The 113959-nt window shown below is 71.2% G+C and carries 109 protein-coding genes and 2 riboswitches (1 of these 111 cut by a window edge); of the genes, 55 read left to right on the top strand and 54 right to left on the bottom strand.

Translation table 11 applies throughout. From position 1 onward, the window contains the following. Positions 1-103, bottom strand: partial view of a 16S rRNA (cytosine(1402)-N(4))-methyltransferase RsmH gene (gene rsmH / locus IE107_RS03235; RefSeq protein WP_189540817.1) — the start only. 863 nt of this gene lie to the left of the window's left edge; 103 of the gene's 966 nt are visible here — the first part of the coding sequence; its start codon is at positions 101-103; its stop codon lies beyond the left edge, outside the window. Between the two features lie 381 nt (positions 104-484). On the opposite strand from rsmH, the gene IE107_RS03230 reads away from it, so the two are divergent. The 4 genes from IE107_RS03230 (at position 485) to IE107_RS03215 (ending at position 6218) form a co-directional block, all read left to right on the top strand. After that, positions 485-1048 (top strand): beta-class carbonic anhydrase, encoded by a 564-nt coding sequence (locus IE107_RS03230; protein ID WP_189540815.1) that lies wholly within the window; start codon positions 485-487, stop codon positions 1046-1048. Between the two features lie 243 nt (positions 1049-1291). Further along, complete coding sequence (locus tag IE107_RS03225) at positions 1292-2335, top strand: AAA family ATPase (protein WP_189540813.1); 1044 nt, start codon at positions 1292-1294, stop codon at positions 2333-2335. Then, on the top strand, positions 2335-3726 hold the full coding sequence (locus IE107_RS03220) for a DUF58 domain-containing protein (protein ID WP_189540811.1): 1392 nt from the start codon (positions 2335-2337) through the stop codon (positions 3724-3726). Before IE107_RS03225 ends, IE107_RS03220 begins: the two co-directional genes overlap by 1 nt. After that, entirely contained in the window at positions 3723-6218 is a 2496-nt protein-coding gene (locus IE107_RS03215) for a transglutaminase TgpA family protein (protein WP_189540809.1), read from the top strand. Before IE107_RS03220 ends, IE107_RS03215 begins: the two co-directional genes overlap by 4 nt. Positions 6219-6377: 159 nt before the next feature. Here IE107_RS03215 and IE107_RS03210 read toward each other — a convergent pair whose 3' ends face one another. The 3 genes from IE107_RS03210 to IE107_RS03200 form a co-directional block, all read right to left on the bottom strand. After that, on the bottom strand, positions 6378-6770 hold the full coding sequence (locus tag IE107_RS03210) for an SCO2097 family morphological protein (protein WP_072483226.1): 393 nt from the start codon (positions 6768-6770) through the stop codon (positions 6378-6380). Positions 6771-7064: 294 nt separating this feature from the next. Then, positions 7065-7823, bottom strand: a complete 759-nt coding sequence (locus IE107_RS03205; RefSeq protein WP_189540807.1) for a class I SAM-dependent methyltransferase — start codon at positions 7821-7823, stop codon at positions 7065-7067. A 102-nt stretch (positions 7824-7925) separates the two neighbouring features. Beyond that, positions 7926-8453, bottom strand: coding sequence for an SAV_6107 family HEPN domain-containing protein (locus IE107_RS03200; RefSeq protein WP_189540805.1), 528 nt, complete (start codon positions 8451-8453; stop codon positions 7926-7928). A gap of 168 nt (positions 8454-8621) precedes the next feature. Here IE107_RS03200 and IE107_RS03195 point away from each other — a divergent pair, with 168 nt between their 5' ends. The 5 genes from IE107_RS03195 to IE107_RS03175 all read left to right on the top strand — a co-directional run bounded on the left by IE107_RS03195 (position 8622) and on the right by IE107_RS03175 (position 14640). Further along, positions 8622-9413: an ATP-binding cassette domain-containing protein gene (locus IE107_RS03195; protein ID WP_189540803.1), complete on the top strand. Its 792-nt coding sequence runs from the start codon at positions 8622-8624 to the stop codon at positions 9411-9413. Then, a complete protein-coding gene (locus IE107_RS03190; protein WP_189540796.1) occupies positions 9385-11472 on the top strand; it encodes a YhgE/Pip family protein in 2088 nt (695 codons plus the stop codon). The genes IE107_RS03195 and IE107_RS03190 overlap by 29 nt, the downstream gene beginning before the upstream one ends. Positions 11473-11501: 29 nt before the next feature. Further along, a complete protein-coding gene (locus IE107_RS03185; protein WP_189540794.1) occupies positions 11502-12113 on the top strand; it encodes a TetR/AcrR family transcriptional regulator in 612 nt (203 codons plus the stop codon). A gap of 361 nt (positions 12114-12474) precedes the next feature. Next, the gene (locus IE107_RS03180) at positions 12475-13092 is read left to right on the top strand and encodes a DUF4126 domain-containing protein (RefSeq protein ID WP_189540792.1); all 618 of its coding nucleotides are present in this window, start codon (positions 12475-12477) and stop codon (positions 13090-13092) included. A gap of 30 nt (positions 13093-13122) precedes the next feature. Next, positions 13123-14640: a phytoene desaturase family protein gene (locus IE107_RS03175; protein ID WP_189540790.1), complete on the top strand. Its 1518-nt coding sequence runs from the start codon at positions 13123-13125 to the stop codon at positions 14638-14640. A 40-nt stretch (positions 14641-14680) separates the two neighbouring features. Here the strand turns inward: IE107_RS03175 and IE107_RS03170 are convergent, their stop codons facing one another. The 6 genes from IE107_RS03170 to IE107_RS03145 form a co-directional block, all read right to left on the bottom strand. Further along, complete coding sequence (locus tag IE107_RS03170) at positions 14681-15598, bottom strand: hypothetical protein (RefSeq protein ID WP_189540788.1); 918 nt, start codon at positions 15596-15598, stop codon at positions 14681-14683. 50 nt (positions 15599-15648) lie between these two features. Continuing rightward, the gene (metF, locus tag IE107_RS03165; RefSeq protein ID WP_189540786.1) at positions 15649-16566 is read right to left on the bottom strand and encodes a methylenetetrahydrofolate reductase [NAD(P)H]; all 918 of its coding nucleotides are present in this window, start codon (positions 16564-16566) and stop codon (positions 15649-15651) included. Positions 16567-16665: 99 nt separating this feature from the next. Then, the gene (thiE, locus tag IE107_RS03160) at positions 16666-17319 is read right to left on the bottom strand and encodes a thiamine phosphate synthase (RefSeq protein ID WP_189540784.1); all 654 of its coding nucleotides are present in this window, start codon (positions 17317-17319) and stop codon (positions 16666-16668) included. A gap of 108 nt (positions 17320-17427) precedes the next feature. Then, positions 17428-17793 carry an Rv2175c family DNA-binding protein gene (locus IE107_RS03155; protein WP_189540783.1) on the bottom strand — a complete coding sequence of 122 codons (366 nt, stop codon included), beginning with the start codon at positions 17791-17793 and terminating at the stop codon, positions 17428-17430. Positions 17794-17924: 131 nt separating this feature from the next. Beyond that, the gene (locus IE107_RS03150; protein ID WP_189540781.1) at positions 17925-19181 is read right to left on the bottom strand and encodes an NAD(P)/FAD-dependent oxidoreductase; all 1257 of its coding nucleotides are present in this window, start codon (positions 19179-19181) and stop codon (positions 17925-17927) included. 28 nt (positions 19182-19209) lie between these two features. After that, on the bottom strand, positions 19210-19554 hold the full coding sequence (locus IE107_RS03145; protein WP_189540779.1) for an avidin-fold protein: 345 nt from the start codon (positions 19552-19554) through the stop codon (positions 19210-19212). 51 nt (positions 19555-19605) lie between these two features. Then, positions 19606-19718: riboswitch (TPP riboswitch) on the top strand. On the opposite strand from IE107_RS03145, the gene thiO reads away from it, so the two are divergent. The 7 genes from thiO (at position 19716) to IE107_RS03110 (ending at position 25544) form a co-directional block, all read left to right on the top strand. Beyond that, positions 19716-20900, top strand: a complete 1185-nt coding sequence (thiO, locus tag IE107_RS03140; RefSeq protein WP_189540778.1) for a glycine oxidase ThiO — start codon at positions 19716-19718, stop codon at positions 20898-20900. It overlaps the preceding riboswitch by 3 nt. Next, entirely contained in the window at positions 20897-21139 is a 243-nt protein-coding gene (thiS, locus tag IE107_RS03135) for a sulfur carrier protein ThiS (protein ID WP_189540776.1), read from the top strand. The genes thiO and thiS overlap by 4 nt, the downstream gene beginning before the upstream one ends. Positions 21140-21142: 3 nt before the next feature. Continuing rightward, positions 21143-21937 carry a thiazole synthase gene (locus IE107_RS03130; protein WP_189540774.1) on the top strand — a complete coding sequence of 265 codons (795 nt, stop codon included), beginning with the start codon at positions 21143-21145 and terminating at the stop codon, positions 21935-21937. 111 nt (positions 21938-22048) lie between these two features. Continuing rightward, on the top strand, positions 22049-23965 hold the full coding sequence (gene pknB, locus IE107_RS03125; protein ID WP_189540772.1) for a Stk1 family PASTA domain-containing Ser/Thr kinase: 1917 nt from the start codon (positions 22049-22051) through the stop codon (positions 23963-23965). A 6-nt stretch (positions 23966-23971) separates the two neighbouring features. Then, positions 23972-24826 (top strand): deoxyribonuclease IV, encoded by an 855-nt coding sequence (locus tag IE107_RS03120; RefSeq protein WP_189540770.1) that lies wholly within the window; start codon positions 23972-23974, stop codon positions 24824-24826. 79 nt (positions 24827-24905) lie between these two features. Further along, complete coding sequence (locus IE107_RS03115; RefSeq protein WP_189540768.1) at positions 24906-25118, top strand: hypothetical protein; 213 nt, start codon at positions 24906-24908, stop codon at positions 25116-25118. A 3-nt stretch (positions 25119-25121) separates the two neighbouring features. Continuing rightward, positions 25122-25544 carry a DUF4396 domain-containing protein gene (locus IE107_RS03110; RefSeq protein ID WP_189540765.1) on the top strand — a complete coding sequence of 141 codons (423 nt, stop codon included), beginning with the start codon at positions 25122-25124 and terminating at the stop codon, positions 25542-25544. Positions 25545-25577: 33 nt separating this feature from the next. Here IE107_RS03110 and IE107_RS03105 read toward each other — a convergent pair whose 3' ends face one another. Further along, entirely contained in the window at positions 25578-26210 is a 633-nt protein-coding gene (locus IE107_RS03105) for a sulfite oxidase-like oxidoreductase (protein WP_189540764.1), read from the bottom strand. Positions 26211-26364: 154 nt separating this feature from the next. Here IE107_RS03105 and bfr point away from each other — a divergent pair, with 154 nt between their 5' ends. Continuing rightward, positions 26365-26844 (top strand): bacterioferritin, encoded by a 480-nt coding sequence (gene bfr, locus IE107_RS03100; protein WP_189540762.1) that lies wholly within the window; start codon positions 26365-26367, stop codon positions 26842-26844. A 21-nt stretch (positions 26845-26865) separates the two neighbouring features. Here bfr and IE107_RS03095 read toward each other — a convergent pair whose 3' ends face one another. Then, positions 26866-27177 (bottom strand): (2Fe-2S)-binding protein, encoded by a 312-nt coding sequence (locus IE107_RS03095; protein ID WP_189540759.1) that lies wholly within the window; start codon positions 27175-27177, stop codon positions 26866-26868. Positions 27178-27346: 169 nt separating this feature from the next. Beyond that, positions 27347-28693, bottom strand: coding sequence for a class II 3-deoxy-7-phosphoheptulonate synthase (locus IE107_RS03090; RefSeq protein WP_189540757.1), 1347 nt, complete (start codon positions 28691-28693; stop codon positions 27347-27349). A 103-nt stretch (positions 28694-28796) separates the two neighbouring features. Between IE107_RS03090 and IE107_RS36045 the strand changes: the two genes are divergently transcribed. Then, on the top strand, positions 28797-28853 hold the full coding sequence (locus IE107_RS36045; protein ID WP_107408160.1) for a trp operon leader peptide: 57 nt from the start codon (positions 28797-28799) through the stop codon (positions 28851-28853). A gap of 93 nt (positions 28854-28946) precedes the next feature. Further along, the gene (locus IE107_RS03080) at positions 28947-30833 is read left to right on the top strand and encodes an anthranilate synthase family protein (protein WP_189540752.1); all 1887 of its coding nucleotides are present in this window, start codon (positions 28947-28949) and stop codon (positions 30831-30833) included. 34 nt (positions 30834-30867) lie between these two features. On the opposite strand, the gene IE107_RS03075 is transcribed toward IE107_RS03080, so the two are convergent. The 4 genes from IE107_RS03075 to IE107_RS03060 form a co-directional block, all read right to left on the bottom strand. Beyond that, positions 30868-31872, bottom strand: coding sequence for a 2-hydroxyacid dehydrogenase (locus IE107_RS03075; protein ID WP_189540750.1), 1005 nt, complete (start codon positions 31870-31872; stop codon positions 30868-30870). A gap of 180 nt (positions 31873-32052) precedes the next feature. Continuing rightward, positions 32053-32745, bottom strand: a complete 693-nt coding sequence (locus IE107_RS03070; RefSeq protein WP_189540748.1) for a response regulator — start codon at positions 32743-32745, stop codon at positions 32053-32055. Continuing rightward, entirely contained in the window at positions 32742-33965 is a 1224-nt protein-coding gene (gene macS, locus IE107_RS03065; RefSeq protein WP_189540746.1) for a MacS family sensor histidine kinase, read from the bottom strand. The genes IE107_RS03070 and macS overlap by 4 nt, the downstream gene beginning before the upstream one ends. Positions 33966-34017: 52 nt before the next feature. After that, a complete protein-coding gene (locus IE107_RS03060) occupies positions 34018-34761 on the bottom strand; it encodes a lysophospholipid acyltransferase family protein (RefSeq protein WP_189540744.1) in 744 nt (247 codons plus the stop codon). A gap of 193 nt (positions 34762-34954) precedes the next feature. Here IE107_RS03060 and IE107_RS03055 point away from each other — a divergent pair, with 193 nt between their 5' ends. Then, a complete protein-coding gene (locus IE107_RS03055; RefSeq protein WP_189540742.1) occupies positions 34955-35734 on the top strand; it encodes an alpha/beta hydrolase in 780 nt (259 codons plus the stop codon). Then, a complete protein-coding gene (locus IE107_RS03050) occupies positions 35727-36410 on the top strand; it encodes a hypothetical protein (protein ID WP_189540740.1) in 684 nt (227 codons plus the stop codon). The genes IE107_RS03055 and IE107_RS03050 overlap by 8 nt, the downstream gene beginning before the upstream one ends. 34 nt (positions 36411-36444) lie before the next feature. Here IE107_RS03050 and IE107_RS03045 read toward each other — a convergent pair whose 3' ends face one another. The 6 genes from IE107_RS03045 to IE107_RS03020 form a co-directional block, all read right to left on the bottom strand. Next, on the bottom strand, positions 36445-37203 hold the full coding sequence (locus tag IE107_RS03045) for an endonuclease/exonuclease/phosphatase family protein (protein WP_189540738.1): 759 nt from the start codon (positions 37201-37203) through the stop codon (positions 36445-36447). Positions 37204-37281: 78 nt separating this feature from the next. Beyond that, positions 37282-38223 (bottom strand): ROK family glucokinase, encoded by a 942-nt coding sequence (locus tag IE107_RS03040; RefSeq protein WP_189540736.1) that lies wholly within the window; start codon positions 38221-38223, stop codon positions 37282-37284. Between the two features lie 74 nt (positions 38224-38297). Next, positions 38298-38756, bottom strand: a complete 459-nt coding sequence (locus IE107_RS03035) for a DUF5304 domain-containing protein (protein ID WP_189540734.1) — start codon at positions 38754-38756, stop codon at positions 38298-38300. Between the two features lie 82 nt (positions 38757-38838). Further along, a complete protein-coding gene (locus IE107_RS03030) occupies positions 38839-40155 on the bottom strand; it encodes an ArsA family ATPase (RefSeq protein ID WP_189540732.1) in 1317 nt (438 codons plus the stop codon). Between the two features lie 4 nt (positions 40156-40159). Beyond that, positions 40160-40609 carry an SRPBCC family protein gene (locus tag IE107_RS03025; RefSeq protein ID WP_189540730.1) on the bottom strand — a complete coding sequence of 150 codons (450 nt, stop codon included), beginning with the start codon at positions 40607-40609 and terminating at the stop codon, positions 40160-40162. A 109-nt stretch (positions 40610-40718) separates the two neighbouring features. After that, entirely contained in the window at positions 40719-41510 is a 792-nt protein-coding gene (locus IE107_RS03020; protein WP_189540728.1) for a metallophosphoesterase family protein, read from the bottom strand. Between the two features lie 280 nt (positions 41511-41790). Here IE107_RS03020 and IE107_RS03015 point away from each other — a divergent pair, with 280 nt between their 5' ends. After that, a complete protein-coding gene (locus IE107_RS03015) occupies positions 41791-43587 on the top strand; it encodes an AMP-dependent synthetase/ligase (protein ID WP_189540725.1) in 1797 nt (598 codons plus the stop codon). A 59-nt stretch (positions 43588-43646) separates the two neighbouring features. Here IE107_RS03015 and IE107_RS03010 read toward each other — a convergent pair whose 3' ends face one another. Beyond that, the gene (locus IE107_RS03010) at positions 43647-44789 is read right to left on the bottom strand and encodes a glycosyltransferase family 4 protein (protein WP_189540724.1); all 1143 of its coding nucleotides are present in this window, start codon (positions 44787-44789) and stop codon (positions 43647-43649) included. Positions 44790-44902: 113 nt separating this feature from the next. Here IE107_RS03010 and IE107_RS03005 point away from each other — a divergent pair, with 113 nt between their 5' ends. Continuing rightward, a complete protein-coding gene (locus IE107_RS03005; protein WP_189540723.1) occupies positions 44903-46150 on the top strand; it encodes a glycosyltransferase 87 family protein in 1248 nt (415 codons plus the stop codon). A 14-nt stretch (positions 46151-46164) separates the two neighbouring features. On the opposite strand, the gene IE107_RS03000 is transcribed toward IE107_RS03005, so the two are convergent. The 5 genes from IE107_RS03000 to IE107_RS02980 form a co-directional block, all read right to left on the bottom strand. Further along, complete coding sequence (locus IE107_RS03000; RefSeq protein ID WP_189540721.1) at positions 46165-47403, bottom strand: gluzincin family metallopeptidase; 1239 nt, start codon at positions 47401-47403, stop codon at positions 46165-46167. Between the two features lie 16 nt (positions 47404-47419). Further along, on the bottom strand, positions 47420-48451 hold the full coding sequence (locus tag IE107_RS02995; RefSeq protein ID WP_189540719.1) for a C40 family peptidase: 1032 nt from the start codon (positions 48449-48451) through the stop codon (positions 47420-47422). Positions 48452-48687: 236 nt separating this feature from the next. After that, positions 48688-49716, bottom strand: coding sequence for a C40 family peptidase (locus tag IE107_RS02990; protein WP_189540716.1), 1029 nt, complete (start codon positions 49714-49716; stop codon positions 48688-48690). 285 nt (positions 49717-50001) lie between these two features. Next, positions 50002-51366 carry an NYN domain-containing protein gene (locus IE107_RS02985; protein ID WP_189540715.1) on the bottom strand — a complete coding sequence of 455 codons (1365 nt, stop codon included), beginning with the start codon at positions 51364-51366 and terminating at the stop codon, positions 50002-50004. A 35-nt stretch (positions 51367-51401) separates the two neighbouring features. After that, entirely contained in the window at positions 51402-51644 is a 243-nt protein-coding gene (locus tag IE107_RS02980; RefSeq protein ID WP_189540713.1) for a hypothetical protein, read from the bottom strand. Between the two features lie 164 nt (positions 51645-51808). Between IE107_RS02980 and IE107_RS02975 the strand changes: the two genes are divergently transcribed. Both IE107_RS02975 and IE107_RS02970 read left to right on the top strand, forming a co-directional pair. Then, positions 51809-52561 (top strand): rhomboid family intramembrane serine protease, encoded by a 753-nt coding sequence (locus IE107_RS02975; protein WP_189540711.1) that lies wholly within the window; start codon positions 51809-51811, stop codon positions 52559-52561. Then, positions 52558-52839 (top strand): Lrp/AsnC family transcriptional regulator, encoded by a 282-nt coding sequence (locus tag IE107_RS02970; RefSeq protein WP_093543818.1) that lies wholly within the window; start codon positions 52558-52560, stop codon positions 52837-52839. Before IE107_RS02975 ends, IE107_RS02970 begins: the two co-directional genes overlap by 4 nt. Positions 52840-52914: 75 nt before the next feature. On the opposite strand, the gene IE107_RS02965 is transcribed toward IE107_RS02970, so the two are convergent. The 6 genes from IE107_RS02965 to ctaE all read right to left on the bottom strand — a co-directional run bounded on the left by IE107_RS02965 (position 52915) and on the right by ctaE (position 60021). Further along, positions 52915-54291, bottom strand: a complete 1377-nt coding sequence (locus IE107_RS02965; RefSeq protein WP_189540708.1) for an aminotransferase class V-fold PLP-dependent enzyme — start codon at positions 54289-54291, stop codon at positions 52915-52917. A gap of 174 nt (positions 54292-54465) precedes the next feature. Further along, a riboswitch (SAM riboswitch) is annotated at positions 54466-54583 on the bottom strand. A gap of 86 nt (positions 54584-54669) precedes the next feature. Next, the gene (gene trpD / locus IE107_RS02960) at positions 54670-55734 is read right to left on the bottom strand and encodes an anthranilate phosphoribosyltransferase (protein ID WP_189540707.1); all 1065 of its coding nucleotides are present in this window, start codon (positions 55732-55734) and stop codon (positions 54670-54672) included. A 123-nt stretch (positions 55735-55857) separates the two neighbouring features. Continuing rightward, positions 55858-57483, bottom strand: coding sequence for a cytochrome bc1 complex cytochrome b subunit (gene qcrB, locus IE107_RS02955; RefSeq protein ID WP_189540705.1), 1626 nt, complete (start codon positions 57481-57483; stop codon positions 55858-55860). Then, complete coding sequence (gene qcrA / locus IE107_RS02950; protein WP_189540702.1) at positions 57480-58532, bottom strand: cytochrome bc1 complex Rieske iron-sulfur subunit; 1053 nt, start codon at positions 58530-58532, stop codon at positions 57480-57482. The genes qcrB and qcrA overlap by 4 nt, the downstream gene beginning before the upstream one ends. After that, a complete protein-coding gene (qcrC, locus tag IE107_RS02945) occupies positions 58529-59338 on the bottom strand; it encodes a cytochrome bc1 complex diheme cytochrome c subunit (protein WP_189540700.1) in 810 nt (269 codons plus the stop codon). Before qcrC ends, qcrA begins: the two co-directional genes overlap by 4 nt. Before the next feature lie 62 nt (positions 59339-59400). Continuing rightward, a complete protein-coding gene (ctaE, locus tag IE107_RS02940) occupies positions 59401-60021 on the bottom strand; it encodes an aa3-type cytochrome oxidase subunit III (RefSeq protein ID WP_189540698.1) in 621 nt (206 codons plus the stop codon). A gap of 187 nt (positions 60022-60208) precedes the next feature. Here ctaE and IE107_RS02935 point away from each other — a divergent pair, with 187 nt between their 5' ends. Continuing rightward, positions 60209-60610: a response regulator transcription factor gene (locus IE107_RS02935; protein ID WP_189540696.1), complete on the top strand. Its 402-nt coding sequence runs from the start codon at positions 60209-60211 to the stop codon at positions 60608-60610. A 75-nt stretch (positions 60611-60685) separates the two neighbouring features. Here IE107_RS02935 and IE107_RS02930 read toward each other — a convergent pair whose 3' ends face one another. From IE107_RS02930 to ctaC, 4 genes are all read right to left on the bottom strand, one after another. Further along, a complete protein-coding gene (locus tag IE107_RS02930; protein ID WP_189540694.1) occupies positions 60686-61942 on the bottom strand; it encodes a L,D-transpeptidase in 1257 nt (418 codons plus the stop codon). 118 nt (positions 61943-62060) lie between these two features. Continuing rightward, complete coding sequence (locus IE107_RS02925; RefSeq protein ID WP_189540692.1) at positions 62061-62459, bottom strand: cytochrome c oxidase subunit 4; 399 nt, start codon at positions 62457-62459, stop codon at positions 62061-62063. Continuing rightward, positions 62456-64192, bottom strand: a complete 1737-nt coding sequence (gene ctaD, locus IE107_RS02920) for an aa3-type cytochrome oxidase subunit I (protein WP_189540690.1) — start codon at positions 64190-64192, stop codon at positions 62456-62458. Before ctaD ends, IE107_RS02925 begins: the two co-directional genes overlap by 4 nt. Beyond that, positions 64189-65151, bottom strand: a complete 963-nt coding sequence (ctaC, locus tag IE107_RS02915) for an aa3-type cytochrome oxidase subunit II (RefSeq protein ID WP_189540688.1) — start codon at positions 65149-65151, stop codon at positions 64189-64191. Before ctaC ends, ctaD begins: the two co-directional genes overlap by 4 nt. Before the next feature lie 270 nt (positions 65152-65421). On the opposite strand from ctaC, the gene IE107_RS02910 reads away from it, so the two are divergent. Then, complete coding sequence (locus IE107_RS02910) at positions 65422-66804, top strand: cysteine desulfurase/sulfurtransferase TusA family protein (RefSeq protein ID WP_189540687.1); 1383 nt, start codon at positions 65422-65424, stop codon at positions 66802-66804. A gap of 14 nt (positions 66805-66818) precedes the next feature. Here IE107_RS02910 and IE107_RS02905 read toward each other — a convergent pair whose 3' ends face one another. Further along, positions 66819-67793: a carbohydrate kinase family protein gene (locus IE107_RS02905; protein ID WP_189540684.1), complete on the bottom strand. Its 975-nt coding sequence runs from the start codon at positions 67791-67793 to the stop codon at positions 66819-66821. Positions 67794-67951: 158 nt separating this feature from the next. Between IE107_RS02905 and IE107_RS02900 the strand changes: the two genes are divergently transcribed. Together IE107_RS02900 and IE107_RS02895 are read left to right on the top strand one after the other, a co-directional pair. Next, on the top strand, positions 67952-68149 hold the full coding sequence (locus IE107_RS02900; protein WP_189540682.1) for a hypothetical protein: 198 nt from the start codon (positions 67952-67954) through the stop codon (positions 68147-68149). Between the two features lie 175 nt (positions 68150-68324). Then, a complete protein-coding gene (locus tag IE107_RS02895; RefSeq protein ID WP_189540680.1) occupies positions 68325-69809 on the top strand; it encodes a hypothetical protein in 1485 nt (494 codons plus the stop codon). A 102-nt stretch (positions 69810-69911) separates the two neighbouring features. Here the strand turns inward: IE107_RS02895 and erpA are convergent, their stop codons facing one another. Continuing rightward, positions 69912-70268 (bottom strand): iron-sulfur cluster insertion protein ErpA, encoded by a 357-nt coding sequence (gene erpA / locus IE107_RS02890; protein WP_189540679.1) that lies wholly within the window; start codon positions 70266-70268, stop codon positions 69912-69914. A gap of 234 nt (positions 70269-70502) precedes the next feature. Between erpA and nadA the strand changes: the two genes are divergently transcribed. Next, a complete protein-coding gene (gene nadA, locus IE107_RS02885; protein WP_189540677.1) occupies positions 70503-71699 on the top strand; it encodes a quinolinate synthase NadA in 1197 nt (398 codons plus the stop codon). An 87-nt stretch (positions 71700-71786) separates the two neighbouring features. On the opposite strand, the gene IE107_RS02880 is transcribed toward nadA, so the two are convergent. From IE107_RS02880 to IE107_RS02860, 5 genes are all read right to left on the bottom strand, one after another. Continuing rightward, entirely contained in the window at positions 71787-74945 is a 3159-nt protein-coding gene (locus tag IE107_RS02880; protein ID WP_189540675.1) for an efflux RND transporter permease subunit, read from the bottom strand. A gap of 164 nt (positions 74946-75109) precedes the next feature. Then, complete coding sequence (locus tag IE107_RS02875) at positions 75110-75805, bottom strand: response regulator (protein ID WP_189540673.1); 696 nt, start codon at positions 75803-75805, stop codon at positions 75110-75112. Further along, the gene (locus IE107_RS02870; RefSeq protein WP_189540671.1) at positions 75802-77064 is read right to left on the bottom strand and encodes a sensor histidine kinase; all 1263 of its coding nucleotides are present in this window, start codon (positions 77062-77064) and stop codon (positions 75802-75804) included. The genes IE107_RS02875 and IE107_RS02870 overlap by 4 nt, the downstream gene beginning before the upstream one ends. Before the next feature lie 139 nt (positions 77065-77203). Then, positions 77204-77482, bottom strand: coding sequence for a PspA-associated protein PspAA (gene pspAA / locus IE107_RS02865; protein WP_189540670.1), 279 nt, complete (start codon positions 77480-77482; stop codon positions 77204-77206). A 9-nt stretch (positions 77483-77491) separates the two neighbouring features. Continuing rightward, positions 77492-78274 carry a PspA/IM30 family protein gene (locus IE107_RS02860; RefSeq protein ID WP_189540668.1) on the bottom strand — a complete coding sequence of 261 codons (783 nt, stop codon included), beginning with the start codon at positions 78272-78274 and terminating at the stop codon, positions 77492-77494. A 297-nt stretch (positions 78275-78571) separates the two neighbouring features. Between IE107_RS02860 and IE107_RS02855 the strand changes: the two genes are divergently transcribed. The 3 genes from IE107_RS02855 (at position 78572) to IE107_RS02845 (ending at position 81193) form a co-directional block, all read left to right on the top strand. Then, entirely contained in the window at positions 78572-79171 is a 600-nt protein-coding gene (locus IE107_RS02855) for a DUF3043 domain-containing protein (protein WP_189540666.1), read from the top strand. Positions 79172-79284: 113 nt separating this feature from the next. Next, complete coding sequence (locus IE107_RS02850) at positions 79285-80019, top strand: class I SAM-dependent methyltransferase (protein ID WP_229866690.1); 735 nt, start codon at positions 79285-79287, stop codon at positions 80017-80019. 97 nt (positions 80020-80116) lie between these two features. Continuing rightward, positions 80117-81193: a S1C family serine protease gene (locus IE107_RS02845; RefSeq protein WP_189540664.1), complete on the top strand. Its 1077-nt coding sequence runs from the start codon at positions 80117-80119 to the stop codon at positions 81191-81193. A 71-nt stretch (positions 81194-81264) separates the two neighbouring features. On the opposite strand, the gene IE107_RS02840 is transcribed toward IE107_RS02845, so the two are convergent. Then, positions 81265-81474, bottom strand: a complete 210-nt coding sequence (locus IE107_RS02840) for a hypothetical protein (RefSeq protein WP_072483289.1) — start codon at positions 81472-81474, stop codon at positions 81265-81267. A 117-nt stretch (positions 81475-81591) separates the two neighbouring features. Between IE107_RS02840 and IE107_RS02835 the strand changes: the two genes are divergently transcribed. The 5 genes from IE107_RS02835 to IE107_RS02815 all read left to right on the top strand — a co-directional run bounded on the left by IE107_RS02835 (position 81592) and on the right by IE107_RS02815 (position 87512). Continuing rightward, positions 81592-82794: a bifunctional adenosylcobinamide kinase/adenosylcobinamide-phosphate guanylyltransferase gene (locus IE107_RS02835; protein ID WP_189540662.1), complete on the top strand. Its 1203-nt coding sequence runs from the start codon at positions 81592-81594 to the stop codon at positions 82792-82794. A 30-nt stretch (positions 82795-82824) separates the two neighbouring features. Beyond that, entirely contained in the window at positions 82825-83664 is an 840-nt protein-coding gene (locus IE107_RS02830) for a class I SAM-dependent methyltransferase (RefSeq protein ID WP_189540660.1), read from the top strand. Between the two features lie 95 nt (positions 83665-83759). After that, a complete protein-coding gene (gene cobT, locus IE107_RS02825; RefSeq protein ID WP_189540658.1) occupies positions 83760-84866 on the top strand; it encodes a nicotinate-nucleotide--dimethylbenzimidazole phosphoribosyltransferase in 1107 nt (368 codons plus the stop codon). 88 nt (positions 84867-84954) lie between these two features. After that, the gene (locus tag IE107_RS02820; protein ID WP_189540656.1) at positions 84955-86760 is read left to right on the top strand and encodes a phosphatidylglycerol lysyltransferase domain-containing protein; all 1806 of its coding nucleotides are present in this window, start codon (positions 84955-84957) and stop codon (positions 86758-86760) included. Beyond that, a complete protein-coding gene (locus IE107_RS02815) occupies positions 86757-87512 on the top strand; it encodes a hypothetical protein (protein WP_189540654.1) in 756 nt (251 codons plus the stop codon). Before IE107_RS02820 ends, IE107_RS02815 begins: the two co-directional genes overlap by 4 nt. Here the strand turns inward: IE107_RS02815 and IE107_RS02810 are convergent. Beyond that, positions 87419-88180, bottom strand: a complete 762-nt coding sequence (locus tag IE107_RS02810; RefSeq protein WP_189540653.1) for a hypothetical protein — start codon at positions 88178-88180, stop codon at positions 87419-87421. The genes IE107_RS02815 and IE107_RS02810 overlap by 94 nt on opposite strands. A gap of 88 nt (positions 88181-88268) precedes the next feature. On the opposite strand from IE107_RS02810, the gene IE107_RS02805 reads away from it, so the two are divergent. Beyond that, positions 88269-89048: an adenosylcobinamide-GDP ribazoletransferase gene (locus IE107_RS02805; RefSeq protein ID WP_189540651.1), complete on the top strand. Its 780-nt coding sequence runs from the start codon at positions 88269-88271 to the stop codon at positions 89046-89048. 108 nt (positions 89049-89156) lie between these two features. On the opposite strand, the gene IE107_RS02800 is transcribed toward IE107_RS02805, so the two are convergent. Continuing rightward, positions 89157-89987 carry an endo alpha-1,4 polygalactosaminidase gene (locus IE107_RS02800; protein ID WP_189540649.1) on the bottom strand — a complete coding sequence of 277 codons (831 nt, stop codon included), beginning with the start codon at positions 89985-89987 and terminating at the stop codon, positions 89157-89159. 259 nt (positions 89988-90246) lie between these two features. On the opposite strand from IE107_RS02800, the gene IE107_RS02795 reads away from it, so the two are divergent. The 7 genes from IE107_RS02795 (at position 90247) to IE107_RS02765 (ending at position 100686) form a co-directional block, all read left to right on the top strand. Next, on the top strand, positions 90247-91791 hold the full coding sequence (locus tag IE107_RS02795) for a leucyl aminopeptidase (RefSeq protein ID WP_189540647.1): 1545 nt from the start codon (positions 90247-90249) through the stop codon (positions 91789-91791). A gap of 327 nt (positions 91792-92118) precedes the next feature. Continuing rightward, complete coding sequence (lpdA, locus tag IE107_RS02790) at positions 92119-93507, top strand: dihydrolipoyl dehydrogenase (protein ID WP_189540645.1); 1389 nt, start codon at positions 92119-92121, stop codon at positions 93505-93507. A 61-nt stretch (positions 93508-93568) separates the two neighbouring features. Continuing rightward, on the top strand, positions 93569-95374 hold the full coding sequence (sucB, locus tag IE107_RS02785; protein WP_189540643.1) for a 2-oxoglutarate dehydrogenase, E2 component, dihydrolipoamide succinyltransferase: 1806 nt from the start codon (positions 93569-93571) through the stop codon (positions 95372-95374). Positions 95375-95521: 147 nt separating this feature from the next. Beyond that, positions 95522-96145: a GntR family transcriptional regulator gene (locus tag IE107_RS02780; RefSeq protein ID WP_189540641.1), complete on the top strand. Its 624-nt coding sequence runs from the start codon at positions 95522-95524 to the stop codon at positions 96143-96145. Positions 96146-96401: 256 nt separating this feature from the next. After that, a complete protein-coding gene (gene aceE / locus IE107_RS02775; protein ID WP_189540639.1) occupies positions 96402-99071 on the top strand; it encodes a pyruvate dehydrogenase (acetyl-transferring), homodimeric type in 2670 nt (889 codons plus the stop codon). A 60-nt stretch (positions 99072-99131) separates the two neighbouring features. Continuing rightward, entirely contained in the window at positions 99132-100103 is a 972-nt protein-coding gene (locus IE107_RS02770; RefSeq protein ID WP_189540637.1) for a helix-turn-helix transcriptional regulator, read from the top strand. Between the two features lie 61 nt (positions 100104-100164). Continuing rightward, entirely contained in the window at positions 100165-100686 is a 522-nt protein-coding gene (locus IE107_RS02765; RefSeq protein ID WP_189541363.1) for a DUF4240 domain-containing protein, read from the top strand. Positions 100687-100720: 34 nt separating this feature from the next. Here the strand turns inward: IE107_RS02765 and IE107_RS02760 are convergent, their stop codons facing one another. Continuing rightward, positions 100721-101491: an SDR family NAD(P)-dependent oxidoreductase gene (locus IE107_RS02760; protein WP_189540635.1), complete on the bottom strand. Its 771-nt coding sequence runs from the start codon at positions 101489-101491 to the stop codon at positions 100721-100723. Positions 101492-101657: 166 nt separating this feature from the next. Here IE107_RS02760 and IE107_RS02755 point away from each other — a divergent pair, with 166 nt between their 5' ends. After that, positions 101658-102293, top strand: coding sequence for a TetR family transcriptional regulator (locus IE107_RS02755; protein WP_189540633.1), 636 nt, complete (start codon positions 101658-101660; stop codon positions 102291-102293). Between the two features lie 9 nt (positions 102294-102302). Here IE107_RS02755 and IE107_RS02750 read toward each other — a convergent pair whose 3' ends face one another. Beyond that, a complete protein-coding gene (locus IE107_RS02750; RefSeq protein WP_189540631.1) occupies positions 102303-102830 on the bottom strand; it encodes a GNAT family N-acetyltransferase in 528 nt (175 codons plus the stop codon). Between the two features lie 129 nt (positions 102831-102959). Here IE107_RS02750 and IE107_RS02745 point away from each other — a divergent pair, with 129 nt between their 5' ends. Together IE107_RS02745 and IE107_RS02740 are read left to right on the top strand one after the other, a co-directional pair. Further along, a complete protein-coding gene (locus tag IE107_RS02745) occupies positions 102960-103859 on the top strand; it encodes a TIGR01777 family oxidoreductase (protein WP_189540629.1) in 900 nt (299 codons plus the stop codon). Between the two features lie 205 nt (positions 103860-104064). Then, entirely contained in the window at positions 104065-105366 is a 1302-nt protein-coding gene (locus IE107_RS02740; RefSeq protein ID WP_189540627.1) for an NAD(P)/FAD-dependent oxidoreductase, read from the top strand. A 66-nt stretch (positions 105367-105432) separates the two neighbouring features. Here the strand turns inward: IE107_RS02740 and IE107_RS02735 are convergent, their stop codons facing one another. Then, positions 105433-107166, bottom strand: a complete 1734-nt coding sequence (locus tag IE107_RS02735) for an NsdA family TPR-like regulatory protein (RefSeq protein ID WP_189540624.1) — start codon at positions 107164-107166, stop codon at positions 105433-105435. A gap of 264 nt (positions 107167-107430) precedes the next feature. Here IE107_RS02735 and lipB point away from each other — a divergent pair, with 264 nt between their 5' ends. The 4 genes from lipB to IE107_RS02715 all read left to right on the top strand — a co-directional run bounded on the left by lipB (position 107431) and on the right by IE107_RS02715 (position 110604). Next, positions 107431-108243: a lipoyl(octanoyl) transferase LipB gene (gene lipB / locus IE107_RS02730; protein ID WP_189540622.1), complete on the top strand. Its 813-nt coding sequence runs from the start codon at positions 107431-107433 to the stop codon at positions 108241-108243. A 132-nt stretch (positions 108244-108375) separates the two neighbouring features. After that, positions 108376-109335, top strand: coding sequence for a lipoyl synthase (gene lipA / locus IE107_RS02725; RefSeq protein WP_189540620.1), 960 nt, complete (start codon positions 108376-108378; stop codon positions 109333-109335). A gap of 341 nt (positions 109336-109676) precedes the next feature. Continuing rightward, positions 109677-109877, top strand: a complete 201-nt coding sequence (locus IE107_RS02720; RefSeq protein WP_189540618.1) for an SCO2195 family GlnR-regulated protein — start codon at positions 109677-109679, stop codon at positions 109875-109877. Between the two features lie 19 nt (positions 109878-109896). Then, a complete protein-coding gene (locus IE107_RS02715; RefSeq protein WP_189540616.1) occupies positions 109897-110604 on the top strand; it encodes a DUF4191 domain-containing protein in 708 nt (235 codons plus the stop codon). A 120-nt stretch (positions 110605-110724) separates the two neighbouring features. Here IE107_RS02715 and IE107_RS02710 read toward each other — a convergent pair whose 3' ends face one another. Then, positions 110725-111192: an RDD family protein gene (locus IE107_RS02710; RefSeq protein WP_189540614.1), complete on the bottom strand. Its 468-nt coding sequence runs from the start codon at positions 111190-111192 to the stop codon at positions 110725-110727. A gap of 253 nt (positions 111193-111445) precedes the next feature. On the opposite strand from IE107_RS02710, the gene glnA reads away from it, so the two are divergent. Then, complete coding sequence (glnA, locus tag IE107_RS02705) at positions 111446-112855, top strand: type I glutamate--ammonia ligase (RefSeq protein WP_189540611.1); 1410 nt, start codon at positions 111446-111448, stop codon at positions 112853-112855. 175 nt (positions 112856-113030) lie between these two features. Here glnA and IE107_RS02700 read toward each other — a convergent pair whose 3' ends face one another. Beyond that, positions 113031-113540: a transposase gene (locus IE107_RS02700; protein WP_189540609.1), complete on the bottom strand. Its 510-nt coding sequence runs from the start codon at positions 113538-113540 to the stop codon at positions 113031-113033. Between the two features lie 177 nt (positions 113541-113717). Here IE107_RS02700 and IE107_RS02695 point away from each other — a divergent pair. Then, positions 113718-113959, top strand: a 242-nt coding sequence (locus tag IE107_RS02695; RefSeq protein ID WP_189540607.1) for a hypothetical protein, incomplete at its 3' end; no start/stop codon positions are given.

Raw genomic sequence — 113959 nt, 5'->3', positions numbered from 1 at the left:
AGTCGACGACCACGGGCGCCTGCGGGCCCGGCGCTTCCAGAGCCGGGGCCAACAGGTCCAGGCACCGCTGGAGCATCACCGGGACGTGTCGGGTCTGGCTCATGCGCCCTCTCAGGCTCAGGTCCCGGGTGGCCGCACGTACGGCCTGGTCCCCGCCCGCTCAGAAGGGGAGGTCGTCAGGCGCCGGGGAAGGGGCGCCGGCCGACCGGCGAGCGGGAGAGGGCCGGGCCCGTACGTACGCCGCACACACAGGGGAATTCTACGGAATGTGCAGGGTGTCGGTAACTTCCCGTTACTTTAGTCCACCCTGCCATTCGATCGATTCCCGATCAATCAGCCCGGCTGCGCGTCGCCCCGCCCTCCGTTCACCCGCCCGGACGCGCGACTGCGAGGCTTGTGGGTTACCTCACAACAAGTCTCGTTGACGTTCTTTGTCCCTTCTCACAGCACGACGGACGCGGGTGCGGGGGATAACGTCATAGCCATGTCGACTTCCGCGCAATCCCCCGCCGGTCCATCCGCCCCGGCCGCCGACCGGGCCCGCACCGGGGACACGGTCACCGATCGCCTCGTCGAGGCGAACGTCCGGTACGCCGCCGATTTCGAAGACCCGGGCATGGACGCCAAGCCGGTGCTGCGCGTCGCCGTGGTCGCCTGCATGGACGCCCGGCTCGACCTGCACGACGCGCTCGGCCTGGCGCTCGGTGACTGCCACACCATCCGCAACGCGGGCGGCGTGGTCACCGACGACGTGATCCGTTCGCTGACCATCAGCCAGCGGGCCCTCGGCACGCGCAGCGTCATACTCATTCACCACACCAATTGCGGCCTGGAGTCGATCACCGAGGAATTCCGCCAGGAGCTGGAGGCCGAGGTCGGCCAGCGTCCGGTCTGGGCGGTCGAGGCGTACAAGGACGCCGACCAGGACGTACGCCAGTCGATGCAGCGCGTGCGCACCTCGCCGTTCCTGCTGCACACGGACGACGTCCGCGGCTTCGTCTTCGATGTGACCACCGGCCTGCTGCGGGAGATCCTCCCTGCCTCCTGACCGGCCGGATGCCGCCCACCCGGAACCGAAAACCCTCCCGAAACCGGCATATCGCCCCTACTTGTCCACAGGCGAGTGACACGAAGCGGTAACGGCAACAAGAATGCCCGTGTGACATCCCGCGGACATGTCCAGGAGGGGTGTCCGTGTTTCGGGGTGGGCCGGACCGCTGTGTGCGCGTCGGCCCGTGAATGGGGTATCCCCTGCTCCTGGTGAGCGTGGGGCAGGGCCGAGGAGGGCCGGGTGACCACCTATGACGATCGAGCGAGCCTCACAGATCTGACCACGACTGCGGAGCGGGTGCGCAGGTCGGTGGAGAGCGTGATCGAGGGCAAGCCCGAGGTCGTACGGCTTTCGCTGACCGTACTGCTGGCGGAGGGACATCTCCTCATCGAGGACGTCCCCGGAGTCGGCAAGACGATGCTGGCCAAGGCGCTGGCACGGTCCATCGACTGCTCGGTGCGGCGCATTCAGTTCACGCCGGACCTGCTGCCCTCGGACATCACCGGTGTGTCCATCTTCGACCAGCAGCGGCGCGACTTCGAATTCAAGCCGGGCGCGATCTTCGCCCAGATCGTGATCGGCGACGAGATCAACCGCGCCTCGCCGAAGACCCAGTCGGCGCTGCTGGAGTCCATGGAGGAGCGCCAGGTCACCATCGACGGGCACAGCTACGAGCTGCCCGACCCGTTCATGGTGGTGGCCACCCAGAACCCGGTGGAGATGGAGGGCACCTATCCGCTGCCCGAGGCCCAGCGCGACCGGTTCATGGCGCGGGTGTCGATCGGCTATCCGACCGCGGAGGCCGAGCTGCAGATGCTCGATGTGCACGGCGGTCTCCCGCCGCTCGACGACCTCCAGCCGGTGGCGCACGCGCACGAGATCGTGAAGCTGATCGACGCGGTGCGGACGGTCCATGTGGCCGACGCCGTCCGGCGGTACGCGGTGGAGCTCGTCGGGGCCACCCGCAGCCACCCCGATCTCCGGCTCGGCGCCTCGCCCCGGGCCACCCTGCATCTGCTGCGCGCGGCGAAGGCCTCCGCGGCGCTGAGCGGCCGGGACTACTGCCTGCCGGACGATGTGCAGGCGCTGGCGGTCGCGGTGCTCGCGCACCGGCTGCTGCCGACGGCCCAGGCCCAGCTGAACCGTCGCACCGCCGAGCAGGTCGTGCTGGAGATCCTCCGGCAGACGCCGGTCCCGACCGCGAACGGTGGCGTCACCCAGGTTCAGCACCAGCCGGGCCGTCCGGCGTACGGCCAGCAGCAGCCCGGCACACGGCGGGTGTGATGACCGCCGGGGGTCCGGCCGCGATGGACGACGGCGACGAGAAGGGCGGTCTGCGGGCCGCCCTGGGCGGGCTGACCACCCGTGGGCGGTCCTTTCTGGCGGCCGGGATCGCCGCGGCGATCTGCGCCTATGTGCTCGGCCAGGCGGATCTGCTGCGGGTCGGGCTGCTGCTCACCGCACTGCCGCTGGTCTGCGTGGCGGTGCTCGTCCGCACCCGCTACCGGGTCGCGGGCACCCGGCGGCTCACGCCGTCCCGGGTCCCGGCGGGCACCGAGGCGCGGGTTCATCTGCGGATGGAGAACGTGTCACGGATGCCCACCGGGCTGCTGATGCTCCAGGACCGGGTGCCCTATGTGCTCGGGCCGCGGCCCCGGTTCGTGCTGGACCGGGTGGAGACGGGCGGCCGTCGTGAGGTGTCCTACCGGGTGCGGTCGGATCTGCGCGGGCGCTATCCGCTCGGACCGTTGCAGCTGCGGCTGAGCGATCCGTTCGGGATGTGCGAGCTGACCCGTTCGTTCAGCGCGTACGACACCCTCGTCGTCATTCCGCGGACCGAGCCGTTGCCGCCGGTGCGGCTGGCCGGCGAGGCCCCGGGGTACGGCGAGGGACGGCAGCGTTCCCTGGCGCTGGCCGGGGACGACGACGTGATCCCCCGCGGCTACCGGCACGGCGACGATCTGCGCCGGGTCCACTGGCGCTCGACGGCGCGCTACGGCGAGCTGATGGTGCGCCGCGAGGAGCAGCCGCAGCGGGCCAGGTGCACGGTGCTGCTGGACACCCGGCGGATCGCCTACCAGGGGGCGGGGCCCGACTCCGCCTTCGAATGGGCGGTGTCCGGGGCCGCTTCCGCGCTGACGCACATGCTGGAGCGGGGCTTCGCCGTCCGGCTGCTGACCGACGACGGGAACGCGGTTCCCGGCGAGGGCGAGGGCGGCTTCGCCGGATCGACACACGAGTCCGCCGACTCCGCGGGGCTGATGCTGGACACCCTGGCGGTGGTCGACCATTCCGACGGCGGTGGTCTGTCGCGCGCGTACGACGTGCTGCGCGGCGGCAACGAAGGGCTGCTGGTCGCCTTCTTCGGTGATCTGGACGAGGAGCAGGCGGCGGTGGCGGCGCGGATGCGGCAGCGCAGCGGCGGCGCAGTCGCCTTCGTACTGGACAGCGCGGACTGGGTGCAGGGCGATGTCCCGCGCGCAGCGGCGCGCGAGGCGTCCGAGCGGCGGCTGCGGCTGCTGCGGGAATCGGGCTGGACGGCCGTGGCGGTGGCACCCGGGACCGGTCTCGCCCGCTACTGGCAGCAGGCGGGGCACCAGGACGTGGCGGCGCAGTCCGCCGACATCGGCGGCGCCGCGGACGGCACGACAGGTTTCTCCGGGGGTTGGTCATGAGCAGTCGTGGTCGGCTGGCGCTGTGCGCCTTTGCGGCGACAGTGATGGCGGCGGCCTCGATGCTGCCGCTGGTCGAACCGGCCGGGTGGATCCTGCAGGCCGCATTCCTGCTGGCGGTCCAGAGCGGTGCGGGGGCGCTCGTTCGCCGGGCGCCCGTGCCCCGTGCCCTGGTCGTCGCGGCGCAGGTGCTGGTCACGCTGGTCGTGCTGACAGTGGTCTTCGCCCGGCAGCAGGCGGTGGCCGGTCTGCTGCCCGGCCCGGAGGCCGTCCAGCGGCTCGCGCATCTGCTGACGTCGGGCGCCGAGGACGTCGGTAGGTATGCCGCTCCGGCCCCTGTGACGGACGGCATCCGGCTGATGCTGATCGGTGGTGTGCTGCTGGTCGGACTGGCGGTGGACGCCCTCGCGGTGACGTTCCGCAGCGCGGCCCCGGCGGGTCTGCCGCTCCTCGCCCTCTACTCGGTGGCCGCGGGGCTGTCCGAGGGCGGGGCGGACTGGCTCTGGTTCCTGCTGGCGGCCGGTGGCTATCTGCTGCTTCTGCTGGCCGAGGGCCGGGACCGGCTCTCCCAGTGGGGGCGGGTCTTCAGCGGCGCGGCCGCCAGATCCCCAGGGGGTCCGGCGGTCGGTGCGGCGATGTCGAGCACCCGGCCGACGGCCCCGGTCCGCACCGGGCGCCGGATCGGCGCGCTGGCGCTGGGCGTCGCGCTGGTCGTCCCGGCGGCGCTTCCGGCGCTCGGCGGCGGGCTGCTGGCCGGGACGGGCGGCGGCGGGAACGGCAAGGGCGGCGGCGGCACCATCTCCGCGGTGAACCCGCTGGTCTCGCTGCAGGACAATCTGAACCAGCCGGAGAACCGGCAGGTGATGTCCTACCGCACCAATTCCGGTGCCCCGCAGGACTTCTATCTGCGGATTCTGGCCCTGGACCAGTTCAACGGGAGCGAGTGGCGGCCCTCCACGCGCCGTCTGAAGGACGTGCCGAAGCGGCTCCCCGATCCGGCGGGTCTCGGCCCGGACGTGGCGGTCACGGAGATCAGGACGAACATCTCCGCCTCCCGTTCCTACCAGCAGACCTATCTGCCGCTCCCCTATCCGGCGACCGAGGTCAAGGTCGACGGACGCTGGCGGTACGAACCGGAGGGACGCACGCTCGTCGGTGACCGCGGGGAGACCACCCGCGGCGCCCAGTACCAGGTCTCCAGCCTGGTGGTCGAGCCGACCGCCGAGCAGCTCGCCACGGCGGGCCCCGCACCGGCCGCTCTGCGGCGCGAGTACACCCGCGTTCCCGCCTCCCTGCCGAAGGTGGTCGAGGAGACTGCGGACAGGGTGACCAAGGGCGCCGCCAACGATTACGAGCGGGCGGTGAAGCTGCAGGACTACTTCGCCTCGGGCGGCGGCTTCACCTATGACACCTCGGTGAACTCGGGCACCGGGAGCGCGGCGATCAGCCGGTTCCTCAAGGACAAGCAGGGGTTCTGCGTCCACTTCTCCTTCGCGATGGCCGCGATGGCACGGACGCTGGGCATTCCGGCCCGGGTCGCGGTGGGCTTCACCCCCGGCACCGGCCAGTCGGACGGTTCGGTCTCGGTGGGCCTGCGCGACGCCCATGCCTGGCCCGAGCTCTACTTCGAGGGCGCCGGGTGGACCCGTTTCGAGCCGACTCCGACGCGGGGCAGCACACCCTCGTACACCCAGGAAGCCGCCCCCACGGGCGACACGAACGTCCCGGCCCTGCCGGAGAAGGGCTCCTCCGCGGCTCCCTCGGCCGCACCGTCCGTCCCGGACAGCTGCCCGGCGCAGATGCGCAAGCAGGGCGAGTGCGGCAGCACGGCGGCTCCCGGGGTGGCGGCTCCGACGGATTCCGGGACACCGACGGGCACCGTCGTCGGTCTGGTCCTGCTCGCCGTGGTGGTCCTCGCACTGCCGCTGCTGCCGCTGCTCTGGCGGCTCCGGGCCCGCAGGCGCAGGCTGGGCCTCTCCGCCCGGCGTACGCCGCCCACGGAGCAGGGTGTCACCGGCGCCGGCACCGGTTCGGACCGCAGCGCCGAACCGGGCCGCGCGCCGGTGCACGCGGTGTCCGGCACGCTCGCGGCCTGGCAGGAGATCACCGACACGGCCTGGGACCACGGCATCGAGCCGGACGACTCCCGGACCCCGCGCAAGGCGGCGGCCCGGGTGGTGCGGCTCGGGCAGCTGGGACCCGATGCGGCGGCCGCGGTGCACCGGGTCGCCGGGGCGGTGGAGCAGGTCCTCTACGCACCCGAGCCCCGGCCGAGCACCGGGCTGGCCGAGGACGTGGAAACGGCACGAGCCGGTCTGCGGGCCTCTGCCGACCGGATCACCCGGATCCGGGCCGTGGTGGCACCGCGCTCGGCCGTTCGGGTGATCTGGGCGGCCTCGGACCGCTGGGCGGCGGTCACCGGCAGGTGGACGGCGCTGTGGCGCCGGGACCGGTGGGCGGGACGGCTCCGGCGGCCGTCGCGCCAGCAGGGGTGACCGGGGCCGTGGCCCTCGCGAAGGCCCGTAGGGACGCCTCTCGCGAGGGCCCGGCCGCAAGGAAGCCGGGCCGACGGCCACCCGCCGCGGCCTGTGCCGGGCACGCATGAGGGGCGGCCGCGAAGTCGCGGCCGCCCCTCACCAAGTATGTCCGAGGGCCTACTGGCCCTGCTCGTCGCGGCGGCGCTGCCACCGCTGCTCGATGCGGTTCATCACGGTCCGGCGCTGCCTGGGCCGACCGCGCTCACCGGCGCCTCCTGCTGCCGGATGCTCGCCCGGTTTGGGTGCCTTGCGCCACCCGGTGACCGCAAGGACCGCGCAGCCCAGCATGACGAGAAATCCCACCACACTGATCCAGATGAGCTGGGCGACCATTCCGGCCATGAGGAGCGCGATACCCACCAGGAAGCCTGCGACCGCCTGGTAGACCCGTCGCCGGGTGTACGTACGCAGCCCGCTTCCCTCGAGCGCTGTCGCGAACTTGGGATCTTCGGCGTACAGCGCTCGCTCCATTTGCTCGAGCATTCGCTGCTCGTGCTCCGAGAGCGGCACGGAGTCCTCCTCGTCGTCGGCCGCGGGGGGCGGCCGGTATGCGGCCCTTCCAGGATAGGCAGGGAATCGCCCCCGTGAAACCCGCCTTCTTGCCCATCAGCCAGTCCGGGCCGCCACAACGGCTCAGCTGCTGAGGCGTTGATTCCCCAACCTCCGATCCGTCATGCCGGATGGTGTCCCCCGATCATACGGGGCGAAGCACCCGATCGGGGGTCCAGGTGCGTACTCCGTCTGCCGCTGCACCGCTGATCAGCCGTGCTGCGTCCGGAGCCGCCGGACCGGACCGGCTGGCGCTCAGGCGCGCTTCGTGCCCAGGACGTGCAACTGCGTCGCGACCGAGTGGAAGGCGGGCAGTTCGGCCGCGGCGGACTCCAGCTTGAGCAGGGCCTCCACGGCGCCGGGCTCCGTGTCCACCAGGACGCCGGGCACCAGGTCGGCGAAGACCCGTACGCCGTGGACCGCGCCGACCTCGGCGTCGGCCCCGGAGACCAGCTCGGTGAGCTGCTCCGCGGTGTAGCGCCGGGGCATCGGATCGCCCTCGCCCCAGCGGCCCGCCGGGTCGCTGAGCGCCTGCCGGGCCTCGGTGAAGTGACCGGCGAGCGCCCGCGCCAGGACGGCACCGCCGAGCCCGGCGGCGAGCAGGCTGAGCGCACCGGACGGCCGGAGCGCCGCCACCGCGTTGCGTACGCCCTCGGCGGGGTCGTCCACGTACTCCAGGACGCCGTGGCACAGCACCGCGTCGTACCCACCGCGTTCGACGACCTCGAACAGGCCGTGGATGTCTCCCTGGACGCCGCGGACCCGCTCGGCCACCCCGGCCTCGGACGCACGGCGCTCCAGCGCGAAGAGCGCGTTGGGGCTGGGGTCGACGACGGTGACACGGTGGCCGAGCCGGGCGACCGGCACCGCGAAGATGCCGGTGCCGCCGCCGGTGTCCAGGACGTCCAGGGCGTCCCTGCCGGTCGCCTTCACCCGGCGGTCGAGGGCGTCCTTGAGGACCTCCCAGACCACGGCGGTACGGAGGGAGGCGCGGGGGCGCAGCTGGTCCGACACGGCAGATGACTCCTCGGCACGGTGCCGCCTGTGACGGCGGAGCGTGAACAGTGCAGGTGGTACGAGCGCTTCCCACCCTATTGCCTCACGCCGCCGCGCCCGTCATCCCGCGTCGGACCGCTCCCTCCTGGCCTGCGGGAGCACCGGCTGGAGCACCAGCAGCCGCTCGACCAGACGCAGGAACATCGCCGCGTCGCGCAGCAGGTCGTCGGCGTCCCGCCGGCTGGCCGCACCGGGTATCCCGGCTTCGGCACGGGCCCTGCGGCGGGCACCGGCAGCAAACAGCGCGCTCCATTCGGTCAGCTCGGGAGCTATTTCGGGCAGGACCTCCCAGGCGCTGCGGATGCGCTCCCGGCGCCGCCTGGACGTCTCCGGGCGGCCCCGCGCGGCGAGCACCGCGGCCGCGGTGCGCAGCGCTGCGAGATGGGCGGTGGCATACCGTTCGTTCGGCACATCGAGAACGGCGGCCTCGTCGAGGCCGGTGCGGGCCTTCGCGAGCAGATCGAGGGCGGCGGGCGGCGCCGTGGTGCGGCGCAGAACGGGGTGGACATCGCTTGCCGGGCCGGTCAGTGAGGGGGCAGGGCCGTCTGCGCGGCGCCGGGGTGCGGCTGCTGCGGACGAGTGGGCCATGACGAAACCTCCTGTCTCGTGTAACGACTCCGTGGCCGTCTGTGTCCATCGTGAGGGGCACCACTGACAATCGACCCGAATCCCCTCCGACCTGCCGTTTTGCTTCGTCCGCCAGTTCGGGCTACCTTTTTGCACTGACCAGTCAGTTCAAAACATGGGAGAGGGTCTGTGGACAGCCCGCACGGGGCATCCGTCACCGCCGAGAATTTCGGCCTCAAGGGGCCGCGCGGCTGGGCCTTCCGGGGCCTGGGCATCGATGCCGGACCCGGCTCACTGGTGGCGGTCGAGGGCCCGTCCGGCTCGGGCCGTACCTGCCTGCTGCTCGCTCTCACCGGCCGGATGCGCCCCACCGAGGGCCAGGCGAAGGTCGGCGGGCTGCGTCTGCCGCGCAAGATGGCCGCCGTACGCCGCATCGCCGCGCTCGGCCCGGTCCCCGGCGTCAGCGAGCTCGACGCGGCCTTCACCGTCGACGAGCACCTGCGCGAGCGGGCCCTGCTGCAGCGCCGCTTCGACGGTTCGCTGCGCGCCCTGCTGCGCCCGCGTGCCGAACGGGCCGCCACCGCCCGGGCACGGATCGACACGGCGCTGGACGCCGCCGGACTCGACCCGGCCACCCTGCCCAAGGCCGGGCGGACCTCCGTACGGGATCTGGAGCGGCTGGAGGCGCTGCGGCTCTCCGTCGCCCTCGCACTGATCGGCACCCCCCGGCTGCTCGCGGTGGACGACACCGACCTCAAGCTCTCCGACGCCGAACGGACCGAGGCCTGGGACCTGCTGCGGTCCGTCGCGGACAACGGCACGACCGTGCTCGCCGTATGCAGCCAGGCGCCCGAGGACGCGATCACCCTGCGCACGGAGAGCACCGACGACGCAGCCGGCACGGCCGCGAGGAGCGCGACCGGGGAAACCACGACCGAGGAAGGAACGGCCGATGCGTTCGCCGAGACTGGCCGCGCTTGAGCTCAGGCGTTTCGGCAGGGGAAAGCTCCCGCGCGCCGCGCTGGTCGCGCTGCTGCTCCTGCCCCTGCTGTACGGCGCCCTGTACCTGTGGTCCTTCTGGGACCCGTACGGCCGCCTCGACAAGATTCCCGTCGCACTGGTCAACAACGACAAGGGCACCACCGCGGACGGCAAGCGCATCGCGGCCGGTGACGAGATCACCGGCAAGCTCCTGGACTCCAAGGTCTTCGACTGGCACGAGGTGAGTTCCGCCGAGGCCGACAAGGGGGTCGAGGACGGCACGTACTACCTCTCGCTCACCATGCCGTCGGACTTCAGCAAGCGGATCGCGTCCAGTTCGGGCGACTCCCCCGAGGCCGGCGCCCTCCAGGTGCGGACCAACGATGCCAACAACTACATCGTCGGGCAGATCTCCCGCTCGGTCTTCTCCGAGGTGCGCACCGCCGCGTCGACCAACGCCTCGCGCAGCTTCTACGACCGGATCTTCATCAACTTCTCCGACCTCCACGACGCGACGGCGAAGGCCGCCAAGGGTGCCGACGACCTCAAGGGCGGCATCGGCAAGGCCAAGAAGGGCTCGCAGGATCTCGCGGACGGGCTGAAGGACGCCAAGGCCGGCAGCAACAGGCTGGCAGGCGGGATCGTCAAGCTGGACAAGGGCGCGAGCGACCTCGAAACCGGCTCCCGCCAGGTGGCCGAGGGCACTCAGCAGCTCGCCGACAAGGTGAACGGGGTGGCCGCCGACGTCCGCCCGTTCCTCAAGGACAACGGCAAGTCGATCGGCGACACCGCCCGGCTGGTCTCCGACTCCTCGAAGACCGTGCGGGACAACCTCGACCTGCTGGTGAAGGCGGCGCCCACCGCGGCCACCGCAGCCCGCACCGCCTCCGACGACCTGGCCGGGATCTACCGCACCAGCTGCACGGAGGAGCCGGTCCCCGACTCCACCGTCTGCCCCCCGCTGAAGCGCGCCACGACCGCGGCGGCCGATGTCGCCGACGTGGCCGACGACGTGAACGCACTGGTCACCAGCCAGAACGGCGATCTGAAGAAGCTGCGCACCCAGCTGACCACCCTTCAGCGGCAGGCCGACGCCCTGGCCGAGCACGCGCCGCGCCTGGACGAGGACCTGGGGTCCGCCGTCAAGAAGGTCAACGCGCTCAACACCGGCGCCCACAAGGTCGCGAAGGGTGCCGGCGACCTGCACACCGGACTGGTGACGGCCAGGACCGGTTCCGCCGACCTGGACAGCGGCGTGGGCAATCTCAAGAAGGGCGCGGCGAATCTGGATGGCGGGCTGATCCGGCTCGGCGACGGCTCGACCACCCTGGCCCAGGGGCTCAACGACGGTGTCGGCGCGATCCCCGACTACGACAAGAAGGACCGCGACGCCCGTACCGGTGTGATGGCCGACCCGGTGCAGCTGGCCTCCCAGTCGCTGCACGCGGCCCCCAACTACGGCACCGGTTTCGCGCCCTACTTCATCCCGCTCTCCCTCTGGGTCGGCGCGATGGTGGCCTACATGCTGATCCAGCCGCTCAACCGGCGCGCGCTCGCCGCCGGGGCCTCCGCCTGGCGGATCGCCTTCGCGGGCTGGCTGCCGGTGGTCGCCATCGGTCTGCTCCAGGTGGCCGCCCTGATGTCCGTACTGCACTGGGGGCTCGGTCTGCAGATGGCCCGCGCCGCCGGGACGGTCGGCTTCCTGGCGCTGGTGACCTGCTGCTTCGCAGCGATCGTGCAGTGGCTGAACGCCCGGTTCGGAGCCGCGGGACGGATCCTCGTGCTGGCGGTGCTGATGCTCCAGCTGACCTCGGCCGGGGGTACGTATCCCGTCCAGACCAGCCCCGGGTTCTTCAACGCGATCCACCCCTACCTGCCGATGAGTTACATCGTCGACGGGCTGCGCCGGCTGATCACGGGCGGCGGGCTGGGCCCGGTCTGGCAGGGCAGTGCGGTGCTGCTGGCCTTCACGGCGGGTGCGCTCGCCCTGACCGCGGTGGCCGCACGTCGCAAGCAGGTGTGGACCCTGGACCGGCTCCACCCGGAGCTGAGCCTGTGAGCACGCCGGAACCTGTGAGAATCGGGGACATGGAAAGCAGTAGCACCACGCGTCGCCGGGCCACCCGGCAGAGGCTCTACGAAGCGGCCGTGACCCTCATCGCCGAGAAGGGCTTCTCGGCGACCACGGTGGACGAGATCGCCGAGCGCGCCGGCGTCGCCAAGGGCACGGTCTACTACAACTTCAAGAGCAAGACCGAGCTCTTCGAGGAGCTGCTGCGCCACGGCGTCGGCCTGCTCACGGCCTCGCTGCGCACCGCGGCCGAGGAGACCGGCGAGCGCGGCGGCACCCGGGTCGAGGCCCTGGACGCGATGATCCGGGCCGGTCTGGTCTTCATCGACCGCTATCCGGCCTTCACCCAGCTGTACGTGGCGGAGCTGTGGCGCACCAACCGGGCATGGCAGGGAACCCTCCTGGTGGTGCGTCAGGAGGCCGTCGCGGTGGTCGAGGAGGTGCTGCGCGAGGGTGTGGGCAACGGTGAGCTCAGCGAGGAGATCGACATCCCGCTGACGGCTGCCGCGCTCGTCGGCATGGTGCTGGTGGCCGCCCTGGACTGGCAGGCGTTCCAGCCCGAGCGTTCGATCGACGATGTGCACTCGGCGCTCTCGCTGCTCCTGCACGGGCGGGTCAGCGGGCGCTGACCGTCCCGGACCAGAGCCCGGCAGCGCAGAAAAACGCCGGTCCGGTGAGGCTCGATCCCCCCGAGCCGCGCCGGACCGGCGTCTTCCGTACTGCCGGAGAGCCTTCCCCCGTGACCCTCGTTCCCCCGTGGTCCCCGGGCTCTCCGTTGTGCTCCCCCGATCCGGAGGGAGCGCCGCGACCGTTCCGCCGCCCCGTGCCGGCGGTGCGGAGCCGCGCCCCTCTCCGTGCGTTCCACTCTCCCGTCAGCGCAAGTGGAAGCTCATCCGCGCACCTACTCATCTCGTCGCCTAGGTACGGATACTCAGAGCTGCGCACCCGACCCGGCCCCGGGCGTTGCTCCATCTGGTTACGATCGCGTCCGTGTCCGTACTTCCCCTGGTGTTCACAAGCGGCTGGGCGAGCGGGATCAACGCCTACGCGGTGGTTCTGCTGCTCGGTGTCTTCGGTGCGACCGGCCTGACCGACGAGGTGCCCGCGTCGCTGCAACGCACCGATGTCCTCGTCGTGGCCGGCGTGCTCTTCCTGTGCGAGGTGGTGGCCGACAAGATCCCCTACGTGGACTCGGTCTGGGACTCGGTGCACACCGTCGTCAGGCCGATCGCCGGTGCCGTCGTGGCCGCGCTGCTGGCCGGCGAGAGCGGCTCGCTGCCGCAGCTCGCTGCCGCGGCGGTGGGCGGTTCCACCGCGCTGATGAGCCATCTGGTGAAGGCGGGCACCAGAATGGCGGTCAACTCCTCCCCCGAACCGTTCAGCAATGTCGTGGTGAGCATCGCGGAGGACCTGGGTGTCGCCGGGATCGTCACCTTCGCGATATTCCATCCGGTGGTGGCCGCCGTCATCGCGGGGACGCTGCTGGTGCTGGGCATCGTCGTAGTGGCCTTCCTGGCCTCCAGAATCCGTCGCTATCTGCGCCGCAGGGCTCAGCGGCGGGAGGAGAAACGCCTGGCCGGGGCGGGTTCGCACTGGCCGGCGGAGTGACTGTCGGTGGTGGCCGCTAGGGTCACTGACATGGCACGTATTGCGGTGATCGGCTCCGGGATGGGCGCGATGGCGGCGGCCGCCCGGCTCGCCGTGGCAGGCCACCGGGTGACGGTGTACGAGCGGTCGGAGACCTTCGGCGGTTCGGTCGGCCGGTATGCCCATGAGGGCTTCGCCTTCGACACCGGTCCGGCGCTGCTGCATCTGCCCGCCGTCTACCGCGACTTGTTCGTGAAGACCGGCAAGGAGCCGCTGGAGCGGTGCGTCACCATGACGCAGGTCGATCCCGCGAGCCGTCATCTGTTCGCCGACGGCACGGCGGTCTCGCTGCCGAACGCCTCACGGGCCGGAGTCGTCTCCGCGCTGGACGGCGCGCTCGGCGGCGGTGCGGGCGCGGCCTGGGGCGAGTTCCTGGACCGGGCGCGCGATGCCTGGGACCGGTCCCGGCGCCCGCTGCTGGAGGAGCCGCTGCGCTCCGACTGGCAGGTGCTGGGCCGTGATCCGTATCCGGCGCTCCGCCGGCGCCGCCTGCTGCGCTCCGCCCGCCAGGCGGGCACGGTCGCGGAGGTCGGCGCGTGGGAGCTGGCGGACCCCCGGCTGGCCGCGCTCCTCGACGGATACGCCCTGTCGTACGGGCTCGATCCGCTGCGCGCCCCGGCGGCCGCGGCGCTGCTGCCGTACATGGAGGAGACGTTCGGCAGCTGGTACGTCTCCGGTGGGATGCGGGCCCTGGCGCAGGCGGTGTACGAGCGGTGCCTGGACCGGAAGGTGGAGTTCGTCTTCGGCGCCGAGGTGGCCCGGGTCGTCGAGAAGGACGGCCGGGCGGCGGGCGTCGAGCTCATGGACGGCACGGTCGCCGAGGCCGGCCATGTGGTGCTGGGAGCCCGGCCGCGGCCGGAGCTGGTGCCCGGTCAGGAGCTGTGGCAGGGCGGCGACGTGGCGGTGCAGCCCCGGCCCGGGCAAGGGGTGGTGCCGGGACGCTTCCTGGTTCTGCTCTCGTTGCGCGGCGCCCGGCCCGCCGATGCCGTGCACCGGACGCTGGTGCATCCGCAGGACGGCACGGCGGAGCGCGAGGCGGTGTTCGCCGGAAGGCTCGCCGAGCGCCCCACGGTGACGGTGCTGCGCCCGGACGACCCCTCGACCCGCCCCGACGACGCGCACGAGGCGGTGACGCTGATGGCGACGGTCGCCCCGCACGGAGCGGTGGACTGGACGGACCCGGCAGTGCGCGAGCGGTGCGCCGATGCGCTGATCGAGGCGGCGGCCGCGGCCGTGCCCGGGATACGGGAGCGGATGCTCCGGGCCGAGGTGCGGACACCGGTCGAGACGGCTGCCGACACCGGCGCCGAGGGCGGTTCGGTGCCCGCGCCCGCGCTGGCCGGTGCGGGCGGCGCGCTTCTGCACCCGGGCAACCGCACCCGGCTGCCGGGGCTCTACGCGGCGGGCGGCTGGTCGCACCCGGGCGGCGGGCTGGCCCACGCGGGCATGTCGGGGGCGCTGGTCGCCGGGCTCATCGTCGAGGGCGACGGCTTCCGGGGCTCCCAGTGACCGGGAGAGCCGGCGGCCGGGCCCGGCCGTCCGCCCCTCGTCAGTAGCGGTACTGCTGCTCGTCGTAGCCGTTGCCGTTGTTGTAGCCGTTCGGGTACGGGGCGGGCCGCGTGGGCGGCTCCGGCGGGGCGACGGGGTACTGCTCGCCCTCGCGCTGCTGAGGCACCCAGACACCGCCCGGCGGCGTCTCGGAGGCGTACTGCTGGGCGTACGGGTCGGCGTCGTACTCCTGTCGGCCGCCGAAGCTGTCGAAGCCGTTGCCGAAGCTGTCGTACGTGTCGTACTGAGCGGGACCGCCGGTGGTGCCGCTCCCGATGTACGGATCGGAGTACGCGGCGTACTGCTGCCGCTCGGTGCCGTAGTCGTACGGCCCCGTGAGCGGGTCATGACCGGCGTACTGTTCCTGGCCCTGCACCCCGTACGCGGCGGAGGCGGGCGCGGCGTACGGGTCGTACGCGGCGTGCTGCGGCTGTCCCCCGTGGCCCGGTTCCTGCTGTGCGCGGTGATGATCGGAGTAGACGCCGTACTGGCCGGTGTCGTCCGGCATCGGCTCGGGTTCGTAGACCGCGGTCGCCGGAGCCTCGGTGTCCGCGCGCTGCGGGGTCTGCTCGTCGTGCGGCGCCATCTCCAGGTCCGACACCTGGAGCGTGGGCCCGCGGCCCTCCCGCTCACCGCCGCCCCGGCGACGGCGGCTCGCACCGGGCTTGCCCCCTATGGCCCAGCCGGTGGAGAAGCCGCGCCGGAAGGAGAGCGTGACGTAGGTCTGGCCGGTGGCGAAGGCGATCGTGCCGAGGACGATGACGAGCACCGACGGAATCAGCACGCCGAGGACCACGCAGCCGAAGCCGCCGAAGGCGAGCAGACGCCAGCGAAGGCGCGCCTTGTACTGCAGGAGCACCTCGCCGAGCAGCCACAGCGCGACTATTCCGAACGCGATGTAGAGGACCGTCCAGCCCATGCCCGCCCCCTCCTACGGCCACCGCCCCGGGTCGCGGCGGATACGGCCGGTCACGACTGCTTGTGCAGTCCGAGATTCTCGTAGATTTCGAGCGTCGCCGTCGAGTTGTTGAGCGTGATGAAGTGCAGTCCGGGCACACCCTCGGATCGCAGCCTCGCGCAGAACTGCGTTGCGAAGTCGATTCCAATGGAGCGTACAGCGGCGGGATCGTCCTTGGCGGCGAGGATGCGTTCTTTCAGGGACGAGGGGAAAGACGCGTTGCTGAGCTGCGCAAATCTGTCCAGCTGTTTGACGCTGGTCAGCGGCATGACCTCGGGGATGATCGGGGTTTCGCAACCCGCAGCGACCACGCGGTCACGCATACGCAAATAGTCCTCCGGATCGAAGAACATCTGGGTGATCGCATAGTCGGCACCGGCGCGGCACTTGTCCACGAAATGCCGGATGTCGGTGTCCCAGTCGGTCGAGCGCGGGTGCATCTCGGGAAATGCTGCGACGCCGACACAGAAATCGCCGGATTCCTTGATGAGCCGGACGAGATCGGCCGCGTACCGCACGCCCTGCGGGTGCTTGACCCACTCGCCCATCGGGTCGCCCGGCGGGTCTCCGCGTACGGCGAGGATGTTCCGGATCCCGGCGTCCGCGTACTGCCCGACCATGTTGCGCAGCTCGGCGACGGAGTGGTTGACCGCCGTGAGGTGGGCGACCGGAGTGAGGGTGGAATCGGCCGCGATCCGCTCGGTGGCCTTCACCGTCCCGGCCCGGGTGGAACCACCGGCCCCGTAGGTCACGGAGACGAAGCTCGGCCGCACCGCCTCGACCCGGCGCAGCGCGTTCCAGAGGTTCCGCTCGCCCTTCTCGGTCTTGGGTGCCCAGAACTCGAACGAGTACGAGGTCTTGCCGGTCGCGAGAAGCTCACGCACCGTACGCGCGTGATCTGTCCTGGTGGATGGTGTGCCAAGGGCCATACGGGCAGGTTAACCAGAGCGCGACGGCCGAAGGACCGGACCAGCGCGAATTGCCCGAATTGACTGGTAGTTTGTCCACCCTTCGGACACTTGGCCGGATCACACCGCGGTGCGTGCCCGGATCCTTCCGGCCAGCTCGGCGGCGGCGGCGGCCGGGTCGGCGGCCTCGGTGATCGCCCGTACGACGACGACTCGGCGGGCTCCGGCGTCCAGCACCTCGTCGAGATTGCCGGCGTCGATCCCGCCGATGGCGAACCAGGGGCGCGCCTGGTCGAGAGAGGCGGCGTACCTCACCAGGTCCAGGCCGGGGGCGTGCCGTCCGGGCTTGGTCGGGGTGGGCCAGCAGGGGCCGGTGCAGAAGTAGTCCACGCCGCGCTCGGCGACGGCCGCGTCGACCTCGGGCCGGGCGTGGGTGGAGCGGCCGATCAGCACGTCGTCGCCGAGCACGGCGCGGGCGGCGCGCACCGGCAGGTCGCCCTGGCCGAGGTGGAGCACGTCGGAGCCGATGGCATGGGCGACATCGGCCCGGTCGTTCACCGCGAGTAGCTTGCCGTGGCGCCGGCACGCGTCGGCGAGGACGGCCAGGTGGTCGAGCTCCTCGGCCGCCTCCATGCCCTTGTCGCGGAGCTGGACGATGTCCACCCCGGAGGCGAGGACGGCGTCGAGGAACGCGGGGAGGTCGCCCTGGCGCCTGCGCGCGTCCGTGCACAGATAGAGCCGGGCATCGGACAGCAGCGCGCGAGACGTGGACATGGTGCGGTTCCCCCTGGGAGAGCGTCGTGGGGCGGTCGGCGCCGGACGGTGCGGGGGCGCGGGCCGCGCGGTGTCGCGCGGCCCGTCCCTCTCATCTGCGGCCGGCGGTCAGACGGCGAGCGCCTGGGCGCGGCGCTTCACCTCCGTGCCGCGATTCTCGCTCAGTGCCTGGGCGGGGGTGCCCGGCAGGGTCGGGTCGGGGGTGAAGAGCCACTCCAGCATCTCTTCGTCGTTGTAGCCGTCGTCCTTCAGGAGTGTCAGGGTGCCGGAGAGGCCCTTGACCACCTTGTCGCCGTCGATGAAGGCGGCAGGCACCTGGAGCGTCCGGTTCTCACCACGCCGTACGGCGATCAGCTGGCCTTCCTTGACCAGCTGCCGCACGCGCGTCACCTCGACATCGAGCATCTCGGCGATGTCGGGCAGGTGGAGCCAGGCGGGGACGAGAGCATCGGTCTTTGCGTCAATCTCGGTCACGAGTACAAGCCTGCCATCCCGCACCGACAGCCGATACCCGGACTCAGCCCTTCAGGGCCCCGCGGACCACGTCAGGGGCCCGGCGGTGGCTCCGGCGGCCGCCGGAGACCAGCCGTGCGCGGGGTCACGCGCTACTGCCGGACCGCCGACTTCAGGGGTACGGAGGGGTCGGCGGCCCGCGCCGGATCGAGCCGCGCCCCCGCCTCGATGAGCCTGCGCCCCTGCGCCAGATCGCGCGGCCGGCCGACGGCGAGCACCGCGACCAGCACGCCGTCGCGCAGCCAGCACACCGACCAGGCGGGCTCGGCAGGATCGCCGCGCCACAGCAGGGTGTCGGCGCTCCCGTGGTGGCCCGCGTACTGCACGAAGCGGTCGAACTGCTCGGACCAGAAGTACGGCACGGGGTCGTAGGCCACCGGCTCCGCGCCGTCACCGGCGAGCGCCGCGATGATGTTGGCGGCGGCGGTGCGCGGGCCCTGGAGCGCGTTGTCCCAGTGGTGGACGAGCAGGCGTTCGCCGTACCGGGCGGAGGGGAAGGAGGCGCAGTCGCCGACCGCGTACACATCGGGCAGCGAGGTGCGCAGCGCGCCGTCGGCGGTCACCGAGCCGTCGGGGCCGAGCTCGATGCCGGAGCCGGCCAGCCAGCCGGTGGCGGGCCGGGCGCCGATTCCGACGACCACCGCTCCGGCCGGGACCGTACGGCCGTCCGCGAGGACCACCCGGCCCGGCTCGACGCGGTCGACCCGGGCACCGGTGAGGAGTTCGGCGCCGATCTCCGCGTACCAGGCGGCCATCGGGGCGGCGACCTCCGCGGGCATCGCGCCCGCGAGGGGCCGGTCGGCGGCCTCGACGACGGTGACCGCGCAGCCCGCGGCGCGGGCCGCGGTGGCGAACTCGGCACCGATCCAGCCCGCGCCGACGACCACGACACCGTGCTGCTCGTCGAGGACCGGACGCAGCCGTGCCGCGTCGTCGAGGGTGCGCAGCAGATGGACGCCGGTAACACCCTCGGCCCCGGGCAGCACGACGGGCTGGGCACCGGTCGCGATCACCAGGACGTCGTAGGGGACGGGGCCCGACGGGGTGTCCAGTTCATGCGCCGCGGGGCGCACGCCGGTGACCTCGCGGCCCAGTTGCAGATCGATCTCCAGCGCCTCGAAGTCGATGTCGAAGGCGGAGTCCTCGGCCTTGCCGAGCAGCACCGCCTTGGACAGCGGGGGCCGGTCGTAGGGCTGATGCGGCTCGGCGCCGATCAGGGTCACCGGGCCGGCGAAGCCCTTTTCCCGCAGGGCGACCGCGGTCTGCACCCCGGCCATGCCCGCTCCGACGATGACGACGCGGCGTGCTGGGCGCCGGTCCGGCTGCTCTGACTGCTGCTGCTCGCTCACCCGTACACCTTAAGCACCTGACAGATCGTCAGGAAAGAGCGAGTTCCTCGACCGTGCTCGTCCCGCTGCCCGCCTGCGACTCCCACTCCCAGCGCTCGTCCAGCCGGACCCGGCCGTCCGCGAGGTCGACGACGGTGGAGACACAGTGGCCGGATGCTGTCGTTCCGTCCTGCTTCAGCTGGACGTACCGGAAGTCGAGCACGTCGCCGGTCCGGGTTCCGACGAGGTGGCCGCGCACCACGTCGCCGCCCGCGTACTCGGCCCAGATCCGGCCGTCCTCCTCGTGGTACGTGAAGCGGGTACCGGTACCGACCTGGCCGGGCGCCTGGTCGGCCACCGGTGACAGGACGAGTCCGTCGAGCGAACGGGCCACGGCGGCTGCTCCCTTACTGGGCCGGAGGGGCGGGGTTTAGGGTGGCCAACGTAAAGCACTCGCGGGAGCCCGGACGCACCGGGCTGAGAGGGAGGCTGGGCGGCCTCCGACCGTACGAACCTGATCCGGGTCATGCCGGCGAAGGGAGGGGCTGGAAGCCCATGCGTTCTTCTCGGAACGGAAACGGATCCGATGTCCTGGTCGTCGGGGGCGGGATCATCGGCCTGGTGACCGCCTGGCGGGCCGCGCAACGCGGACTGCGCACCGCGGTCGCCGATCCCGAACCGGGTACCGGGGCCGCCCGGGTGGCGGCCGGCATGCTGGCCGCCGTCACCGAACTCCACTACGGCGAACAGCTGCTGCTGGGCCTCAATCTCGCCTCCGCCGCCCGCTATCCGGCCTTCGCGGCCGAGCTGGAGGAGGCGAGCGGGCAGGAGACCGGCTTCCGCGCCTGCGGCACCCTGGCCGTCGCGCTGGATGCCGACGACCGGGCCCATCTACGGGACCTGCACGCCCTGCAGCGGCGTTCGGGACTGGAGTCGCAGTGGCTCACCGGACGTGAGTGCCGCCGTCTGGAGCCGATGCTCGCGCCGGGAGTCCGGGGCGGTCTGCGGGTCGACGGCGACCACCAGATCGATCCGCGCCGACTGGCCGCCGCCCTGCTGACCGCCTGCGAGCGGGCCGGAGTGCTCTTCCACCGCGGCTGGGTGGAACGCCTGAGCGTGGTGGGCGACCGGGCCGCCGGAGCGGTGCTCGCCGGGGGTACGGAGCTCGCGGCCGACCAGGTCGTGCTCGCCGCGGGCAGCCTCAGCGGCCGGCTGGCAGGAGTGCCGGACGAGGTCGTGCCGCCGGTCCGGCCGGTGAAGGGCCAGGTGCTGCGGCTGACCGTGCCGGCGCCGTACGCACCGTTCCTGAGCCGGACGGTACGGGCCCTGGTCCGGGGCAGCCATGTCTATCTGGTGCCGCGCGAGAACGGCGAACTCGTCGTCGGCGCCACCAGCGAGGAGATGGGCTGGGACACCACCGTCACCGCGGGCGGCGTCTACGAGCTGCTGCGCGACGCCCACGAACTGGTGCCCGGCATCACCGAGCTGCCGCTCACCGAGACCCTGGCCGGCCTGCGCCCCGCCTCCCCCGACAACGCCCCGCTGCTCGGCCCCACCGCCCTGCCCGGCCTCCACCTCGCCACCGGCCACCACCGCAACGGGGTGCTGCTCACGCCCATCACCGGTGACGTCATGGCCGAGCTCCTCACCGGCGGCGAGCCGCCCGAGCCGGCCCGCCCCTTCACCCCGCACCGCTTCCCGTCCCCCGCCGTCTCCGTACGTCAGGAGCAGCCCGCATGACCGAGCCCGCATCCCCCTCCGAGCCCGCGCCCCCGCCCGTGTCGGTGTCCGTGAACGGCGAGGTCCGGCTCCTCGCCGCGGACACCACCCTGGATGTCCTGGTCACCACCCTGACCACCGCGCGCTCCGGCGTCGCGGCCGCCGTCAACGAGACCGTCGTGCCGCGCGGCCAGTGGTCCGCCGCCGCACTCCGCGACGGCGACCGCGTCGAGGTCCTGACCGCGGTCCAGGGAGGCTGAATCATGCCGGACGACCTCTTCGCCCTCGGTGACGCCACCTTCGGCTCCCGGCTGATCATGGGGACCGGCGGGGCGGCCGGCCTCGACGTGCTGGAACGCTCCCTGACCGCCTCCGGCACCGAGCTGACCACCGTCGCGATGCGCCGCCTCGATCCGACCGTGCAGGGCTCGGTGCTCTCCGTCCTCGAACGGCTCTCCATCCGTGTGCTGCCGAACACGGCGGGCTGCTTCACCGCGGGCGAGGCCGTGCTGACCGCCCGGCTGGCCCGCGAGGCCCTCGGCACCGACTGGATCAAGCTGGAGGTGGTGGCCGACGAGCGGACCCTGCTGCCCGACCCGGTCGAGCTGCTGGACGCCGCGGAGATCCTGGTGGACGACGGCTTCACCGTGCTGCCGTACACCAATGACGATCCGGTGCTGGCCCGCAGGCTCCAGGACGTGGGATGCGCGGCGGTCATGCCGCTCGGCTCCCCCATCGGCTCCGGGCTCGGCATCCGCAATCCGCACAACTTCCGGCTGATCGTCGAGCAGGCGCGGGTGCCGGTGATCCTCGACGCGGGCGCCGGAACGGCCTCCGACGCGGCGCTCGCGATGGAGCTGGGGTGCTCGGCGGTGATGCTGGCGTCCGCGGTGACCCGGGCCCAGGAGCCCGAGCTGATGGCCTCGGCGATGCGTCACGCGGTGGAGGGCGGGCGGCTGGCGTACCGGGCCGGCCGGATTCCGCGCCGCCACTTCGCCGAGGCGTCCTCGCCGGTGGAGGGGCGCGCGGTGCTGGACCCGGAGCGCCCGGCCTTCTGAGCCGCCGGTACGGCGTGGAGCACATGTCCCTGTCACGGCTCGGCTGCAGTACGGCCCCGGGGGTGCCCCGGCCCGTGGGCCGTGTCCGTGGCGGCTCGTAGACTCGCCTGCGTGGATACGACCCTCCAGGACCCTCTTGTCGGGCAGCTGCTCGACGGCCGCTACCGCGTCGATGCCCGCATCGCCGTGGGCGGCATGGCCACGGTCTACCGGGCCGTGGACACCCGGCTGGACCGGGTGCTCGCCCTCAAGGTGATGCACCCGGCGCTGGCGACCGACGCCTCGTTCGTCGAGCGCTTCATCCGGGAGGCCAAGTCCGTGGCCCGGCTCGCGCACCCCAACGTGGTCGCGGTGTTCGACCAGGGCGCCCAGGGGCAGTACGTCTACCTGGCGATGGAGTACGTCGCGGGCTGCACCCTGCGCGACGTGCTGCGCGATCGCGGCGCGCTCCAGCCGAGGGCCGCCCTGGACATCCTGGAGCCGGTCCTCGCCGCCCTGGGCGCGGCGCACCGGGCGGGCTTCGTGCACCGCGACATGAAGCCGGAGAACGTCCTGATAGGGGACGACGGCCGGGTCAAGGTCGCCGACTTCGGACTCGTACGCGCGGTGGGCACCGTCACCAACACCACCGGGTCCGTCCTGGGCACGGTCTCCTATCTCGCTCCCGAGCAGATAGAGAACGGCACGGCGGACACCCGCACCGATGTGTACGCCTGCGGCGTCGTCCTGTACGAGATGCTGACCGGATCCAAGCCGCACGGCGGCGACACCCCCGCCCAGGTCATCTACCAGCACCTCAACGAGGCCGTCCCGCCGCCGTCGGCCGCCGTCCCGGGGCTCCCGGCCGCGCTCGACGGCCTGGTGGCGAGCGCCACCGCCCGTGACCCCGAGGCCCGCCCGTTCGACGCGGTGGCGCTGCTCGCCGAGACCCGTGAGGCCCGCTCCGGCCTCACCGACGCCCAGCTGGACGCCGTACCGCCGCAGGCCACCGCCGAGACGCACGACGCCACCGAGGACCGCACCAGCGTGATCCCGCGGCTGCTTCCGGACGGCCAGGGCGTCTCGCACCACACCAGCCGGCTGGAGATGCCCCCGCCCGAGCCGCCGCGGACCGCGGGGCCGGACCGGAGCCGCCGCGGGCCCGGGCGCTCCGTCATCACCGTGGTCGTCGCCGTGCTGCTGGCGCTGGGGATCGGCACCGGTGTCTGGTACATCAACTCCGGACAGTTCACCCGGGTGCCCTCGCTGCTCGGCCAGACCGAGAAGAACGCGGGGAAGCGACTGGCGGACGCCGGTCTGGAGCTCAAGGGCGTCAAGCGGTCCTACAGCGACACCGTGGAGCGCGGCAAGGTCATCAGCAGCGACCCGGAGTCAGGCGCCCGTGTCAGGCGCAATGCCGAGGTGACGCTCGTCGTCTCGCGGGGCCCCGAGATCGTGGAGGTGCCCGATGTCCAAGGCCTCGCGCTCGCCGACGCCAAGCGTGATTTGAAGGAGGCTGGCCTGGTGCCCGGCATGGTCACCAAGGAGTTCAGCGAGGAGACGGCACGGGGCGAGGTGATCCGTACGGACCCCGCGGCGGGTGCCGAGCGTCACTCGGGCTCCGCGGTCGCCCTGGTCGTCAACAAGGGCGCTCCGGTCGATGTGCCCGATGTCACCGGGCTGTCCGTCGAGGACGCCACCGCCGCGCTGGACGAGGAGGGGCTGAAGGCCGAGGTGCTGCCCGACCGGGTCAACTCCCCCGAGGTCGCCGGCGACATCGCCCATCAGTCGCTGGGCGAGGGCAGCCAGGCTGCCGAGGGCGACACCATCACGCTCACGGTCTCCAAGGGACCGCGCATGATCGACGTCCCGGACGTCACCGGCAAGGACGTCGACGAGGCCACCGGCGAGCTGGAGGACGCGGGCTTCGAGGTCAAGGTCGACCGCCCGTTCCTGTCCTTCAGCGACACCATCGCGAGCCAGTCCGTCGAGGGCGGCAAGCAGGCCCCCGAGGGCAGCACCATCACCATCAAGACCAAGGGACTCTAGATCCACATGCGCAACCCAGTCGGCGGCCATGTTCCGGTGGCCGGCGGCCTCGCCAGGGTCGGCCTGCCCTACGCCCGCGAGATGGGGGCGGAGGCCGTCCAGGTCTTCGTCGCCAACCCGCGCGGCTGGGCGACGCCCGTCGGCAACCCGGCCCAGGACGAGCAGTTCCGCGCCGAGTGCGCCGCCGCATCCATACCGGCGTACGTCCACGCCCCGTATCTGATCAACTTCGGATCGCACACCGGGGCGACGGTCGAGAAGTCCGTGGAGTCGCTGCGCCACTCGCTGCGCCGGGCCCGCGAGATCGGCGCCCTGGGCGTCGTGGTGCACACCGGCTCGGCGACCGGCGGCCGGCCGCGCGAGCAGGCCCTGGCGCAGGTACGCACACACCTGCGGCCGCTCCTGGACGAGCTGACCCACGACGACGACCCGTACCTGCTGCTGGAGTCGACCGCCGGGCAGGGGGCCTCGCTCTGCTCGCGGACCTGGGACTTCGGCCCGTACTTCGACGCGCTCGACGCCCACCCCAGGCTCGGCGTCTGTCTCGACACCTGTCACATCTACGCGGCGGGCCACGATCTGACCGGCCCGGCGGGCATGCGGCAGACCCTGGACCTGCTGGTGGCGACGGTCGGCGAGGGCCGGCTGAAACTGATCCACGCCAATGACTCCAAGGACGTGGTGGGAGCCCACAAGGACCGGCACGAGAACATCGGCGCCGGACACATCGGCGAGGGACCGTTCCGTGACCTCTTCTCGCATCCGGCGACCGCGGGCGTACCGCTGATCATCGAAACGCCGGGCGGCAAGGAGGGCCACGCGGCGGACGTAGCCCGGCTGAAGGGGCTGCGCGACAACTGATTCCTCATTGAGGAATACCCCGTAGGGGTATACGTTCTTGCTGCCGGCAGGAATCGCCACTCGGCATTGGGGGATCGCCATGCAGCACGACACGCACCACGGGCAGCACAGCCACCACGCGGACCACGCGGACCAGAAGAGCCACGGGGACCACGTGGGTCATGCGGACCACTCGGGCCACGCCGACCGTGTGAGCCACATGAGTCACGCGGACCACTCCACCCACGCCGGCGGCGACACCAACGCCGGACACTTCGGGCACGCCGGCCATCAGCCCGGCAAGGTGGGCTGAGCCATGGCCGCACGGGCCACGCTGCACTGCCTCACCGGCTGCGCCATCGGCGAGATCCTCGGCATGGTGATCGGCACGGCACTCGGCTGGGGAAACATGTCCACGATGGTGCTCGCCATCGCCCTGGCCTTCTTCTTCGGCTACACGCTGACCCTGCGCTCCATCCTGAAGGCGGGCGTCGGCTTCGGCACCGCCCTGCGGGTCGCCTTCGCCGCCGACACCCTGTCCATCGCGGTGATGGAGCTGATCGACAACGGAGTGATCGCCCTGTCGCCGGGTGCCATGGACGCCACCCTCTCCGACACGCTGTTCTGGGGCTCGCTCGGGCTCTCGCTCGCCGTCGCCTTCGTCGCCACCACACCGGTCAACAAGTGGATGATCGGCCGGGGCAAGGGGCACGCGATGGTGCACCGGTACCACCACTGAGGAACGGGCCGGAGCGGCCCGGGAGCCGTCAGGTCAGAGCTCGGGGCCGTCCCCGGGCTCTTCCTGGTAGGAGTAGCGCTGCTCGCTCCATGGATCACCGATGTTGTGATAGCCGCGCTCCTCCCAGAAGCCGCGGCGGTCGGCCGTCATGTACTCGACGCCCCGGACCCACTTGGGCCCCTTCCAGGCGTAGAGGTGCGGCACGACGAGGCGGAGCGGGAAACCGTGCTCGGCGGTGAGCAGTTCGCCGCCCTTGTGAGTGGCGAAAAGTGTTCGGTCCGAGGCGAAGTCGGAGAGCCTCAGATTGGAGCTGAACCCGTACTCGGCCCAGACCATCACATGGGTGACGTTCGGCGCGGGCGGCGCCAACTCCAGGACCGTACGGGCCAGGACCCCGCCCCATTCGGCACCGATCATGCTGAATTTCGTGACGCAGTGCAGGTCGGCGACGATCGAGGTGAACGGCAGTACCGAGAACTCCTGGTGGTTCCAGCAGTGCTTCTCGCCGTCCGCAGTGGCCCCGAAGACCCGGAATTCCCAGCGGTCGGGCTTGAACTTGGGAACGGGCCCGTAGTGGGTAACCGGCCAACCACGCTGGAGTCGCTGTCCTGGCGGAAGCTCGGACTGCTCTGACGCGCGGTGTTCCCGGCTTTCCGGCTGACCCATGACTCCATGGTGACAGACAGGCAGGTATGGTCCCGACCAGGGCAGGGAGAATTCGGACAACTCAGAGTAAGCCTGTACTTACTGGACGGCCATCGGGTGCGATGACAGGATGCGGCCAACTTGCCCAGTTCACCGGTTGGAAGGAGCCTCTGCGATGCAGGGCGACCCCGAGGTCCTTGAGTTCCTGAACGAGCAGCTGACCGCCGAATTGACTGCCATCAACCAGTACTTCCTGCATGCGAAGATGCAGGACAACTTCGGCTGGACGAAGCTCGCGAAGTACACCCGCTCCGAGTCGTTCGACGAGATGAAGCACGCCGAGATCCTCACGGACCGCATCCTCTTCCTCGAAGGACTCCCCAACTACCAGCGGCTGTTCCATGTGCGGGTGGGCCAGACCGTCACCGAGATGTTCCAGGCGGACCGCCAGATCGAGGTGGAGGCGATCGACCGCCTCAAGCGCGGGATCGAGCTGATGCGCGGCAAGGGCGACATCACGTCCGCGAACATCTTCGAGTCGATCCTGGCCGACGAGGAGCACCACATCGACTATCTCGACACCCAGCTGGAACTGGTCGAGAAGCTCGGCGAGCCGCTCTACATCGCCCAGCAGATCGAGCAGCCGGACAGCTAGGCCACGACCGGGCGGGAACGGTCAGGCCGCGTCGGAGAGCGGGATTCCCGGAGCCACGCCCGGGGCGATACCGGGAGGAGCGATGCCCGGGCCGGTCCCGGACGCGGCCTCCGCTGTGGTGTCGGCGGCGGTGGCGGGCGTCCGCTTCCGGTCGAGCAGTTCGCGGCGCGGACAGGTGCCGCGGCCGAGCACGGCCTGGATGGCCCGGACGCAGCCGCCGCAGTCGGTGCCCGCCTTGCATGCGGAGGCTATCTGCCTGGGCGTGCAGGCCCCGGCGTCCGCATGCTCCTTGACCTGCTTCTCCGTGATGCCGAAGCAAGAGCAGACGTACACGCGGTTCACCTCCCGGCGGGATCGATCGTTCACTGCCACCCCGTCTACCGGTGAGGCTAACCTAACCTTACCCGGCGCGGAAGGCGTTGAAAGCCCCCGAACGCCCTGTGGGGCACGGATCACATCGATCCGTGCCCCACAGTCGTACGCGCGCCACCTGCGGTGATCCCTACTGGTCCCGGTACATCTCGGCGACCAGGAACGCCAGGTCGAGCGACTGACTGCGGTTGAGCCGCGGGTCGCAGGCCGTTTCGTAGCGCTGATGCAGATCGTCCACGAAGATCTCGTGTCCGCCGCCGACGCACTCGGTGACGTCGTCACCGGTGAGCTCGACGTGGATGCCGCCCGGGTGCGTACCGAGGGCCTTGTGCACCTCGAAGAAGCCCTTGACCTCGTCCAGGACGTCGTCGAAGCGACGGGTCTTGTGGCCGGAGGCGGCCTCGAAGGTGTTGCCGTGCATCGGGTCGGTCACCCACGCCACGGTGGCCCCGGCGGCGGTGACCTTCTCGACCAGGGCCGGGAGCTTGTCCCGGACCTTGTCGGCGCCCATGCGGACGATGAAGGTCAGCCGGCCGGGCTCGCGCTCGGGGTCGAGACGTTCGACGTAGGCGAGCGCCTCGTCGGCGGTGGTCGTCGGGCCGAGCTTGATGCCGATGGGGTTACGGATCTTCGAGGCGAACTCGATGTGCGCGCCGTCCATCTGGCGGGTGCGCTCACCGATCCAGACCATGTGGCCGGAAGTGTCGTACAGCTCGCCGGTGCGCGAGTCGGTGCGGGTCAGCGCCGACTCGTAGTCCAGCAGCAGGCCCTCGTGCGAGGAGTAGAACTCGACCGCCTTGAACTCGGCCGGGTCCGTGCCGCACGCCTTCATGAAGTTCAGCGCGTTGTCGATCTCGCGGGCGAGCGCCTCGTAGCGCTGCCCGGAGGGGGACGACTTCACGAAGTCCTGGTTCCAGGCGTGCACCTGGCGCAGGTCGGCGTAACCGCCGGTGGTGAAGGCACGGACCAGGTTCAGCGTCGAAGCGGACGCGTGGTACATCTGCTTCAGCCGCTCCGGGTCCGGGACACGGTCCTTCTCGGTGAAGGCGAAGCCGTTGACGGAGTCGCCGCGGTAGGTCGGCAGGGTGACGCCGTCGCGGGTCTCGGTCGGCTTGGAGCGGGGCTTGGAGTACTGGCCGGCGATCCGGCCCACCTTGACGACGGGTACGGAGGCCGCGTACGTCAGGACGGCACTCATCTGAAGCAGCGTCTTCAGCTTGGCCCGGATGTGGTCGGCCGACACGGCGTCGAAGGCCTCGGCGCAGTCACCGCCCTGCAGCAGGAACGCCTCGCCCTTGGCGACGGCTCCCATGCGGGCGCGCAGCTGGTCGCACTCGCCCGCGAACACGAGGGGCGGATACGACGCGAGGTCCGCGAGTACATCGCGCAGAGCCTCGGCATCGGGGTACTCGGGCTGCTGCGCCGCGGGAAGGTCTCGCCAGGTGTTGCCACCGGCGACGGAGGTATTGGCGTTCACGGTCACAACCCCAACACTACGGGTTCCGGCGGCGGGCCCATCCGTAAGCTCAATAGTTGAGACACGCGCTCGGACGGCATCGGCGTCCGCTAGGGTTCGGAACATGTTCGCGCAGACAAACCAGAACTGGTGGTGGACCGCTCATCCGGCGGCCCACTGATCGATCGCGCGCGACAGACACGCGAAGGCCGCCCGAGGGGCGGCCTTTTCCGTGTTTTCGGGAGCCGTTCCTCCATCCGGAAGGAACACCCCCATGCCCCACCGCACCGCCACCGTCGTCCGGCGCCTCCTGAGCGAGGACTGCCCGCCGTTCGCGCTGCTGCGCAGGCGCACCCCCGGCCGCGACCAGGACATCGTCGAGGTGCTGATCGGCCGGGTGCGGGAGGTGGACCGGCTCGCCGGACTCCCCGTCGGTGAGCTGCCCTCGCTCGCCCTGGTGCCGTTCCGGCAGATCGCCGAGCGCGGTTTCGACGTGCGCGACGACGGGACACCGCTGTCCGTGCTGGTCGCGGACGAGACGTACGAGTTGCCGCTCGCCGAGGTGCTGGACCAGCTGCCGGTCCATGACGTGCGGGTCGAGGGCGGCGCGTTCGACGTCGGGGACGAGGAGTACGCCGGGATCGTGCGGCGGGTCGTGGAGGACGAGATCGGGCAGGGCGAGGGCGCGAACTTCGTCGTCCGGCGGACCTTCCGGGGAGAGATCCCGGGCTTCGGCCGGGACGACTCACTGGCCCTCTTCCGGCGGCTGCTGGCCGGCGAGCGTGGCGCGTACTGGACCTTCGTCGTGCACACGGGGGCCAGGGTGCTGGTCGGCGCCAGTCCCGAGGTGCATGTGCGGATGTCCGGCGGGACCGTCGTGATGAACCCGATCAGCGGGACGTACCGCTATCCCGCCGAGGGCCCGACCGCAGAGGGTCTGCTGGCCTTCCTCGCCGACCGCAAGGAGACCGAGGAGCTCTCCATGGTGGTCGACGAGGAGCTGAAGATGATGTGCACCGTCGGCGACATGGGCGGGGTGGTGATCGGGCCGCGGCTCAAGGAGATGGCCCATCTCGCCCACACGGAGTACGAGCTGCGCGGGCGCTCCTCGCTGGATGTGCGGGAGGTGCTGAAGGAGACCATGTTCGCGGCGACAGTCACCGGCTCTCCGGTGCAGAACGCCTGCCGGGTCATCGAGCGGTACGAGCCGGGCGGGCGCGGCTACTACGCGGGGGCCCTGGCGTTGTTGCGGCAGGAGCCGGGCGGGGCGCAGACCCTGGACTCACCGATCCTGATCCGTACCGCCGACATCTCGGCCGACGGAGAGCTCCGGGTGCCGGTCGGGGCGACTCTCGTACGCCACTCCGATCCGGACGGCGAGGTCGCCGAGACCCATGCGAAGGCGGCCGGCGTGCTCACCGCGCTCGGGGTGCGGCCCGGCCGGCCGCGGGACGAGGCGGCCCGGCCCCGGCTGGCGGGCGACCCCCGGGTGCAGGCGGCACTGGATGCCCGGCGGGACGGTCTCGCACCGTTCTGGCTGCGGATGCAGGAGCGCACCCAGGAGCTGTCCGGGCGGGCGCTGGTGATCGACGGGGAGGACACCTTCACCGCGATGCTGGCGCATCTGCTGCGCTCCTCGGGCCTGGAGGTGTCGGTGTGCCGCTACGACGAGCCGGGGCTGCGCGAGCTGGTGCGGGCGCACGAGGGTCCCGTCGTGCTGGGTCCCGGGCCGGGGAATCCGGGCGACATCGCCGATCCTAAGATGCGGCTGCTGCGCGGGCTGGCCGCGGAGCTGGTCCGTGATCACCGGTACGGCCTGCTCGGGGTCTGCCTCGGCCATGAGCTGATCGCGGTGGAGCTGGGGCTGGAGATCGTCCGCAAGGCCGTGCCGTACCAGGGCGCGCAGACCCGGATCGAGCTGTTCGGGCGGCCGGAGACGGTGGGCTTCTACAACAGCTTCACCGCGCGCGCCGACGAGGCGGTGGTCACCGAGCTCGCGGCGCACGGGGTCGAGGCGAGCGTGGACGCGGCGACCGGTGAGCTGCACGCGCTGCGCGGGCCGGGCTTCGCCTCGGTGCAGTTCCACCCGGAATCGGTGCTGACGCTGCGCGGTGCGGCGATCGTGGCCGAGCTGCTGGCGGGGCTGCCGGTGGCCGGCTGAGGATGCGGACGGGACCCCGGGGCGCTCCGGGGTCTCAGCTCGCCGGGAGCGCCGGTACCAGGACGTTCTCGCTGCGCCGGCCGACCAGGTAGTCGGCGACGTTCTGCACGGTGGTGTCGATGATCTGCTTCACCGCGTCCTCGGTGTAGTACGCCTGGTGCGAGGTGACGATGACGTTCGGGAAGGTGACGAGGCGGGCCAGGGTGTCGTCGTCGATGCCCTCCAGCGACTTGTCGAGGAAGAAGAGCCCGGCCTCCGCCTCGTACACATCGAGTCCGACGCCCAGGAAGCGGCCCGCGCGCAGTTCGGCGACGAGCGCGGTGGTGTCGATGAGTCCGCCGCGGCTGGAGTTGACCAGGATCACGTCGTCCTTCATCCGGGCCAGGGCTTCCCTGCCGATGATGTGGTGGGTCGAGGGCAGCAGCGGGACGTGCAGGCTGATCAGGTCGGACTCGGCGAGCAGTTGTTCCTTCTCCACGTACTTCATGCCGAGCGCGGTGCAGGCGGGGTTCTGTGCGACGTCCCAGCCGAGCAGCTCCATGCCGAAGCCATGGGCGATACGGGTGAAGGCCTCGCCGATCCTGCCGGTGCCGATCACGCCCGCCGTGCGGCCGCGCATGTCCCGGCCGAGCAGTCCGTCGAGCCGGAAGTCGAAGTCGCGGGTGCGGCTCGCGGCGCGGATGATCCGGCGGTTGACGGCCATCGCGAGGGTCCAGGCGAATTCGGCGACCGAGTACGGCGAGTAGGAGGAGACCCGGGCGACCCGCAGGGCGAGGCGCTCGGCGACATCGAGGTCGATGTTGTTGAAGCCGGTGGAGCGCTGGGCGATCATCTGCGTGCCGCCCGCCGCCAGGGTCTGCAGGACGCTGCTGCCCAGATCGGCGTTGACGCTGGTGGAGATGATCTCGTAGCCCGCCGCGATGGGGGCGGTGTCCTTGTTGAGGAAGACGTCCAGACAACGGACCTCGTGCTGCCCGGCGAAGGCCTTCTCGATCAGCGGCTTCTCGTCGGACTGCACACCGAATGCCAGGATTTCCACGACTTCTCCCGTTTGTCGCACGGACCGGCGGATTTGGGGCATGGGCCGGTCAGCGCGAATATACGGCCCGTGCCGCTGCCGCGCCGCTCGGCCGAACGGGGCGGCCGGCGGCCGGCTCCGGGGTGCTCAGAGGCTGTCGGGCGGCCTTGGCCGCCCGAGCAGAGGTCGCCCGACAGCCTCTCAGGCGTCGTCGAGGCCGCGCTCGATCGCGTACCGCACGAGCTCCACGCGGTTGTGCAGCTGGAGTTTGCCCAGGGTGTTCTGGACGTGGTTCTGCACGGTGCGGTGCGAGATGACCAGCCGCTCGGCGATCTGCTTGTACGAGAGGCCCTTGGCGACCAGCCGCAGCACCTCGGTCTCGCGCTCGGTGAGCTGCGGGGCCTTGGGCTCGTCGGAGGCGACGGGCGCGGGGTCGGAGGCGAGCCTGCGGTATTCGCCGAGGACCAGTCCGGCCAGGCCAGGGGTGAAGACGGGATCGCCGACGGCGGTGGAGCGCACGGCCTCGGTCAGCTCCTGGGTGCTGGCCGACTTGAGCAGATAGCCGGTGGCGCCCGACTTGACCGCTTCCAGTACGTCTGCGTGCTCACCGCTCGCGGAGAGCACCAGCACCCGCAGCCCCGGATGGGATCCGACGAGCTCCTTGCAGACCTGGACGCCGGGCATGCCGGGCAGATTGAGGTCGAGCACGAGGACGTCGGGAGTGACGGCCTTCGCCCTGCGGACCGCCTGCGGTCCGTCACCGGCGGTCGCCACCACGTCGAAGCCCGACTCGGAAAGGTCGCGGGCGACGGCGTCGCGCCACATCGGGTGGTCGTCCACCACCATCACCCTGATCGCCCGCTCCTTCGTGACCTGGGTGTTCTCCGTGCTCATCTCGCTGATCCCGCCTTCCCCCGTGAAACCTTCGGAACCTTCAACTCGACTTCGGTGCCCTGGCCGGGCACCGAGACCAACTCCGCCGTGCCGCCCAGGTCACGCAGCCTGCCCCGGATCGACAGAGCCACCCCCATCCGCCCCTCCCCCTCGGCCTGGGCGAGGCGCCCCTCCGGGATTCCGGGGCCGTCGTCCCGGACCGTCACGATCACCTCGTCCGGCCAGTCCTCGACCAGGATCCATGCCTGGGCGTTCTCCCCCGCGTGGACCCTGACATTGTCCAGGGCGGCACTGACAGCGGCCGCCAGCTCTCTCGCGGCCACCGGGGCCAGCAGCACCGGAGCGCCCGGCTCCGCGAAGCTGACCCGGGAGCCGGCGTGCGGGGCCAGCAGGGAGCGCAGATCGCGGTCGGCCCGGTCGGACGGTTCGTCGTCGACCTCGACGCTGCGGACCACGGCGCCCTCGGCCGCGTCCTCGGAGACCCGGGTGGTGGGCACGAGCCCGCTGGAGACCAGGGTGCGCAGGGCGACCTCCTGTTCCCCGGCCATCCGGCCCAGTTCGGCCGCCTCCCCGCCGAGCGCGGTGCCGCGGCGCTGCACCATCGCGAGGACCTGGAGCACGCTGTCGTGGATGTCCCGGGCCAGCCGTTCCCGCTCGCGGGTGGCGGCCTCGATCTCCAGGGCGCGGGCGAGAGTGCGCTCACTGGCCCTGGCGACCTCCACGACGTACCCGATCGCGATGGAGGCGACCCAGACCAGCAGCACGTTGTGGAAGGTGTCCCGGCTGGGATGGCCGCGCTCGACGATGTTGGCGAGGGCGACGAAGGTGGAGGCGAAGGCCGCCCAGCGCCAGCCGCCCTTGATCGCGAAGGCCAGCACGGAGCCCGCGGTCCAGATCGACGACAGCGTCGGGCCGTCGACCTGCTGGGCCTCGAAGTCGGCGAGCGGGGTGAGCAGTATCCCCGCCAGGGCGACGGTCAGATCGGCGCCGAGGAAGCGCTTGGTGCAGGCGACGGCGCCCGAGACCTTCGGAAGGGTGGCGAGCGTCCAGACCACCATCACCGCCAGGAAGGCGACGGCCACCCACGGCCGGTCGTACTTCTCCCGGCCGAAGACGGAGAGCAGCACGGCGTACAGCATCGTCAGGATGCGGTACGCCCTCAGCGCACTCCACAGCGGCTGCTCGACCGACATCCTCACGACGCGCTCGCGCCTGGCCACTTCCCCCCACCCCCCGGACAGTGCCGGCGCGCTCCCGCGCCGTACCGTTCCTTCAGCCTTGCGTTCCGGACCCCGTGCCCTTGTGCTTCTCCGCATCGGCGCGGCGTTTCGCCTCGTCCGCGATCTGCCGCTTGGCCGCCGTCGCGTAGATGTCGACGTACTCCTGGCCGGAGAGCTTCATGATCTCGTACATCACCTCGTCGGTGACCGAGCGGAGGATGAAGCGGTCCCCGTCCATGCCGTGGTAGCGGCTGAAGTCGAGCGGCTTGCCGATCCTTATCCCCGGGCGCATCAGCTTGGGCACCACCTGGCCGGGCGGCTGGATCTTCTCGGTGTCGATCATCGCGACGGGGATGACGGGCGCTCCGGTGGCCAGCGCCACCCTGGCGAGCCCGCCGGGCTTGCCGCGGTAGAGACGGCCGTCGGGCGAGCGGGTGCCCTCCGGGTAGATGCCGAAGAGGCCGCCGCTCTCGATGACCTCGATGCCCGCCTTGATGGCCGCCTCGCCGGCGCCCCGGGCGCCCGAACGGTCCACCGGGAGCTGGCCGACCCCCTTGAAGAAGGCCGCGGTCAGCTTGCCCTTCACGCCGGGTGCGGTGAAGTACTCCGACTTGGCGATGAAGGTGACCTTGCGGTCCAGGACGGCCGGCAGGAAGAAGGAGTCGGAGAACGACAGGTGGTTGCTCGCGAGAATCGCCGGACCCTGCGCGGGAATGTTCTCCAGGCCCTCCACCCATGGCCGGAAGGCGAGCTTCAGCGAGCCGCCGATGGAGAACTTCATTGCGCCGTAGATCAACTCGGGTGCCTCCTGTGTGCTGTCCGAGAGACCTTAACCCGTCGGCCGCACCCGCTCCCGCCCGGCACGGAGCCGATGCGGGGCCGCGGGCGGTGACGCCCCTGGTCGGTGTCAGCCCGGTCGCGTACGGTGAAGTAATCCTTCTGCACTCCCCCTTTCGCTCCCCTTCGAGCCTCACGAACAGGAGACCCCGGTGCCGGTCCTTCCTGGAGCCGAGCCGTTCCGCCACGAGGGCGGAGAGGTCGGCGTCCTCCTCTGCCACGGATTCACCGGTTCCCCGCAGTCGCTGCGCCCCTGGGCGCACTACCTGGCGGAGCGCGGGCTCACCGTCTCGCTGCCCCTGCTGCCGGGGCACGGCACCCGCTGGGAGGACATGCAGCTCACCGGCTGGCAGGACTGGTACGCGGAGGTGGACCGGGAGCTGCGCGCCCTGCTGGAGCGGTGCAGCCAGGTCTTCGTCTTCGGGCTGTCCATGGGCGGCGCGCTGACGCTGCGGCTGGCGGCGAAGCACGGGGACGCGATCAGCGGCCTGGTGCTGGTCAATCCGGCGAACAAGGTGCACGGCCTGTCGGCGCACGCGCTGCCGGTCGCCCGCCATCTGGTGCGGACGACGAAGGGGCTGGTGAGCGACATCGCCCTGGCCGGCTCCGAGGAGGTCGGGTACGACCGGGTGCCGTTGCACGCGGCGCATTCGCTGCGGAATTTCTTCCGCCTGGTCGACGCCGAGCTGCCCCAGGTCACCCAGCCGATGGTGCTGCTGCACAGCCCGCAGGACCATGTGGTGCCGCCTGCCGACTCGGCTCGCATCCTCAGCCGGGTGTCCTCGACGGACGTCGAGGAGATCCTGCTGGAACAGAGCTACCACGTGGCGACGTTGGACCACGATGCGGAGCGGATCTTCGACGAGAGCCACCGGTTCATCGGCCGCCTCGCCCCGAGCGTCGGAAAGAAGGGGAGCACGTCAGGTGGCTGAGCACGACGCGGAGCGCGCGGGCAGCGAGGAGGAGCGCGAACCCCTTCCGACGGAGGGGTCTGCCGCGCCCGACGACGGCACGGTTCCGCAGGACGCCGCTGCCCGTCAGGCGTCGCCGGACGCCGACGGCGGCCGCCGGTCCGAGCCGTCGGTCGACGAGGACGCGGCGTGGCAGGCGATCGTCGCGGGGTACGGCGAGGAGCCGCCGGACCCGCCGGGCACCAAGCCGTTCCGGTCGGTCGAGGATCTCGCGCTGCTGGAGGACGATCAGCCCGGCATCCTGGATCCCGACAAGGGGCTGGGGAAGAAGTCCGTGAAGCCGCCGGAGAAGCCGCTCGGCAGCTCGGTCGTGTTCGCCCCCGGCGTCGCGGGGCCGCGCGACTACGAGGTCGCGGAGCCGAAGGACGACGACCTCGACGACAGCGACGAGGGGCATTTCGTCCCTCCGGAGCCGCCTCCGCTGCCGGAGGCCGATGTCACGGCGAAGTTCGCCTGGCTCGCGGTCGTCGGCGGTCCGGTGCTGATGCTGCTCGCGGTGCTGCTGCGGTGGGACATGACCTGGTGGCTCACGACAATCTGCGTCGGCGGCTTCCTGGGCGGTTTCGTCACCCTGGTGGCCCGGATGAACGACGACGACGAGGACGACGACGACCCCGGGCGCGGGGCGGTGGTCTGAGGCCGGGGCGCTGCGGCGGGTGGTCCGGTCCGGCTCAGGGCCTGACCGCGGGCACCCGCAGCACCGCCAGCACCGGCAGGTGGTCGGTGGCGGCCCGCAGGTCCGCGTCGGTGACGCCGGGCAGCCCGGCGGGGACACCGCAGCCGAGCACCTCGATGCCGTCCGTCGCGAAGACCGCGTCGATGCGCCGTCGCGGGTGGTCCGGCGTGTAGGTGTTCTCCCCGCCCCAGGGCCGGACCACCCAGCAGTCCTGGAGCCGCCCGGCCAGCCGTCGGAACGCAGCTCCGGTCGGTACGTCGTTGAGGTCGCCGGCCGCGACGGCGTGCTCGACGCCCATCGCGTCCAGCCGTTCCAGCAACAGCTCCGTCTGGGCCAGGCGTTCGTCCCGCTGCAGGCTCAGGTGGAAGCTCAGCAGACCGATCCGGATGCCCGCGATCCGCACCACGGACGTGGCGAAGCCCCTGCGGTGGAGTCCGGGAGTGAGCGGCAGCAGCACGTCCTGCGTACGCTCCACGGTGGCCCGCAGCGAGCAGAGCAGCAACGGCCCGGCCGCGGTGGCGCCGCCACCGAGGAGGACCAGGTCGGTACGGGCCGCGAGCCAGGCGGCCCGCTTGCGCCAGCGGAAGAAGCGCGGGGCTTCCTGGATGAAGACCAGGTCGGGGGCGCAGGCGCGGATGACGCGGGCCAGCGCCTCGCGGTCGTCGCGCATCGACCGGACGTTGTAGCTGAGCACGCGGATGACGGCCGAACCATCCGGCTCGGTACGGGAGTCGGGCAGTGGCGTCAGGACCATGGGGCTCACGATACGACGGACGCCCGCCGCTCCCCCAGGGGCGCGACGGGCGTCCGGTCCGGTCCTGTCCTGTTCGGCTCAGCCCTGGCGGGCCAGGTCGGCCGCGCCCACCAGCCCGGCCTTGCCGCCCAGTTGGGCCGCGAGCACCTGGGCGTGCGGGCGCCATTCGCCACCGATCAGCCAGCGCCGGAACGACTTGCGGATCGGGTCGAGCACCAGCTCGCCCTCGTCCGACACTCCGCCGCCGACGATGAACGCGGACGGGTCGAAGAGCGAGGCGAGGTCGGCGAGTCCGGCGCCGGCCCAGCGGGCCAGCTCGCGGAACGAGTCGACCGCCACCGGGTCGCCCTGCCGGGCGGCCTGGCTGATGTGCTTGCCCTCGATGCCCTCCACCGTGCCGTCGCCGAGGGACAGCAGGACGGTGGCGTTCTCGGGGGTGGCGTTGGCACGCTGCTTGGCGTACCGGACGAGCGCGCGTCCCGACGCGTACTGCTCCCAGCATCCCTGGCTGCCGCAGCCGCAGAGCAGACCGTCCGGGACGACCCGGATGTGGCCGAACTCGGCGGCCACGCCGAAGCGTCCGCGGCGCAGCTTGTTACCGATGATGATGCCGCCGCCGAGGCCGGTGCCGAGCGTGATGCAGATGACGTCGTCGTGGCCCTGCCCGGCGCCGAAGCGGTATTCGCCCCAGGCGGCGGCGTTGGCGTCGTTCTCGACGACGACGGGGAGGCCGACGCGCTGTTCGACCTTGTCCTTCAGCGGCTCGTGCCGCCAGTTGATGTTCGGCGCGAACAGCACGGTGGCACGCTTGTCGTCGACGTATCCGGCCGCACCGATGCCGACGGCATCGATCCGGTGGCCCTCGCTCGCACCGGACACCGCCGCCGCGATCGCGTCCACGATGCCTTCAGCCGTCGGCGGGGTCGGCACCTTGAACGTCGAGAGGATGTGGCCTTCTTCGTCGACCACTCCAGCCGCGATCTTCGTGCCGCCGATATCGACGCCGATGGTGAGTCCCATGAATCCCTCAGTTCCGGTCGAGCCCCGCTGGGGCCAACCGTACCCGAGCCGGAAGCCCGGCCTTTCGGTGCCGGTCAGTCCAGGTCGATGTGTTCGCCCGCGGCGGGGCCCTCGTCACGGGGGTCGGAGGGGTCGTCGGCCTTCTTCTCGGCGCCCGCGGGGTCCCCGGCGCCCTGGGTCCAGCGGCGTTCCTGACCCTCGACGGCGGAGCGGTAGGCGGCGAGGAGTTCGCTGCCGGCCGCGGCGATGTGGTCGAAGACATCCGGGTTGCGCTCGATGACGGGCTCGACCGCGGACCTGGCCTGCTTGATGATCTGCTGCACGGTGCCCTGGGCCGCCGCGCCGAACAGCGGCGACTGGAGGGACGAGACCTTGTCGGCCACGGCGTCGACCAGCTTGCGCAGCTCCTCGGCGGCGGAGCCGGGCGGCGGGCCGTACTGGGCCCGGCGGCGGGCCTTCTCCTCTTCGAGGTCCTCGGCGCAGGCCTTCGCCCACGCGTCGTCGTCGACGGGACGATCGGTGGCATCGCTCATGGCGGACTCCTGCGACGTGGTGTGCGGCGGCCCGGCATGCGGGGCGCCTACTACCGACGTTACCCGAACCGTGCGGCGCCGTTCAGCCCGTCCTCGGCCACAGCCCGGGGTCCGGGGTGAACCGGACCCGGAGCACCCCGTCGGTGAGGGCGGCGCCGGAGACGGTGCAGCGGCGCAGTCCGGACTCCAGCGGGACGATCCGGTGGAACGGGCCCACGGTGAGCAGCAGTTCGTCGCCGCGGCGGACCAGCTGGAGGTCCTTCTTGACGGCGCCGGGCAGCGGCAGGCACCAGACGAGGACCGGGTCGCCGTCGCCGGCCGCCGGGGCGGTCACGATCCGGGCGCCGGGCAGCAGTCCGTCGAGGCCGTCCGGGACGTCGGGGCTCTCGATCCACCAGGGGTCGTCGGCCCGTCCGGGGCTCCGCGCGTCCAGTTCCGCGGCCAGTCCGTCGCCCTCGAAGAGGCCGCCGCCGGTGCCCGCCGCCTCGAAGACGGTGCAGGCGGCCGCGGTGTCGAGGCGGGCGAGGTCGTCGAGGCCCCGCGGGTCGCGGCCGAGGTGGGGCACCTCGCACAGCGCGGCCCCGGGCACCCATTCCTCGTACCAGCGCTCGACGGTCTTCTCCTGCTGTGCGGCGAGCGCCGCGAACCAGGGGTCGGCCGAGTGGCTGGGCAGCACCCGGTTCACCGCGAGGGTGTCGACCCGCAGCCCGTGCAGGGCGAGGCCGGTGCGGGCGGTGCGCAGGGCGTCCTCGGCGGCCGGGCCGGGCTCCGCGACCAGCCGGAGCGTGGTGTTGCGGTCCTCGATCAGGGCCTGGACGGCGGCCAGCTCGGCGTCCCTGCGGGCGGCCGCCTCGTACAGCCACTGCGCGGGCATGGGCACACCGGCGAGCTGGGCGAGCATCGGGCGCAGGGCGCGGGCGGCCTGGCGTTCCGGGGGGAGCAGCCGGCGCAGATAGCGGCGCAGCTGCCCGGGGAGGGCGAGCAGGGCGATCGCCTCGCGCAGCGGGGGCAGGTCGACCACGAGGAGCTCGTGGCCGCGGCGCGACCAGTCGCCCTCGGCGGCGCGTCGCAGGGTGTGCAGGAGGGCCAGCTCGCAGCTGCCGGGGAGTTCGGTCAGTTCCTCGCCGTCCAGCCGGTTCCCGCCGAGCAGGTCGAGTACGGCGGAGGCCTGGTCCTGAAGGGCGAGGAGTTCGCCGCGGAAGTGCTCGCCGGAGTCGATGCGGGCGGACCACAGCCCGTCGGTGACCTCGGTGGGTTCGGTGCCGTCGGGAAAGCCGGGTATGCCGTCGGCCGTCAGCAGCAGGGTGCGCCGGCCGCGACGGGCCGCGGCCAGCGCGGTCGCCGCCGCGACGGTGGTACGGCCGGCGCCGCCGGGGCCGGTGACGAGGACCGTACGCACCGGGTCAGGCCTTCGGGACGGACTCGACGCGCTTCTTCAGACCGGCCAGGGCCCGGTCGATGATGACCTTCTCCGCCTTGCGCTTGATCATGCCGAGCATCGGGATCTTGACGTCGACGGTCAGCCGGTAGGTGACCTGGGTGCGGTCGCCGTCGCCGAGCGGGGCCAAGGCGTAGGAGCCGTCGATGGCGCGCAGCATCTGGGACTTGACGAGGGTCCAGCTGACCTCGTGGTCGCCGGTCCAGGTGTAGGCGAGCGTGTGGTCGTCCTTGATCGCTCCGGCGTCGAGGACGAGGCGGACCTTCTCGGCGCGGCCGTGGTCGTCGGTGGAGAGGACCTCGGCCTCCTTGACCTCGCCGGTCCACTCCGGGTAACGGGCGAAGTCAGCGATCACTCCCATGACGTCGGCCGGTGCCGCCTCGATCGTGATGCTCGAGCTGGTGTGTTCAGCCATCGCCGTGGCTCCTCCAGTGCGGTGTACCGGTGCGTCGGCAGAGGCCCCTGCCGTCAGAAGGCTATCGCGTGCCCACGGCGCCTCGTCCCAGGGTCCGGTGCCGGTGCGGTCACCATTCCAGGGCCCAGGGCCTGCCGGTGGACGCGAAATGACCGACGTTCACGCATTCGGTGGCACCGATCCGCATCCGGCGGACCAGCGGCTGGTGGACGTGGCCGAACAGGGCGTACCGGGGGCGGTTCCGGCGGATGGCGTCCAGCAGGGCGCGGCTGCCGCGTTCGAAGCGGCGCGCCACCGTGTCGTACGTCAGCTCCGGCACCTCGGGCGGGATATGGGTGCAGAGCACATCGACCGGGCCGAGCGCCGCTATCTTCGCCGCGTACTCCTCGTCGCCGATCTCGTACGGGGTCCTCATCGGGGTCCTCAGGCCGCCGCCGACGAAGCCGAACACCCGGCCGCCGATCTCGACCCGTTCGCCGTCCAGGACGGTGGTGCCCGGGCAGGCGTACTCGGACCACAGGCCGGGGATGTCGACGTTGCCGTAGGTGGCGTACGTAGGGGTGGGGAAGGCCGCGAAGAGTGCGGCGTACTGCTTGCGCACCGCCGAGACGATCGCGGCGTCGCGGTCGATGCCCGCCCACAGGCCGCGGCCGAACTCGCGGGCCTCCTCGAAGCGGCGCGCGGTGCGCAGCGCGACGATCCGGTCGGCGTTCTCCACACCGAAGAGGTCGGGGAAGATGCCGCGCGAGTGGTCGGCGTAGTCGAGGAAGAGCACCAGGTCACCGAGGCAGACCAGGGCGTCGGCGCCTTCCCCGGCGCGGGCCAGTGCCTCGGTGTTGCCGTGCACGTCACTGACCACGTGGATGCGCGTGCGCTGTCGGGTGCTGTCTCCGGCTCGCATGACGATCACCCTAGAACCCCGTCGGTCACCTGGGTAGAGGCCGCCGGACCTGCGAATATCGCCCTCCGGTCACGCGGGTGGACTACTGTGCGCCCAAGGATCACCGTTGTGTGTGACGCACAAGACATCTGGCCGGAACCCCCTATCGGGAACCGAGTACTGGTGGGTAACGTCCGGGCAGTCCAGTCGTGCTCACCCCACTGAGCACCTGCCAATCTTGGACCGCAGCCGGTGCGTCGCACAGAGCCGTGGCACCGGCGCCCGATGAGGAGCAGCAGTCTTGCGCGAGTTCAGCCTTCCGGCCCTGTACGAGGTCCCCTCGGACGGCAACCTGACGGATCTCATCCGCCGCAATGCCGCTCAGCATCCCGATGCCGCGGTGATGAGCCGCAAGGTGGGGGGCGTATGGACGGATGTCGACGCCACGCAGTTCCTGGCCGAGGTCAGAGGCGTCGCCAAGGGTCTGATCGCCGCGGGCATCGAGGTCGGCGACCGGGTGGCCCTGCTCTCGCGCACCCGCTACGAGTGGGTGCTGTTCGACTTCGCGATCTGGAGCGCGGGCGCGGTCACCGTCCCGGTGTACGAGACCAGCTCGCCCGAGCAGATCCAGTGGATCCTCGGTGACTCCGGCGCCGCCCTGTGCCTGGTGGAGTCCGAGGCCCACCAGGCCTCCGTGGTCTCCGTCCAGGCGGATCTGCCGGCCCTGAAGGGCATCTGGCAGATCGAGGACGACGCGGTCCGCCGGCTGACGGCGATCGGGGAGGACGTCTCGGACGAGACGCTGGACCTGCGGACGGTGAGCGCCAAGGCGGACGACCCGGCCACCATCGTCTACACCTCGGGCACCACCGGTCGCCCCAAGGGCTGTGTGCTCACGCACCGCAGCTTCTTCGCCGAGTGCGGCAACGTGGTGGAGCGGCTGAAGCCGCTCTTCCGTAGCGGCGAGTGCTCCGTGCTGCTCTTCCTGCCCACCGCGCACGTCTTCGGGCGGCTGGTCGAGGTGGCCTCGGTGATGGCCCCGATCAAGCTCGGCTGCGTACCGGACATCAAGCACCTCACCGATGAACTGGCCTCGTTCCGACCGACGTTGATCCTCGGTGTGCCGCGGGTCTTCGAGAAGGTCTACAACGCGGCGCGCGCCAGGGCACAGGCCGACGGCAAGGACAGGATCTTCGACAAGGCCGCGAACACCGCGATCGCCTACAGCCGCGCGCTGGGCACCCCCCAGGGCGCGCCCCTGGGCCTGAGGCTGAAGCACAAGATCTTCGACCGGCTGGTCTACAGCAAGCTGCGCGCGGTGCTCGGCGGGCGCGGCGAGTACGCGATCTCCGGCGGCGCGCCGCTGGGCGAGCGGCTCGGCCACTTCTACCGCGGGATCGGCTTCACGGTCCTGGAGGGCTACGGCCTGACCGAGACCTGCGCGGCCACCGCCTTCAACCCCTGGGACCGGCAGAAGATCGGTACGGTCGGCCAGCCGCTGCCCGGTTCGGTCGTGCGGATCGCGGACGACGGCGAGGTGCTGCTGCACGGCGAGCACCTGTTCACCGGCTACTGGAACAACGAGGCGGCGACGGCCGAAGCGCTGGCCGACGGCTGGTTCCACACCGGTGACATCGGCACGCTCGACGAGGACGGCTATCTCGCGATCACCGGCCGCAAGAAGGAGATCATCGTCACGGCGGGCGGCAAGAACGTCGCTCCGGCGGTGATCGAGGACCGGATCCGCGGCCACGCCCTGGTCGCCGAGTGCATGGTGGTCGGTGACGGACGGCCGTTCGTGGGCGCGCTGGTCACCCTGGACGAGGAGTTCCTGGGCCGGTGGGCCGAGGAGCACGGCAGGCCGGCCGGCTCGACGGCCCGGTCGCTGCGCGAGGACCCGGAGCTGCTGGCCGAGGTGCAGCGGGCGGTGGACGACGGGAACGCGGCGGTGTCCAAGGCGGAGTCCGTACGCAAGTTCCGTGTCCTGGACTCGCAGTTCACCGAGGAGGCGGGCCACATCACGCCGTCTCTGAAGCTGAAGCGGAACGTGGTGGCGAAGGACTTCGCGGACGAGATCGATTCGATCTACCACGGCTGACCGGCGTCCAGCCGCGACAGGGCCCGCACGGCGTGTGCGGGCCCTTTCCCGTACGTGGCTCAGAGCAGCGCCCGGAGCCGTTCGGCGAGCAGGTCCCAGCGCCACTTCTCCTCGACCCAGGCCCGGCCCCGCTCCCCCATCCGCTGCCGCAGCTCCGGGTCGCCAAGCAGCGTCACGATCCGGTCGGCCGCCTCCTGGGCGCTGCCGCCGCGCACCACCCACCCGGTCTCGCCGTCGAGCACCGCGTCGGGCGCGCCGCCCGAGTCGCCCGCCACCACCGGCAGACCGGTGGCGGAGGCCTCCAGGAAGACGATGCCCAGGCCCTCCACGTCCAGGCCGCCGCGACGGGTGCGGCACGGCATGGCGAAGACGTCGCCCGCGCCGTAGTGGGCGGGCAGTTCCTCCCACGGCACCGGTCCGGTGAACCGCACGGACTTCTCGACCCCGGTCCGAGCGGCCAGCCGCTTCAGCTCCTCGGCGTACGGTCCGCCGCCGACGATCAGGAGCACCGCGTCCGGCACCCGCGCCAGGATCGCGGGCATCGCGAGGATCAGCGTGTCCTGGCCCTTGCGCGGCACGAGCCGTGACACGCAGACGACGACGGGCCGGTCCGCGAGGCCGAGCCCGGCCCTGACCCGGTCCCCGCCCGACCCCGGGTGGAAGGTCTTCTCGTCGACGCCGGGCGGCAGTTGGACCATCCGCGCCGCGGCCTCGGGGGTGAGCGCGGGGGCGATCCGGGAGCGGGTGTACTCCCCCAGATAGGTGATCGTGTCCGTGCCCTCGCCGATCCGTCGCAGCAGCTGCCGGGCCGCGGGCAGTTGCGCCCAGCCCGCCTCGTGCCCGTGGGTGGTGGCGACCAGGCGCCGGGCGCCGGCCCTGCGCAGCGCGGGTGCCATCAGCCCGAGCGGGGCCGCGGCGCCGAACCAGACGGAGGTGCAGCCGTGCTCGCGCAGCAGCCGGACGGCGCGCCGGGTGACCCGCGGGGTCGGCAGCAGCATCGTCGTTGGGTCGCGCACGACGGTGAACGGCTGCTCGGCGTCGAAGGCCTCGGTGGCCTCGATGCCCTCGGGGGTCCGCTTCCAGGTGGAGGCGTAGACGACGATCCGTCCGGGGTCCAGGCGCAGCGCCATGTTGTGCAGAAACGCCTGGATGCCGCCGGGGCGGGGCGGGAAGTCATTGGTCACGATCAGGGTCTTGTCCATCCCGGCCGACAGTACCGGGCGGTCCGGCCCCGATGGCTCCCGCACCGGGCGTGCGGGCATCATGGCTCCTCGTACCCGCCGAGCTACGACCGACGCATACGGATGAGGCGTTCATGAGGGGATCGACCGGCGCACGGCTCGCCGCCGCGGCGTGGGCCCTGACCAGGGTCGCGCTGCTGTGCTTCGTCACCAAGGTGATCACGCTGCCCGGCCCGGACGTGACCAGTGATGTCTCGGTGATCTACCACGGCTGGTCCGAGGTCCTGCGGACCGGCACGTACCCGTCGTCCGACGTCACCTGGCAGTACCCGCCGCTGGCCGCGCTCGCCGTCCTCTCCCCCGCGCTGCTGCCGTTCCTCGACTACGCCTCGGCCTTCTTCGTCCTCGCATGCGTGTGCGACGGGCTGGTGCTGGCGCTGCTGCTGTACGCGGGCCGGGGCGGCGGCCGGTCGGTGGCGGGCGCCTGGGTGTGGGTGGCGGGGGTGCCGCTGCTCGGCACGACCGCGTACGCCCGTTACGACGTGATGGTCACGGCGGTGGCGGTGGCGGCGCTCCTGGCGGGGCTGCGGCATCCGCGGGTGATGGGGGTGCTGGCCGCCGTGGGTGCGCTGCTGAAGGTGTGGCCGGCGCTGATCCTGGCCGGTACGGCGCGCGGCCGGCGGACCCGGCTGGCGTGGACGGCCGCGGCGGTGACGACGGCCGGGCTGCTGGTGGGGTGCACCGTGGCGATGCCCGGGGCGCTGGCCTTCCTCGGCTCCCAGCGCGACCGGGGCACCGAGGTCGAGTCGCTGGGCGCGCTGGTCTTCCATGTGGCGCGGCAGTTCGGCTGGCAGGGCCGGGTGGAGCTGCACTACGGCTCGATGGAGTTCCTGGGGCCGCATGTGCCGCTGGTGAGCGCGCTCGCCCTCGGCCTGTCCGTCCTCGCGTTCGGCTGGCTGCTGGTGTGGCGGCTGCGGGCCCGTGACTTCGGCGCGAGCACCCCGGCGGACGCGGCGTTCGCGGCGGTGCTGCTGTTCACGACGACGAGCCGGGTGATCAGCCCCCAGTACATGCTGTGGCTGGTCGGTCTGGCGGCGGTCTGCCTGGTGTTCCGCGACAGCCGGATGGTGCTGCCGGCCGGTCTGGTGCTGCTGGCGACGGGCATCACCCAGTGGGAGTTCCCGCTCGGGTTCACGCATGTGGTGACCAGCGACGCGACCGGTGTGACGCTGATGTTCCTGCGCAACGGCCTGCTGGTCGCGGCGACGCTGCTCGCCTGCCGCCGGCTGTGGCGGCGGACGGTGCCCGGGGCGGCGCGCGGCGATGGCGGGTCCGCCGTCCGGCCGGACCTCGGCCGGGAGGCGGCGCCGGTCGGCTCCTGAGCCGTGCGCCTGGCTCAGCCGAGCTCGGAGCCCAGATACTCCCGCCAGAGCGTGGTGAAGTCCTGCGGGGTGGTGTCGAGCACCTCGTGCATGGCCTGCTCCACCGCTCCGTCCCGTCCCGGATGCCCTCCGACGGCCCGGTAGAAGGCGAACAGCTTCTTCTCGCCCCAGTGGTCGGCGATCAGCTCGCAGGCCGCCCAGCCGCCCTCGTACGCCCTCGCCAGGCGCGCGGGGTCGCCCGCGAAACCGAAGTCCTCGTCCGCGGGAAGACCGGCGGGCGGGTCCCCGCGCCGGACCGCGTCCGCGAGCTCGGGCGCGATCCGCGCCGGGGCGCGATCCTCCGAGCGGTAGGCCGCCCAGTCCGCGAAGCCCTCGGAGAGCCAGGCCGGGGTCGCGGCGGAAGTACGGGTGCGGGTGGCGACATGGGTGGTCTCGTGGGTGAGGACGATCCGCTGTCCGAAGCCGCCGAGCGTGCCGTACGCCTGCGGGTTGACGATCACCCGGTCCGCGGGGGTCCGGCCCGCGCCGCCGGTCCGCCCGGTGGTGACGGCGGCGATGCCCCGGTAGTCCGCCGCCGATCCCAGCAGCTCCGCCATGTCGTCCACCGTCCTGGGTACGAGCACCACCACGCGGCCCGCCCAGCGTTCCGGCCAGGCGCGGGAGACGGCGGGCACCGCGCGGTCCGCGGTGCGGGCGACGGCGCGCAGCTCCTGTTCCGTGCGGCCGACGCCGAGCACGAGGCTGTGCGACCCGGGCACCACCCGTACGTCGCCCTGCTGCCAGAGCTGGCGGACGCCGTCCCCGCCGGACCGCTCCCCCACGACGTACCAGCGGCCGTCCGCCCGGTCCCGTCTCAGGTCGAGCACCCGGTCCGCGGAGACCGGGGCGGCGTCGTAGTCCTTGATCCGGTAGCGCAGCTCGACGTCCGCGGTGGCCCGGTCGGTGCCGCGCCCGGTCACCCCGTGCAGCCGGTACGTCCATGAGCTCAGCGGTATGTCCGCGAGGTTGGCGAGCTCCCTGCGCTGGGCCGTGCGCAGCCCGGTGGCCCCGGGGTCCGTCGTGGCCAGGAAGGCGTCCGTGTCGTGGTCGAGCACGGCGGCGGCCCGGCGGTCCAGCGTGGCGCGGATGCCCCGGGCGGTGGCTCCGGGGGCCGCGCCGTCGTCGGGGGCCGCGCAGCCGGAGGCGAGCAGCAGCCCGGCGAGCAGCGTCCCCGCCGCGCGCCGTCCTGCGTTCCGTCCCCGCCTGCCGCTCACCGGGTCGAGGGTACGGTCAGACCCGGGTGACCGACGAGACGGGCATCATGCCGACGGGGTCGTAGCGCACCGGGGCCCCTGGGTACGGGGCGTGGATCACCTGGCCGTTGCCGACGTACATCGCGACGTGACCGGCGTCCGCGCGGTAGACGACCAGGTCGCCGGGGCGGGCCTCGGAGAGCGGCACCATGTGTCCCGCGTACCGCTGGGCCTGCGAGGTCCTCGGCAGGCTGACCCCGGCCTGGGCGTACGCCCACTGCATCAGTCCGGAGCAGTCGAAGCCGTCCGGCCCGTTGGCCCCCCAGATGTACGGGCGGCCCAGCGCCTGCCGGACCGCCGCGACGGCCACCGCCGCGCGCGAGGAGCCGGCCGGCAGACCGGCCGCCGCCGGGAACGCGCCGTCGCGGCCGGAGCGCGAGGCCCGCTCGAACTGCGCCCGGTCGGTGCCGGACAGCGTGCCCAGCAGCTTCCCGGCCTCGGCGAGCTTGCGTTCGACGGTCCGTTTGTGCCGGGTGGCGGCCGCCCGGTTGCGTTCCAGGTCGGCCAGCGCGTGGGTCGCCTCCGCCCGGGTCTGCGCGAGAGCGCGCTGGACCTGCTGGAGCTGCCGCAGCTCGGTGGCCTGAAGGTCGGTCAGACGTTCCAGCACGGCCGCCCGGTCGAGGTAGCTGTCCGGGTCGGCGGAGAGCAGCAGGGCGAACGCGGGGTCGATGCCGCCGGAACGGTACTGCGCGCTCGCCGCCGAACCCAGCGCCGTACGCATCCGGTTGACCTGTTCCTGGCCGCGGGCCGCCCGGTCCTGGGCCCGGCCGACCTCGCCGCGCAGCCGGTCGGCGTTCTCCCCGGCCTCGTTGTACTGCTCGGTGGCCCGCTCGGCCTCGGTGTACAGCAGGTCGATGCGGGCCTTGGCGGTCCGGGGCGCGTCATGCGGGTCGGCGTTCGCGGTGGCCGTCCCGAGGGTGGCCGCGGCGGTCGCCGCCGCGGCCGACAGAACGGTGGCCCGGACGCTCGGGTTGAGGCCGGGCTGTGTGGAACGGCGATGGGACACCACAGGACGCCGCACTCCCTTCCGCTGGACGCAGACGTGCGCAGCCCCTGCCGCCCGGGGCGGGCGGACCGACGACCGGGAGCTGCACGGCAGGCAGACAGTAGTCGGGCGATCACGCAGCGGCGAACGGCCGCGCCGGAAGGAGGGCGGCGGAAACGACGGCGCCCCGCCGGTGACCTGTGGTCTCCGGCGGGGCGGACCGTCTGCGCGGGCGCGGGAATTCGCCCGTTCGGGCGTCGTCAGCCGACGCGCACGCCGAACTGGAAGCTGCCGATGGTGTCCATCGACTCGTAACGGACGAACGTGCCCGGATACGGGGCGTGCAGGACGGTGTTGTTGCCCGCGTAGAGGCCCACGTGCGCGGTGTTGTTGAAGAAGACCAGGTCGCCCGGCTTCAGCGCGCTGCGTCCGATGTGGACGCCGTCGTTGACCTGGGTGTAAGTGACCCGGGAGATCTGGACGTTGGCCTGGGCGTAGGCCCACTGGGTCAGCCCGGAGCAGTCGAAGGAGCCGGGGCCGGTGCCGCCGCGGCCGTACGGCTTGCCCACCTGGGTGGCGGCGGCGTTCAGGGCGGCGGCGCCCCAGGCGGAGGCGGGGGCCTCCTTGCCCAGCTCGACCCGGTCGCCCGCGTCGCGGCTGGCGCGCTTCTGCTCCTCGCGCATCTCCGCGCGCTCGGCGGCGGTCATCGAGTTGAGCAGACGCTGCGCCTTGCCCAGCTTGGTCTGGAGCTCCTTCTTCTTCTCGCCGAGCGTCTTGCGTACGTCCTCGAGGTCACCGAGCTTGTCCTGGGCCTCCTTGCGCTGCTGCGCGAGGACCCGCTGCTTCTCCTGGATCTTGCCCAGGGTCTCGGTCTGCTTGGCCGTCAACTGGTCGAGGGCCGAGGCCTCGTCGAGGAAGGTGTCCGGGTTGGACGAGAGGAAGAGCTGCACCGACGGGTCGATGCCACCGGAGCGGTACTGCGCCGCGGCGAGCGAACCGAGGCCGTTGCGGAGCGTGTTGATCTCCTGCTGGCCGCGGGCCACCTTGTCCTGCAGCGCGCCGACTTCCTTCTCCAGCTTCTGCTGCTTCTCCTTGGCGCCGTAGTACTGCTCGTTGGCCTCGCCGGCGTCGTGGCTGAGCTTCTCGACCTTCGCCCTGACTTCGCCCTTGGAGGGCTTCGGGTCGGCGTGGGCCGCCTGAGAGGTCAGGGCCACGGCCGCGGCGGCGGTCGCGGTGAGCACGGTCACGCGGGCACGGCTCGGCTGCTTGGGACGACGGTGGGACGCCACGGAGGCGAGCTCCTTCTTCCTCGAGCCGCCTACCGGGCTGTGGGGGGATGCGAATCCCCGGCTCCGTGCACGTCACGGACTCGGCGGTGCCTTCACCGTCACCCCGGATGGGTGATCAACCGTGCGAAGGTTCGAGGCCTGACCCTAGTGACCAAGTTGTGATCAGTTCAAATCCTCGCCGGAAAAATCTTGTCACAGGCTGCACTTCTTTACCCACGACACACGGGGCGTAGCGGCGACTTGACGGTCCGTTCCCTGATTTGGGACGAGAACCGGCAAGTCTCACTAGACGCGTGAAAGGCGCTTCAGGAGCAAGGCGGACGCAACGGGCCTGGCGCCCGCCTTCGCCACTCCGTCGGCGACTTCGCGGTCGGTGGAGACCACCACGACGGGCCTGCCCGGAGGTTCGGCGCGCGCCAGCTGACGGATGAGTTCATCGGCGGTCACCCCGGGCTTGCTGAAGAGCACCCGGACCCCGCGCGGCGGCGCCAGCAGCACCGGGGCCGCCAGCTCGGCCCCGTCGAAGACACAGGTCATCTCGGCGCCGGTCTGCGCCGCGAGCACCGAGAGCCCGCCCAGCAGCCTCAACCGCTGCTTCTCCAGCGGCAGCTGCGGATAGCCGGTCTTGGTGACGTTGTAGCCGTCGACGATCAGATGCGCCTGCGGCAGTGCGAGCAGTTGGTCGAGCAGGGCCGGGTCGGTCTCCGAAAGGGCCCTGGCGGCAATGTCCTTGGGTGACATCCGGCCCGGCTCGACCGCGTCGACACCGTCTGCGGGGCGGATCGAGGAGGGCGGCAGAGCCAGTTCGCGGCGGAGCCCGCTCGCGGCGTCGAGCACCGTGTCCAGCAGCAGCCGCAGCCGCATGTCCTCGACCGAGCGGCCCTCCCTGGCGGCCCGGCGGCCCGCCTCCACGGACGCCTCGGCCTCCCCGAGCCGCGCCTTGAGCCGACGGCTCTCGCTCTCGGCCGCGGAGACCTGGGCGGCCGCCTCGGACCGTACGGCCTCGGTCTCGGCCCGGCTGCGGCGCAGCGCGGCCTCGCCCCGCCTGACCTCGTTGACAGCGCTGCGCAGCTTGCGCTGAAGGGATTCGGCCTCCTTGCGGGCCGCCTCCAGCTCGCCGCGCAACCGCTCCGTCTCGCTCTTCGTCTGCGAGCGGGCCCGGGCGAGCTCCTCGCGCAGCTGCTCCAGTTCGCGGCGGCTCTCCTCGTCGGCACGCTCGGCGTCCGCGCGCTGGACCTCCTCGCCGGCGGCGGCGACCAGCTTCACCCAGCCCGCCGGGCGCAGCACATAGGCCGCCGCGGCCACGTCGACCGGGTCGGCGGCGGCGGGCGGCGCACCGGCCTCCAGGGCTGCGGCCAGCTCCGGCTGCCCCTCCCTGAGCCGCTCGCCGATCCGCTGCCGGAACAGCGCGTCGCCCTCCAGGGCGGCCGCCATCGCGTTCCCGGCGAACTTGGCCCGACGGGTCGGGGTGAAGCGTGCGTACTGCCGCAGCTGGGCGGGGAGTTCGGTTACCGTCAGACCACCGAACGCGTCCGAGACCAGCGCGACGACCCGCCGCCGTACACCTTCGGGCAGCGGGCGGTCGAGCGCCTCGACGGCGCCGTCGGCCGCCTCGGCCGACTCGGCGCCGCTCTCGGGCTGCTCCGCCATGCCGTCACCCCAAAATGTCTGTGGGCACGGCTCCGTCAGGAGTCGGCACCCGGCCTGTCCACCAGTTCGATCTGGTCCACCGCGTTGCACCAACGGCAACGGACCGACTCGATGGTCTCACTGACCACCTCGCGTTCCTCGACGCTTGACTCACCGGCCAGGTCGAGATGGACATATTCGATGACCTTCGAGGAGCGCGTCACGTCGAAGCGCGTGAGATTTCCGCAGAGCGTGCAGCGCCAGCGAGTCCCGTCGGTCGGCTGGGGAACCGTCGTCATCGTTGCGTCCTCTTTCGTCGAGCCTCGTGCTGCCTTGCCTTCAAGGATCTCGCGGTGCGCCGTCGAACTGCGGATGTCCTGCCGTAACCCTACGGCCTCCTCGCATCCCCCCGACACGGCGAGGCGGTCTGTCCCGTTCCCTCCGCTTGCGTCATGCTCTGTTCATGATCGATCAGCGAGCTGTGCCCGGCAGACCGGCCGGTAGGCTGTTACGGACGGTCACCCCGGGCGGACCAGTGGTGACCCATGCCCTGATCGCGGTCTGCGTCCTGGTCTTCGTGATCAGCCCGCTCTCCGGCCTCAACCCCGTCCCCGGCACCGCCGACGCCCTGCTCGCCGCGCAGGCCGGGTACTTCGAACGCTGGGGCGTGATCCCCAGCGAGCTGTGGGACGGCTCCGCACACGCCCTGCTCACCCCGCTCACCGCCCTGTTCGTGCACGGCAGCTGGCTGCACCTGCTGGGCAACGTGCTCTTCCTGTACGTCTTCGGGGCGATGACCGAGGAGCGCATGGGCCGGGCCGGGTTCACCTTCTTCTACGTCATCTGCGGCTATCTCGCCCTGGTCGCCTACGCGGCCGCCCACGCCACGTCCGACCAGACGCTGGTGGGCGCGTCGGGGGCGATCTCGGCGGTGCTCGGGGCGTTCCTCTACCTGTTCCCCAGGGCCCGGGTCACCAGCCTGTTCCCGTTCCTCTTCTTCCTGCCGCTGCGCTTCCCCGCCTGGATCGTGCTGGTCTTCTGGTTCGTCCTGCAGTGGCTGGCGGTCCGGGGCGCGGGCGACGGCGGTCCGGGGGTGGCCTATCTGGCCCATGTGGTGGGCTTCGCGCTGGGCTTCGTCTACGCCTGGGGGCGTTGTCGGCGTACGGATAGAGTGAAGACACCAGCCACGGCCACCGAGGGAGAAAGCCAGCCGTGATCACCGCGATCGTGCTCATCAAAACCAGCGTGGACCGGATTCCCGAGATCGCCGAGGCCATCGCAGCGCTGGACAGCGTCAGCGAGGTCTTCTCGGTCACCGGTACGTACGACCTGATCGCCATGGTCCGGGTGGCCAAGCACGACGATCTGGCCGATGTCATCCCCGGCCGGATCAGCAAGATCCCCGGCGTCGAGGCCACCGACACGCACGTGGCGTTCCGCACCTACTCGCAGCACGACCTGGAGGCCGCCTTCGCCATCGGCCTCGACGCGTAGGACTTCTGCACGGCGTGCCGCTTCGGCGGGGGACGGCCTGGGCTGCCCGTCCCCCGCCGAAGCGCTGTCCGCCCGTCAGCGCTGCCCCGCACCCCGGTCCGGGACGCAGCGGCCGTCCTCGGTGCGGTACTTCCACCGGGCGCCCTTGCTCACCAACTCCTTGACCGCACGGACGAAACGCTCGATGTGCTCGTCCGGCGTACCCGCGCCGAAGCTCACCCGGATCGCATTGAGCGAGCCTTCCCCCGGCCCGGCCTCCGGCGCGCCGCACTCGCCGACCTCCTGCGGGTCGCTGCCCAGCAGGGTGCGGACCAGCGGGTGGGCGCAGAACAGTCCGTCGCGGACCCCGATGCCGTACTCGGCGGAGAGCGCGGCGGCGAAGTGCGAGCTGTTCCAGCCCTCCACCACGAAGGAGATGACGCCGACCCGCGGGGCGTCGTCGCCGAACAGCGAGAGCACCTTGACCTCGGGAATGCCGGCGAGGCCGGCCCGGACCGTGCTCACGAGGTGCTGCTCCCGGGCGACCAGGCCGTCGAAACCCGCCTCGGTGAGGGCCTTGCAGGCGGAGGCGATGGAGTACACGCCGATGACGTTGGGGGAACCGGCCTCGTGGCGGGCGGCGGTGGAGTGCCACTCGACGTCCACGCCGCCGTCGGTGCGGCGGGCCACCTTGCGCGAGGCGCCGCCGCCCGCGAGGTAGGGCTCGGCCTGCTGGAGCCAGTCGGCCCGGCCGGCCAGGACACCCGAGCCGAAGGGCGCGTACAGCTTGTGTCCGGAGAAGGCGACCCAGTCGACGTCCAGCTCGGCGACGTCGACGGGATGGTGCGGGGCGAGCTGGGCGGCGTCCAGCACGATCCGGGCACCGTGCGCGTGCGCCGCGGCGGCCAGCTCCTTCACCGGCCACAGCTCACCGGTGACGTTGGAGGCGCCGGTGACGCAGACCAGCGCGGGGCCGTGGGGTTCGCGGTCGGCGAGCGCCCGCTCCAGCGTCTCGACGGCCTGGGCGGGGGTGCGCGGGGCGTTCAGATAGGTCACCCGGGCGTCGCGCCACGGCAGCAGCGAGGCGTGGTGCTCGGTCTCGTACACGAAGACCTGGCAGTCGGCCGGAACGACCGCGGCCAGCAGGTTCAGCGAGTCGGTGGTCGAGCGGGTGAAGACCACCTGGTCGTCGGCGCGGCAGCCCAGGAACTCCGCGACGGTCGCCCGGCTGTTCTCGAAGAGGTCCGTGGAGAGCTGCGAGAGGTAACCGGCCCCGCGGTGGACGCTGCCGTAGTACGGGGCGTACGCGGCGACGTCGTCCCAGACACGCTGGAGCGCGGGCGCGCTGGCGGCGTAGTCGAGAGCGGCGTAGGCGACCTCACCGCCCGTGACCAGCGGAACCGTCACATCCTTGCCCAGAACCGGCAGAGGGGCACAAAGCGACTGGTCGGCGGCAGCGGTGAAGACAGACATGGCGAACTCCCGTAAGAGGCAGGCGAATTGCATGCGCCGGCGATACGCGGCAGCGCAGCGGAAGAGAAAAGAGGGGTGTGCGGAGGAGGGCCGACGGCCCTATCGCATTCGCGTGCTCACAAGAGGCTCCCTAGGGACCAGGACCCCGGGGGCTGGCATTCACAGATGCCGAGGGGCCCGCGCTTGCCGCAGACCTCGCTGCCTACGGCCTGGTCTTCACCCGGGGCACCCCGCCACGGACGGAGGGTTGCCGGACAGCGGGCCGGGGCCGTAGTCGCTGTCACTCATGACCTGTCCTGCATCTTGCCATACGCACGAAGACGCGCAAGGGCGCAGTCCAGGATCCGGACTGCGCCCTTCGCCACATCTGCGCCTGTCTCAGGCGTTGCTGGCCGCCACCCAGCGCTCCAGCGCCCTGATCGCCGCCCCGGAGTCGATGGACTCGGCGGCCTTCGCCATCCCGGCCGCGAGCTGCTCGTTCAGCGGGCCGTCCGCCGCGTCCAGCGCGACCAGCGCCGCCGCCGAATTGAGCAGCACGGCATCGCGCACCGGCCCCCGCTCGCCGGCCAGCACCCGGCGGGCCACGTCGGCGTTGTACGAGGCGTCCGCACCGCGCAGGGCCTGCACGGGCACCAGATCCAGACCGACGTCGCGCGGGTCGAACGCCTCCTCGCGCACCGCCCCGTCCCGGACCACCCAGACCCGCGAGGTCGCGGTCGTCGTCAGCTCGTCCAGGCCGTCGTCACCGCGGAAGACCAGCGCCGAATTGCCGCGCTCGGCGAGGACGCCGGCGACGATGGGCGCCATCTTCGGATCGGCCACGCCGACGGCCTGGGAGCGCACCCCGGCCGGGTTGGTGAGCGGCCCGAGGATGTTGAACGTGGTCGGTGCGCCGAGCTCCTTGCGGGCCCGGGCGACATAGCGCAGGGCGGGGTGGAACTTCACCGCGAAGCAGAAGGTGATGCCCGCCTCCTCGGCGACCTCGACGACCCGCTGCGCGGAGAGGTCCAGGTTGACGCCGAGCTTCTCCAGCACGTCGGAGGAGCCGCTCGCCGACGAGGAGGCGCGGTTGCCGTGCTTGACCACCTTGGCGCCGGTGCCGGCGATGACGATCGCCGACATGGTGGAGATGTTGACCGTCCTGGCGAGGTCGCCGCCGGTGCCGACGATGTCGACCGTACGACCCGGTACGTGGATGGTGTGGGCGTGCTCGTACATCGCCCGTACCAGGCCGGACACCTCGTCGATCGTCTCGCCCTTGGCCCGCAGGGCCACCGCGAACCCGGCGATCTGCACATCGCTCGCCTCGCCGCTCATGATGCGGTCCATCGCCCAGGCGGTGTCGTCGGCGGTGAGGTTCTCGCCGCGCAGCAGGGGGTTCAGCACGCCGGGCCAGGTACGGTCCGCCACGCTGTCGCCGCCGATCGGGGTCACAACGTTCATGGTCCGCTCCTGGGTCCACAGCCGGTAAAAGGGATCACCTCCACCCTATCGAGCGCGGTAGACAGCGAAGAGCCCCGTCCATCGAATGGACGGGGCTCCGGCTGTGGCGATCAGTTCAGGCGATCAGTGGTGACCGTGGCCGCTGGTGATCTCCTTGTACTCCTCGACGGTGGGCTTGGCGATCTGGTTGTTCTCGCCGTAGTAGCCCTTGCTGAGCCGGGCCCGCAGCTTCTGCAGGGCCGACACCTTGCGCTTGACACCGTTCTCGTCGACCGTCGGGCCGATCTCGACCGGCTCGTACTGCTCGTGCGCGGTGAGCGTGTGCAGCTGCTCGGGGCCGAGCGGCTCGTGGATCTCGACGAACTCACCGTGCGGCAGGCGCTTGATGATGCCGGACTCGCGCCCGTGCAGCACCTTCTCCTTGTCGCGGCGCTGGAGGCCGAGGCAGATCCGCCGGGTGACGATGAACGCGATGATCGGGCCGGCGAAGATGAAGATCCGGACGAACCAGGAGATGGCGTTCAGCGACAGGTGGAAGTGCGTGGCCCACAGGTCGTTGGCACCGCCGATGAAGACGACGACGTACTCGGTGATCCAGGCGACGCCGAAGGCCGTCCGGGTCGGAGCGTTGCGCGGGCGGTCCAGGATGTGGTGCTCGCGCTTGTCCCCGGTGATCCAGGACTCGACGAACGGGTAGACCGCGATGACCGCGAGCACCAGTCCGAAGACCATCAGCGGGATGAACACACCCAGGACCAGGGTGTGGCCCCAGAGGTTGATCTCCCAGCCCGGCATCACTCGGATCAGACCCTCGGCGAAGCCCATGTACCAGTCGGGCTGGGCGCCGGTGGACACCTGGTCCGGACGGTACGGACCGATGTTCCAGATCGGGTTGATCGTGGCGATCGCCGCGATGACGGCGATGATGCCGAAGACCAGGAAGAAGAAGCCTCCGGCCTTCGCCATGTACACCGGCATCAGCGGCATGCCGACGACGTTCTTGTTGGTGCGGCCGGGACCCGCGAACTGCGTGTGCTTGTGGTAGAAGACCAGGATCAGGTGCGCCACCAGCAGACCGAGCATGATGCCCGGCAGCAGCAGGATGTGGATCGAGTAGAACCGGGCGACGAAGTCGTGGCCGGGGAACTCTCCGCCGAACAGGAACATCGAGATGTACGTGCCGACGATCGGCATCGACAGGATCGCGCCCTGGGTGAAGCGGACACCCGTACCGGACAGCAGGTCGTCCGGGAGCGAGTAGCCGGTGAAGCCGGTGAACATGCCCAGCACGAACAGCAGGAAGCCGAACAGCCAGTTGATCTCACGCGGCTTGCGGAAGGCACCCGTGAAGAAGACGCGCATCATGTGCACGAACATGCCGGCCAGGAAGATCAGCGCGGCCCAGTGGTGGATCTGGCGAACCAGCAGACCACCGCGGACGTCGAAGCTGATGTCCAGCGTCGAGGCGTAGGCCTCGGACATCCGGATGCCCTGCATCGGCTCGTACGAGCCGTGGTACACGACCTCGCCCATGCTCGGCTGGAAGAACAGCGTCAGGTACACACCCGTGAGGATGATGATGATGAAGCTGTAGAGGGCGACTTCACCGAGCATGAAGGACCAGTGGTCCGGGAAGATCTTGCGCATGTTGGCCTTGGCCAGGGAGTAGATCCCGAGCCGGCCGTCCGCCCAGTCGGCCACCCGCTCACCGGCGGGCGCCTTGCGCTGTGTGTCGGTCGCAGTACTCATCCGCGCTCCCAGAATGCAGGACCGACGGGCTCTTCGAAGTCACCGAGCGCTTCGAGGTTGCCCTCGCTGTTCACACCGATCCGCAGCTGCGGAAGGGCGTGACCGGCCGGACCGAAGATGACGCGGGCGCCGTCGGAGAGGTCGAAGGTTGACTGGTGGCACGGGCAGAGCACGTGGTGCGTCTGCTGCTCGTACAGGCTGATCGGGCAGCCGACGTGAGTGCAGATCTTGGAGAAGGCCACGATTCCCTCGTGGGCCCACTCGCGCTCGCGCTTGTCCTTGATGTTGTCCGGCTCGATGCGGATGATCATCAGCGCGGCCTTGGCGATCTGGTTCTGGAAGTCGTGAGCGCTCTCCTCCAGGCCCTCGGGCATGGCGAAAGTCAGCGAACCGACGGCGACGTCCTCGGGACGCAGCGGCTCCATCGTGTTCATGTTGATGAGCTGCTTGCCCTTGGCCCACATGGTGTTGCGGAGCTTCTTCTCCGGCAGCGGACCGAGGTCGCGCAGCAGCACCACACCGGAGAGCGGCACCAGGGCCAGCGCACCGAACATGGTGTTGCGGATCAGCTTGCGCCGTCCGAACGCGGACTCCTCGGCACCTGCCGCGAAGTCGGCCAGGACCTTCGCCTTGACCTCGGGCGTCGCCTCGATGGCGTGCCGGTCGTCGGCGACCTCCACGTCGGACATCAGCGTGCGCGCCCAGTGGACGGCGCCGGCGCCGATCGTGAAGAGGGCCACGCCCAGGGTCAGACCCAGGGAGAAGTTGAGCGCGCTCACGTGGCCGAAGGGCCAGATGTACACGATCTTGTCGACCGGGAAGATGACGTACGAGGCGATGAAGCCGACCGTCGCCAGCATGGACAGCGTGAACATGAGCGCGACGGCGCGCTCGGAGCGCTTCGCGGCCCGTTCGTCGATGTCCTGGATGCGCGGCTTGTGGGCCGGCAGCCCCGGGTCGGCGAACGGGTCTTCCGCGACCTCTACCGCGCCGTGCGCGGCCTCCTGCTCAGCGGGCAGGTTCTCTTCTGGAATCTCTTGGCTACTCATGACTTCTTGGCCTTAGCGGTGTGGGCCGCGACCCAAATGGCAACTGCGATCAGTGCGCCGAGCCCGAAGATCCAGGCGAACAGCCCCTCGCTGACCGGGCCCAGGCCGCCCAGCTTCAGACCACCCGGGTTCTCCGACTGGCTGCTGTTGACGGTCTGGATGTACGCGATGATGTCCCGCTTCTGCTGCTCGGGCATCGTCGTGTCCGGGAAGGACGGCATGCTCTGCGGGCCGGTCTGCATGGCCTCGTAGATGTGCTTCGGGTCCACGCCTTCAAGGCTGGGCGCGTACTTGCCGTTCGACAGCGCGCCGCCCTCACCGGTGAAGTTGTGGCACTGCGCGCAGTTGGAACGGAACAGGTCGCCACCCTTGGCGATGTCCGCACCCGCAGGGTCGACCTGCTTCTTGGTCGGAATGACCGGACCGGCGCCGAGCGACGCGACGTACGCCGCGAGCTGGTCGATCTGCGCCTGGCTGTAGATGACCTTCTTCTTCGGCACCTGGGCGCCGGGCTGCTGCGCCGGCATACGGCCCGTACCGACCTGGAAGTCAACGGCGGCGGAGCCCACGCCGACCAGGCTCGGCCCGTCGGTGGTGCCCTGACCGCCGGTTCCGTGGCAGCTGGCGCAACCGACGGAGTACAGCTTCTTGCCCTCATCGATGGCGAGGGACTGGGCGGTGTCGTCGGCCTGCGCCTTGCTCGCGGGCGCAAACGCGGCGTACAGCCCCCCAGTGGCCGCCAGCGCGAGGAGTAGTACGACGACCGCCGCCAACGGATGGCGTCGTCGTGCGGAGAGCTTTTTCACGGATTACCCCGGTGTCAGGATCTTCTGCGTCGATGCTGGATGTGGTTCGGGTGCGAGCCCGGTTACTTGATCATGTAGATCGTGGCGAAGAGGCCGATCCACACGACATCGACGAAGTGCCAGTAATAGGACACGACGATGGCGGAGGTCGCCTGTTCGTGGGTGAACCTCTTGGCTGCGTACGTCCTGCCCAGAACGAGCAGGAAGGCGATGAGACCGCCTGTCACGTGCAGGCCGTGGAAGCCGGTGGTCAGGTAGAACACCGAGCCGTACGGGTCGGAGGACAGGGAAAGACCCGCTTCCTTGACCAGCTCGGTGTACTCGAGGACCTGACCTCCGATGAAGATCGCGCCCATCACGAAAGTGATGATGAACCAGGTGCGGAGCTTCTTCACATCGCCCCGCTCCGCGGCGAAGACGCCGAGCTGGCAGGTGAGTGAGGAAAGCACCAGGATCGTGGTGTTCGTCGCCGAGAACGGGAAGTTGAGGTGCTCGGCCATCTCCTTCCAGTGATCTGGTCCCGTCACCGATCGCAGGGTGAAGTACATCGCGAAGAGGGCCGCGAAGAACATCAGCTCGGAGCTCAACCAGATGATGGTTCCGACGCTGGTGAGGTTCGGTCGATTGACCGACGGGTGCGCGTGCCCGGTTTCTACTGTCGTTGCTGTCGCCACGACCGACATTATGTCGGTCGCTTATCCCGCCCTCACCCCGGGGGGTGCCGTTCGGTGTGTCAGCCGGGTGTGTCCTCCCCGAACGGCCCATGGAACCGCTGTCCCGGGCAGTGCTGACAGGCCGTCGGGCGGAGTACGATCCGCGCATCGGTTCATGCCCGGAAAGCCCCGAAGACACAGATGTCACGGAGGAACAATGCAGCCGACCGCCACGGTCCTGGTCTACAGCGACGACGCCAACACCCGTGAGCAGGTGAGGCTGGCAGCCGGGCACAGGCCCGCGGCTGATGTGCCACCGGTGGAATTCCTGGAATGCGCCACCCTGCCCGCCGTCCTGGAGGCGCTGGACCGCGGCGGCGTCGACGTCTGCGTGCTGGACGGCGAGACGGCGCCCGCGGGCGGCATGGGCGTCTGCCGGCAGATCAAGGACGAGATCTTCCGCTGCCCGCCGGTGCTGCTGCTGATCGGACGTCCGCAGGACGCCTGGCTGGCCACCTGGAGCCGTGCGGACGCCGCGGTGACCCTGCCGGTCGAGCCGGTCGAGTTCGCGGACGCCCTGGCCGCCCTGCTCCGCAGCAGGGACTGCGTGAACGCCTGAGTCGTGTCGCGGTTTCGTCCGCGGTCCCGCTGAGAGCCCGACAGGCTCCGAGGGGCAGCGCACTCCCCGGTCCGGTCAGACCTCGGGGCGCAGTCGCGCCGCCTGGATCGTGTCCGTCCGGTCCGGGGTGGTGTTCTTCTGCAGGGCGCTGCCCTTCAGCCATTTGGCCCAGGACAGGTTCCAGTCCCCGTAGCCGTTGTCGAACGGCGTCATCGTCTCGCCCTGGCTGCCCACGACCGTGACGATGTCGCCCGGCCGCACGGTGTTGAAGAACCACTCGGCCAGACCGGTGCTCATGCCCGTACAGCCGTGGCTGACGTTCGCGTTCCCCTGCGAGCCGGTGGACCAGGGCGCCGCGTGCACGTACTCGCCGCTCCAGGTGACGCGCGTCGCGTAGTAGACCTGCAGGTCGTACGAGTCGGAGGAGCCCTCCGCGATGCCGATCGTCTCCCCGCGCATACGTACGCTGTATTCCTTGCCCAGCACGACCTTGACACCGTTTCGGGTGGCGAAGCCGGGCTTGCCGGTCGTCACCGGAATGGTGTTGATCACTTTCCCGTTGCGCTTGACCGTCATCGAGTGCGCCGCGGCGTCCGTGACGGCCTCGATGCGGTCGCCCGTGGTGAGCCTCAGCGCCTTCGTGGGGGCGCCGTAGAGGGCGTCGGTGACCTTCACCCCGGCCAGGCCGCTGGTGACGTCGATGGTGGCCCTGGCGGGCCAGTAGTCCTTGGGGCGGTAGTGCAGGGTCTTGTCGTCGACCCAGTACCAGGAGCCGGTCACGGCGGGGGTCGAGCGGACGCTGAGGGCGCGCTCCACGTTGGCCCTGGACGCCTTGTCCTTGACCGGAGCGCTGAGTTCCGCCGTGATGGGCTGTCCGACGCCGTAGGTGCCCGCCTGAGGGCCGAAGGCGACCTTCAGGAACTTCTTGGCGGAAGTGGTCCCGAAGGAGAGCGTACGGCTGCCCGGCGCGCCGTCGTCGTCCTCCGTGCTGACCCGGACGGTGTACTTGGTGCCGGCGGCGAGCGGGAGTGTGGAGTGCCACCGCTTCCCGTCTGCGTCGAGCTCGCCCGCCAGGTGGCGGCCGGTCGCGTCGACGGCCGACACGTCCGTGATCCGGCCGTCGTCGCCGTTGACGGTGACCTCCAGCGGCTTGCCGGGGTCGACCTTCTCGTCGCCGTCGGAGGCGTTGGAGGAGATCTCGTCCACCGCGTCGTAGGGCTTCTCCGCGAGCGGATGGCCGCCGGATCCGCCACAGGCGGTCACGCCTGCGACCAGGGTCGCGGCCAGCAGAGTGCAGCCCACTGCGGGGCGGATGCGCGGCGTGTGGTTCATAAACCCAAGCTATGGAGGTTCGCCCGGATCGGCGCGCGGTGTGCATGCGAACGGGGGACCCGCACTCCTCTCGGTGGAGAAGTGCGGGCCCCCCGTCAGGTGGAGCGGTGGTGCCGTGTCACTGGGTGCGGTTCTCACCGCGGTAGTACTCGAAGACCCAGCCGAAGAGACCGATCAGGACGACCGGGAGCGAGAAGTAGAGCAGCCACCAGCCGAAGATGACTCCCATGAAGGCGAGAGCACCGCCGATCGCCAGCGAGAGCGGCTGCCAGCTGTGCGGGGAGAAGAACCCCACCTCGCCGGCCTCGTCCGCGACGTCGGCTTCCTTGTTGTCCTGCGCCATGGCGTCGACCCGCCGGGCCGTGAAGGCCAGGTAGAAGCCGATCATGACGCTCAGGCCGAAGCCCAGGAAGAGCGCGGTGGTACCGGCCGGCTCCTTCGACCACACGCCGTACGTGATGGCCATGGCGAGCATGAAGACGCTCAGCCAGATGAACATCTTGCCCTGGATCTTCACTTGCCCGCCTCCTTGCCACCGGCGAGGGCCTTGTCATCCTCGGGGTGCTGCTCCAGCTGCTCGAGCGCCGAGATCTCCGGGTGGTGCAGGTCGAACGCCGGGGATTCGGAACGGATGCGGGGCAGGGTGAGGAAGTTGTGCCGCGGCGGCGGGCAGGAGGTCGCCCACTCCAGCGAACGGCCGTAGCCCCACGGGTCGTCGACCTCGATCTTCTTGCCGTACTTGGCGGTCTTCCACACGTTGTAGAAGAACGGCAGCATCGACAGGCCGAGCAGGAACGAGGAGATCGTCGAGATCGTGTTCAGCGCGGTGAAGCCGTCCGCGGCGAGGTAGTCCGCGTAACGACGCGGCATGCCCTCGGCGCCCAGCCAGTGCTGCACCAGGAACGTGCCGTGGAAGCCCACGAACAGCGTCCAGAACGTGATCTTGCCGAGCCGCTCGTCCAGCATCTTGCCGGTGAACTTCGGCCACCAGAAGTGGAATCCGGAGAACATCGCGAAGACCACGGTGCCGAAGATGACGTAGTGGAAGTGCGCGACGACGAAGTACGAGTCCGAGACGTGGAAGTCCAGCGGGGGCGACGCCAGGATCACACCGGTCAGACCACCGAAGGTGAAGGTGATCAGGAAGCCGATGGCCCAGAGCATCGGTGTCTCGAAGGACAGCGATCCCTTCCACATCGTGCCGATCCAGTTGAAGAACTTCACACCGGTCGGTACCGCGATGAGGAATGTCATGAACGAGAAGAACGGCAACAGCACACCGCCGGTGACGTACATGTGGTGCGCCCACACGGTCACGGAAAGGCCTGCGATGGCGATCGTCGCGCTGATCAGACCGATGTAACCGAACATCGGCTTCCGGCTGAACACCGGAATCACTTCGGAAATGATTCCGAAGAACGGCAGGGCAATGATGTACACCTCTGGGTGGCCGAAGAACCAGAAGAGGTGCTGCCAGAGCAATGCGCCGCCATTGGCCGCGTCGAAGATATGTGCACCGAACTTGCGGTCCGCCTCCAGCGCGAAGAGCGCCGCGGCGAGAACCGGGAAGGCCAGCAGGACCAGCACACCGGTCAGCAGGACGTTCCAGGTGAAGATCGGCATACGGAACATCGTCATGCCAGGGGCACGCATGCAGATGATCGTGGTGATGAAGTTGACCGAACCGAGGATCGTGCCGAAGCCGGAGAAGGCCAGACCCATGATCCACATGTCGCCGCCGATGCCCGGCGAACGGACCGCGTCGGTCAGCGGGGAGTAGGCGAACCAGCCGAAGTCGGCCGCACCCTGCGGGGTGAGGAAGCCGGCCACCGCGATGAGCGAGCCGAAGAGGTACAGCCAGTACGCGAACATGTTCAGCCGCGGGAACGCCACGTCGGGCGCGCCGATCTGCAGTGGCATGATCCAGTTCGCGAATCCGGCGAACAGCGGCGTCGCGAACATCAGCAGCATGATCGTGCCGTGCATCGTGAACGCCTGGTTGAACTGCTCGTTCGACATGATCTGCGTGCCGGGACGGGCCAGTTCGGCGCGCATGAAGAGCGCCATCAGACCGCCGATGCAGAAGAATGCGAACGATGTGACCAGGTACATCGTGCCGATCGTCTTGTGGTCAGTGGTGGTCAGCCACTTGACGACGACGTTTCCCGGCTGCTTGCGCCGGACCGGCAGCTCGTCCTCGTACGAGTCGTCTGCTGCCGCGGCACCCTGAGGTTCGTTGAGGATGCTCACAGTTTGTTCGTCTCCGCATTCCTGGCCGGGCCAGTCTGCTCGATGCCGGCCGGCACGTAGCCCGTCTGGCCCTTCTTCGCCAGCTCCTTGAGGTGCGCCTGGTAGCGCTCCGGGGAGACGACCTTGACGTTGAAGAGCATCCGGGAGTGGTCGGCGCCGCAGAGCTCGGCGCACTTGCCCATGAAGGTGCCCTCCTGGGTGGGAGTCACCTCGAAGGCGTTGGTGTGGCCCGGGAAGACGTCCTGCTTCATGAGGAACGGAACCACCCAGAAGGAGTGGATGACGTCACGCGAAGTCAGAACGAAACGGACCTTCTCACCCTTCGGCAGCCACAGGGTCGGACCCGGGTTGCCGTTCTGCGGGTTCCGGGTGCCCGGGACGCCGTAGTCGTAGACGCCTTCCGCACCCTTGGGGAATTCATCCCGGTACCGGTTGGGGATGGCGTCGAGTTCCTTGGAGGTCTCGCTGCCCGTGGCGGCCGAGCCGTCCACGTTCTCGATGTAGTTGAAGGCCCAGCTCCACTGGTAGCCGACCACGTTGATGGTGTGGGCAGGCTTCGGGGAGAGCGTGAGGAGCTTCGATTCATCGCGCGCGGTGAAGTAGAACAACACCGAGACGATGATCAGAGGGACGACGGTGTACAGCGCCTCGATGGGCATGTTGTACCTGGTCTGCGGAGGAACCTCGACCTTGGTGCGGCTGCGCCTGTGAAAGATGACGCTCCACAGGATCAGACCCCAGACCAGCACGCCCGTGACGAGCGCTGCCGCCCACGAGCCCTGCCAGAGAGAAAGGATCCGTGGTGCTTCTTCCGTTACCGGCGTAGGCATACCAAGGCGGGGAAAGTCCTTGTATGTGCAACCGGTGGCGGTCGCCAGGATCAGGCCCGCAGTCAGCACCTGCGGCAGCTTCCGCCGCATCGGGCGCCGCGACGAGCGGTCGGAGCCGTTGGGACTCACGTAGCGCCTTCCCGAGAGTCTCGCCCGCGCGGTCGGCGCGGCCGTCGTTCTGGTCGGTCGCCGCCCTGACGCGGGCAGGGGTTTGGATGTTTATGCGGACCAAACCCTACTGGACGCTATTTGGGGTCGCGCGGGGAGGGTGCCCAACGCGCCGCCCGACTCCCCGAAGGGGTGGAATACGGCCCTCCGAGCGCCATCTGACGCTCCTTCTCCTGACCCTGCGGGCCGCCCGTCCCCGGGCCGGGGCCCGGCGCGGGCTAGCGTGGCCGCGTGCCCTACTTCGACACCGCATCCGCCGCTCCCCTGCACCCCGTCGCACGCCAGGCTCTGCTTGCCGCGCTGGACGAGGGCTGGGCCGACCCGTCCAGGCTCTACCGCGAGGGGCGGCGAGCCCGGCTGCTGCTGGACGCCGCCCGGGAGGCCGCCGCCGAGGCCGTCGGCTGCCGCCCGGACGAGCTCACATTCACTCCTTCGGGGACCCGGGCGGTCCACTCGGGAATCTCCGGCGCTCTCGCGGGACGCCGTCGTGCCGGCCGCCACCTGGTCGTCTCCGCGGTCGAACACTCGTCGGTGCTCCATTCGGCGGCCGCCCATGAGGCCCAGGGCGGATCGGTCTTTGAGGTCCCGGTGGACCGGACGGGGGCGGTGAGCGCGGCGGGGTACGCGGACGCGCTGCGCGAGGACACCGCGCTGGCATGTCTCCAGTCCGCCAACCACGAGGTCGGCACCGAGCAGCCGGTGGCCGCCGTGGCGGAGCTGTGCCGGGCGGCCGGGGTGCCGCTGCTGGTGGACGCCGCGCAGTCGCTGGGCCGGGAGCCGGTGCCGGACGGCTGGTCGCTGCTGACGGGCAGCGCCCACAAGTGGGGCGGGCCCTCGGGCGTCGGGCTGCTGGCGGTGCGCAAGGGGGTGCGGTTCGCCGTTCAGGGACCGGCCGACGAGCGCGAGTCGGGGCGGGCCGCGGGGTTCGAGAACATTCCGGCCGTCGTCGCGGCGGCGGCGTCGCTGCGGGCGGTGCGGGCCGAGGCCGCGGCGGAGTCCGTACGGCTGCGGGCCCTGGTGGACCGCATCAGGGCCTCGGTGCCGGAGCTGGTGCCCGATGTGGAGGTGGTCGGCGACCCGGTGCGGCGGCTGCCGCATCTGGTGACCTTCTCCTGTCTCTATGTCGACGGGGAGACATTGCTGCACGAGCTGGACCGGGCGGGGTTCTCCGTGTCGTCCGGCTCCTCCTGCACCAGCAGCACGCTGACACCGAGCCATGTGCTCAGGGCCATGGGGGTGCTGTCGGAGGGGAACGTACGGGTGTCGCTGCCGAACGGCACCGCCGAACAGGACGTCGACCGTTTCCTGGAGGTGCTCCCCCGGGTGGTGGCGGAGATGAGGCAGCGGCTGGGCGCGCCCGTCTCCGCGCCCCGGAAGACCGCCCCGGCCGCGTCCCTGGTGGTCGACGCGCTCGGGAAGCGCTGCCCGGTCCCGGTGATCGAGCTCGCGAAGGTGATCGGGGACGTGCCGCTGGGCGGGACGGTGACGGTGCTCTCCGACGACGAGGCGGCGCGCCTGGACATCCCGGCCTGGTGCGCGATGCGCGAGCAGGAGTACGTGGGTGAGGAGCCGGCGGACCGTGGCTCGGCCTATGTGGTCCGCCGGCTCGTCTGAGCCCCTTCGCGGGCTCAGCCCAGGTGCGTGTGGACCTCGGCGGCGGCGTCGTGGCCGTACGCCTTGGTGAAGCGGTCCATGAAGTGGGCGCGGCGCAGGGTGTACTCCTGGGTACCGACCGTCTCGATGACCAGGGTGGCCAGCATGCAGCCGACCTGGGCGGCGCGCTCCAGGCCGACGCCCCAGGCGAGCCCGGAGAGGAATCCGGCCCGGAAGGCGTCGCCGACGCCGGTCGGGTCGGCCTTGATCTCCTCCTCCGGGCAGCCGACCTCGATCGGCTCCTGGCCGGCGCGCTCGATGCGCACGCCGCGGGCGCCGAGGGTGGTGACCCGGTGGCCGACCCTGGCCAGGATCTCCTCGTCGCTCCAGCCGGTCTTGGACTCGATGAGCCCCTTCTCGTACTCGTTGGAGAAGAGGTACGTGGCGCCGTCCAGGAGGATCCGGATCTCGTCGCCGTCCATCCGGGCGATCTGCTGCGAGAAGTCGGCGGCGAACGGGATGCCCCGGGAGCGGCACTCCTCCGTGTGGCGCAGCATCCCCTCGGGGTCGTCGGCACCGATCGAGACCAGGTCGAGGCCGCCGACCCGGTCGGCGACGGCCTTGAGCTCGATGAGCCGGGCCTCGCTCATCGCGCCGGTGTAGAAGGAGCCGATCTGGTTGTGGTCGGCATCCGTCGTGCAGACGAAGCGGGCGGTGTGCAGGACCTCGGAGATGCGGACCGAGCCGGTGTCGACTCCGTGGCGGTCGAGCCAGGCGCGGTACTCGTCGAAGTCGGAGCCGGCGGCACCGACCAGGATCGGCCTCGTGCCCAGCAGACCCATGCCGAAGCAGATGTTGGCGGCGACACCGCCCCGGCGCACGTCGAGATTGTCGACCAGGAAGGAGAGCGAGACCGTGTGCAGCTGATCCGCGACCAGCTGGTCGGCGAAACGGCCGGGGAAGGTCATGAGGTGATCGGTGGCGATGGAGCCGGTGACTGCGATTCGCACGGGGAGACTGCTCCTGCGGAGATCGGGGGGAACGGGTGGCTGTGTTCCCGGGGCGGCGTGACAGTTCACGCTACCGGTTCCCCGGACCCGCCCTGAAGGGGGAAACTACCCGATAGTAGGGCTTTCTTCCTGGTGCCCGTGGTGCCTACGGTGCGGATATGTCGAACAACATCGCCACGCGCGAGTCCGAGATCAGCCTGGCCGAGCTGCGCGGGGACTGCGCCCGGATGGCTCCGCACTGGGTGGCCCCCACGAAGTCTGCCCCCGTTCCGGTCGAGCCGTCCCGGATTCACGGGGTCACCGTGCCCCCCGCCTCCGCCCGGCTGGTCGACGCCATGTCCGACTACGGCGACTGAGAGGCGGCGAAGCCCGGTACCGGTCGCTCCTGACGCCCCGCACGGAAACCGCATGGAAAGCGTGCCGGGAACCGTGCGTGCCGCTGCCCCGTCACACCGTCGTCCCCGTTCCCGGGGGCGGACGGACAGGCCGGGCGACGGCATGTGACGGCAATGCAGGCGAAGGAGCGATCCGGTGAGCACCGAGCGACCCGACAACGACGTGACCGGTCCCCGGCGGCGTTCGCCGCTCGCCGTGGCCTCGGTGGCGGCAGCCGTGCTGCTGGCCGGTGGCGGCGGCGCGTACTGGGCCGCGACCGCGGCGGACGGCGACGGCAGGTCCGGCGGCAGCACGGAGAGCGACGGGCAGCCCGCCCCGCCCCCGCTGGCCCTGGACGGGCGGGCGGGCGCTGCCACGACGCCCGAGGCGCCCTCCCGGGGCATTGCGCCGGGCGAGCCCGACCCGAACGGCGGCCGGGTGGTCTACCGCGTCTCCGGCAAGCTGCCCGAGGGGCCGCGCACGGCCGCCGTGCAGCGCGCGGAGGGGACCGTCTCCGCGGCCGAGGTGGCCCGGCTGGCGAAGGCGCTGGGCCTTGCGGGCACGCCGCAGGCGGAGGGCACGTACTGGAAGGTGGGTTCCGACGGCGACGGTTCGGGCCCGGTCCTGCGGGTGGAGAAGCAGGCCCCGGGCACCTGGAGCTTCGCCCGGTACGGCTCCGGCGGTACGGACAACTGCCAGAAGAAGACGGTCTGTTCGGGCGGGAACCCGGCTCCGGCCGGCAGCGGTTCCCCGGTGAGCGAGAGCGCCGCCAGGGCCGCCGCGACACCGGTACTGAAGGCGGCGGGGCAGGACGGCGCCGCGCTGGACAGCCGTCAACTCATGGGATCGGTACGGGTGGTGAACGCCGACCCGAAGGTGGACGGCCTTCCCACGTACGGCTGGTCGACCGGGATCCAGGTGGGCCCGGACGGCGAAGTGGTCGGTGGAAGCGGGCAGTTGAAGGGCCTGGAGAAGGGCGACAGCTATCCGGTGATCAGCGCGGCCGAGGCGCTGAAGCAGCTGAACGGTTCGGCGCCCGGCGCGCACACGCGCGCGGACATCGGCGGATGCGCCTCCCCCGTACCGCTGGACGAAGGCCGGAAAACGCCGGGGGTCCGCTGCGGGGCGCCGGCCGGGGCGGAGCGGCCGACGACGACGGTGACGGTCGAGAAGGCGGTGTTCGGCCTGGCGGCGCAGTACGTGGCGGGCAAGCAGACGCTCGTACCGTCCTGGCTCTTCTCCGTGCGGCCGGCCGCCGACGGCCGGGGCACCACGGTCCCCCAGGTCGCCGTGGCCCCCTCGTACCTGGCGCAGAACGCGCCCTCGGCCACCGTTCCCACACCGGCCCCCACGACTCCCCCGGGGAACCCGGAGAAGTCCGGGCCGCAGCCGCTGTCGTACCGCACCGACGGACGGACCCTGTCGGTGACGTTCTGGGGCGGGGTGTGCAGTACGTACGCCGCGAGCGCGACCGAGGGCCCGGACCGGGTGGCCGTGAAGGTGACGGAGTCGAAGCAGCCCGGGAAGAAGACCTGCATCATGATCGCCGAGGAGCTGACCCGCACGGTGACGCTCGACGCGCCGCTCGGCGACCGGACGGTGGTCGACGCGGGGTCGGGCGGTGACGTGCCCCGCGGCTGAGCGCCGGCCCCTCGGACACGACGGCGGCGGCCCGGAATCCGGGCCGCCGCCGTCGTGCCGTTCCGGCGCGGCACCCTCGGGCGTGCGCGCCGCCTTCAGGGCTCAGCTGAAGGAGTCGCCGCAGGCGCAGGAGCCCGTGGCGTTGGGGTTGTCGATCGTGAAGCCCTGCTTCTCGATGGTGTCGACGAAGTCGATGGAGGCGCCGCCCAGGTACGGAGCGCTCATCCGGTCGGTGACGACCTTCACGCCGTCGAAGTCCTTCACGACGTCACCGTCGAGCGAACGCTCGTCGAAGAAGAGCTGGTAGCGCAGGCCCGAGCAGCCGCCGGGCTGAACGGCGACGCGCAGCGCCAGGTCGTCACGGCCTTCCTGCTCCAGCAGGCTCTTGACCTTGGCTGCGGCGGCGTCGGACAGGAGGATGCCGTCGCTCACGGTGGTGGTCTCGTCCGATACGGACATCTGCTTCTCTCCCGGGTTGTACGGAGACTGCTTGCCGACGTTGCAACCGTCGGGACCGCGGAATCATTCCGGGCCGAGCGCTTGCCTGTTCCATTCATGCTCGCACACCGGTCGGCCCGGGGGATGCGTCACATCGACACTATGGCCATCGTCAAAGTGACGTGAACCGGATATGATAGATAGCGTCAATTAGACGAAAAGGCTTTCGCAGAAGCTTTCAGCAGAGAAGAAAGGGTGCGTGACGTGACCACGGCCCACCCCGTCCAGGATCTCGACGTCCAGCCGACGCCCCTCGCCCTGCTCCTGCTCGGCCGTGAGGCCGACCCGAGGAGCGAGCGCGGCGTCGAGTGCCCCGGCGACCTGCCAGCCCCGTCCGACCCGGACCTGGTGGAGCGTGCCCGCGCGGCCAAGGAGAAGCTCGGGGACAAGGTGTTCGTCCTCGGCCACCACTACCAGCGCGACGAGGTCATCCAGTTCGCCGATGTCACCGGCGACTCGTTCAAGCTCGCCCGGGACGCGGCCGCGCGGCCGGAGGCCGAGTACATCGTCTTCTGCGGCGTGCACTTCATGGCCGAGTCCGCGGACATCCTGACCGCCGACGACCAGAAGGTCGTGCTGCCGGACCTGGCCGCGGGCTGCTCCATGGCCGACATGGCCACCGCCGAGCAGGTCGCCGAGTGCTGGGACGTGCTGACCGAGGCCGGGGTCGCCGAGCAGGTCGTGCCGGTCTCGTACATGAACTCCTCCGCCGACATCAAGGCCTTCACCGGCAGGCACGGCGGCACGATCTGCACCTCGTCCAATGCGAAGCGGGCGCTGGAGTGGGCCTTCGAGCAGGGCGAGAAGGTCCTCTTCCTGCCCGACCAGCACCTGGGCCGGAACACCGCGGTCCGGGACATGGGGATGTCGCTGGAGGACTGCGTCCTGTACAACCCGCACAAGCCGGGCGGCGGCCTGACCGCCGAGGAGTTGCGGAACGCGAAGATGATCCTGTGGCGCGGGCACTGCTCGGTGCACGGCCGCTTCTCGGTCGAGTCCGTCAACGACGTCCGCGAGCGGATACCGGGCGTCAACGTCCTGGTGCACCCCGAGTGCAAGCACGAGGTCGTGGCGGCGGCGGACTACGTCGGCTCGACGGAGTACATCATCAAGGCCCTGGAAGCGGCCCCGGCCGGCTCGAAGTGGGCGATCGGCACCGAGCTGAACCTGGTGCGCCGCCTGGCGAACCGGTTCGCGGCCGAGGACAAGGAGATCGTCTTCCTCGACAAGACGGTCTGCTTCTGCTCGACGATGAACCGCATCGACCTGCCGCACCTGGTGTGGGCGCTGGAGTCGCTGGCCGACGGCAATCCGGTCAACCGGATCGAGGTCGACCCGGAGACGGAGAAGTACGCGAAGCTCGCCCTGGAGCGGATGCTGGCGCTGCCGTAACGGCGGCGTGCACGGCCAAAGGCCCCGGCACCGTTGGAGAACGGTGCCGGGGCCTCTGTTTTCCTGCCCTGCGGTATGCCCGGCGCGTCAGGCCTTCGCGGGCTCCGGCTCCTCGTCGGAGGCGGTCTGCGCCTGCTCGGCCGGGGCGGGCTGCCCCGCCTTCTTCGCCCGCTTGACCGCCTTCTTCTTCGCGCGGCGCTCCTTGCGGAGCTCCACCATCGCGTAGAGCGTCGGCACCAGGAGCAGGGTGAGCAGCGTCGAGGTGACCAGGCCGCCGATCACGACCACCGCGAGCGGCTGCGAGATGAAGCCGCCCTCGCCGGTGACGCCGAGTGCCATCGGGAGCAGGGCGAAGATCGTCGCGAGTGCGGTCATCAGGATCGGGCGCAGCCGGTGGCGGCCGCCCTCGACGACCGCTTCGACGACGCCCATGCCCTGGGCCCGGTACTGGTTGATCAGGTCGATCAGCACGATCGCGTTGGTCACCACGATGCCGATCAGCATCAGCATGCCGATCATCGCCGGGACACCCATCGGGGTGCCGGTGACGACGAGCAGGCCGATCGCGCCGGTGGCCGCGAACGGGATGGAGACCAGCAGGATCAGCGGCTGGACCAGCGACTTGAAGGTCGCCACCAGCAGCATGAAGACGATCGCGATCGCGGCCAGCATCGCCAGGCCGAGCTTCAGGAAGGCGTCGTTCTGGTCCTCGGAGACACCGCCGATGGTGGCGGTGGCGCCGTCCGGGAGGTCCAGGGCGTTGATCTTCGTCTGGAGCGAGGCGCTGACCGCACCGGTGTTGTCACCCATGGGCTTCGCGGTGATGGTCGCGGCGCGCTGGCCGTCGATCCGGGTCATCGAGACCGGTCCGGGGACCAGTTCGACGTCGGCGATCTGTCCGAGCCTGACCGGGCCGAGGGGAAGGTTCTTCAGCTCGGCCATGGTGGTGGCCGGGTGGGCGGAGGTGATGACGACGTCCCGCTCGGTGTCGTCCATGACCGCCTTGCCGGACGGGGTGCCGCGCACCGCTCCGGCCACGGCCGCGCCGAGCGTGGCCTGGTCGAAGCCGGCCTCCGCGGCCTTGGGCGTGGCCTTGACCGAGATCCGCGGGACACTCTGCGCGAGGTCGCTCTGGACGTCGGTGACGTCCTTGATTCCGGCGACCTCGGCCCGCACCTTCTCGGACGCCTTCTTCAGCACGTCCGCGTCGGCGGCCTTGACCACGACGCTGAGGTCCTGGCTGCCGAAGCCGTCGCCCGCGGAGATGGTGGTGTCACCGATGCCGTCGAGCTTGCCGAGCGCCGTGTCGATGCGCTCCTGCGTGGCGTCGAAGTCGCCCGAGTCCTTCAGGGTGACCTGGTACGAGGCCTGGTTGGCGCCCGTACCGCCGCCGAAGGCCGCCATGAAGCCGGACGAGCCGACGGTGACCTGGTAGTCCTTGACGCCCTTGTCGTCGGCGAGGACCTTCTCGACCTTCTTGGCCGCCTTGTCGGCGGCCGCCAGGCTGGTGCCGGGGGTCAGCTCCTGCTTGATGGAGAGGACTTCCTGCTCGCCCTGGTCGAAGAAGTTGGTCTTCAGCAGCGGGGCCATGCCGAAGGTGCCCAGGAACACGACGACGGCGATGACGATGCTGGTGATACGGCGCCGGGTAGCGAAGCCCAGCACCGGGACGTACAGCCGCTGGAGCCGGCTGCGGGCTTCCTTCTCCTCGGCCTTGCGGCGGGCCTCGTCCGGGTTCTCGGTGCTGCCCTTCGGGGCGCGCAGGAACCAGTAGGACAGGACGGGGACGACGGTCAGCGAGACCAGCAGGGAGGCCAGCAGAGCCGCGGTGACGGTCAGCGAGAAGGAGCCGAAGAGCTCGCCGACCATGCCGCCGACGAGACCGATCGGCAGGAAGACTGCGACCGTGGTGAGGGTCGAGGAGGTGACCGCGCCGGCCACTTCCTTCACCGCGGTGATGATCGCCGACTGGCGCTCCTCGCCGTAGCCGAGGTGACGCTTGATGTTCTCCAGGACCACGATCGAGTCGTCGACGACGCGGCCGATCGCGATGGTCAGTGCGCCCAGCGTGAGCATGTTGAGCGAGAGGTCGCGGGTCCAGAGCACGATCAGCGCGAGGACCACGGAGAGCGGGATGGAGACCGCGGTGACCAGGGTCGAGCGCAGCGACGCGAGGAAGACCAGGATCACGATGACCGCGAAGAGCAGACCGAGCGCGCCCTCGGTGGTCAGACCTGAGATCGCCTTGGAGACGGCGGGGCCCTGGTCGGAGACGACGGTCAGTTCGGCGCCGGCCCCGAGGTCCTTGCGGAGGTCGGGGAGCTTGTCCTTGACCGCGTCCGAGATGGCGACGGCGCTGCCGTCCTTGTCCATCGTGGCCATCACGGCGAGGCTGGGCTTGCCGTTGGTGCGGGTGATGGAGACCGCGGTGGACGGCTCCTGCTTCACCGTGGCGACGTCACCGACGCGGACCGCCTCGCCCGGCTTGCCCGTGGCCGGGTCCTGGCCGGTGACCCGCAGGTCCTCGATCTGCTTCAGGGAGGTGAAGGCGCCGCCGACCTGGACGGTGCGGCTCTTGCCCGATTCGGAGAAGGAACCGGCGGGGACGGTCGCGCCGCCCGCCTGGAGCGCCTGGGAGAGCGTCATGGCGTTCAGCCCCGCGGCGGCGAGCTTCTTGTCGTTGGGGGTGACGGAGACCTGGAGGTCCTGCACACCGTCGATGCTGACCTGACCGACGCCGTCGATGTCCTCCAGCGCGGGGACGACGGTGCGCTCCAGCTGGTCGGCGAGCGCCTGCTGGTCCTTGTCGGAGGTGACGGCGAGGACGACGGCCGGGATGTCGTCGGTCGAGCCGGCGATGACCTGCGGGTCGACGTCGTCGGGAAGCTGGGCGCGGGCGCGGTTCACCGCCTGCTGGATGTCGGCGACGAGCTGCTTGGTGCCCTCGCTGCCGAAGTCGAAGGAGGCCATGATGACGGCGCTGCCCTCGCTGGCGGTCGAGGTGGTGCCGGTGACGCCGTCGACGGCCTTGATGGAATTCTCGAGCGGTTCGACGACCTGCTTCTCGACCACATCGGGGGACGCACCCTGGTAGGGGGCGAGCACCGACACCATCGGGAGTTCGATGGTGGGCAGCAGCTGCTGCTTGAGCTGCGGGATCGCGATCGCTCCGAACACGAGCGCGACGATCGAGATCAGTCCGATCAGGGCCCGTTGCGCGAGGCTGAATCTGGACAGCCAGGACATGGGTGGGTCTCTCTTCTGTGGCTTACGCGGCAGGTGGGCGGGCGACCAGCGGACAGCCCCGACCCGTCTATACGATCGCCCACCCGCAAGGGCCCGGGCGTCGGCCCAGAGTCGCTTTCTTATGTCGCGCATACCGCAGGTGGAGTACGCCGTATCTCCACCCGTCACTCCACCCTGGGGCGCACCAGGCCCGATTCATAGGCAATTACCACCAATTGAGCGCGGTCCCGTGCACCCAGCTTCGCCATCGCCCTGTTCACATGGGTCTTGACGGTGAGCGGGCTGACGACGAGCCGCTCGGCGATCTCGTCGTTGGAGTGGCCGCCCGCGACCAGGACGAGCACCTCGCGCTCACGGCCGGTGAGTGCGGCCAGCCGCTCGGAGTACTCCGCGGCGCTCGGCCCGTCGCCCTCCGAACTGCCGCCCTGCGCGAGGAAGGTGGCGATCAGGCCCTTGGTCGCGGCCGGTGAGAGCAGCGCCTCGCCGGCCGCGGCGATACGGATGGCGTTGAGCAGTTCCTCCGGTTCCGCCCCCTTGCCGAGGAAGCCGGATGCCCCGGCCCGCAGTGACTGCACCACGTACTCGTCCACCTCGAAGGTGGTGAGCATGACGACCCGTACGCCGGCCAGTTCCGGATCGGCGCTGATCATGCGGGTCGCGGTGAGTCCGTCCGTACCCGGCATCCGGATGTCCATCAGCACCACGTCGGCGCGGGTCGAGCGGGCGAGCTCCACGGCCTGCGCGCCGTCCGACGCCTCGCCGACCACCTCCATGTCGGCCTCCGAGTCGACCAGCACCCGGAACGCGCTGCGCAGCAGCGCCTGGTCGTCGACGAGCAGCACCCTGATGGGCGGTGTCATGCCTTCTCCCCCGTCCGGCCCGCCGCGCCCGGTTCGCCGGACTCCGCCGTGCGGGCCTCGACGGGCAGGATCGCATGGACCCGGAAACCGCCGCCGTAGCGGGCCCCGGCGGTGAGAGTGCCGCCGAGCGCGGTGACGCGTTCGCGCATACCGAGCAGGCCGTGACCGCCGCCGGCGTCGTCGTGGCCGCCCCCGCCGGAGCCGTTGTCGATCACGGTGATCTCGGCCGTCCTCCCGACGCGTACGACGCTCACCTCGGCCTTCGCCCCGGGGCCCGCGTGTTTGCGGACATTGGTCAGCGCCTCCTGGATGACCCGGTACGCGGCCAGGTCGACGGCCGCGGGCAGCGGGGGCCGCCGGTCGGTGCAGGCCAGCTCGACGGGGAGCCCGGCCCGGCGGACGGTGTCGACCAGTTCGTCCAGGACGGCGAGCCCCGGCGCGGGTTCGGTCGGCGCCGCGGGGTCGCCGGACTGGCGCAACAGCCCGACGGTGGCCCGCAGTTCGTCGAGCGCGGAGCGGCTGGCCTCCCGGACGTGGGCCAGCGCCTCCTTGGCCTGGTCGGGGCGCTTGTCCATGACGTGGGCGGCCACCCCGGCCTGCACGTTGACCAGGGCGATGTGGTGGGCGACGACGTCGTGGAGTTCGCGGGCGATCCTCAGCCGTTCCTCGGCGACCCGCCGCCGGGCCTCCTCGTCGCGGGTGCGTTCGGCCCGTTCGGCCCGCTCCCTGATCGCGTCGACGAAGGCGCGCCTGGAGCGCACGGCGTCCCCCGCGGCACCGGCCATGCCGGTCCAGGCGAAGACGGCGAACTTCTCCTGGCTGTACCAGGGCGCCGGACCGCAGAGCATCGCCGCGGCCGTCAGCACGGCCATCGTCAGCAGACCGACCCGCCAGGTGGTGGGCCGGTCGGTGCGGGCGGCCACGGTGTACAGCGCGATGACGGTGCTCATGACCACGGGCGCGGGCGGATCGGACCCCACCAGCTCGACGACCGTCAGCCCGGCGGTGACCGCGAGCACCGCCATGGGATTGCGCCGCCGCCAGATGAGCGCCACGGCACCGGCCACCATCAGCAGCACGCCGCTCATCGCGGGCGGGCCGATGCCGAAGGAGGGCGGCCCCTCCCCCGGGCGCGAGTGCACGAACGACCCGATGACCATGGTCACCAGCACGGCCAGGGCCAGCGCGGCGTCCAGCGCGAGGGGGTGGTCGCGCAGCCAGTGCCGGACGCGCAGAACCCCGGTTCCGAGGGTGGTCACGGCAAGCTACGTTACGGCGTGTCGCGCGGGGATCCGACCGGGTCCCCGCGCGAAAGGCCCCGGACACGGCCGTGCCCCGTGTCCGGCGGACCGGACACGGGGCACGGGTTTCGTGCGGGTGCTGGAGAAACGACCGGCGTCAGCCGGGAATCAGACCGTCGTCTCGGAGCATGGCGCGCACCTCTTCGAGGGTCGCGTCGGACGACGGCAGGATCAGCTCCGACGGCTCCAGGGAGTCGTCCGGCAGTGCTGTGCCGAGCTCGCGCACCCTGGCCAGGAGCGCGTGGAGAGTGGCCCGGAAGCCGGGTCCGTCACCTCTCTCCACCTCGGCGAGCAGTTCGTCGTCGAGCCCGTCGAGCTCGGCGAGATGACTGTCGGCCAGTGCGACCTGGCCCTCCCCCATGATCCGTACGATCATGACGCCGCCTCAACTCTTGTCGAACCTGTGCGGGGACTGCGAGGACTGCTGCTGGGCGGAATCCTGCGGGCCGCCCTCGATGGCCTGCTGCGGGGTGGAGCCGCCGGCCAGCTCGGCCTTCATGCGCTGGAGCTCCAGCTCCACATCCGTACCACCGGAGATCCGGTCCAGCTCGGCGGCGATGTCGTCCTTCGCCGTGCCGGTCGGGTCGTCCAGGGCACCGGAGGCGAGCAGCTCGTCGATCGCGCCGGCCCGGGCCTGCAGCTGCTGGGTCTTGTCCTCGGCCCGCTGGATCGCCAGGCCGACGTCGCCCATCTCCTCGGAGATACCGGAGAAGGCCTCGCCGATCCGGGTCTGCGCCTGGGCGGCGGTGTAGGTGGCCTTGATGGTCTCCTTCTTCGTACGGAAGGCATCGACCTTGGCCTGCAGCCGCTGCGCCGCGAGGGTGAGCTTCTCCTCCTCGCCCTGCAGCGTGGTGTGCTGCGTCTCCAGGTCGGTGACCTGCTGCTGGAGTGCGGCGCGCCGGGACAGCGCCTCACGGGCCAGGTCCTCGCGGCCGAGTGCGAGCGCCTTGCGGCCCTGGTCCTCCAGCTTGGACGACTGCCCCTGCAACTGGTTCAGCTGCAGCTCCAGCCGCTTGCGCGAGGTCGCCACATCGGCGACACCGCGGCGTACCTTCTGAAGCAGTTCGAGCTGCTTCTGGTACGAGTAATCGAGGGTCTCGCGCGGATCCTCGGCCCGGTCAAGGGCCTTGTTTGCCTTCGCGCGGAAGATCATCCCCATACGCTTCATGACACCGCTCATGGGCTTCGCGCGCCCCCTTCTGACGGACTGAGCTCCAGCACTCCAACAGAACCCACAGTACGGGCCCTGCCTCTATTACCGCACTGTTCGAGCACGGATGTGCTCCTACCCAAGGACGACTGCACCAGGTCACCACTCCGGCCCAGGGAGTAGGCGGAGGTCGGGGAAGCCCGGTGCCGCAGGGCGTACCGGACAGGCCGGCACACCAGCCAGGACGCGGGCCGTTGCCGGATCGTTCCCGGCCGGCCTGGGGTCGCGGCGATCGAACCCGTACCCTTGGGCCTTGTGTTCCGTAGCCGTTCGAAGGAAGAGAAGGCGCCCACCAACAAGGTGACGGCGGACCTCTCCAAGCAGCCCCGCGACCCGCAGGCCCCCAAGGGTCGCCCCACCCCCAAGCGCAGCGATGCCCAGTCGCAGCGCCGTCGTGCCTCCAGTGGCGCGCCGCTCGACCGCAAGGAGGCCATGAAGCGGCAGCGCGAAGCGCGCCGGGCGGACCTGGCCAAGCAGCGTGAGGCGCTCGCCAGTGGCGACGAGCGCTATCTGCCGGCGCGCGACAAGGGCCCGGTGCGCCGCTTCGTCCGCGACTACGTGGACTCGCGCTTCTGCATCGCGGAGTTCTTCCTGCCCCTCGCCGTGATCATTCTGATCCTCAGCGTGATCCAGGTGCAGAACATCCAGACCATCTCGCTGCTGCTCTGGCTCGTCGTGATCGTGCTGATCGTCATCGACTCGGTCGGCCTCTCGTTCCGCCTCAGGAAGCAGCTCAACCAGCGCTTCCCCGATACGCCCAGGCGTGGCGCGGTCGCCTACGGCCTGATGCGCACGCTTCAGATGCGTCGCCTCCGGCTCCCGAAGCCGCAGGTCAAGCGGGGAGAGCGGCCCTGAGTACGCACATCTCCGGCTCGACCGGCGGTCCGTCCGCCGGCCGGCTGGACGATGCCGTCCCCGTCACCGGCTTCTCCGGCGTCTCCTCGGCGTGGCTGAAGGGCCTCAGCGGGCTGCGCAACACCGTCCGCCAGGAACTCGTGGCCCGGCAGCTCGACGAGCAGATAGCGGCCCGCTTCCCGGTCGGCCAGCGGCTGCGCGTGCTCGACGTGGGCATGGGCCAGGGCACCCAGGCGCTGCGCCTGGCGCGGGCCGGTCACACGGTGACGGGCCTGGAGTCCGATGCCGAGATGCTGCGGGTGGCCAGGGAGGCACTCGGCGGTGAGCCCGCGGGCATCCGGGAGCGGGTCCGGCTGATCGAGGGCAACGGCCTGGAGACCGGGGTGCACTTCCTGCCCGGTAGTTTCGATGTGGTGCTCTGCCACGGTGTGCTGATGTATGTCCGGGATCCGGACGCGATGCTGGCGGGCCTGGCCCGGATGCTGGCCCCGGGCGGACTGCTGTCGCTGCTCGTACGGAACGCGGACGCGCTGGCGATGCGCCCCGGGACCGCCGGGGAGTGGAGCGCGGCGCTGGCCGCCTTCGACACGGACACCTACACCGACCGGCTGGGCCTGACGGTACGGGCCGACCGGCTGGACGCCCTGACGTCCACGCTCGCCGGGATCGCGGCGCCGCTGCACGCCTGGTACGGGGTACGCGTCTTCACGGACAACGTGAGCAACGACGTGGAGTTGCCGGCCGCCGCCGAGCTGGAGCAGGTGCTGGCCGCGGAGGACCGGGCCGGGCGGACCGATCCGTACCGCCGGGTCGCCGCGCTGCTGCATCTGTGCGGGGTGCGGGGCTGAGCAAAGGCGGGGGCGCGTCGCCGGGACTGCCCGGCGGCGCGCCCCGCCCGGCCGAACCCGACGGGCCACGAAAAGGCCTAAAAGCGATAATCCGGACATGGACGCATTTCAATTCCGCGGCCGTGCCCGTCGGCTGCTGCTGCCCCTGACGGCAGGTGTCTGCGCGATCGCCCTGGTGAGCGGCTGCTCGAACGCGGATTCCGATTCACCGGGGACCGAACCCAGCAATTCGGCCTCCGCCACCCGGACCGCAGACGATCTGCAGAGCGACTACCAGACCGTGATCAAGAACGTGCTGCCGTCGGTGGTGCAGATCCAGACCTCCGAGGGCCTGGGCTCCGGCATCGTCTACGACACCAAGGGCCATATCGTCACCAATGCCCATGTGGTCGGCAACGACAGGACGTTCCAGGTGACCGTCGCCACCGGCGAGAAGGTGCAGAATGCCTCGCTGGTGGCCACCTATCCGGACCAGGATCTGGCCGTCATCAAGCTCGCCAACGTGCCGGCCGGACTGAAACCCGCGAAGTTCGGCGACTCGCAGAAGGTCGAGGTGGGGCAGATCGTGCTGGCGATGGGCTCGCCGCTCGGCCTGTCCTCCAGCGTCACCCAGGGAATCGTCTCGGCCCTCGGCCGGACCGTCAGCGAGAGCCGCGCGGGCGGTGGCACCGGCGCGACGATCGCGAACATGGTGCAGACCTCGGCGGCGATCAACCCGGGCAACAGCGGGGGCGCGCTGGTCAACCTGAACAGCGAGGTGATCGGCATCCCGACGCTGGCGGCGACGGACCCGGAGCTGGGCGGGAGCGCCGCGCCGGGGATCGGGTTCGCGATCCCCGTGTCGATGGTGAAGACCGTCGCCGACCAGATCATCAAGAGCGGCAGGGTCACCGACTCGGGCCGGGCGGCGCTGAACATCACCGGCCGCACGGTCGTCGGCGACAACCTCCAGCCGGCCGGGGTGGCGCTGGTCAGCGTGACGAAGGGCGGTGCCGCGGACAAGGCGGGGCTGCGGCCCGGGGACGTCATCACCGGGATCGACGACCAGCCGGTCGCGACGATCACCTCCCTGTCGGAGGCGCTGGCCTCGGACAAGCCGGGCCAGAAGGTCACCGTGACCTGTCTGCGCAACGGGGCGGAGAAGACGGTTAAGGTCACCCTGGGCGAGATCTAGGGGCCCGGGGCGCCGCCGTACGGGCCCGTGTTCACGCCCGTACGGCGGCGCCCCGCCGCCCCGAGGGCGGATCAGCCCTGGTCGGCCTGGAGGCTCATGGGACCGTAGATCTTCGTGGAGTCGTCGAAGAGCGTCACCTGGTCCGCCCCGCCGTCGAGGAGTTCCTTCCAGTACTCACCGATCCAGGACTCCGCGTCGCCCTGGGTGGTGAATTCCTCCGGCTGCAGGGCCGGCTCCGTCTCCGTGCCGTCGGACTTCTCGAACCGCCACGTCCACGCCATGTCCGCCTCCTGGGGTCACTTTGCTGCCCGCAGCCTAGTACGCGAGGCCGGTACGGGCCCCGGTCCGGGCTGCCCCACGTCGCGCACCGGTTGCGCGGACGCGGGAGGATCGGAAGCGTGGAACTGACTCTGCTCGGCACCGGAGCCCCCGACGGGCTGCCGCGGCCCGAATGTCCTTGCGCCGCCTGCGCCGCCGCCCGCGGGGCGCGCACGCGGGCGTCGACCGCACTGCTGGTCGACGGCGCGCTGCTGCTCGACCTCACTCCGGGAGCCGTGTTCGCCGCGGCCCGTGCGGGGCACTCGCTCACCGGGGTGCGGCAGGTGCTGCTCACCCATCCGCACGACGGGCCCGCCGTGGAGCTGCCCGCGGGGCTGCCCCCGGCGGGACGGGTGCCCGACGGGCGGGTGCTCACGCTGATCAGCGGGCACCGGGTGCGGGCGGTGCCGATGGACGCACCGGGGACGGGGTACGAGGTCACGGGTCCGGCGGGCCCCCGGCTGCTGTACCTGCCGCGGGGGGCCGCGCCCGCCGGTCTCACGGACCGGGTCGCGGAGCCGTACGACATGGTGGTCGGCGATGTGGTGGGGCGGCCGGACGCGGTGGCGCGGCTGCGGGCCGTGGCGGCGATCGGCCCGGACACCGAGATCGTGGCCGTCCACCTGGACCATGACGCGCCGCCCGGCGCCGAACTGGACCGGCGGCTCGCGGCGGCCGGCGCGCGGGCCGTGCCGGACGGGACGACGCTGGTGGTGGGCGAGTACCACGAGGCCCTGGAGGTGCCGCGGCGCACGCTGGTGACGGGCGGGGCCAGATCGGGCAAGTCCGTGGAGGCCGAGCGGCGCCTGGAGACGTTCCCCGAGGTGGTGTACGTGGCGACCGGCGGCGGCAGGGAGGGGGACGCCGAGTGGGCGGCCCGGATCGACCTGCACCGGGAGCGCAGACCGGCCGCCTGGCGCACCGAGGAGACCTGCGAGCTGGTGGACCTGCTGGCGTCGGACGGGCCTCCACTGCTGATCGACTGCCTGTCGCTGTGGCTGACCGACGCGATGGACCGGGTGGGCGCCTGGGACGACGCGGCGTGGGCGGGCGGCGGCGAGGACGCCCTGCGGGAGCGGACCGCCGAGCTGGTCGCGGCGGTGCGCGGAACGCGCCGTACGGTCGTCGCCGTCACCAACGAGGCCGGCTCGGGCGTGGTGCCCGCGACGGCCGCCGGACGGCGGTTCCGCGACGAGCTGGGCCGGCTGAACGCCGCGTTCGCCGACGAGTGCGAACAAGTACTGCTGGTGGTGGCCGGGCAGGCGCTGGTCCTGCGCGGCTGACCGGAAACACACGGAACAGGAGGAGCTGACATGGCAGGCGTGCGACCGATGCTGAGCGGGGTCCCGGAGACCCTGCTGTGGACGCTCTACAACCGGGCCTACGAGGCGGGCCGGCGCTATCCGGTGCTGGACGATCCGGTGGCGCTGCGGCTGCTGGAGGACCTGGACTATCCCTTCGAGGAGCGGTTCGGACGGCCGAACCCGTTCCTCTCGCAGGCCCAGGGACTGCGCTCGCGCTGCTTCGACCTGGCTGTGCAGGAGTATCTTGCCGACCGGCCGCGGGCCACCGTGGTCGCGCTCGGCGACGGGCTGGAGACCGGCTTCTGGCGGGTCGACAACGGCCGGCTGAACTGGCTGAGCGTGGATCTTCCGGAGGTGGCCGAACTGCGCCGGAAGCTGCTGCCCGCCTCGGACCGGCTGCGCACGCTGTCGCGGTCGGCGACCGATCTCTCCTGGCTGGACGAGATCGAGGACCCGCAGGGCCGCGGTGTCGTCGTCACGACGCAGGGGCTGCTGATGTACCTGCGTCCCGCGGAGGTCCGGGAGATCCTGGCGGCCTGCGCCGAACGGCTGCCCGGCGGCATCCTGGTCCTGGACACGATGGCGCGCCGGCTCGCCAGGGGCACCGTGGCCGGCCGGTCCAAGGTCGGTGCGACCGCCGTTCCGCCGATGCGCTGGGCCATGAACCCCGGCGAGCGGCCCAAGCTGCGCGCCGCGCATCCGGCGATCACCGAGGTGCGCGCGCTGCGGCTGCCGCGGGGGCGGGGAGCGATGGGCGAGCTGATCCGGATCCAGTCGCTGCTCCCGGGGCTGCGGGCCCTGACGCCCGCGATGACGCAACTGCGGTTCGGTGGAAGAACCTCGTACTGACCGGGCGTCAGAAAGGCGGCGGGTACTGTTCCGCAGTGAGCCCGCCGCCGGGCTCACCGGCCCACTCGACGCATCGACCCGCGAGGCAGACCCCCGTGAATCTGGACGACTTCTCCGATCTGATCGAACGCCCCGACGGCGGTGTACGGCGCGACGCCGAGGAACGCCGGGAGCGCCTGACCGTTCCCGTCGGCGCCCTCGGCCGCCTGGACGAGCTGGGCGAATGGCTCTCGGCCGCACAGCAGTCCGTACCGGTCAGGGCGATCGAGCAGCCGCGCGTGGTGCTCTTCGCCGGTGATCACGGGGTGGCCGGGCTGGGCGTCTCCGGGCGCGCGGCCGGCACCGCGCACGAACTGGTGCGGGCCACCCTGGACGGCGCGACGCCGCTCGCGGTGCTGGCCCGGCAGTTCTCCGTACCGGTCCGGATCGTCGACGCCGGCCTGGACTGCGACCCGGAGCTGCTGCCCGAGCCGGTGGTACGTCACCGGGTGCGGCGCGGCAGTGGCCGGATCGACATCGAGGACGCACTGACGGCCGAGGAGGCCGAGCGGGCGGTGCGGCTCGGCATGGCGATCGCCGACGAGGAGGCCGACTCGGGCACCGATCTGGTGGTGCTCGGCGATCTGAGCGTGGGCGGGACGACGGCCGCGGCCACGCTGATCGCGGCGCTGTGCGGCACCGACGCCTCGGTGGTCACCGGGCGCGGTGGTGCGGGGATCGACGATCTGGCGTGGATGCGCAAGTGTGCGGCGGTCCGGGACGCGCTGCGGCGGGCCCGGCCGGTCCTGGGCGATCAGCTGGAGCTGCTGGCCACGGTGGGCGGTGCGGATCTGGCGGCGATGACCGGGTTCCTGCTCCAGTGCGCGGTGCGCAGGCTGCCGGTGATCCTGGACGGCGTGGTCTCCGCGGCCTGTGCGCTGGTGGGCCAGCGGGCGGCCTTCCGGGCGCCGGACTGGTGGCTGGCGGGGCAGGCGAGCGGTGAACCGGCGCAGACCAAGGCGCTGGACCGGATGGCACTCAACCCGTTGCTGGACCACGGCGTCATCGTGGGGGAAGGAAGCGGGGCATTGCTCGCACTCCCGCTGGTGCGGGCCGCTGCCGCACTCGCGGCCGAGCTGCCCGAACGCGACCCCGTCGCCGAGGGGAAGGACGGCGCCGACGAGGGAGCCGAGGCAGGCGCCGCGTACGACGACGCGACCTGAGACTCACGGACCGGCGGCGCTGCGGTTGTCGAAGTCCGGCCGCAGCACAGCCCCTCATGCAGCGCGATGCACCATATGATCGCTTTTCATGGGAGAGGTCCGATTGGCCACCGAGGATTCCGGGCGGAGCGCCGTCCGGCCACCGAGCACCGTCCGGTCACGGCGCGCCGCGGCATTCGCCATCTGGTACCTGCGCGTCGTGTCGTTCATCAACTTCCTGAGCGCCGTCTGGGTCACTCTCGGCAACGACCTGCGCCGCCACAACACCGAGAACTACTTCACCCCCTACCTGCTCACCGCGGGCTTCTCCTCCGGCGTCGTCGCGCTCTTCCTGGCCATCACCATGCGCCGCCGCAAGCGGGCCGCCTGGATCGTGAACATGGTGGTGAGCGGCTTGTTGCTGCTGCTCTTCGCCCTGGTGATCGTCTTCCCGGAGGTCCGGCGGTATCCGCAGAACTGGATCTCGCTGACGCTGACCGCCGCCTTCGTCCTGGCGCTGCTCCTGGGACGGCGCGAGTTCTACGCGAAGGGCGACCGGTCCAACCCGAAACTGGCGGCCGTCGTCGCGGTCGGCGGGCTGCTGGTCACCTCGCTGATCGCCACCGGCCTGGTCGCCCTCACCAACACCGCGCCCGACGACTACCGCGCCTCCTTCCTGGACCGCTGGCGCTACGGGGCACTGAGGCTGGTCTCGGTCGCCGACAACGACGCCGCCTTCCCCGGGATCACCACCCCCGGCTGGGTCGACGTCACCATCAACATCCTCTCCACGCTGCTGCTGATCGCCGTCGTCTACGTGGCGTTCCGCTCCCGCCGGGCGGTCGACCCGATCACCCCCGAGGACGAGTCCCGGCTGCGGGCGCTGCTCGACCGGCACGGCGAGCGCGACTCGCTGGGCTACTTCGCGCTGCGCCGGGAGAAGAGCGTCGTCTGGTCCCCCACCGGGAAGGCCGCCGTCATGTACCGGGTGGTGGGCGGGGTCTCGCTCGCCTCCGGTGATCCCATCGGCGACCCAGAGGCGTGGCCGGGGGCGATCGGGCCGTGGCTGGCCGAGGCCCGCGAGCACGGCTGGATCCCGGCGGTGATGGGGGTGAGCGAGGAGGGCGGCACCGTCTACGCCCGGCACGGCCTCGACGCCCTGGAGCTCGGCGACGAGGCGATCGTGGAGACCGCCGAGTTCACCCTCGAAGGGCGGGCGATGCGCACCGTGCGCCAGGCGTACAACCGGGTCGGGCGCGCCGGGTACGAGGTGACCGTCCGGCGCCACGCCGACATCCCCCAACAGGAGATGGCCGAGCTGGTGCGACGCGCCGACGACTGGCGCGACGGAGCGACCGAACGCGGCTTCTCGATGGCGCTCGGCCGGCTCGGCGATCCGGCCGACGGGCAGTGCGTGATGCTCGAATGCCGGGACGCCCCGGCCGGGGAGCACGGCGCGCCGGGCGAGTTGCGCGCCGTGCTGAGCTTCGTCCCCTGGGGGCCGCACGGCCTCTCGCTGGACCTGATGCGCCGTGACCGGGACGCCGAGAACGGGCTGATGGAGTTCATGGTCATCGAACTCCTCCGGCGGGCGGAGGAGATCGGGATCACTCAGGTCTCGCTGAACTTCGCGATGTTCCGGTCGGTCTTCGAGAGGGGTGCGCGACTCGGCGCGGGACCGGTGCTGCGGCTGTGGCGCTCCTTGCTCAGCTTCTTCTCGCGCTGGTGGCAGATCGAGTCGCTGTACCGCGCCAACGCCAAGTACCGGCCGATCTGGGAGCCGCGTTTCATGCTGTTCGAGAAGAGCTCCGACCTGCTGCGCATCGGTGTGGCGGCGGGGCGTGCCGAGGGGTTCCTGGAGGCGCCCGGTCTGCCCAAGTGGCTGCACCGCTCGCACCTCGGGACCGAGGGATGAGACCCGCTCCCGTGCTGCGCGGGGCGGCTCGCCGGGAGTGGGGCCCGCTGCTGACGACCGTACGCGGCGCCCTCGCCGCCGAGCAGCTGCGGGCGATCCCGATGACGATCGCCGCGGTCTGTCTGACGGCCCTGCTCCAGGCGGTGCAGAACCAGTCGTGGGGCTTCGGGGCGGTGCAGGGCCTCGGGGCGCTGCGGGCCGAGGATCCGTTGTGGGCGGCGCTGCTGCGTACGCCTCTGTCGCTGTTCGTGCCGGCACTGGATCTGCCGGTCTGGGGGGCGCTGGTGCAGATCCTGGTGGTGTTCGGTACCGCCGAGATCTGTCTGGGCCGGTGGCGCACGCTGCTGATCGCGTACACGGCGACGCTGGCCGGGACGCTGTACGCGCGGATCGGTGTCGCGCTCGGCCCGGACAGGCTGTTGGGGCTGCCGGACTCGGACGCCGGGGTCGTCGACACCGGACCGTCGGCGGCGGTGGTCGGCCTCGCCGTCTATCTCTGCTTCATCCACCGGGCCTGCTTCACCGGGGCATTGGTGATCGCGGCGATGGTGGTCGAGGTGGTCCTGAAGAACAATCTGGCGGGCAAGGAGCACCTGGTGGCGATCGCCGCGGTCCTCGTGATCTGCGTCCGCGCGCCCCGCCGGTACCGGTCCCGGGATCAGGGCTTGCGCCCGGAGGCCGGCACCCGGTCCGGTGCGCCGCCGATCAGATCCTCGAACCTGCGCCGCGGGCCCACCCAGCGCACGTCGTGACGGTAGGCGCGCAGCATCGAGCGGGCGCGGGCCCGGTGGCGGTTGCGGTAGAAGCGCCTCGCCCACATCGATGTCGGCCGGGCCAGCCGGATCGCCCCGATCAGCGCGACGAACGGGACGAGCGTGCCGACGACCGCGAGCCGCGTCCTGCCCTTGAAGAGAGCGATCAGCACGAAGCAGAAGTTGACCACCAGGGTCAGCACCACGCCGAGCCTGCCCTGCTGCTGGTCGCTGCTCAGTTCGTTCACGCCGAGCGGTGAGAACCCGGCCAGCACCAGCAGTACCAGCGCCGCGGTGAGGACCACCACCTCCACGCTCTGGCGGCCCTCCTCGGTCCAGTACACGTCGTCGAGGTGGAGGATCAGCGCGAACTCGTCCAGCACCAGCCCCGCGCCCGCACCGAAGACCACGGCGCAGATCCCCGCGGTGACGCCCTGCCGTCCGCTGGCGACCGCGCCGAAGCCGCCGACGACGCTCAGCACCACACCGGGGACCACGTGGTGGATGTGCATCCCGCCGGGTGCGATGTTGCGGAACGGGCCCTTCCCCGCCCGGATCATCCGGGTGACGAAGCGGGTGATCGCGAAGGTGAGCACAAAGGCGGCCAGGGCGAGGAGCAGCGGCAGCTTTCCCGGCTCGACGATGTTCTGATCGAACCAGTGACCCATGCCACCCACTCCCGATAGAACGCTTCTGTCATGGTTTGTCGCGTTACGGGCAATCTATCGGCCGGGCCCACCGATTAGCCTGCGCGCCGTGACCTCCCTGAACAGCCACGGCATCCGTTTCGCCTTCGGCACCCTGACGGTGCTCCCCGTCCGTGTCACCCGCTGGGACCGTGCGGCCGCCCGTGCCGGGATGCTGTGCGCCCCGCTCGCCGGCCTCGTCGTGGGGCTGCTCGCGGCGGTGCCCGGTGTCCTGTTGCTGCTGCTCGGCTCGGGGCCGCTGCTCGCCGCGGTCGCCTCGGCCGCCGTGCCCGCCGTGCTCACCCGGGGCCTGCATCTGGACGGTCTCGCGGACACCGCCGACGGCCTGGGCAGCGGCAAGCCGGCCGGCGACGCCCTGCGGATCATGAAGCAGTCGGACATCGGCCCGTTCGGTGTGATCACCCTGCTGTTCGTGCTGCTGGCGCAGGTCGCGGCGCTCCATCAGCTGTACGGGCGGGGCTGGGCGCAGGGCGCGGTGGCTGCGGCCGTCGCCGCGGTCACCGCCCGGCTCGCGCTCACCCTGGCCTCCCGCCGGGGCGTGCCGCCGGCCCGTCCGGAGGGACTGGGGGCGGCGGTGGCGGGCACGGTCACGGTCCGGGGCGCGGTGGCGGCCGGGGTGGTGGTGGTCGCGGGGTGCGCGGGTGCCGGGGCACTCCTCGGCGGGTACGGGGCGCTGCGCCACGCGCTGGCCGCACTGGCCGCGCTCGGTGTCGCCCAGCTCCTGCTGCGGCACTGTGTGCGGCGCTTCGGCGGGGTGACCGGTGATGTCTTCGGCGCGCTGGCCGAGGCGGCGGCGACGACGGCTCTGGTGGCCCTCACGTTCGGTTAGGGTCTTTCGGCGCGGCTCAGACCGACCGGCAATTGGGGGGGGCGGCGTCGCGGGGCTGGGCACGCGCGTCTGCGGCGTTGTCGTCAATCACCATGGCTCCGGTCGGTCTCAGGTACGGCCCTTCGGGCACTCCTGGCGCCACACGCCCAGCTCGTACTTCTTCAGCAGCGAACTGAGCCCCAGCCGCCGTGATCCGGCACAGAACCGGGCGACGGGCAGCTCGTACTCGACGTGGAAGACGGCCTTGCCCGCCTTCACGAAGGGGGTGAGCTTCTCGCACTCCCCGTACTGCGCGCACTGCTCGTTGACCGCGAAGTCGAAGTCCGGCTCCAGCTCCGGGATCTGCCCGAGGTCGTTCTTCAGGCCGACGGCCAGCCCGTGGCGGTGGGCGATCCGGGCGATGAGCCGGTTGTAGCGCAGCTGGTCGGCGGCGGTCAGCGGGAAGCCGGTGCGGTTGCGGTAGCCGTCCATGTTGTCGGGCTCCACCGCGTCGAAGCCCTTGTCGGCACACATCTCGATCCGCCGTTCCATCAGCGGCTCCAGGACGTCCGTACGGCGGATGTCGAGCCAGTACTCCCCCTCCCAGCCGTTGCTCTTCCCCCGTACCGAGGCGGGGAACTTCCCGGCGTCCGGGCGGAACTCCTCCCAGGCACCGGTGGAGAGGTAGCAGATCACCTTGCGGCCCCGGCGGTGCAGATCGGCGACCGCCGAGGCCTTGTGCTCGAAGCCGTCGATGTCGTACACCGGGACGTCCACCGTCGGGTCCAGCCGGCCGGAGAGCTGCCACTGCCAGCCGATGCCCGGCTCCGGCCGCCAGCGGCCCTTCCCGGAGGGTTCCGGCGCCGACGTGCAGCCGGTCAGCAGGACCAGCAGCATCAGTACGGCGGCGGTCGGCGGCCGGCCTGCTCGCCTCACGCGTGCGGCCCCACGGGCGTGCATGGTTCTCCCCCTGTCGGTCCGGCAGTGCCAACGACCCTACGTCCGCGTCCGGTTCGGCACTCACGGGCCCCGGCGCGGACGCCCGGGGCCGCTCCCGTGGATCCACAACAGGCCACCGACGGCCCGCCGCCGTGATACCGCAGCAATGGCGCGCGTAGGCTCATTCCCGGCACATTGCGACGGCGTCTACGATGCGCCGGGCACGGTCGGCCCACCCCTCGACCGACAACGAACTCAACGGAAGCGAGATTTCACCACCGTGACTGCTCTCACTCTCAGCACTGCCGGTGCGGCGACGCTGCGCGCCGACGCACTCGTCGTCGGCGTCGCGAAGGGCGCCAAGGGGCCGGTCCTCGCGCCGGGCGCCGAGGCCGTGGACAAGGCGTTCGACGGAAAGCTCGCCACCGTCCTCGATGCCCTGGGCGCCGCGGGTGCCGAGGGCGAGGTGACCAAGCTCCCAGCGCCCGACGGCCTCAAGGTCCCGGTCGTCATCGCGGTCGGGCTCGGCTCCGTCCCGGAGAAGGACGAGGCGTACGGCACCGAGGCGCTGCGCCGCGCCGCGGGCTCGGCCGCCCGCGCCCTGACCGGTTCGAAGAAGGCCGGCTTCGCGCTCCCCGTCACGTCCGTCGAGGACGCCGAGGCGATCGCCGAGGGCGCGCTCCTGGGCGCGTACGCCTTCACCGCGTACCAGGGCGGCGAGAACAAGCTCGCCCCCAAGGGCAAGAAGAACGGCAACGGCGCGAAGCTCCCGCTCGGCGAGGTCGCCCTGCTCGGCGCCAAGCCGCGCGACAAGGCGTTCAAGGCGGCCGCCGAGCGCGCCGTCGCGGTGGCCGAGGAGATCAACCGCGCCCGCGACCTGATCAACACCCCGCCGAACGACCTGTACCCCGAGTCCTTCGCCGCCGTGGCCACCGCCGCGGGCAAGGAGCACGGCATCAAGGTGCAGGTCCTGGACGAGAAGGCGCTCGTCAAGGGCGGCTTCGGCGGTCTGCTCGGCGTCGGCCAGGGCTCGACCCACGGCCCGCGCCTGGTGAAGCTCGCCTACACGCACCCGAAGGCGGAGAAGACCCTGGCCCTGGTCGGCAAGGGCATCACCTACGACTCGGGCGGCATCTCGCTGAAGCCGGCCGGCCACAACGAGACGATGAAGTGCGACATGAGCGGCGCCGCCGCCGTGTTCGCGACCGTCGTCGCGGCCGCCCGTCTCGGCCTCCGGGTCAACGTCACCGGCTGGCTGGCGCTCGCCGAGAACATGCCGTCGGGCAACGCCACCCGCCCCGGTGACGTGCTGCGCATGTACAGCGGCAAGACCGTCGAGGTCCTCAACACGGACGCCGAGGGCCGGCTCGTCCTCGCCGACGCGCTGACCCGCGCCTCGGAGGAGAACCCGGACGCGATCGTCGACGTGGCGACCCTGACCGGCGCGATGGTGCTGGCGCTGGGCAACCGCACCTTCGGCATCATGGCGAACGACGACGCCTTCCGTACCTCCGTCCACGAGATCGCCGAGGAGGTCGGCGAGGCCTCCTGGCCGATGCCGCTCCCCGCCGACCTGCGCAAGGGCATGGACTCCCCGACCGCCGACATCGCCAACATGGGCGAGCGGATGGGCGGCGGCCTGGTGGCCGGTCTGTTCCTGCAGGAGTTCGTGGGCGAGGGCATCACCTGGGCACACCTGGACATCGCAGGCCCGGCCTTCCACGAGGGCGCACCCTACGGCTACACGCCGAAGGGCGGCACGGGCTCCGCGGTCCGCACGCTGGTCAAGCTGGCCGAGCGCACCGCCGCCGGAGACCTCGGCTGAGGTCCCGACCATGACGTACGGCCCCGGGCATAGGCCCGGGGCCGTACGTGTTACGCCCACGGCATCGCCGCACGGATCCGGCCGGTTTCGCTCTCGACGAAATCAGCAGGGGTCTACGCAGCGGTAACCCCCTGAGACGGATGATCATCCGCCTCAGACCCGGGCCCCGCGTCCCGCCCACCGTCAACAAGTGCGAAGATGGGTTCTCGGCAGGACAGGGCCCCCACCACAGGGCCGACCAACAAAGCGGCCGAACACCAGCCGACCGGCCGGTCATCCCCCAGCGACGGGGCCCGGCGTACGGCGCACATGCATGGAGGACGTGACGTGGCGAACGACGCCAGCACCGTTTTCGACCTAGTGATCCTCGGCGGTGGTAGCGGCGGTTACGCCGCGGCCCTGCGCGGAGCGCAGCTGGGCCTGGACGTCGCTCTGATCGAGAAGGGCAAGGTCGGCGGCACCTGCCTGCACAACGGCTGCATCCCCACGAAGGCCCTGCTGCACGCCGGCGAGATCGCCGACCAGGCGCGCGAGTCGGCCCAGTTCGGTGTCAAGGCCACCTTCGAGGGCATCGACATCGAGGCCGTCCACAAGTACAAGGACGACGTGATCTCGGGCCTGTACAAGGGTCTGCAGGGCCTCATCGCCTCGCGCAAGGTCACCTACATCGAGGGTGAGGGACGGCTCTCCTCCCCCACCTCGGTGGATGTGAACGGCCAGCGCGTCCAGGGCCGCCACGTGCTGCTCGCGACCGGCTCCGTGCCGAAGTCGCTGCCGGGCCTGGAGATCGACGGCAACCGCATCATCTCGTCGGACCACGCGCTGAAGCTGGACCGCGTCCCGAAGTCCGCGATCGTGCTGGGCGGCGGCGTCATCGGCGTCGAGTTCGCCTCGGCGTGGACGTCCTTCGGCACCGACGTGACGATCATCGAGGGCCTGAAGCACCTCGTCCCGGTCGAGGACGAGAACAGCTCGAAGCTTCTTGAGCGCGCCTTCCGCAAGCGCGGCATCAAGTTCAACCTCGGTACGTTCTTCCAGAGCGCCGAGTACACGCAGGACGGCGTCCGCGTGACCCTCGCCGACGGCAAGACCTTCGAGGCCGAGGTGCTGCTGGTCGCCATCGGCCGCGGCCCGGTCTCGCAGGGCCTGGGCTACGAGGAGGCCGGCGTCGCGATGGACCGCGGTTACGTCCTCGTCGACGAGTACATGCAGACCAACGTGCCGACCATCTCGGCCGTGGGTGACCTGGCCCCGACGCTCCAGCTCGCGCACGTCGGCTTCGCCGAGGGCATCCTGGTGGCGGAGCGGTTGGCCGGTCTGAAGACCGTTCCGATCGACTACGACGGTGTCCCGCGGGTGACGTACTGCCACCCCGAGGTCGCCTCCGTGGGCATCACCGAGGCCAAGGCCAAGGAGCTCTACGGCGCGGACAAGGTCGTCGCTCTGAAGTACAACCTCGCGGGCAACGGCAAGAGCAAGATCCTCAAGACCGCGGGCGAGATCAAGCTCGTCCAGGTCAAGGACGGTGCCGTGGTCGGCGTCCACATGGTCGGTGACCGTATGGGCGAGCAGGTCGGCGAAGCCCAGCTGATCTACAACTGGGAGGCGCTGCCCGCCGAGGTCGCGCAGCTCATCCACGCCCACCCGACGCAGAACGAGGCGATGGGCGAGGCCCACCTGGCCCTCGCGGGCAAGCCGCTGCACTCCCACGACTGATCCAGTCGACCGGGCGCGACGACCGACCACTTCCGCACTTTCGTAAGGAGCAACTGAAACCATGTCGGTTTCCGTAACCCTTCCGGCGCTCGGCGAGAGCGTCACCGAGGGCACTGTCACCCGCTGGCTGAAGGCCGAGGGCGAGCGCGTCGAGGCCGACGAGCCGTTGCTCGAGGTTTCGACCGACAAGGTCGACACCGAGATCCCGGCCCCCGCGGCCGGCATCCTGTCCGCCATCAAGGTCGCCGAGGACGAGACCGTCGAGGTCGGCGCCGAGCTGGCCGTCATCGACGACGGCACGGGTGCGCCCGTGGCCGCCGCGGCTCCGGCCGCCGAGCCCGCGGCCGCCCCGGCCCCGGCGCCGGCCGCTGAGGCCCCCGCCGCCGCTCCGGCCCCCGCGGCCGAGGCTCCGGCCGCCGCACCGGCCGGTGGCGCCGCCGGTACCGACGTCACCCTTCCGGCGCTCGGCGAGAGCGTCACCGAGGGCACCGTCACCCGCTGGCTGAAGGAGGTCGGCGAGGAGGTCACGGAGGACGAGCCCCTCCTGGAGGTCTCCACGGACAAGGTCGACACCGAGATTCCGGCCCCGGTCTCCGGTGTGCTGCTGGAGATCGTCGTCGCCGAGGACGAGACCGCCGAGGTCGGCGCCAAGCTCGCCGTCATCGGTGCCGCCGGTGCCGCTCCGGCCGCTGCCCCGGCCCCGGCCGCCCCGGCTCCGGCCGCCGCCCCGGCTCCGGCTCCGGCCCCGGTCGCTGCCCCGGCCCCGGCCGCTCCGGTCGCCCCCGCGCCGGCTCCGGCCCCGGTCGCCGCCCCGGCCCCGGCCGCTCCGGCCCCGGTGGCGCCCGCCGCTCCGGCTCCGGTGGCCCCGGCCGCCCCGGCTCCGGTCGCCCCGGCCGCCCCGGCCGCGATCTCCGGTGACGACGGCGCGTACGTCACGCCGCTGGTCCGCAAGCTGGCCGCCGAGAGCGGCGTCGACCTGGGCGCAGTCAAGGGCACCGGCGTCGGTGGCCGTATCCGCAAGCAGGACGTCGTCGCCGCCGCGGAGGCCGCCAGGGCCGCCGCCGCTGCCCCGGCTCCGGCCGCCGCCCCTGCTGTGACTGCCGGAGGCCATGCCGCCTCGAAGGCGCCGAAGCTGGAGGCGTCCCCGCTGCGCGGTCAGACGGTCAAGATGACCCGCATGCGCAAGGTCATCGGCGACAACATGATGAAGGCGCTGCACTCGCAGGCCCAGCTGACCTCGGTCGTCGAGGTCGACGTCACCAGGCTGATGAAGCTGCGCAACCAGGCGAAGGACGCGTTCGCCGCCCGCGAGGGCGTCAAGCTGTCCCCGATGCCGTTCTACGTCAAGGCGGCGGCCCAGGCGCTGAAGGCCCACCCGGTCATCAACGCCCGGATCAACGAGGACGAGGGCACCATCACGTACTTCGACTCGGAGAACATCGGCATCGCCGTGGACGCCGAGAAGGGCCTGATGACCCCGGTCATCAAGGGTGCGGGCGACCTGAACATCGCCGGTATCTCGAAGAAGACCGCCGAGCTGGCCGGCAAGGCCCGCGGTGGCGGCCTGACGCCGGACGACATGTCCGGTGCCACCTTCACCATCAGCAACACCGGCTCGCGCGGTGCGCTCTTCGACACCGTCATCGTGCCCCCGAACCAGGCAGCCATCCTGGGCATCGGCGCCACGGTCAAGCGCCCGGCGGTCATCGAGACCGAGGAGGGCACCGTCATCGGTGTCCGCGACATGACGTACCTCTCGCTCTCCTACGACCACCGTCTGGTGGACGGCGCGGACGCCGCCCGCTACCTGACGTCGGTCAAGGCGATCCTGGAGGCCGGTGAGTTCGAGGTCGAGCTCGGCCTCTGAGCACCGCTTCTGTAACCAGCCTCACCAGCGGCGCCCCCGTCCGGAACACTTCCGGGCGGGGGCGCCGCCGTATTGTCTAGACACCACCGGTCGCCCCGGCAATCGTGATGGTGCGGACAGCACCGGTTTGCCCCGAAGGAGCCCCTCATGACCCCGCCCGTCGTCCACTCGCTGCGCGAACAGATCCGCGAGCACATCGTGGACGGGATCGTCAGCGGGCGATGGAAGCCCGGTGAGCGGATCGTGGAGCGCCGCATCGCCACCGAGCTGGAGGTCAGCCAGACGCCCGTGCGCGAGGCGCTGCGGGAGCTGGAGACGCTCCGGCTGATCGAGTCGGCGCCCAACAAGGGCGTGCGGGTCCGCAATCTCACCGCCGCCGACCTGGAGGAGAGCTACCCGGTACGGGCCGGTCTGGAGCAGATCGCGGCGGAGCTGGCGGCCCCGGCCCTCGGCGAGGACTGCTCGCGCCTCACCCCGCATGTGGCGGCGCTCTACGAGGCGGACCGGCTGGCCGACGGTGAGGCGCAGGTACGGCACACCGTGGGTTTCCACCGCGAGATGGTGCGGGCCGCCGGGAACGCGGTGCTGCTGCACACCTGGGAGGGACTGGGCATCGAGGTGTTCACCGCCCTGTCGATCCGGTGGCTGGGCACGGTGCAGAAGTCGTACGCGGAGGAGCACGAGGCCCTCATCGAGGCGTTCCTGCGCAAGGACCCGGACATCGGCGCACTCGTCAAGGCGCACGTGCTCGGCTGCGCGCCGCGCGCCTGAGGGCCGTACGCATCTGTCGCGCGGGGCGCTCGCGTGTGCAGGCGGGCGCCCTTTTTGCGCCCTAAATCCCGTCACTCCGTGCCCCGTTTCGCGGCACCGCATGCCAATTTCTTCGGATCGAGAAGTTTTGCCCTTCACCCTTTGATCGATCATCGATCGGCGACTTACAGTTCACTCCGCGGGCCCACCGGCCCCATCGCCCTGTCCTGCCAGTCAGGGCCTTCTCCACCCCCCTCCACTCCGGAAGGCGGCGATCATGACCGACCCCGTAGGAAAGCTTCCGAGCGAGCTCGACCAGCTCCCGGACCGTGACCCCGAGGAGACCGCCGAATGGGCGGCCTCCCTGGATGCCGTCACCAAGGCCGCGGGCCCGCACCGCGCCGCGTACCTGATGCGTCGCTCGCTGGAGCACGCCGAGGGCGCCGGTCTCGCGCTGCCCAAGCTGCTGGAGACCGATTACGTCAACTCCATCCCGACCGCCGCCGAGCCCGCATTCGACGGCGATCTGGAGATGGAGTCCAGGATCACCGCCTGGAACCGCTGGAACGCGGCCGCGATGGTCACCCGTGGCGCCCGCTTCGGCGTCGGCGGCCACATCGCCACCTTCGCCTCGGCGGCCTGGCTGTACGAGACCGGCTTCAACCACTTCTTCCGCGGCAAGGAGGGGGACGGCTCCGGCGACCAGCTCTACATCCAGGGCCACGCCTCCCCCGGAATCTACGCCCGCGCCTTCCTCGACGGCCGACTGAGCGAACAGCAGCTCGACAACTTCCGCCAGGAGGCGGGCGGCAACGGCCTGCCGTCCTATCCGCACCCGCGGCGGCTGCCGTGGCTGTGGGAGTTCCCCACCGTGTCGATGGGCCTCGGCCCGCTCTCGGCGATCTACCAGGCGCGCTTCAACCGCTACCTCGCCAACCGCAGCATCAAGGACACGTCGAACTCGCACGTCTGGGCCTTCCTCGGCGACGGCGAGATGGACGAGCCCGAGGCGACCGCCGCCCTCGCCCTCGCGGCCCGTGAGCGGCTCGACAACCTGACCTTCGTGATCAACTGCAACCTGCAGCGCCTCGACGGCCCGGTCCGCGCCAACTTCCGCGTGGTCCAGGAGCTGGAGGGTGCCTTCCGCGGCGCCGGCTGGAACGTCGTCAAGACGCTCTGGGGCAACGCCTGGGACGAGTTGTTCCGGCTGGACACCACCGGTGCGCTGGTCCGCCGGCTCCGGGAGGTCCCGGACGCGCAGTTCCAGACGTACGCCACCCGCGACGTCGCGTACATCCGCGAGCACTTCTTCGGCGCCGAGCCCGCGCTCGCCGAGCTGGCGAAGCTGCTCACCGACGCGAAGATCGCCGAGTGCTTCTACACCTCGCGCGGCGGCCACGAGGCCCGCAAGGTGTACGCGGCGTACAGGGCCGCCGTCGAGCACAAGGGCGCGCCGACCGTGATCCTCGCCCAGACGGTGAAGGGCTTCACGCTCGGCAAGGGCTTCGAGTCCAAGAACGCCAACCACCAGATGAAGAAGCTGTCCGTCGACGAGTTCAAGGACATGCGCGAGCTGCTCGGCCTCCCGATCCCGGACAGCGCCTTCGCCGACGGCCTGGTGCCCTACGGCCACCCGGGCGCAGACTCCCCCGAGGTCCGCTACCTCCAGGAACGCCGTGCCGCCCTCGGCGGTCCCGCGCCGGCCCGCCGTACGCACGCGGTGGCGCTGCCCCAGCCCGAGGAGCGCGCGTTCGCCGCGCTGAAGAAGGGCTCCGGCAAGCAGGAGATGGCCACCACGATGGCCTTCGTGCGCCTGGTCAAGGACCTGATGCGGGACAAGGAGACCGGCAGGCGCTGGGTTCCGATCGTCCCGGACGAGGCCCGTACCTTCGGTATGGAGTCGCTGTTCCCGTCGGCCGGTATCTACTCCCCGCTGGGCCAGACGTACGATCCGGTCGACCGCGACCAGCTGATGTACTACAAGGAGGCCAAGGACGGCCAGATCCTCAACGAGGGGATCACCGAGGCCGGGGCCATGGCCGACTTCATCGCCGCCTCGACGTCGTACGCGACGCACGGCGAGACGATGATCCCCTTCTACATCTTCTACTCGATGTTCGGCTGGCAGCGGACCGGCGACCAGTTCTGGCAGCTCGCCGACCAGCTCGGCAAGGGCTTCATCGTCGGCGCCACCGCGGGCCGTACGACGCTGACCGGCGAGGGCCTCCAGCACGCGGACGGCCACTCGCACCTGATCGCCGCCACGAACCCCGCGTCGCTCAACTACGACCCGGCGTTCGCGTACGAGATCGCGGTGATCGTCAAGGACGGTCTGCGCCGGATGTACGGCCCCGAGGCCGAGAACGTCTTCTACTACCTGACGGTCTACAACGAGCCGAAGCCGCAGCCCGCGATGCCGGAGGGCGTCGAGGAGGGCATCGTCAAGGGCCTGTACCGCTTCAAGGAGGGCACCGGGGCCTCGGCCGACGCCCCGCGGGTCCAGCTGCTGGCCTCCGGCACGGCGATCCACTGGGCCCTGGAGGCTCAGGAGCTGCTGGCCGCGGACTGGGGGGTCACGGCCGACGTCTGGTCCGCCACGTCCTGGGGCGAGCTGCGCCGCGACGCGCTGGAGTGCGACGAGGCGCTGCTCCGCGGTGAGCAGCGGGTGCCGTACGTGGCCCAGGCGCTGGAGGGCGCACCGGGTCCGGTCGTCGCGGTCAGCGACTGGATGCGGCAGGTCCCGGACCAGATCAGCCAGTGGGTGGAGCAGGACTGGACCTCGCTCGGCACGGACGGCTTCGGCCTCTCCGACACCCGCGACGCGGCCCGCCGCCACTTCGGCGTCGACGCCCGCTCGATCACGGTCGCGGCCCTGGCCCAGCTGGCCCGCCGCGGCGAGGTGACCGCGTCCTCGGTCAAGGAGGCCCGGGAGCGGTACGGGCTGTGAGGTGAGGGCGGCCGGGCACACACCCGGCCGCCTCACGCGGCGTGCGGCCACAATGGCCGCATGCGCGCTGCCCGTCTCATCAGAATGGTGCTGCTCCTGCAGTCCCGTCCCGCCATGACCGCCGCCGAACTCGCCCGGGAGCTGGAGGTGTCCGAGCGGACCGTGACCCGGGACGCGCAGGCGCTCTCGGAGGCGGGCGTGCCGGTGTACGCGGACCGGGGCCGGGCCGGGGGCTACCGCCTGGTCGGCGGCTACCGCACGCGCCTGACCGGCCTCGCCCGTGACGAGGCGGAGGCGCTCTTCCTCTCCGGACTGCCGTCCGCCCTGCGCGAGATGGGCCTGGAGGACGCCGCGTCCGCCGCCCGGCTCAAGGTGTCGGCGGCCCTGCTGCCCTCACTGCGGGACGCCTCGGAGAGCGCCGGCCGGCGCTTTCATCTGGATGCTCCCGGCTGGTACCAGGAGCCGGTCACCCCCGAACTGCTGCCGGCCGTCGCCGAGGCCGTCTGGGACGACCGGATCGTCCGCGCGCACTACCGCCGGGGCGGCGGGGACGGCGAGGTGGAGCGGGAGATGGCACCGCACGGGCTCGTCCTGAAGGCCGGGGTCTGGTACGTCTGCGCCCGCGTGGGGGACGACTTCCGGGTGTACCGGATCGACCGGTTCTCGGCCGTGACGGTGTCCGGCGAGCGGTTCGAGCGCGACGAGCGGTTCGATCTGCCGGGCTTCTGGGAGGAGCGGGCCGCCCAGTTCGCCCGGTCGCTGCTGCGGACCGTGGTGACGGTGCGGGTGTCACCCGAGGGCGTACGCCGACTGCCGCACGTCATGGACCGTTCGGCGGTCCGCGAGGCCCTGGAGGCGGCCGGGCCGCCCGATGCCGAGGGATGGCTCACGGTCACCCTGCCGGTCGAGTCCGACGAGGTCGCCCACAGTCAACTGCTGTCCCTGGGGCCGGAGTCGGAGGTCCTGGAGCCGGCCGCCCTGCGCGGCCGTTTCGCCGCCGCCGCCGAACGCCTGCGCGAGCTCTATCGCTGAGGGCTTCTTCTCCCCGCGTCCGCGTGCGTCGCCTCCTGCCAGGGCCGATGCTTGACCCGTGATGGACGAGACGGAGTTCTGGGAGATCATCGACAGCACCCGCGCGGCCGCCGAGGGCGACCCCGAGGACCAGGCCGACCTGCTCGTCGAACGGCTGGTGCGGCTCGATCCCGACGCGGTGCTGGATTTCGCCAGGCACTTCGAGGCCCGTTTCAACCGTGCCTACCGCTGGGACCTGTGGGGCGCCGCCGCCGTCCTGCTCGGCGGTGCGAGCGACGACGCCTTCGACTTCTTCCGCTGCTGGCTGATCGGCCAGGGCCGGGAGGTCTTCGAGGGCGCCGTGCACGACCCGGACTCCCTCGCCGGCCTCCTCGACGACTTCGACGAGGAGATCGACGGGGACGGCGAGGATCTCGGCTACGCCGCCGACGAGGCCTACGAACAGCTCACCGGCGTGGTCGCCCCGGACCTCGGCCTGCCGCCCCAGACCGCCGAGCCCGAGGGCACCCCCGTGAACTTCGAGGACGACTCGGCGCTGGCGGAGCGCTTCCCCTCGCTCTGGGAGCGGTTCGGGCCGGGCTGAGGGCCGGGCCGAGCGGTGCTGCCGCGCCGTCGCCTCAGAAGTGCGTTCCGCCGTCGATCCGGATCTCCGTACCGGTGATGAACGCCCCGTCCCGCGAGCCGAGCATCGCGACGACGCCGGCGACGGTGTCCGGGCTGGCGAAGCCCGCCCCGAGCGCCGGGGACAGCTTCATGAAGAGCGACATGTCGGCATCGGCGGGCAGCCCCGGGCCGTTGCCGCTGGTCATGTCGGAGGAGATGGAGCCGGGTGCGACGGCGACGACCCGCAGCCCCTGCTTGCTGTACTCGCTCGCCAGCGCGTGCGTCATCGACTGGATGCCGCCCTTGCTCGCCGCGTACGCCGACATGTACGGGTGCGCGAAGCTCGCCGAGGTGGAGGAGAAGTTCACGACGACCGGCTCGTCGCCTGCCAGCAGGGCCGGAATCGCCTCGCGGATCATCAGGAAGGTACCCGTGAGGTTGACCGCGATGATCTTGTTGAAGAACTCCAGCGATGTCTTGTGGGTGTGCTCGGAGCGCAGGATTCCGGCCGCATTGACCAGGACGTCGAGCCCGCCGAGGGTCTCCACCGCGGAGGCGACGCCCGCCCGGACCGCGACCTCGTCCGAGATGTCCAGGACGAGGGTGGTGAGGCGCTCGGCGGTGCCGTTCGCCACGGCCGCCTCGTGGGTGGCCTTCAGCCCGGCCTCGTTGACGTCGGCGGCGACGACGCGGCCGCCCTCGGCCAGGAAGCGGTGGACGGTGGCCTGTCCGATGCCGGAGCCGGCCCCGGTGATGAGTGCGCGGCGGCCTTCGTAGCGGTTCATTTCTGTATCTCCCGATCCCGGTGACTGCCCGGTGACTGCTGTCCCGATGCGTCTCGGCGGCGCCCCGATGACGTCCCGACCTATGTCCACCGTACGCCTAGGTGGCACGTTTTGCCATGACGACATTTCGCGCATGCCTTCATCCTGCCGGGGTAATCTCCTGGGAATGAGCACCGAGCCGACTCAGCCGTCCCTCACCGAGCGCCGCAAGGCCGCGACCCAGCTGGACATCGCGCGCGCCGCGGCCGCGCTCTTCGCCGAGCGGGGACCCGACGGCACCACGGCGGAGGACATCGCCGGCCGGGCGGGGGTGGCGCTGCGCACCTTCTACCGCTACTTCCGTTCCAAGCAGGACGCGGTGGGACCGCTGCTCTCCGGCGGGGCCGAGCGGTGGCGGGCGCTGCTGGAGGCGGCCGAGCCCGGGGAACCGCTCGCCGCGGTCCTGGAACAGGCGGTCACCGAGGCGCTCCGGGCGCCGGGCGCGGACGGCGCCGAGCAGCTCGGCTGGACGCGCGGGCTGCTGCGGGCCGCGGCGGACGACCCGGCACTGCGAGCCGTCTGGTACCGGGTCAATCAGGATTCGGAGGAGCGGCTGCTGCCGGTGCTGACCCGGCTGGCGGGCGACGGGGCGGACCCGCTGGAGGTCCGCCTCGCCGCGGCCGCCGCCACGGACGCGGTACGGGTCGCGCTGGAGGCCTGGGCGGAGACGGACGCTCCGACGGCCGGGCCCGGCTCACCCGCCGAGCTGGCGGTGCGCTGCCTGCACCAACTCATGGGCGGCATGCGCCTGTTCAAGCCGTAGAACTCGATGTCACGGGGCGAGGGAACGGCCCATCAGTACGTCGTCGACGTAACGCCCGTCCAGGAAGAACTCACCGGGCAGCACCCCCTCGACCACGAACCCCTCCGACTCGTACAGGGCGCGCGCGGGCGTGTTGTGGCCGAGCACCCGCAGGGTCATCCGGTTCGCCCCCTCGCCGCGTGCCGCGGCGAAGGCGGCCCGCAGCAGGGCCCTGGCGACACCGCGGCCGCGCGCCCAGTCGGCCACGGCCAGCCCCTGTATCTGCCGGACATGGGTGTTGCAGGCCAGCGGGGTCGGCGGGATCAGCCTGATGTATCCGGCCGGGCGCATCTCTCCCGCCGTGTCCTGCGCCTCGGCCACCAGGAAGTCCTCGGGCCGGTGGCGGCCGTCGAAGAACGGCGCGTACGGCGGCTGCGGCCTGGGTGCCACGGCGTGCAGCGTCGACCAGGTGGCGCGGTCGAGTTCGCCGAGCGCGGCTTCGTCGGAGAGGGCGGCGGGGCGGACACGGCAGTCCGGGTGCGTGAAGATCTCGGGCATGCGTGCCACTGTGCCACGGCGCCCCGGCCGGGTCAGCCCGGTTCTGCCGCTCGGCACGCACCGATGACACGAGGAGCCTCCGGGCCCGTCGGGCGGCCCCGGCGGGGCCACTGGGGCAGGATGGACCCCATGCTGCACTCCCGTATCGCTGTCACCGGAGCATCCGGACTCATCGGAGCGGCGCTGGTGCGTTCGCTGCGCGCCGACGGGCATGAGGTGGTGCGCCTCGTACGGCACCCGGCGCGGGCCGGCGACGAGGTGGAGTGGGACCCCAAGCGGGGTTACGTCGACGTGGCGGGCCTGGTCGGCTGCGACGCCGTCGTCCATCTGGCCGGGGCCGGGGTCGGCGACCACCGCTGGACAGCCGCGTACAAGCGGGAGATCCGGGACAGCCGGGTGCTCGGGACCTCGGCGATCGCCGAGGCCGTCGCCTCGTTGGACGTACCGCCGAAGGTGCTGCTGTCCGGGTCGGCGATCGGCTACTACGGCGACACCGGGGACCGCGCGGTCGACGAGAGCGCCCCGGCCGGCGAGGGCTTCCTGCCGTCCGTCTGCGTGGAGTGGGAGGCGGCCACGGCCGCCGCCCAGGAGGCGGGCGTACGGACGGTGCACGCGCGCACCGGTCTGGTGGTCGGCCGCGAGGGCGGTGCCTGGGGCCGGCTCTTCCCGCTGTTCCGGGCGGGGCTCGGCGGCCGGCTGGGAAGCGGGCGCCAGTACTGGAGCTTCATCGCGCTGCACGACGAAGTTGCGGCGCTGCGCCACATCCTGGACACGGAATCGCTGTCGGGTCCGGTGAACCTGACCGGACCCGACCCGGTCACCAACAGCGAGGTGACGGCCGCGATGGGGCGGGTGCTGCGCCGCCCCACGCTCTTCACGGCCCCGGCGCCGGTGCTGCGGATCGCGCTGGGGGACTTCGCGGATGATGTGCTGGCCAGCCAGCGGGTGCTGCCGGGGCAGTTGCTGGACTCGGGCTTCGTGTTCGCCTTCCCGGGCATCGACGCGGCGATCCGCGCGGCGCTGCGCTGAGCCCCGCAACGGTCGGCACATCCTGCGGGGAAGGCGCACCCTCGATGGAATCGGACAGACATGCGACCCCGTGCAACGGTGCCCCGGGTGCGCGCGACTGCGTCTTCTTCGGCCACGCTCCTAGCCTCCTTGCGAACTCGGGCATTCCGGGGGCCTGTTGGGGGCAAGACCCTCCCAGCAGTCGCGCCGACTCGGGGAGGGGCACGTGCTCAGCACGGCACACCACGCGGACGTCGTCATCATCGGGGCCGGGATCGCCGGCCTGTCAGCCGCCCACCGATTGACCAGCGCAGGGGTAAGCGTCAGCGTCCTGGAGGCCGGCCCCCGGCTCGGCGGCCGGATGACCACGGCGGAGCTGGACGGCTTCCGGCTCGACCACCTCGGCCCGCTCCTCAACACCTCCTGCCCGGAGCTGCGCAGGACACCCGGTCTCGAAGGACTGGTGCTGCGCAGCTTCGCCCCGGATGTCCTCGTCCACAGCGAGGGACGGCAGTACCGGACCGGCGATGTACGGGGCGCTCGGGGCGCATTCAAAGCAGCACGCGCCCTCGCAAGCGCCCCCCGGCCACCGATGGGCGGGCCGATCGACCAGGCCCGGCTGGGCGCCGCCCTGTCCCGGCTCGCCGCCACCCCGTCCGCCCGCATCCTGGCCCGGCCCGAGCAGACGGCGCTCGCCGCCCTGTCCCACCGGGGCCTGCCCTCCCGCACGGTCAGCTGCTTCCTGCGACCGCTGCTCTCCGCGCTGCTCAGCGACCCCGGGCTCAGCACGTCCAGCCGGTACGCCGACCTCGCGCTGCGCGGCTATGCGCGCGGCAGGCTGTGCGTTCCCGCAGGCGGCGCGGCAACGCTGCCCGAGCTCCTCGCGGCCTCGCTGCCGCCCGGCACCGTACGCACGGGTGTGCATGTCACGGCTGCCGACATCACCTCGGTCCGCACCAAGGAGCACGGCGAACTGGGCTGCCGTTCCCTGCTGCTGGCGACCGGTGCGGGCGCCGCCGCGGAGCTGCTGCCCGGTCTGCGGGTGCCGTCCTTCCACCCGGTGACGGTCCTGCACCACACCGCCCCCGCTCCCCCGCCGACCGGTGCCGCGCTGCTGCTGGACGCCGACCGTTCGGGCCCGGTCGCGCACACCGCGGTGATGAGCGCGGTCGACCCCTCGCGTGCCCCGCGCGGCCGTACGCTGATCAGCTCGACGGTGCTCGGCACCCCGCCGCCCGACCTGGACCGCACGGTCCGGGCCCATCTCGCCGCGTTGTACGGCACCCCTACCGACGACTGGGAGCTGCTGGCCGCACACCACGACCCCGAGGCGGTCCCCGCGATGCCGGCCCCGCACGACCCGCGCCGCCCGGTGCGGCTGCTCGCCGGTCTGTACGTGTGCGGCGACCACCGCGACACCAGCACGGTGCAGGGCGCCCTGTTCTCGGGCCGCCGCGCGGCCGAGGCGATCCTCACCGACCTGGGGGTACGGCCGGGGAGCGGGACGGCGCTGCCCGAGGCGGCGTAGGGCCGTCCAGGGCCTCTCCACGACGCCCGGGCGCGAGGCCCGAGGCGGCCGGTGGCCGCCTCGGGCTCACCCCAGCGCGGCGACCCGTTCGCGGTAGCCGCGTACCGCAGCGGCATCCCGGTACGGCTCCAGCCGCCGCTCGAAGTCCCGTACGTACTCCGTCGCCCGCACCGACCGCATCTCCGAGGCCTGCTGGGCGGCCTCCGCGCCGAGCGCGCACGCCTGGTCGAGCTCGCCGAGCCCGAGCCGGGCGGAGGCCAGTACCACCCGGCAGAACAGCCGGCTGCGGGCGTACGCCGGGGAGCGCAGCTGGAGGGAGCGCTCCGCGTACTGCGCTGCGGTGCGGTACTGCTGGAGGTCCCGGTGGCAGTGCCCGAACTCGTCGGCGAGCTGGGCCTCGTCGAAGTACCGCGCCCAGTGCGGCACCTCGTCCCCGTGCCGGGCGATCTCCAGCGCGCGTTCGGCCCGCGCCAGCGAGGTGGTGCAGTGCCTGGCCTCGCCGAGCACCCCGTGGCCGCGTGCCTCGACGGCGTGCAGCAGTGCCTGGACGACTGGCGGCGCCGAGGAGCCGATGCCCTGCTGGGCCACCCGGGCCAGCTGTACGGCTTCCCTGCCGTGGCCGAGGTAGACCGCCTGCCGGCTCATGGTGATCAGGACGTAGCTGCCGTAGGCACGGTCCCCGGCGGCCTGGGCGAGCCGCAGCGCCTGGACGAAGTACCGCTGGGCCAGTCCGTGGGCCGCGATGTCGTACGAGGTCCAGCCCGCCAGCCGGGTCAGGTCGGCTGCGGCGGAGAAGAGCCGGCGCCCGGTGGCCTCCCCGTACGTCCCGCGGAGCATGGGTTCCGTCTCGTGCTCCAGGTACCGGACGAGGGCCTGGCGGGCGTGGCCGCCGCCGTAGGCGTTGTCGAGGGTGCGGAAGAGCTCGCCGACCGAGCGAAGAGCCGCGACGTCGCCGCCGCTGACCCGCTGGCCGGGAACGCGGTCGGACTGCCGCTGCCGGGGCACGCCGGGGGCGCCCGGCAGCCCCGCGCCCGAGGCCGGCGGGGGTACGGGCGAGCCGGGAGGCGTGGAGGGTCCGGAGGGCCGGGAGGGTACGGGGCCACGGGCCCCGACGCGGCCACCGGCACCGGGCGCCGCCGTACCGCCGTACGCCCCGTACGAGCCGTGCGCTCCGGGCGCTCCGGGCGCTCCGCGCGCACCGCCGGGGCCACCGGGCCGCACGGAGCCGCCGGCTTCGGCGACTGCCGCGGCTCTGGTGGTCCCGCCGGCCCCGACGGACCTGTTGATCCCGCCGGCCCCGGGGGCGCCACCGGCGCCGCCGTGCCCCGGGGGCGCGGCGTCGCTCCCCCGGCCCACCCACTCGTCGGCCCGCCCGATCAGCCAGTCCCTGCTGGGAACGACGAGTCCGGCCGGGGTGAATGCGATCTTGCGCAGTTCCGCGTGGCTGCCCGAGTCCTTTCGCCACAGCCCGCTGACGATGTCGATCGCCTCCGCGGGCGTGGCGGCGAACTCCAGGCCCGCGTACACCGGGGCGCACGCGTCGAGGCCCAGGTCCTGTGCGGAGAGGCGGCGCCCGAGCCGCCGGGTGAAAACCTCGGCGATCAACGCGGGTGTGGTGCCGCGGGGCTGCTGACCGCGCAGCCAGCGGGTCACGGAAGTCTTGTCGTACCGGAGGTCCAGGCCATGTTCGAGGCCGAGTTGGTCCACCCTGCGGGCGAGGCCGGCGTTGGAGAAGCCGGCCTCCGTGATGAGCGAGGCGAGTCGGCGGTTGGGGGTGCGCTGCGGAGGTCGTTCCGACATCAGCTGTACGGTCTCCTGCCTTCGGGGCTGGTCGGCCAGCCCTTATGGAACGGCGCGAATTTAGCGGCCTCCGCAGCGGTCACAGCCACCTTCGCTTCACTTTCATCCGATCGTGTGAGGATTGAGGTTGGCGCTGACGGGAAGACCTGCCGGGCCGCCGCCCGGGGGCCGGTCGTACAGTGGCCAGGGGCTTGATTCAGTGCATGGTGACGCGGCTCCGGGCGCCCCCCGGCTTCCGGCACCGCGAGTAGGAAGGCATCTGTCGTGGCTGAGCTTCGGTTCGTCCGGCTGGGATTCGGCGAGGAAGCCGTCGACTACCAGGAGGCCTGGCAGAAGCAGCGCGAGGTGCACGCGGCCAGATTCGAGGACACCGTCCCGGACACCTGTCTGCTGTTGGAACACCCGCCCGTCTACACGGCCGGGCGGCGTACGACCGACAGCGAACGCCCCCTGGACGGCACCCCCGTCATCGACGTGGACCGCGGCGGCAAGATCACCTGGCACGGCCCCGGGCAGCTGGTCGGCTACCCGATCCAGAAGCTGCCCCGCCCGGTGGACGTCGTCGCGCATGTGCGCCGGCTGGAGGAAGCGCTGATCCGTACCGCCGCCGAGTTCGGCGTGGAGACCACCCGGGTCGAGGGCCGCAGCGGCGTCTGGGTCCTGGGCGACCCGGTCGAGAAGCGCCCGGCGGTCGGCGGGCTCTCCCTGGACTTCGACCCGCGGCTGCACGACGAGGAGTTCGACGCCCGGCTGAACGGCCCCGAGTACGCCCCGTCCAACGCCGGCCAGCGCCGCGAGGACCGCAAGCTGGCGGCGATCGGCATCCGGGTGGCCAAGGGCGTGACCATGCACGGCTTCTCCTTCAACGTGAACCCGGACAACACCTGGTTCGACCGGATCGTGCCGTGCGGCATCCGGGACGCGGGCGTCACCTCGCTGGCCTACGAGCTCGGCCGCGACATCACCATCGCGGACGTGCTCCCGGTCGTCGAGAAGCACCTCGGGGACGTCCTGGAGAACGCCGAGCTCGCCCCGCGCACCATCGCGCGCACGGACGATGCCGTGGCCACGGCGTGACGCTCGGAGCACTCCTGAGGGAATAGGCCCTGCCGGCCACAGGTTGGCCACTCGTAAAGCCGTCTGAACCACGGGCGTACCCTGGTGTCCGCCGAAGAATCCAATGCAGTGAAAGCAAAGGGGAGTGCCGGAGTGTCCGCTGTCGCACCCGACGGGCGCAAGATGCTGCGCCTGGAGGTCCGGAACAGCCAGACCCCCATCGAGCGCAAGCCCGAGTGGATCAAGACCCGGGCGAAGATGGGCCCCGAGTACAACCAGCTGCAGAAACTCGTGAAGAGCGAGGGTCTGCACACGGTGTGCCAGGAGGCCGGTTGCCCCAACATCTTCGAATGCTGGGAGGACCGCGAGGCCACCTTCCTCATCGGTGGTGACCAGTGCACCCGGCGCTGTGACTTCTGCCAGATCGACACGGGCAAGCCGCAGGCGCTGGACCGGGACGAGCCCCGCCGCGTCGGGGAGTCCGTCGTCACGATGGACCTGAACTACGCCACCATCACCGGCGTCGCGCGCGACGACCTGGAGGACGGCGGCGCCTGGCTGTACGCGGAGACCGTGCGCCAGATCCACGCGCTGACCGCGGAGCGGGAGGCCGGCCGCACCAAGGTCGAGCTGCTGATCCCCGACTTCAACGCGGAGCCCGAGCAGCTCGCCGAGGTCTTCTCCTCGCGCCCCGAGGTGCTCGCGCACAACGTCGAGACGGTGCCGCGGATCTTCAAGCGGATCCGCCCCGGCTTCCGTTACGAGCGCTCCCTGGAGGTCATCACGCGGGCCCGCGAAGCCGGCCTGGTGACCAAGTCCAACCTGATCCTCGGCATGGGCGAGACCCGCGAAGAGGTCAGCGAGGCGCTCCAGGACCTGTACGACGCGGGTTGCGAGCTCATCACGATCACGCAGTACCTGCGCCCGTCCGTGCGCCACCACCCGGTCGAGCGCTGGGTGAAGCCGCAGGAGTTCGTGGAGCTGAAGGAGGAGGCCGACGAGATCGGCTACTCCGGCGTGATGTCCGGGCCGCTGGTCCGTTCCTCGTACCGTGCGGGACGTCTCTTCCAGCAGGCGATCGAGCGTCGCGGCGCCGCCGCGCCCGCCGTGTGAATTCGGGCACAAGAGACTACCGCCCGGTAATGACCGTTTCGCCGCGGCCCGTACGCTCCCCGCAGGTCGGGGGCGCGTATGGGCCGCTTCGGCGTGCGCGGCGGCCGTATCAGGGTTTCATTGGTGTTTGACCGACCGGTCATGCGCTGGTAACACCGGGCAGTGAAGCTGGGTGCACGCGGCGCGGTGGCCGGCAGCGGCCCTCCGGCCTTGCTGCCGCCCCGTTTCCCGCACCCCAGCGCACGCCACCCGCTTCGCGCAACGCAGTCCCGGGCAGTTCGGCCCGGGCAACTGAGTCCACGCAACTCAGTCCGCACATCCGCTCCGAGGAGATTTCCACGATGCAGGCCGTGCCGGTACGCGCCACCGCCATCCCTTCCGTCACCGATGCTCTCCGTGCCGTCGAGTCACTGGTCCTGGCCGGCGGCCAGCGCACCGCTCGCCGCAACGCCTGGACCGCCGTCCTGGAGGACCGGCGCCGGGCCAAGGACAGGGTCGAGGCCGAGCACGTACTGGAGGCCGCGGCCGACCACCGTTCCTAGGCCACGTAAACTTCCGTACATGGCGAGGAAGGCAAAAACTGAAGGCGCGGACAGCGCCGAGAACGCGGGGCGGCTCAAGCAGATCGCCCTGACCTACAAGATGGCCAAGCGGTCCGACCCGAAGGTCGGTCTTGTCGTCGCGGGTGTGGGAATCGTCACCTTCGGTGTCCTCCTCGGAGTCGGCTTCCTGATCGACCACCCGGTCTACCTGGGCATCCTGGGCTTCGTGCTGGCCCTCCTCGCGATGGCGATCGTCTTCGGACGGCGTGCCGAGCGTGCCGCCTTCGGGCAGATGGAGGGGCAGCCGGGCGCCGCGGCGGCGGTGCTGGACCGCGTCGGCCGCGGCTGGACCACGACGCCCGCGGTCGCGATGAACCGCAGCCAGGACGTCGTCCACCGCGCCGTCGGCAAGGCGGGCATCGTGCTGGTCGGCGAGGGCAACGCGAACCGCGTGAAGCTGCTGCTCGCGGCCGAGAAGAAGAAGATGGCGCGCATCCTGGTCGACGTACCGGTGCACGACTTCCTCGTCGGCAACGACGAGGGCCAGGTGCCGCTCAGGAAGCTGCGTACCAAGATGCTGAAGCTGCCGCGCATCCTCACCGGCCCGCAGGTGACGGTCGCAAACGACCGGCTGCGCGCGATGGGCGACCTGATGAGCAACATGCCGCTGCCGAAGGGCCCCATGCCGAAGGGCATGCGGATGCCGCGCGGCGGAAAGATGCGCTGACGCCGGACGCATGTGAGCGGCATGGGACGTACGAAGAGGCGGGGCGCGAACCGATCCGGTTCGCGCCCCGCCTCTTTGCTTGCCTCTTTGCGCCTCTTTGCCTCGGGTGCGCGCCCGGTCCTAGACACGGACCTGGACGGCGCGGGCCAGCCGGTCGTGCAGGCCGCGGCCGTCGCGGTCCCAGACCAGAGCCGGGATCACCAGGCACAGCAGCACGCTCCGGACGGCCACCCGCCCGAACGCCAGCCGGCCGCCGTTCTCGGCGACGACCCTAAGGCCCAGGATGCGCTTGCCCGGCGTACAGCCGATGGTCCCGACGGTGAGCAGGCTCAGTACGAGGAAGATGCCGACGGCCCAGTTCCCGGCCGCCTGCTGGTCACCGCGAGCGAACAGCCCGTATGCGATCAGCAGGCACAGGGCCCAGTCGATGAAGATCGCGCCGAACCTCCGGCCGAGCGGCGCGACCGAACCCGGCCCCTGCTCGGGGAGGCCGAGCCGCTTGCCCCGGTAGCCGAAGTCGACCCCCATCTCCTCGGCGGCCGCGCGAGGCCCGGAGAGCCACGATCCGATTGCTTGCCTGTTGTCCACCCGAACACGGTACTGCGCCCGCCCTCCCGTCCGGCCGGGCGGGTGCCGCTCCAGGCCTCCGGAGCGGCCGGAACACGGCCCGTAGCCGGTCACGGGGTGCCCGTCGCGCCCGGCTCGGTTAACTTCTGCGAAACAAATGGGTCATGCTTGAGAAATCCGGTCTGCCTATGGTCGGGTCCAGCGTGTGCCACCGCACCGGCCGCACCACGAGCCACAACCCCGTCCCTCCCGGGCCGGGAGTAGGAGGAGACGGATGTTCCAGAACGCTGACGACGCGAAGAAGTACATCGCCGACAATGACGTCAAGTTCATCGATGTCCGGTTCTGTGACCTGCCCGGTGTGATGCAGCACGTCACCGTCCCGGCGGGGACCTTCGACCCGGCCGACGAGCTTGCCTTCGACGGCTCGTCGATCCGCGGCTTCCAGGCCATCCACGAGTCCGACATGGCGCTGCGCGCGGACCTGTCGACCGCCCGTGTCGACCCCTTCCGCCGCGACAAGACCCTCAACATCAACTTCTTCATCCACGACCCGATCACCGGCGAGCAGTACAGCCGTGACCCGCGGAACGTGGCCAAGAAGGCCGAGGCGTACCTGGCCTCCACCGGCATCGCCGACACCGCGTACTTCGGCCCCGAGGCCGAGTTCTACGTCTTCGACAACGTCCGCTTCCAGACGTCGGCGAACGAGAGCTTTTACCACATCGACTCCGAGGCCGGCGCCTGGAACACCGGGTCGGAGGTGAACAACCGCGGCTACAAGGTCCGCTACAAGGGCGGCTACTTCCCGGTCCCGCCGGTCGACCACTTCGCCGACCTGCGCGCCGAGATGTCCCTGGAGCTGGAGAACAGCGGCCTCCAGATCGAGCGCCAGCACCACGAGGTCGGCACTGCCGGCCAGGCCGAGATCAACTACAAGTTCAACACGCTGCTCGCCGCGGCCGACGACCTGATGCTCTTCAAGTACATCGTGAAGAACGTCGCCTGGCGCAACGGCAAGACTGCGACGTTCATGCCGAAGCCGATCTTCGGCGACAACGGCTCGGGCATGCACGTCCACCAGTCCCTGTGGGCCGGCGGCGACCCGCTGTTCTACGACGAGCAGGGCTACGCGGGCCTCTCGGACCTCGCCCGCTACTACATCGGCGGCATCCTCAAGCACGCCCCGTCGCTGCTGGCGTTCACCAACCCGACGGTGAACTCCTACCACCGCCTGGTCCCCGGCTTCGAGGCCCCGGTCAACATGGTGTACTCGCAGCGCAACCGCTCGGCCGCGATGCGCATCCCGATCACGGGCTCCAACCCGAAGGCCAAGCGTGTCGAGTTCCGCGCCCCGGACCCGTCGTCCAACCCGTACCTGGCCTTCTCCGCGCTGCTGATGGCGGGCCTCGACGGCATCAGGAACAAGATCGAGCCCGCCGAGCCGATCGACAAGGACCTGTACGAGCTGGCTCCCGAGGAGCACGCGAACGTCCAGCAGGTCCCGACCTCCCTCCCGGCCGTCCTGGACGCGCTGGAGGCGGACAACGAGTACCTCCAGGCCGGTGGCGTCTTCACCTCGGACCTGATCGAGACCTGGATCGACTACAAGCGCACCAACGAGATCGCCCCGATCCAGCTGCGCCCGCACCCGCACGAGTTCGAGCTGTACTTCGACCTCTAACAATCAGGGCGAACCGGGACGTACCGCCACCTGCGGCGGTACGTCTACCCCCAGCAGCCCCCCACCGTACGGCTATCCGCAAGGGCCCTGGCCAGGAGCGCTGGCGCCGCTGATCGAACACGCAGCCGCCGCCCAGGAGCGATCCGGACCCCAGCGGGGGCTTCGTCGTTTCTGGTCAGCAATCCCGCAGCGCGCGCACCATCACCGCGTACAGCGAGGAGTCGTCGGAAGGCTTGACCACCACAGCCAGACCGGCTTGGGGTCCCGGTCCCCGGGCCTGGAGGTGGACCACTGCGCCTGCGATGACCGGTAGTTCGCCCTCGGGGTGGTCGGCCCACGCCGAGCGGCGTACCAGCAGCAGGTGCAGCTGACTCCAGGCACTGGCGGTGGCCAGCCCGTAGCGGGTGGTTTCGGCGACCGTGGTGATCGCCGGAGCGGGCCAAGTGGTGGCGTCCTCGAACTTGAATTCCGGTCCGCGTTTGGGCTTGCGTCCGCGCTTGCCAGGCGGCTGGGGCGGTGGCGGGAAGTACAGAACGCGGTCCGAGCGCATCCGACCCAAGTGATCGACGGGCAGGTCGGGGAGCAGGAAGACCAGACGGGTGAGGTCGTAACCGGCATCCACGACGACCAGGACGGGAAGGTCCCCGTCCGTCCACTGTCCTGCCGCGCATAGCCGCTGGACCACCTCCCGGATCAGGTCAGAGAACAGTTCTAGTAAGGCGGGGTCGACCGAGCCGGCCCCAGAGCTCGGAAATGGGATCGACTTGATCTCACGAACAGCAGCGAGGGCCGCTGCCCCATACCTCGGGGCAGCGGCTCTCGCCATGTATCTGGTTGCTCGCCGGGCTACAGGTTCGTCGGCATGGTGCTGGCCGTTGTCGGCGCACTGCCCGTCGTCGTCGTGGGCATCGTGGACGTACCCGTGGACGTACCCGTGGACGTACCCGTGGGCGTCTGGCCCGTGGGCGTCGTACCCGTGGGCGTCGTACCCGTCGGTGTCGTACCCGTCGGTGTCGTACCCGTGGGCGTCGTACCCGTGGGCGTCGTACCCGTCGGTGTCGTACCCGTCGGTGTCGTACCCGTCGGTGTCGTACCCGTGGGCGT

The sequence above is a fragment of the Streptomyces gelaticus genome (genome assembly GCF_014649535.1).
Taxonomy (GTDB): Bacteria; Actinomycetota; Actinomycetes; order Streptomycetales; family Streptomycetaceae; genus Streptomyces; species Streptomyces gelaticus.
Note: the sequence above shows the minus strand (reverse complement) of the source record. Positions and strands in the feature narration are given on the sequence as shown.

Bases quoted from the DNA above. Each gene is read 5' to 3' on its own strand.
- IE107_RS02840 (WP_072483289.1), bottom strand. From the start codon at position 81,474: ATGGCGTGGACGTGGCGGTTCGAGAAGTCCGACGGCACGGAGACGGAG.
- sucB (WP_189540643.1), top strand. From the start codon at position 93,569: ATGTCGGTTTCCGTAACCCTTCCGGCGCTCGGCGAGAGCGTCACCGAG.
- IE107_RS02770 (WP_189540637.1), top strand. From the start codon at position 99,132: ATGCGCGCTGCCCGTCTCATCAGAATGGTGCTGCTCCTGCAGTCCCGT.
- IE107_RS03130 (WP_189540774.1), top strand. From the start codon at position 21,143: ATGCCGGACGACCTCTTCGCCCTCGGTGACGCCACCTTCGGCTCCCGG.
- IE107_RS03010 (WP_189540724.1), bottom strand. From the start codon at position 44,789: ATGGACAAGACCCTGATCGTGACCAATGACTTCCCGCCCCGCCCCGGC.
- IE107_RS02980 (WP_189540713.1), bottom strand. From the start codon at position 51,644: ATGACGACGGTTCCCCAGCCGACCGACGGGACTCGCTGGCGCTGCACG.
- IE107_RS02800 (WP_189540649.1), bottom strand. From the start codon at position 89,987: ATGCACGCCCGTGGGGCCGCACGCGTGAGGCGAGCAGGCCGGCCGCCG.
- IE107_RS03190 (WP_189540796.1), top strand. From the start codon at position 9,385: ATGCGTTCGCCGAGACTGGCCGCGCTTGAGCTCAGGCGTTTCGGCAGG.
- trpD (WP_189540707.1), bottom strand. From the start codon at position 55,734: ATGAACGTTGTGACCCCGATCGGCGGCGACAGCGTGGCGGACCGTACC.
- IE107_RS02755 (WP_189540633.1), top strand. From the start codon at position 101,658: ATGAGCACCGAGCCGACTCAGCCGTCCCTCACCGAGCGCCGCAAGGCC.
- IE107_RS03185 (WP_189540794.1), top strand. From the start codon at position 11,502: ATGGAAAGCAGTAGCACCACGCGTCGCCGGGCCACCCGGCAGAGGCTC.
- qcrA (WP_189540702.1), bottom strand. From the start codon at position 58,532: ATGAGTAGCCAAGAGATTCCAGAAGAGAACCTGCCCGCTGAGCAGGAG.
- ctaE (WP_189540698.1), bottom strand. From the start codon at position 60,021: ATGTCGGTCGTGGCGACAGCAACGACAGTAGAAACCGGGCACGCGCAC.
- IE107_RS02930 (WP_189540694.1), bottom strand. From the start codon at position 61,942: ATGAACCACACGCCGCGCATCCGCCCCGCAGTGGGCTGCACTCTGCTG.
- IE107_RS02900 (WP_189540682.1), top strand. From the start codon at position 67,952: ATGTCGAACAACATCGCCACGCGCGAGTCCGAGATCAGCCTGGCCGAG.
- IE107_RS02815 (WP_189540654.1), top strand. From the start codon at position 86,757: ATGAGACCCGCTCCCGTGCTGCGCGGGGCGGCTCGCCGGGAGTGGGGC.
- glnA (WP_189540611.1), top strand. From the start codon at position 111,446: ATGTTCCAGAACGCTGACGACGCGAAGAAGTACATCGCCGACAATGAC.
- IE107_RS03115 (WP_189540768.1), top strand. From the start codon at position 24,906: ATGCAGCACGACACGCACCACGGGCAGCACAGCCACCACGCGGACCAC.
- IE107_RS03035 (WP_189540734.1), bottom strand. From the start codon at position 38,756: ATGAGCGATGCCACCGATCGTCCCGTCGACGACGACGCGTGGGCGAAG.
- IE107_RS03105 (WP_189540764.1), bottom strand. From the start codon at position 26,210: ATGGGTCAGCCGGAAAGCCGGGAACACCGCGCGTCAGAGCAGTCCGAG.
- IE107_RS02810 (WP_189540653.1), bottom strand. From the start codon at position 88,180: ATGGGTCACTGGTTCGATCAGAACATCGTCGAGCCGGGAAAGCTGCCG.
- qcrB (WP_189540705.1), bottom strand. From the start codon at position 57,483: ATGAGTACTGCGACCGACACACAGCGCAAGGCGCCCGCCGGTGAGCGG.
- IE107_RS02860 (WP_189540668.1), bottom strand. From the start codon at position 78,274: ATGAAGCGTATGGGGATGATCTTCCGCGCGAAGGCAAACAAGGCCCTT.
- IE107_RS03215 (WP_189540809.1), top strand. From the start codon at position 3,723: ATGAGCAGTCGTGGTCGGCTGGCGCTGTGCGCCTTTGCGGCGACAGTG.
- IE107_RS02975 (WP_189540711.1), top strand. From the start codon at position 51,809: ATGATCGATCAGCGAGCTGTGCCCGGCAGACCGGCCGGTAGGCTGTTA.
- thiO (WP_189540778.1), top strand. From the start codon at position 19,716: ATGCGTTCTTCTCGGAACGGAAACGGATCCGATGTCCTGGTCGTCGGG.
- IE107_RS03020 (WP_189540728.1), bottom strand. From the start codon at position 41,510: ATGCGAGCCGGAGACAGCACCCGACAGCGCACGCGCATCCACGTGGTC.
- erpA (WP_189540679.1), bottom strand. From the start codon at position 70,268: ATGTCCGTATCGGACGAGACCACCACCGTGAGCGACGGCATCCTCCTG.
- IE107_RS02880 (WP_189540675.1), bottom strand. From the start codon at position 74,945: ATGTCCTGGCTGTCCAGATTCAGCCTCGCGCAACGGGCCCTGATCGGA.
- IE107_RS03040 (WP_189540736.1), bottom strand. From the start codon at position 38,223: ATGGGACTCACCATCGGCGTCGATATCGGCGGCACGAAGATCGCGGCT.
- IE107_RS03005 (WP_189540723.1), top strand. From the start codon at position 44,903: ATGAGGGGATCGACCGGCGCACGGCTCGCCGCCGCGGCGTGGGCCCTG.
- aceE (WP_189540639.1), top strand. From the start codon at position 96,402: ATGACCGACCCCGTAGGAAAGCTTCCGAGCGAGCTCGACCAGCTCCCG.
- IE107_RS02820 (WP_189540656.1), top strand. From the start codon at position 84,955: ATGGGAGAGGTCCGATTGGCCACCGAGGATTCCGGGCGGAGCGCCGTC.
- IE107_RS02735 (WP_189540624.1), bottom strand. From the start codon at position 107,166: ATGTCGGAACGACCTCCGCAGCGCACCCCCAACCGCCGACTCGCCTCG.
- bfr (WP_189540762.1), top strand. From the start codon at position 26,365: ATGCAGGGCGACCCCGAGGTCCTTGAGTTCCTGAACGAGCAGCTGACC.
- IE107_RS02830 (WP_189540660.1), top strand. From the start codon at position 82,825: ATGGCAGGCGTGCGACCGATGCTGAGCGGGGTCCCGGAGACCCTGCTG.
- IE107_RS02875 (WP_189540673.1), bottom strand. From the start codon at position 75,805: ATGACACCGCCCATCAGGGTGCTGCTCGTCGACGACCAGGCGCTGCTG.
- IE107_RS03220 (WP_189540811.1), top strand. From the start codon at position 2,335: ATGACCGCCGGGGGTCCGGCCGCGATGGACGACGGCGACGAGAAGGGC.
- IE107_RS03120 (WP_189540770.1), top strand. From the start codon at position 23,972: ATGCGCAACCCAGTCGGCGGCCATGTTCCGGTGGCCGGCGGCCTCGCC.
- metF (WP_189540786.1), bottom strand. From the start codon at position 16,566: ATGGCCCTTGGCACACCATCCACCAGGACAGATCACGCGCGTACGGTG.
- IE107_RS02780 (WP_189540641.1), top strand. From the start codon at position 95,522: ATGACCCCGCCCGTCGTCCACTCGCTGCGCGAACAGATCCGCGAGCAC.
- pspAA (WP_189540670.1), bottom strand. From the start codon at position 77,482: ATGATCGTACGGATCATGGGGGAGGGCCAGGTCGCACTGGCCGACAGT.
- IE107_RS03025 (WP_189540730.1), bottom strand. From the start codon at position 40,609: ATGGCTGAACACACCAGCTCGAGCATCACGATCGAGGCGGCACCGGCC.
- IE107_RS03200 (WP_189540805.1), bottom strand. From the start codon at position 8,453: ATGGCCCACTCGTCCGCAGCAGCCGCACCCCGGCGCCGCGCAGACGGC.
- IE107_RS02715 (WP_189540616.1), top strand. From the start codon at position 109,897: ATGGCGAGGAAGGCAAAAACTGAAGGCGCGGACAGCGCCGAGAACGCG.
- IE107_RS02765 (WP_189541363.1), top strand. From the start codon at position 100,165: ATGGACGAGACGGAGTTCTGGGAGATCATCGACAGCACCCGCGCGGCC.
- thiS (WP_189540776.1), top strand. From the start codon at position 20,897: ATGACCGAGCCCGCATCCCCCTCCGAGCCCGCGCCCCCGCCCGTGTCG.
- IE107_RS03230 (WP_189540815.1), top strand. From the start codon at position 485: ATGTCGACTTCCGCGCAATCCCCCGCCGGTCCATCCGCCCCGGCCGCC.
- IE107_RS02985 (WP_189540715.1), bottom strand. From the start codon at position 51,366: ATGGCGGAGCAGCCCGAGAGCGGCGCCGAGTCGGCCGAGGCGGCCGAC.
- IE107_RS03110 (WP_189540765.1), top strand. From the start codon at position 25,122: ATGGCCGCACGGGCCACGCTGCACTGCCTCACCGGCTGCGCCATCGGC.
- thiE (WP_189540784.1), bottom strand. From the start codon at position 17,319: ATGTCCACGTCTCGCGCGCTGCTGTCCGATGCCCGGCTCTATCTGTGC.
- IE107_RS03170 (WP_189540788.1), bottom strand. From the start codon at position 15,598: ATGGGCTGGACGGTCCTCTACATCGCGTTCGGAATAGTCGCGCTGTGG.
- IE107_RS02745 (WP_189540629.1), top strand. From the start codon at position 102,960: ATGCTGCACTCCCGTATCGCTGTCACCGGAGCATCCGGACTCATCGGA.
- IE107_RS02750 (WP_189540631.1), bottom strand. From the start codon at position 102,830: ATGCCCGAGATCTTCACGCACCCGGACTGCCGTGTCCGCCCCGCCGCC.
- IE107_RS03070 (WP_189540748.1), bottom strand. From the start codon at position 32,745: ATGAGCACGGAGAACACCCAGGTCACGAAGGAGCGGGCGATCAGGGTG.
- IE107_RS03045 (WP_189540738.1), bottom strand. From the start codon at position 37,203: ATGGTCCTGACGCCACTGCCCGACTCCCGTACCGAGCCGGATGGTTCG.
- IE107_RS02965 (WP_189540708.1), bottom strand. From the start codon at position 54,291: ATGTCTGTCTTCACCGCTGCCGCCGACCAGTCGCTTTGTGCCCCTCTG.
- IE107_RS02845 (WP_189540664.1), top strand. From the start codon at position 80,117: ATGGACGCATTTCAATTCCGCGGCCGTGCCCGTCGGCTGCTGCTGCCC.
- IE107_RS03175 (WP_189540790.1), top strand. From the start codon at position 13,123: ATGGCACGTATTGCGGTGATCGGCTCCGGGATGGGCGCGATGGCGGCG.
- IE107_RS02720 (WP_189540618.1), top strand. From the start codon at position 109,677: ATGCAGGCCGTGCCGGTACGCGCCACCGCCATCCCTTCCGTCACCGAT.
- IE107_RS02935 (WP_189540696.1), top strand. From the start codon at position 60,209: ATGCAGCCGACCGCCACGGTCCTGGTCTACAGCGACGACGCCAACACC.
- IE107_RS02760 (WP_189540635.1), bottom strand. From the start codon at position 101,491: ATGAACCGCTACGAAGGCCGCCGCGCACTCATCACCGGGGCCGGCTCC.
- IE107_RS03080 (WP_189540752.1), top strand. From the start codon at position 28,947: ATGCCCCACCGCACCGCCACCGTCGTCCGGCGCCTCCTGAGCGAGGAC.